Source organism: Acinetobacter sp. CY81 (assembly GCF_059515925.1).
Map to the genome: position 1 here is coordinate 1 of NZ_JCAKNC010000010.1, position 115,343 is coordinate 115,343.

At 39.2% G+C, this 115,343-nt stretch carries 120 protein-coding genes, 4 tRNA genes and 1 pseudogene; 83 read left to right on the top strand and 42 right to left on the bottom strand.

The genetic code is table 11. From position 1 onward, the window contains the following. From AC5YDM_RS11325 to AC5YDM_RS11335, 3 genes are all read left to right on the top strand, one after another. On the top strand, positions 1-1,578 hold a 1,578-nt coding region (locus AC5YDM_RS11325), incomplete at its 5' end, for a DUF2345 domain-containing protein (protein WP_496152219.1). A 7-nt stretch (positions 1,579-1,585) separates the two neighbouring features. Then, complete coding sequence (locus AC5YDM_RS11330; RefSeq protein ID WP_496152220.1) at positions 1,586-3,751, top strand: M35 family metalloendopeptidase; 2,166 nt, start codon at positions 1,586-1,588, stop codon at positions 3,749-3,751. A 34-nt stretch (positions 3,752-3,785) separates the two neighbouring features. Continuing rightward, positions 3,786-4,385, top strand: coding sequence for a hypothetical protein (locus AC5YDM_RS11335; RefSeq protein ID WP_496152221.1), 600 nt, complete (start codon positions 3,786-3,788; stop codon positions 4,383-4,385). A gap of 288 nt (positions 4,386-4,673) precedes the next feature. Here AC5YDM_RS11335 and AC5YDM_RS11340 read toward each other — a convergent pair whose 3' ends face one another. After that, the gene (locus AC5YDM_RS11340) at positions 4,674-6,386 is read right to left on the bottom strand and encodes an electron transfer flavoprotein-ubiquinone oxidoreductase (protein WP_496152222.1); all 1,713 of its coding nucleotides are present in this window, start codon (positions 6,384-6,386) and stop codon (positions 4,674-4,676) included. A 202-nt stretch (positions 6,387-6,588) separates the two neighbouring features. On the opposite strand from AC5YDM_RS11340, the gene AC5YDM_RS11345 reads away from it, so the two are divergent. The 5 genes from AC5YDM_RS11345 to AC5YDM_RS11365 all read left to right on the top strand — a co-directional run bounded on the left by AC5YDM_RS11345 (position 6,589) and on the right by AC5YDM_RS11365 (position 11,032). Further along, positions 6,589-7,200 (top strand): DUF1285 domain-containing protein, encoded by a 612-nt coding sequence (locus AC5YDM_RS11345; protein ID WP_496152223.1) that lies wholly within the window; start codon positions 6,589-6,591, stop codon positions 7,198-7,200. Between the two features lie 51 nt (positions 7,201-7,251). Beyond that, complete coding sequence (gene murI, locus AC5YDM_RS11350) at positions 7,252-8,130, top strand: glutamate racemase (RefSeq protein WP_496152224.1); 879 nt, start codon at positions 7,252-7,254, stop codon at positions 8,128-8,130. A 110-nt stretch (positions 8,131-8,240) separates the two neighbouring features. Further along, positions 8,241-9,257 carry a DUF4062 domain-containing protein gene (locus AC5YDM_RS11355; protein ID WP_496152225.1) on the top strand — a complete coding sequence of 339 codons (1,017 nt, stop codon included), beginning with the start codon at positions 8,241-8,243 and terminating at the stop codon, positions 9,255-9,257. 78 nt (positions 9,258-9,335) lie between these two features. Then, positions 9,336-10,346 carry a ferrochelatase gene (gene hemH, locus AC5YDM_RS11360; protein WP_496152226.1) on the top strand — a complete coding sequence of 337 codons (1,011 nt, stop codon included), beginning with the start codon at positions 9,336-9,338 and terminating at the stop codon, positions 10,344-10,346. A gap of 41 nt (positions 10,347-10,387) precedes the next feature. Then, on the top strand, positions 10,388-11,032 hold the full coding sequence (locus AC5YDM_RS11365; RefSeq protein WP_496152227.1) for an MBL fold metallo-hydrolase: 645 nt from the start codon (positions 10,388-10,390) through the stop codon (positions 11,030-11,032). Positions 11,033-11,394: 362 nt separating this feature from the next. Here the strand turns inward: AC5YDM_RS11365 and AC5YDM_RS11370 are convergent, their stop codons facing one another. Further along, positions 11,395-11,574 (bottom strand): DNA gyrase inhibitor YacG, encoded by a 180-nt coding sequence (locus tag AC5YDM_RS11370; protein WP_496152228.1) that lies wholly within the window; start codon positions 11,572-11,574, stop codon positions 11,395-11,397. A gap of 89 nt (positions 11,575-11,663) precedes the next feature. Here AC5YDM_RS11370 and AC5YDM_RS11375 point away from each other — a divergent pair, with 89 nt between their 5' ends. The 3 genes from AC5YDM_RS11375 (at position 11,664) to AC5YDM_RS11385 (ending at position 14,019) form a co-directional block, all read left to right on the top strand. Beyond that, positions 11,664-12,332, top strand: coding sequence for a class I SAM-dependent methyltransferase (locus AC5YDM_RS11375; protein ID WP_496152312.1), 669 nt, complete (start codon positions 11,664-11,666; stop codon positions 12,330-12,332). Continuing rightward, positions 12,325-13,545 carry an FAD-dependent monooxygenase gene (locus AC5YDM_RS11380; protein WP_496152229.1) on the top strand — a complete coding sequence of 407 codons (1,221 nt, stop codon included), beginning with the start codon at positions 12,325-12,327 and terminating at the stop codon, positions 13,543-13,545. The genes AC5YDM_RS11375 and AC5YDM_RS11380 overlap by 8 nt, the downstream gene beginning before the upstream one ends. 66 nt (positions 13,546-13,611) lie before the next feature. After that, on the top strand, positions 13,612-14,019 hold the full coding sequence (locus AC5YDM_RS11385) for a GFA family protein (RefSeq protein ID WP_496152230.1): 408 nt from the start codon (positions 13,612-13,614) through the stop codon (positions 14,017-14,019). Between the two features lie 86 nt (positions 14,020-14,105). Here the strand turns inward: AC5YDM_RS11385 and AC5YDM_RS11390 are convergent, their stop codons facing one another. Continuing rightward, the gene (locus AC5YDM_RS11390) at positions 14,106-14,438 is read right to left on the bottom strand and encodes a HopJ type III effector protein (protein ID WP_496152231.1); all 333 of its coding nucleotides are present in this window, start codon (positions 14,436-14,438) and stop codon (positions 14,106-14,108) included. A gap of 155 nt (positions 14,439-14,593) precedes the next feature. Between AC5YDM_RS11390 and crcB the strand changes: the two genes are divergently transcribed. Further along, positions 14,594-14,974: a fluoride efflux transporter CrcB gene (gene crcB, locus AC5YDM_RS11395; protein WP_496152232.1), complete on the top strand. Its 381-nt coding sequence runs from the start codon at positions 14,594-14,596 to the stop codon at positions 14,972-14,974. Between the two features lie 113 nt (positions 14,975-15,087). Here crcB and AC5YDM_RS11400 read toward each other — a convergent pair whose 3' ends face one another. After that, on the bottom strand, positions 15,088-15,336 hold the full coding sequence (locus AC5YDM_RS11400; protein ID WP_496152233.1) for a type B 50S ribosomal protein L31: 249 nt from the start codon (positions 15,334-15,336) through the stop codon (positions 15,088-15,090). Positions 15,337-15,457: 121 nt separating this feature from the next. Then, the gene (locus AC5YDM_RS11405; protein WP_496152234.1) at positions 15,458-16,759 is read right to left on the bottom strand and encodes an ABC1 kinase family protein; all 1,302 of its coding nucleotides are present in this window, start codon (positions 16,757-16,759) and stop codon (positions 15,458-15,460) included. Positions 16,760-17,000: 241 nt separating this feature from the next. On the opposite strand from AC5YDM_RS11405, the gene AC5YDM_RS11410 reads away from it, so the two are divergent. Continuing rightward, positions 17,001-18,257, top strand: a complete 1,257-nt coding sequence (locus tag AC5YDM_RS11410; RefSeq protein WP_496152235.1) for an SfnB family sulfur acquisition oxidoreductase — start codon at positions 17,001-17,003, stop codon at positions 18,255-18,257. A 99-nt stretch (positions 18,258-18,356) separates the two neighbouring features. Next, positions 18,357-19,631: an acyl-CoA dehydrogenase family protein gene (locus AC5YDM_RS11415; RefSeq protein ID WP_496152236.1), complete on the top strand. Its 1,275-nt coding sequence runs from the start codon at positions 18,357-18,359 to the stop codon at positions 19,629-19,631. An 88-nt stretch (positions 19,632-19,719) separates the two neighbouring features. Here the strand turns inward: AC5YDM_RS11415 and AC5YDM_RS11420 are convergent, their stop codons facing one another. Both AC5YDM_RS11420 and AC5YDM_RS11425 read right to left on the bottom strand, forming a co-directional pair. After that, a complete protein-coding gene (locus AC5YDM_RS11420; RefSeq protein WP_496152237.1) occupies positions 19,720-21,087 on the bottom strand; it encodes an MATE family efflux transporter in 1,368 nt (455 codons plus the stop codon). A gap of 39 nt (positions 21,088-21,126) precedes the next feature. Beyond that, positions 21,127-21,588: a DMT family transporter gene (locus AC5YDM_RS11425; protein ID WP_496152238.1), complete on the bottom strand. Its 462-nt coding sequence runs from the start codon at positions 21,586-21,588 to the stop codon at positions 21,127-21,129. A 127-nt stretch (positions 21,589-21,715) separates the two neighbouring features. On the opposite strand from AC5YDM_RS11425, the gene hemW reads away from it, so the two are divergent. Beyond that, on the top strand, positions 21,716-22,870 hold the full coding sequence (gene hemW, locus AC5YDM_RS11430) for a radical SAM family heme chaperone HemW (protein ID WP_496152239.1): 1,155 nt from the start codon (positions 21,716-21,718) through the stop codon (positions 22,868-22,870). A 168-nt stretch (positions 22,871-23,038) separates the two neighbouring features. After that, entirely contained in the window at positions 23,039-23,461 is a 423-nt protein-coding gene (locus AC5YDM_RS11435) for a hypothetical protein (protein WP_496152240.1), read from the top strand. A 136-nt stretch (positions 23,462-23,597) separates the two neighbouring features. Here AC5YDM_RS11435 and yddG read toward each other — a convergent pair whose 3' ends face one another. The 3 genes from yddG to AC5YDM_RS11450 all read right to left on the bottom strand — a co-directional run bounded on the left by yddG (position 23,598) and on the right by AC5YDM_RS11450 (position 27,252). Beyond that, a complete protein-coding gene (yddG, locus tag AC5YDM_RS11440; protein ID WP_496152241.1) occupies positions 23,598-24,515 on the bottom strand; it encodes an aromatic amino acid DMT transporter YddG in 918 nt (305 codons plus the stop codon). Positions 24,516-24,605: 90 nt separating this feature from the next. Then, positions 24,606-25,172 carry an SRPBCC family protein gene (locus tag AC5YDM_RS11445; RefSeq protein ID WP_496152242.1) on the bottom strand — a complete coding sequence of 189 codons (567 nt, stop codon included), beginning with the start codon at positions 25,170-25,172 and terminating at the stop codon, positions 24,606-24,608. 256 nt (positions 25,173-25,428) lie between these two features. Then, positions 25,429-27,252, bottom strand: coding sequence for an acyl-CoA dehydrogenase C-terminal domain-containing protein (locus AC5YDM_RS11450; protein ID WP_496152243.1), 1,824 nt, complete (start codon positions 27,250-27,252; stop codon positions 25,429-25,431). Positions 27,253-27,482: 230 nt separating this feature from the next. Here AC5YDM_RS11450 and AC5YDM_RS11455 point away from each other — a divergent pair, with 230 nt between their 5' ends. Next, positions 27,483-30,029: a hypothetical protein gene (locus tag AC5YDM_RS11455; RefSeq protein WP_496152244.1), complete on the top strand. Its 2,547-nt coding sequence runs from the start codon at positions 27,483-27,485 to the stop codon at positions 30,027-30,029. A gap of 80 nt (positions 30,030-30,109) precedes the next feature. On the opposite strand, the gene aroE is transcribed toward AC5YDM_RS11455, so the two are convergent. Next, positions 30,110-30,898, bottom strand: coding sequence for a shikimate dehydrogenase (gene aroE / locus AC5YDM_RS11460; RefSeq protein WP_496152245.1), 789 nt, complete (start codon positions 30,896-30,898; stop codon positions 30,110-30,112). Between the two features lie 681 nt (positions 30,899-31,579). Then, positions 31,580-32,524, bottom strand: a complete 945-nt coding sequence (gene hemF / locus AC5YDM_RS11465) for an oxygen-dependent coproporphyrinogen oxidase (RefSeq protein ID WP_496152246.1) — start codon at positions 32,522-32,524, stop codon at positions 31,580-31,582. Positions 32,525-32,770: 246 nt separating this feature from the next. Here hemF and hemN point away from each other — a divergent pair, with 246 nt between their 5' ends. Further along, on the top strand, positions 32,771-34,144 hold the full coding sequence (gene hemN / locus AC5YDM_RS11470) for an oxygen-independent coproporphyrinogen III oxidase (RefSeq protein ID WP_496152247.1): 1,374 nt from the start codon (positions 32,771-32,773) through the stop codon (positions 34,142-34,144). Between the two features lie 56 nt (positions 34,145-34,200). On the opposite strand, the gene ribA is transcribed toward hemN, so the two are convergent. Further along, entirely contained in the window at positions 34,201-34,803 is a 603-nt protein-coding gene (ribA, locus tag AC5YDM_RS11475) for a GTP cyclohydrolase II (protein WP_496152248.1), read from the bottom strand. A gap of 328 nt (positions 34,804-35,131) precedes the next feature. Between ribA and dxs the strand changes: the two genes are divergently transcribed. From dxs to AC5YDM_RS11515, 8 genes are all read left to right on the top strand, one after another. Further along, entirely contained in the window at positions 35,132-37,036 is a 1,905-nt protein-coding gene (gene dxs / locus AC5YDM_RS11480; RefSeq protein WP_496152249.1) for a 1-deoxy-D-xylulose-5-phosphate synthase, read from the top strand. Positions 37,037-37,155: 119 nt separating this feature from the next. Then, positions 37,156-37,986 carry an inositol monophosphatase family protein gene (locus AC5YDM_RS11485; protein WP_496152250.1) on the top strand — a complete coding sequence of 277 codons (831 nt, stop codon included), beginning with the start codon at positions 37,156-37,158 and terminating at the stop codon, positions 37,984-37,986. Positions 37,987-38,453: 467 nt separating this feature from the next. Continuing rightward, positions 38,454-40,343, top strand: coding sequence for a DEAD/DEAH box helicase (locus AC5YDM_RS11490; RefSeq protein ID WP_496152251.1), 1,890 nt, complete (start codon positions 38,454-38,456; stop codon positions 40,341-40,343). Positions 40,344-40,783: 440 nt separating this feature from the next. Continuing rightward, complete coding sequence (locus tag AC5YDM_RS11495) at positions 40,784-41,602, top strand: ABC transporter ATP-binding protein (RefSeq protein ID WP_496152252.1); 819 nt, start codon at positions 40,784-40,786, stop codon at positions 41,600-41,602. Beyond that, positions 41,599-42,378, top strand: coding sequence for a lipid asymmetry maintenance ABC transporter permease subunit MlaE (mlaE, locus tag AC5YDM_RS11500; RefSeq protein ID WP_496152253.1), 780 nt, complete (start codon positions 41,599-41,601; stop codon positions 42,376-42,378). The genes AC5YDM_RS11495 and mlaE overlap by 4 nt, the downstream gene beginning before the upstream one ends. Then, a complete protein-coding gene (gene mlaD, locus AC5YDM_RS11505) occupies positions 42,378-43,046 on the top strand; it encodes an outer membrane lipid asymmetry maintenance protein MlaD (RefSeq protein WP_496152254.1) in 669 nt (222 codons plus the stop codon). Before mlaE ends, mlaD begins: the two co-directional genes overlap by 1 nt. Positions 43,047-43,063: 17 nt before the next feature. Continuing rightward, entirely contained in the window at positions 43,064-43,699 is a 636-nt protein-coding gene (locus tag AC5YDM_RS11510) for an MlaC/ttg2D family ABC transporter substrate-binding protein (protein ID WP_496152255.1), read from the top strand. A gap of 15 nt (positions 43,700-43,714) precedes the next feature. Further along, on the top strand, positions 43,715-44,002 hold the full coding sequence (locus AC5YDM_RS11515; protein WP_496152256.1) for an STAS domain-containing protein: 288 nt from the start codon (positions 43,715-43,717) through the stop codon (positions 44,000-44,002). A gap of 133 nt (positions 44,003-44,135) precedes the next feature. Here the strand turns inward: AC5YDM_RS11515 and AC5YDM_RS11520 are convergent, their stop codons facing one another. Then, complete coding sequence (locus tag AC5YDM_RS11520) at positions 44,136-45,149, bottom strand: CorA family divalent cation transporter (protein WP_496124743.1); 1,014 nt, start codon at positions 45,147-45,149, stop codon at positions 44,136-44,138. Between the two features lie 156 nt (positions 45,150-45,305). On the opposite strand from AC5YDM_RS11520, the gene AC5YDM_RS11525 reads away from it, so the two are divergent. Continuing rightward, positions 45,306-45,902, top strand: coding sequence for an LOG family protein (locus tag AC5YDM_RS11525; RefSeq protein WP_496152257.1), 597 nt, complete (start codon positions 45,306-45,308; stop codon positions 45,900-45,902). Beyond that, positions 45,902-46,306, top strand: a complete 405-nt coding sequence (locus tag AC5YDM_RS11530; RefSeq protein ID WP_496152258.1) for an NUDIX hydrolase — start codon at positions 45,902-45,904, stop codon at positions 46,304-46,306. The genes AC5YDM_RS11525 and AC5YDM_RS11530 overlap by 1 nt, the downstream gene beginning before the upstream one ends. A 76-nt stretch (positions 46,307-46,382) precedes the next feature. Here AC5YDM_RS11530 and AC5YDM_RS11535 read toward each other — a convergent pair whose 3' ends face one another. Both AC5YDM_RS11535 and recG read right to left on the bottom strand, forming a co-directional pair. Next, positions 46,383-47,027, bottom strand: a complete 645-nt coding sequence (locus AC5YDM_RS11535) for a ComF family protein (protein WP_496152259.1) — start codon at positions 47,025-47,027, stop codon at positions 46,383-46,385. 206 nt (positions 47,028-47,233) lie between these two features. Beyond that, positions 47,234-49,279: an ATP-dependent DNA helicase RecG gene (gene recG / locus AC5YDM_RS11540; protein ID WP_496152260.1), complete on the bottom strand. Its 2,046-nt coding sequence runs from the start codon at positions 49,277-49,279 to the stop codon at positions 47,234-47,236. Between the two features lie 45 nt (positions 49,280-49,324). On the opposite strand from recG, the gene AC5YDM_RS11545 reads away from it, so the two are divergent. Continuing rightward, the gene (locus AC5YDM_RS11545; protein WP_496152261.1) at positions 49,325-50,101 is read left to right on the top strand and encodes an NAD(P)H-binding protein; all 777 of its coding nucleotides are present in this window, start codon (positions 49,325-49,327) and stop codon (positions 50,099-50,101) included. A 66-nt stretch (positions 50,102-50,167) separates the two neighbouring features. Next, on the top strand, positions 50,168-50,527 hold the full coding sequence (locus AC5YDM_RS11550; protein WP_496152262.1) for a hypothetical protein: 360 nt from the start codon (positions 50,168-50,170) through the stop codon (positions 50,525-50,527). Positions 50,528-50,662: 135 nt separating this feature from the next. Here the strand turns inward: AC5YDM_RS11550 and plsB are convergent, their stop codons facing one another. Next, positions 50,663-53,236: a glycerol-3-phosphate 1-O-acyltransferase PlsB gene (gene plsB / locus AC5YDM_RS11555; RefSeq protein ID WP_496152263.1), complete on the bottom strand. Its 2,574-nt coding sequence runs from the start codon at positions 53,234-53,236 to the stop codon at positions 50,663-50,665. A 305-nt stretch (positions 53,237-53,541) separates the two neighbouring features. Here plsB and AC5YDM_RS11560 point away from each other — a divergent pair, with 305 nt between their 5' ends. Both AC5YDM_RS11560 and AC5YDM_RS11565 read left to right on the top strand, forming a co-directional pair. Beyond that, positions 53,542-54,417 (top strand): acyl-CoA thioesterase, encoded by an 876-nt coding sequence (locus AC5YDM_RS11560; protein ID WP_496152264.1) that lies wholly within the window; start codon positions 53,542-53,544, stop codon positions 54,415-54,417. 255 nt (positions 54,418-54,672) lie between these two features. Then, on the top strand, positions 54,673-55,929 hold the full coding sequence (locus AC5YDM_RS11565) for a dicarboxylate/amino acid:cation symporter (protein ID WP_496152265.1): 1,257 nt from the start codon (positions 54,673-54,675) through the stop codon (positions 55,927-55,929). A 161-nt stretch (positions 55,930-56,090) separates the two neighbouring features. Here AC5YDM_RS11565 and AC5YDM_RS11570 read toward each other — a convergent pair whose 3' ends face one another. The 6 genes from AC5YDM_RS11570 to AC5YDM_RS11595 all read right to left on the bottom strand — a co-directional run bounded on the left by AC5YDM_RS11570 (position 56,091) and on the right by AC5YDM_RS11595 (position 62,515). Next, positions 56,091-57,035 carry a metal-dependent hydrolase gene (locus AC5YDM_RS11570; RefSeq protein ID WP_496152266.1) on the bottom strand — a complete coding sequence of 315 codons (945 nt, stop codon included), beginning with the start codon at positions 57,033-57,035 and terminating at the stop codon, positions 56,091-56,093. A gap of 131 nt (positions 57,036-57,166) precedes the next feature. After that, on the bottom strand, positions 57,167-58,027 hold the full coding sequence (gene yihA / locus AC5YDM_RS11575; protein WP_496152267.1) for a ribosome biogenesis GTP-binding protein YihA/YsxC: 861 nt from the start codon (positions 58,025-58,027) through the stop codon (positions 57,167-57,169). A 198-nt stretch (positions 58,028-58,225) separates the two neighbouring features. Next, positions 58,226-58,672, bottom strand: a complete 447-nt coding sequence (locus AC5YDM_RS11580) for an RrF2 family transcriptional regulator (protein WP_496152268.1) — start codon at positions 58,670-58,672, stop codon at positions 58,226-58,228. Between the two features lie 96 nt (positions 58,673-58,768). Beyond that, positions 58,769-59,530 (bottom strand): globin domain-containing protein, encoded by a 762-nt coding sequence (locus AC5YDM_RS11585; RefSeq protein ID WP_496152313.1) that lies wholly within the window; start codon positions 59,528-59,530, stop codon positions 58,769-58,771. A gap of 177 nt (positions 59,531-59,707) precedes the next feature. Beyond that, positions 59,708-61,291, bottom strand: coding sequence for a helicase HerA-like domain-containing protein (locus tag AC5YDM_RS11590; protein ID WP_496152269.1), 1,584 nt, complete (start codon positions 61,289-61,291; stop codon positions 59,708-59,710). A gap of 21 nt (positions 61,292-61,312) precedes the next feature. Further along, entirely contained in the window at positions 61,313-62,515 is a 1,203-nt protein-coding gene (locus tag AC5YDM_RS11595) for a PLP-dependent transferase (protein ID WP_496152270.1), read from the bottom strand. Positions 62,516-62,672: 157 nt separating this feature from the next. Between AC5YDM_RS11595 and AC5YDM_RS11600 the strand changes: the two genes are divergently transcribed. From AC5YDM_RS11600 to AC5YDM_RS11745, 30 genes and pseudogenes are all read left to right on the top strand, one after another. Then, on the top strand, positions 62,673-63,398 hold the full coding sequence (locus AC5YDM_RS11600) for a type 1 glutamine amidotransferase (RefSeq protein ID WP_496152271.1): 726 nt from the start codon (positions 62,673-62,675) through the stop codon (positions 63,396-63,398). 277 nt (positions 63,399-63,675) lie between these two features. Further along, positions 63,676-63,987, top strand: coding sequence for a 30S ribosomal protein S10 (gene rpsJ, locus AC5YDM_RS11605; protein WP_004725677.1), 312 nt, complete (start codon positions 63,676-63,678; stop codon positions 63,985-63,987). A 59-nt stretch (positions 63,988-64,046) separates the two neighbouring features. Further along, entirely contained in the window at positions 64,047-64,685 is a 639-nt protein-coding gene (gene rplC, locus AC5YDM_RS11610) for a 50S ribosomal protein L3 (RefSeq protein WP_496152272.1), read from the top strand. Between the two features lie 11 nt (positions 64,686-64,696). After that, positions 64,697-65,299 (top strand): 50S ribosomal protein L4, encoded by a 603-nt coding sequence (rplD, locus tag AC5YDM_RS11615; RefSeq protein ID WP_496152273.1) that lies wholly within the window; start codon positions 64,697-64,699, stop codon positions 65,297-65,299. Further along, positions 65,296-65,616, top strand: a complete 321-nt coding sequence (rplW, locus tag AC5YDM_RS11620) for a 50S ribosomal protein L23 (RefSeq protein ID WP_496124759.1) — start codon at positions 65,296-65,298, stop codon at positions 65,614-65,616. Before rplD ends, rplW begins: the two co-directional genes overlap by 4 nt. An 11-nt stretch (positions 65,617-65,627) precedes the next feature. Further along, positions 65,628-66,452, top strand: a complete 825-nt coding sequence (gene rplB / locus AC5YDM_RS11625; RefSeq protein ID WP_067661646.1) for a 50S ribosomal protein L2 — start codon at positions 65,628-65,630, stop codon at positions 66,450-66,452. 19 nt (positions 66,453-66,471) lie between these two features. Continuing rightward, positions 66,472-66,747: a 30S ribosomal protein S19 gene (gene rpsS / locus AC5YDM_RS11630; RefSeq protein WP_004281508.1), complete on the top strand. Its 276-nt coding sequence runs from the start codon at positions 66,472-66,474 to the stop codon at positions 66,745-66,747. A gap of 9 nt (positions 66,748-66,756) precedes the next feature. Further along, positions 66,757-67,086, top strand: coding sequence for a 50S ribosomal protein L22 (gene rplV / locus AC5YDM_RS11635; protein WP_067762914.1), 330 nt, complete (start codon positions 66,757-66,759; stop codon positions 67,084-67,086). Between the two features lies 1 nt (position 67,087). Further along, a pseudogene (gene rpsC, locus AC5YDM_RS11640) lies at positions 67,088-67,904 on the top strand (30S ribosomal protein S3). Then, positions 67,844-68,257, top strand: coding sequence for a 50S ribosomal protein L16 (gene rplP, locus AC5YDM_RS11645; protein ID WP_496124760.1), 414 nt, complete (start codon positions 67,844-67,846; stop codon positions 68,255-68,257). Before rpsC ends, rplP begins: the two are co-directional and overlap by 61 nt. Next, the gene (rpmC, locus tag AC5YDM_RS11650) at positions 68,257-68,454 is read left to right on the top strand and encodes a 50S ribosomal protein L29 (RefSeq protein WP_496152274.1); all 198 of its coding nucleotides are present in this window, start codon (positions 68,257-68,259) and stop codon (positions 68,452-68,454) included. Before rplP ends, rpmC begins: the two co-directional genes overlap by 1 nt. Further along, positions 68,451-68,708, top strand: a complete 258-nt coding sequence (rpsQ, locus tag AC5YDM_RS11655) for a 30S ribosomal protein S17 (protein WP_122899910.1) — start codon at positions 68,451-68,453, stop codon at positions 68,706-68,708. The genes rpmC and rpsQ overlap by 4 nt, the downstream gene beginning before the upstream one ends. Before the next feature lie 91 nt (positions 68,709-68,799). Further along, positions 68,800-69,168, top strand: coding sequence for a 50S ribosomal protein L14 (gene rplN, locus AC5YDM_RS11660; RefSeq protein ID WP_004725701.1), 369 nt, complete (start codon positions 68,800-68,802; stop codon positions 69,166-69,168). An 11-nt stretch (positions 69,169-69,179) separates the two neighbouring features. Continuing rightward, positions 69,180-69,497 carry a 50S ribosomal protein L24 gene (gene rplX, locus AC5YDM_RS11665; protein ID WP_496124762.1) on the top strand — a complete coding sequence of 106 codons (318 nt, stop codon included), beginning with the start codon at positions 69,180-69,182 and terminating at the stop codon, positions 69,495-69,497. A 16-nt stretch (positions 69,498-69,513) separates the two neighbouring features. After that, positions 69,514-70,050, top strand: coding sequence for a 50S ribosomal protein L5 (rplE, locus tag AC5YDM_RS11670; RefSeq protein WP_005094146.1), 537 nt, complete (start codon positions 69,514-69,516; stop codon positions 70,048-70,050). A gap of 9 nt (positions 70,051-70,059) precedes the next feature. Continuing rightward, positions 70,060-70,365 carry a 30S ribosomal protein S14 gene (gene rpsN, locus AC5YDM_RS11675; protein ID WP_067762906.1) on the top strand — a complete coding sequence of 102 codons (306 nt, stop codon included), beginning with the start codon at positions 70,060-70,062 and terminating at the stop codon, positions 70,363-70,365. Positions 70,366-70,378: 13 nt separating this feature from the next. After that, positions 70,379-70,774 carry a 30S ribosomal protein S8 gene (gene rpsH / locus AC5YDM_RS11680; protein ID WP_496124764.1) on the top strand — a complete coding sequence of 132 codons (396 nt, stop codon included), beginning with the start codon at positions 70,379-70,381 and terminating at the stop codon, positions 70,772-70,774. 13 nt (positions 70,775-70,787) lie between these two features. Then, positions 70,788-71,321: a 50S ribosomal protein L6 gene (rplF, locus tag AC5YDM_RS11685; protein ID WP_496152275.1), complete on the top strand. Its 534-nt coding sequence runs from the start codon at positions 70,788-70,790 to the stop codon at positions 71,319-71,321. A 14-nt stretch (positions 71,322-71,335) separates the two neighbouring features. Beyond that, positions 71,336-71,686, top strand: coding sequence for a 50S ribosomal protein L18 (gene rplR / locus AC5YDM_RS11690; RefSeq protein WP_166322122.1), 351 nt, complete (start codon positions 71,336-71,338; stop codon positions 71,684-71,686). 2 nt (positions 71,687-71,688) lie between these two features. Continuing rightward, on the top strand, positions 71,689-72,186 hold the full coding sequence (gene rpsE / locus AC5YDM_RS11695) for a 30S ribosomal protein S5 (protein ID WP_496152276.1): 498 nt from the start codon (positions 71,689-71,691) through the stop codon (positions 72,184-72,186). A 6-nt stretch (positions 72,187-72,192) separates the two neighbouring features. Beyond that, on the top strand, positions 72,193-72,369 hold the full coding sequence (gene rpmD, locus AC5YDM_RS11700) for a 50S ribosomal protein L30 (RefSeq protein WP_005012961.1): 177 nt from the start codon (positions 72,193-72,195) through the stop codon (positions 72,367-72,369). Between the two features lie 3 nt (positions 72,370-72,372). Next, positions 72,373-72,813, top strand: a complete 441-nt coding sequence (gene rplO / locus AC5YDM_RS11705; protein ID WP_496152277.1) for a 50S ribosomal protein L15 — start codon at positions 72,373-72,375, stop codon at positions 72,811-72,813. 45 nt (positions 72,814-72,858) lie between these two features. Beyond that, complete coding sequence (secY, locus tag AC5YDM_RS11710; RefSeq protein ID WP_496152314.1) at positions 72,859-74,178, top strand: preprotein translocase subunit SecY; 1,320 nt, start codon at positions 72,859-72,861, stop codon at positions 74,176-74,178. 21 nt (positions 74,179-74,199) lie between these two features. Beyond that, positions 74,200-74,316: a 50S ribosomal protein L36 gene (gene rpmJ / locus AC5YDM_RS11715; protein WP_000867907.1), complete on the top strand. Its 117-nt coding sequence runs from the start codon at positions 74,200-74,202 to the stop codon at positions 74,314-74,316. Positions 74,317-74,421: 105 nt separating this feature from the next. Then, complete coding sequence (gene rpsM, locus AC5YDM_RS11720) at positions 74,422-74,778, top strand: 30S ribosomal protein S13 (protein WP_004650467.1); 357 nt, start codon at positions 74,422-74,424, stop codon at positions 74,776-74,778. 19 nt (positions 74,779-74,797) lie between these two features. Beyond that, entirely contained in the window at positions 74,798-75,184 is a 387-nt protein-coding gene (gene rpsK, locus AC5YDM_RS11725; protein ID WP_004281491.1) for a 30S ribosomal protein S11, read from the top strand. Between the two features lie 12 nt (positions 75,185-75,196). Then, positions 75,197-75,823, top strand: a complete 627-nt coding sequence (gene rpsD, locus AC5YDM_RS11730; protein WP_496124769.1) for a 30S ribosomal protein S4 — start codon at positions 75,197-75,199, stop codon at positions 75,821-75,823. A 17-nt stretch (positions 75,824-75,840) separates the two neighbouring features. Next, positions 75,841-76,848: a DNA-directed RNA polymerase subunit alpha gene (locus AC5YDM_RS11735; RefSeq protein WP_496124770.1), complete on the top strand. Its 1,008-nt coding sequence runs from the start codon at positions 75,841-75,843 to the stop codon at positions 76,846-76,848. An 18-nt stretch (positions 76,849-76,866) separates the two neighbouring features. After that, positions 76,867-77,232 carry a 50S ribosomal protein L17 gene (gene rplQ / locus AC5YDM_RS11740; protein ID WP_067726622.1) on the top strand — a complete coding sequence of 122 codons (366 nt, stop codon included), beginning with the start codon at positions 76,867-76,869 and terminating at the stop codon, positions 77,230-77,232. 191 nt (positions 77,233-77,423) lie between these two features. Beyond that, a complete protein-coding gene (locus AC5YDM_RS11745) occupies positions 77,424-78,914 on the top strand; it encodes a flavin-containing monooxygenase (RefSeq protein ID WP_496152278.1) in 1,491 nt (496 codons plus the stop codon). 62 nt (positions 78,915-78,976) lie between these two features. On the opposite strand, the gene AC5YDM_RS11750 is transcribed toward AC5YDM_RS11745, so the two are convergent. Continuing rightward, positions 78,977-80,149, bottom strand: coding sequence for an acyl-CoA dehydrogenase family protein (locus tag AC5YDM_RS11750; protein ID WP_496152279.1), 1,173 nt, complete (start codon positions 80,147-80,149; stop codon positions 78,977-78,979). A 195-nt stretch (positions 80,150-80,344) separates the two neighbouring features. Between AC5YDM_RS11750 and AC5YDM_RS11755 the strand changes: the two genes are divergently transcribed. The 6 genes from AC5YDM_RS11755 to AC5YDM_RS11780 all read left to right on the top strand — a co-directional run bounded on the left by AC5YDM_RS11755 (position 80,345) and on the right by AC5YDM_RS11780 (position 85,982). Further along, positions 80,345-80,605, top strand: a complete 261-nt coding sequence (locus AC5YDM_RS11755) for an FAD assembly factor SdhE (RefSeq protein WP_496152280.1) — start codon at positions 80,345-80,347, stop codon at positions 80,603-80,605. Continuing rightward, the gene (locus AC5YDM_RS11760; protein ID WP_496152281.1) at positions 80,589-80,981 is read left to right on the top strand and encodes a protein YgfX; all 393 of its coding nucleotides are present in this window, start codon (positions 80,589-80,591) and stop codon (positions 80,979-80,981) included. The genes AC5YDM_RS11755 and AC5YDM_RS11760 overlap by 17 nt, the downstream gene beginning before the upstream one ends. A 192-nt stretch (positions 80,982-81,173) precedes the next feature. After that, positions 81,174-81,311, top strand: coding sequence for a hypothetical protein (locus AC5YDM_RS11765; RefSeq protein WP_496152282.1), 138 nt, complete (start codon positions 81,174-81,176; stop codon positions 81,309-81,311). A gap of 238 nt (positions 81,312-81,549) precedes the next feature. Further along, positions 81,550-82,668: a hypothetical protein gene (locus AC5YDM_RS11770; protein WP_496152283.1), complete on the top strand. Its 1,119-nt coding sequence runs from the start codon at positions 81,550-81,552 to the stop codon at positions 82,666-82,668. 177 nt (positions 82,669-82,845) lie between these two features. Then, the gene (gene rrtA / locus AC5YDM_RS11775; protein WP_496152284.1) at positions 82,846-83,436 is read left to right on the top strand and encodes a rhombosortase; all 591 of its coding nucleotides are present in this window, start codon (positions 82,846-82,848) and stop codon (positions 83,434-83,436) included. Positions 83,437-84,596: 1,160 nt separating this feature from the next. Continuing rightward, positions 84,597-85,982 carry a TRAP transporter large permease subunit gene (locus AC5YDM_RS11780; RefSeq protein ID WP_496152315.1) on the top strand — a complete coding sequence of 462 codons (1,386 nt, stop codon included), beginning with the start codon at positions 84,597-84,599 and terminating at the stop codon, positions 85,980-85,982. Between the two features lie 274 nt (positions 85,983-86,256). Here the strand turns inward: AC5YDM_RS11780 and AC5YDM_RS11785 are convergent, their stop codons facing one another. From AC5YDM_RS11785 to rnr, 5 genes are all read right to left on the bottom strand, one after another. Further along, a complete protein-coding gene (locus AC5YDM_RS11785; protein WP_496152285.1) occupies positions 86,257-86,691 on the bottom strand; it encodes a hypothetical protein in 435 nt (144 codons plus the stop codon). 14 nt (positions 86,692-86,705) lie between these two features. Further along, on the bottom strand, positions 86,706-86,915 hold the full coding sequence (locus tag AC5YDM_RS11790) for a YheV family putative zinc ribbon protein (RefSeq protein WP_496124812.1): 210 nt from the start codon (positions 86,913-86,915) through the stop codon (positions 86,706-86,708). 38 nt (positions 86,916-86,953) lie between these two features. Further along, a complete protein-coding gene (locus AC5YDM_RS11795; protein WP_496152286.1) occupies positions 86,954-88,993 on the bottom strand; it encodes a M3 family metallopeptidase in 2,040 nt (679 codons plus the stop codon). A gap of 103 nt (positions 88,994-89,096) precedes the next feature. Continuing rightward, on the bottom strand, positions 89,097-89,525 hold the full coding sequence (locus AC5YDM_RS11800) for an NUDIX hydrolase (RefSeq protein ID WP_496152316.1): 429 nt from the start codon (positions 89,523-89,525) through the stop codon (positions 89,097-89,099). 94 nt (positions 89,526-89,619) lie between these two features. Continuing rightward, a complete protein-coding gene (gene rnr / locus AC5YDM_RS11805) occupies positions 89,620-92,067 on the bottom strand; it encodes a ribonuclease R (protein WP_496152287.1) in 2,448 nt (815 codons plus the stop codon). Between the two features lie 269 nt (positions 92,068-92,336). On the opposite strand from rnr, the gene AC5YDM_RS11810 reads away from it, so the two are divergent. From AC5YDM_RS11810 to AC5YDM_RS11820, 3 genes are all read left to right on the top strand, one after another. Then, a tRNA-Ser gene (locus AC5YDM_RS11810) sits at positions 92,337-92,428 on the top strand. Between the two features lie 16 nt (positions 92,429-92,444). Next, a tRNA-Arg gene (locus AC5YDM_RS11815) sits at positions 92,445-92,521 on the top strand. A 44-nt stretch (positions 92,522-92,565) separates the two neighbouring features. Continuing rightward, a tRNA-Arg gene (locus AC5YDM_RS11820) sits at positions 92,566-92,642 on the top strand. A 98-nt stretch (positions 92,643-92,740) separates the two neighbouring features. Here AC5YDM_RS11820 and AC5YDM_RS11825 read toward each other — a convergent pair. Further along, positions 92,741-93,442, bottom strand: a complete 702-nt coding sequence (locus AC5YDM_RS11825; protein ID WP_496152288.1) for a hypothetical protein — start codon at positions 93,440-93,442, stop codon at positions 92,741-92,743. A gap of 264 nt (positions 93,443-93,706) precedes the next feature. Here AC5YDM_RS11825 and AC5YDM_RS11830 point away from each other — a divergent pair. Then, positions 93,707-93,783, top strand: a tRNA-Arg gene (locus tag AC5YDM_RS11830). A gap of 88 nt (positions 93,784-93,871) precedes the next feature. Here the strand turns inward: AC5YDM_RS11830 and AC5YDM_RS11835 are convergent. Next, positions 93,872-95,170 carry an SRPBCC family protein gene (locus tag AC5YDM_RS11835; RefSeq protein ID WP_496152289.1) on the bottom strand — a complete coding sequence of 433 codons (1,299 nt, stop codon included), beginning with the start codon at positions 95,168-95,170 and terminating at the stop codon, positions 93,872-93,874. A 177-nt stretch (positions 95,171-95,347) separates the two neighbouring features. Here AC5YDM_RS11835 and AC5YDM_RS11840 point away from each other — a divergent pair, with 177 nt between their 5' ends. Then, positions 95,348-95,848 carry a YcxB family protein gene (locus AC5YDM_RS11840; protein WP_496152317.1) on the top strand — a complete coding sequence of 167 codons (501 nt, stop codon included), beginning with the start codon at positions 95,348-95,350 and terminating at the stop codon, positions 95,846-95,848. A gap of 283 nt (positions 95,849-96,131) precedes the next feature. Continuing rightward, on the top strand, positions 96,132-96,770 hold the full coding sequence (locus AC5YDM_RS11845) for a fumarylacetoacetate hydrolase family protein (protein WP_496152290.1): 639 nt from the start codon (positions 96,132-96,134) through the stop codon (positions 96,768-96,770). A 220-nt stretch (positions 96,771-96,990) separates the two neighbouring features. Here AC5YDM_RS11845 and AC5YDM_RS11850 read toward each other — a convergent pair whose 3' ends face one another. Next, positions 96,991-97,839 (bottom strand): AraC family transcriptional regulator, encoded by an 849-nt coding sequence (locus AC5YDM_RS11850; RefSeq protein WP_496152318.1) that lies wholly within the window; start codon positions 97,837-97,839, stop codon positions 96,991-96,993. 109 nt (positions 97,840-97,948) lie between these two features. Between AC5YDM_RS11850 and AC5YDM_RS11855 the strand changes: the two genes are divergently transcribed. Then, complete coding sequence (locus AC5YDM_RS11855) at positions 97,949-98,866, top strand: DMT family transporter (RefSeq protein WP_496152291.1); 918 nt, start codon at positions 97,949-97,951, stop codon at positions 98,864-98,866. 117 nt (positions 98,867-98,983) lie between these two features. Here AC5YDM_RS11855 and AC5YDM_RS11860 read toward each other — a convergent pair whose 3' ends face one another. Then, complete coding sequence (locus AC5YDM_RS11860; protein WP_496152292.1) at positions 98,984-100,228, bottom strand: YihY family inner membrane protein; 1,245 nt, start codon at positions 100,226-100,228, stop codon at positions 98,984-98,986. Between the two features lie 114 nt (positions 100,229-100,342). On the opposite strand from AC5YDM_RS11860, the gene wrbA reads away from it, so the two are divergent. Continuing rightward, positions 100,343-100,939: an NAD(P)H:quinone oxidoreductase gene (gene wrbA, locus AC5YDM_RS11865; RefSeq protein ID WP_496152293.1), complete on the top strand. Its 597-nt coding sequence runs from the start codon at positions 100,343-100,345 to the stop codon at positions 100,937-100,939. A gap of 83 nt (positions 100,940-101,022) precedes the next feature. Here the strand turns inward: wrbA and AC5YDM_RS11870 are convergent, their stop codons facing one another. The 4 genes from AC5YDM_RS11870 to AC5YDM_RS11885 form a co-directional block, all read right to left on the bottom strand. Further along, positions 101,023-101,406 (bottom strand): hypothetical protein, encoded by a 384-nt coding sequence (locus AC5YDM_RS11870; protein WP_496152319.1) that lies wholly within the window; start codon positions 101,404-101,406, stop codon positions 101,023-101,025. 258 nt (positions 101,407-101,664) lie between these two features. After that, a complete protein-coding gene (locus AC5YDM_RS11875; protein ID WP_496152294.1) occupies positions 101,665-102,240 on the bottom strand; it encodes a xanthine phosphoribosyltransferase in 576 nt (191 codons plus the stop codon). 93 nt (positions 102,241-102,333) lie between these two features. Further along, positions 102,334-103,047 (bottom strand): DUF3108 domain-containing protein, encoded by a 714-nt coding sequence (locus tag AC5YDM_RS11880; RefSeq protein ID WP_496152295.1) that lies wholly within the window; start codon positions 103,045-103,047, stop codon positions 102,334-102,336. Positions 103,048-103,307: 260 nt separating this feature from the next. Next, positions 103,308-103,985 (bottom strand): hypothetical protein, encoded by a 678-nt coding sequence (locus tag AC5YDM_RS11885; RefSeq protein ID WP_496152296.1) that lies wholly within the window; start codon positions 103,983-103,985, stop codon positions 103,308-103,310. A gap of 233 nt (positions 103,986-104,218) precedes the next feature. On the opposite strand from AC5YDM_RS11885, the gene AC5YDM_RS11890 reads away from it, so the two are divergent. Beyond that, positions 104,219-105,100 carry an energy transducer TonB gene (locus tag AC5YDM_RS11890; RefSeq protein WP_496152297.1) on the top strand — a complete coding sequence of 294 codons (882 nt, stop codon included), beginning with the start codon at positions 104,219-104,221 and terminating at the stop codon, positions 105,098-105,100. A 20-nt stretch (positions 105,101-105,120) separates the two neighbouring features. Next, a complete protein-coding gene (locus tag AC5YDM_RS11895; RefSeq protein ID WP_496152298.1) occupies positions 105,121-105,552 on the top strand; it encodes a hypothetical protein in 432 nt (143 codons plus the stop codon). On the opposite strand, the gene AC5YDM_RS11900 is transcribed toward AC5YDM_RS11895, so the two are convergent. The 5 genes from AC5YDM_RS11900 to miaB form a co-directional block, all read right to left on the bottom strand. Next, positions 105,517-105,849, bottom strand: a complete 333-nt coding sequence (locus tag AC5YDM_RS11900) for an antibiotic biosynthesis monooxygenase family protein (RefSeq protein ID WP_496152299.1) — start codon at positions 105,847-105,849, stop codon at positions 105,517-105,519. The genes AC5YDM_RS11895 and AC5YDM_RS11900 overlap by 36 nt on opposite strands. Continuing rightward, positions 105,849-106,955: a mechanosensitive ion channel family protein gene (locus AC5YDM_RS11905; protein ID WP_496152300.1), complete on the bottom strand. Its 1,107-nt coding sequence runs from the start codon at positions 106,953-106,955 to the stop codon at positions 105,849-105,851. The genes AC5YDM_RS11900 and AC5YDM_RS11905 overlap by 1 nt, the downstream gene beginning before the upstream one ends. 250 nt (positions 106,956-107,205) lie before the next feature. Continuing rightward, positions 107,206-107,691 (bottom strand): rRNA maturation RNase YbeY, encoded by a 486-nt coding sequence (gene ybeY, locus AC5YDM_RS11910; RefSeq protein WP_496152301.1) that lies wholly within the window; start codon positions 107,689-107,691, stop codon positions 107,206-107,208. 9 nt (positions 107,692-107,700) lie between these two features. Continuing rightward, positions 107,701-108,813: a PhoH family protein gene (locus AC5YDM_RS11915; RefSeq protein WP_496152302.1), complete on the bottom strand. Its 1,113-nt coding sequence runs from the start codon at positions 108,811-108,813 to the stop codon at positions 107,701-107,703. Positions 108,814-108,852: 39 nt separating this feature from the next. Then, complete coding sequence (gene miaB, locus AC5YDM_RS11920; RefSeq protein WP_496152303.1) at positions 108,853-110,310, bottom strand: tRNA (N6-isopentenyl adenosine(37)-C2)-methylthiotransferase MiaB; 1,458 nt, start codon at positions 110,308-110,310, stop codon at positions 108,853-108,855. 361 nt (positions 110,311-110,671) lie between these two features. Here miaB and AC5YDM_RS11925 point away from each other — a divergent pair, with 361 nt between their 5' ends. The 5 genes from AC5YDM_RS11925 to AC5YDM_RS11945 all read left to right on the top strand — a co-directional run bounded on the left by AC5YDM_RS11925 (position 110,672) and on the right by AC5YDM_RS11945 (position 115,333). Then, positions 110,672-112,585, top strand: a complete 1,914-nt coding sequence (locus AC5YDM_RS11925) for a lytic transglycosylase domain-containing protein (protein WP_496152320.1) — start codon at positions 110,672-110,674, stop codon at positions 112,583-112,585. Positions 112,586-112,668: 83 nt separating this feature from the next. Beyond that, on the top strand, positions 112,669-113,334 hold the full coding sequence (locus tag AC5YDM_RS11930; RefSeq protein ID WP_496152304.1) for a ribonuclease T2 family protein: 666 nt from the start codon (positions 112,669-112,671) through the stop codon (positions 113,332-113,334). 167 nt (positions 113,335-113,501) lie between these two features. Further along, the gene (locus AC5YDM_RS11935; protein ID WP_496152305.1) at positions 113,502-114,488 is read left to right on the top strand and encodes a malate dehydrogenase; all 987 of its coding nucleotides are present in this window, start codon (positions 113,502-113,504) and stop codon (positions 114,486-114,488) included. 181 nt (positions 114,489-114,669) lie between these two features. Beyond that, positions 114,670-114,918 carry a DUF2789 family protein gene (locus AC5YDM_RS11940; RefSeq protein ID WP_496152306.1) on the top strand — a complete coding sequence of 83 codons (249 nt, stop codon included), beginning with the start codon at positions 114,670-114,672 and terminating at the stop codon, positions 114,916-114,918. 163 nt (positions 114,919-115,081) lie between these two features. Next, positions 115,082-115,333, top strand: a complete 252-nt coding sequence (locus tag AC5YDM_RS11945; protein ID WP_496152321.1) for a DUF2789 family protein — start codon at positions 115,082-115,084, stop codon at positions 115,331-115,333. Positions 115,334-115,343 lie beyond the last annotated feature (10 nt).

Here is a 115,343-nt window from a genome sequence, read left to right on the forward strand (position 1 = left end):
GATGTACTGACCCCATGGGCAGGTGAAGGCTACGGTGCACGCTTCCTACCCCGCATCGATGAAATTGTGGTGATCGACTTCTTCGACGGCAACATCGACCGCCCATTCGTGGTGGGACGCATCCACGAAGCACAACGCAGTCCAACCAAATTCGATATCAAAGGACAGTTGCCAGACACCAAAAAGCTGGCTGGAATAAGATCAAAAGAAGTGCAAGGCGAAGGCTATGGACAGCTTAGATTCGATGACACCACAGGGCAAATCAGTACCCAACTGCAAAACAGCCACGGGGCAAGCCAACTTAACCTGGGTAACCTGAGTCATCCAAAAGAGACAGAACAGAGTGATGGACGAGGTGAAGGCTTTGAGCTGAGAACGGATCAGTGGGGAGCAGTTAGAGCAGGACAAGGACTCCTTCTGTCAACTTACAAGCAAGACCAAGCCACAGGCACGCACCTTGATGCGAAGGAAGCTAAACAACAACTCGAAAGCAGTCTGAACAACGCTAAAGCTTTAAGTGAAGTGGCAAAGAATCAGCAGACCGATCCGCTTGAGGTAATCGATAGCCTGGATTCTCTTCTTAAGGGTTTGGAAGTCACTAAGGTTGCTGCTATTGGTAATTTGGTGAATGGATTTAAAGACAGCTTAGCGAGTAATCCTTTAAATGCACTTCAGAATATAGGTGGGTTTTTTGATCAAGTTGGATCGATTAAAGGTGATGTTAAAGGTGTAATTCAACAGTTTAATGATTCTTTTAAAGATGTAAAACAAAGCATAAAAGAATTTGAAGGGCTGGTAAAAGGTGTTGGTCAAAATGTAGAAAATTACAAAGATCAGTTTTTAAGTCTTCAAAAAGGATTTTCTGATAATCCTTTTAATGCGTTAAAAGATGCTAAAAATCTTTTCGGAAATATTCAGCAAAATGTAAATAGCATTGAGAATGTCAGTGGCTTGCTACAAAACAGTTTTAAAAGTCCATTGGATAGTTTCAAAGGTTTGCAAAGCTTTGCGGATAACTTAGGGGCGAAAGCAAAAACTGATGCGAAAAGTGAATCTGAATTTAAGATTTTTCAAAATGCAATGATGGTATTGGCTGCACCAAATAGTATCGCATTGACAACAAATGAAGATATTCATTTCTCTGCTGATAAGCAAATTTATGAGAATGCGGGCGATAGTATTCAATACAGTACTCAAAAAAGTTTAATTACGCATGCTCAATCTAAGATTAGCTTATTTGCAGCACAGGAAGGTGCAAGGATTTATGCAGGTAAGGGGAAGGTTGAAATTCAGGCTCAAGGGGATGGAGCAGATTTAATTGCACGTAAAGGTGTGCAGGTTATTTCTACTGAAGACAAGATTGAAATTAAAGCGAGTAAAAAAATTGTTTTAATTGCAGGTGGTTCTCAGATTGAGATTAGTAGTGGCGGTGTCTTGTCGACTACAAGTGGGAAGTTTGAGGTGAAGGCGGGGCAGCATTTGTTTACTTCGAGACAAGATGTTTCACATAAATTTAAAGCACTACCTGAACTAAATCTTGAAAAAGTAATCTCAGGTAAATTTTGGTTTTCTGGATAATAATTAAATGTATAGAATCGTTCCACCAATAGCTAATATAAGCAATTCAAAAAAGTTAACTATTCAAGATATGTTTAATAGTGGGGGCCAAGATAACTTTTTGATTGGTAAAAATAAAATGTTACATGGTGGTGTACATTTGAAAGGTTCAAATAGTCAGAATTATGTACAGGCGATCGCTGATGGTAAAATTATTGCTTATAAAATAGATTCTACTTACAAAAAATACAATCCTGATCCTAACAATTCATCTTTGCAATTAGAGTTTTCTAGTAGTTTTATTCTCATTGAGCATAATTTTGAATATTCCACTGATCTAGAAATTACAAATGTATTTCGAGGGTATAAATTTTATAGCTTATATATGCATTTAGCGCCAAAAACAGATTATTTTGATGGCAATGGAGTAAAAAATAGCAAAAAAATTCCTTATCTTTTTTCAATGAAACAAAATTCAGCTGTTTTAAAGACGCATAATGGAATGTTAACGATTGGAGAAAAAATAGATTTTGGGAAAAAAGCTGTATATCAAGGTGATTTTTTAGATGCAAAAATTGCATCTAAAGGACTAGATCTTTGGATTAATAAGAAAAATATTAGGTTTTATAAAAAATCATCAAGTGATATGACATTAGCTGATAATTTGGATTATGTATTTCTTAAAAGTGAGTCAAATCCAAATAATTTCTTAAGCACAATACAATTTGATAAAGTTATAGATTTATCTAGCAATCCAATTCCAATTAAATCGGGTGATTTAATTGGATACTTAGGAAAAAATATTGAAGATAATAACAAGACTCAGGATGGAGTAATTCATTTTGAAATTTTTTGTGATAGTAAAAATATTAGCTTTTTAGAAAATAAAAGTAGATTACAAAATTTTACAAATTCTGATTTAACCACAATGATAAACACTGATAGTTTTCTGGGAGGGTTATTTTACAGGGAGAAAAGAGGGAAAAGTATACTAAATAATTATGATGAAGTTACATATATTGGTAAAAATAATACAAATTACGAAGAGTTTGATGTTTCTACATTAAGCAGTAATACAATAAACTTAAATAATTATCCAAAAGTTTGTACTGATATGGACTGGTTATATGGAAATAACTCTTGGAGTAAAATTAGTTTTTTAGAATTTTGTGATGCAGATTACACAGCAGATATAGAAAATAAAATAAAAAAATTAAGTCCAAGTAAACAAAAACAATGGCTGTATGTAGAAACTCACTCCGAATGGGCAAAAAAAAATATTGAAAAAAGATATGCAATTTTGAAAACTGGTAAAAAAATAAATTCAAAAATAAAAATCCCTCAGCTGAATAGTAATGAATTTAAAAATTTTATTGATTATGCCTCAGAATTTTGTTTCTGGGAAGAAGTGAAAACATTACCCGCTTTTGATAGTATAGTGAATTTTAATCCAATCTTTTTTTTGGAAAGATTAGATCGATGTTTTAGTCCTTTTTCTTTTATTAGTTCAGATGAGATGTTTGAATATCTTAGATATATAGTTAATAATTCTCAGATTTTAGTTGAAGAAAGATTAAATCAACTGGAGGTTTGGAAAAAAAATAGATTTTCAAGATCAAACCCTATATCTAATGAATTTACGAAATGGTTTGGCTATCAATTAAATGTAATTGTTAATCCTAAACCCTATCATACTAGCTCACCAGTAAATAATATTCAGACCTTAGATTTAGCAGTTACACATATTATTGGTATTTTGAAAAAAATTAATGAATTTTTTAAAAGTATAGATTTTAAGAGTTTTGTTAGTGGCATTAGTGTTAGTGATAATTATGAAAATACGTATGCGTATGTATTTCCGCAAGCTAAATTGAATAGACCGATTTTTTTAACGTATTCCTTAGTAAAGCAAGATATTACATTAAACAACGGGAAAGGTTCCTTTAAATTAACAATTAACAATTTCACTGAAGAAGCTGTGAATACACTATGTCATGAGTTAAGTCATTTCTATGACCTTGGTGGTTTGGATGATATATATACAATTGTTAATGGTACTCAATATGGGCCATATGGAGATATGTCTTGTAAAGATTTAGCTTTAAATCATCCGAGTGCTAGTTTAATGAATGCTGATAATTTGAGTTTTTTTATTCAAGGAAATAATTTTAAAAATGAAATTGATCTTATTTAATATTATTCTTTTAATAATATTTACGGAGGGTTCTATGGCTAAAGATTATGAGATTAACTATGGAGGGAAGAATTCAAATATCCCTGAAAACTTAAAAAGTATCAGTGAATTTGAAAAAAATAAAATAAGGAATAATTTTTTAAAATTAAAAGTTGTAACTGTTGATAGTATTAATGAAATTTCATATTTACCTTTAAGTGTTAAAATTTCAGGTAAATTTATAAATAATGATATTTATATTGATGTTGTTGTAGAGAATTATACGAATCAAAAATGGTTTATTCCATCACCATCTATGTATCACGGAAATAGATTTTTAACGCTTATGGATGATGTTGGGATGTATCACTATCCTGATATAAAGTATAAGAACCGAGTTGTGACAAATGACGAGACAATGTTGGTTATTCAAGAAAAAGATAAAATTAAAATAAAATATAAATTAAATTTAAATGATAGACTATGTAATAATGTTTCGAAATTATATGTTGAACATAGATTTTTACCTGTTTTTTTAATAAATGATGATAAGTATGTGTTTGAAAGGAAAAGTCATGGAGCTGTTATTAGGTCTGATAATTATTTAAAAATTGATTGTAAAAATAAATTAATAGATAGTTTTGTTAGTAAATAGTATTTATTAACATTTTTCTAAGTGAATAGCTTAATGCTCTTTTTGATTTGAAGATACCTGTACATGGTATTTATTATGTAGGTCTTCCTGTATAAACTCAATTAACCTCTTGTTCGTTTCAGGGAGTATAGGAAGCAAAAACGGAGAGTAAGAGAATCACTGATAGTGGTCGTGATTAGTTGTATAACTAGTATTTTTAAATTTCAATTAAAGCATTTTATAAAAAAATAAACCCGCACTAAGCGGGTTTATTTTTATCTTGAAAAGATTACATATTGGGATACCTAATTACATGTTAGGGTAATTAGGACCACCAGCACCTTCCGGTACTACCCAGGTGATATTCTGAGAAGGATCTTTAATGTCACAAGTCTTACAGTGCACACAGTTGGCTGCATTGATTTGGAAACGCTTCGAACCATCATCATTTTCCATGATTTCATAAACACCTGCAGGGCAATAACGCTGAGCAGGCTCATCCCATTTTGGTAAATTTACATTCACAGGAATAGATGGATCTGTCAGTTTCAAATGCGCAGGCTGATTCTCTTCATGCACCGTATTCGATACAAATACTGAAGACAAACGGTCAAAGGTTAACTTGCCATCTGGTTTTGGATAATTCGGTTTAAATGTCTCAACGTCTTGCGTTTTCAACGCACCGAAGTCAGTCACTAAATCATGTAAGGTGAATGGTACTTTAAAGACATTTTGATCGATGAAGTTAAATGCACCACCCATCCATTGACCAAATTTGTGCATCGCAGGGCCAAAGTTACGCGAGTTGTATAACTCTTCCTTCAGCCAGCTGTTGTTGAACTTGTCTGTATAAGCGGTCAGTTCTTTTACAAAGAAGTCTTCGCCTTCAGTAACACGAGCAACAGCGATATCACCACCTTTCTCTGCACCAGCAGCAATGGCTTCAAATACCGCTTCACCTGCTAACATCCCTGACTTCATTGCAGTATGAGAGCCTTTGATTTTGGCGAAGTTTAAGAAACCTGCATCATCACCAATCAAACAACCACCTGGGAAGGTCAGTTTAGGTAAAGAATTAAAACCACCTTTCACTACAGCACGTGCACCATAAGAAATACGCTTACCACCCTCAAGGAATTGCTTGATCAGAGGATGTGTTTTCCAACGTTGCATTTCCATAAATGGATACATGTGTGGATTTTGGTAAGAAAGGTCAACGATCATACCTAGAGTCACTTGATTATTTTCTGCATGATATAACCACCAACCGCCTGAAGAACCTGTTTCACTCAAAGGCCAACCTGCACCGTGCATCACAGTACCGGCTTTATGTTTAGCAGGATCAATTTCCCAAAGTTCTTTAATACCAATACCGTAATGCTGTGGATCAGCATCTTGGTCAAGGTTGAACTGAGAAATGAGGCGTTTACCTAGGTGACCACGACAGCCTTCAGCAAAGATCGTATATTTCGCATGTAACTCATAACCAGGGGTAAAGTTGTGCGTCGGTTCGCCATCTTTCCCAATACCCATGTCACCTGTTTGAATGCCTTTCACCGTACCATCTTCGTGGTAAAGGATTTCAGCAGCAGCAAAACCAGGGAAAATTGAAACTTCTAATTCTTCAGCTTTTGTCCCTAACCAACGAACTACGTTACCTAAAGAGATGACATAGTTGCCCTCATTGTGCATGGTTTTAGGCACCATCCAATGCGGCGCTTCTTGAGATTTGGTATCAGAAAGAAGGAAGAACGTTTTATCTTCAGTCACAGGCACATTTAAAGGTGCACCTTGTTCTTTCCAATCAGGAAAAAGTTCATTGATTGCACGCGGTTCAAGTACAGCACCCGACAGGATATGCGCACCCACTTCAGAGCCTTTTTCGACGACACAAACGGACAAATCGTTTAGGTTATTTTCAATTGCAAGTTGACGAATTTTAATTGCAGCAGATAAACCTGCAGGGCCTGCACCTACAATTACGACGTCAAACTCCATCGATTCACGTTCGATGTGTTCCATAAAGGACTCCTCATACTGTTAGGGGTGGCAACCGTATTATTTGTTCATTAAGAGAACAAAATCGGTGCTGCCATGAGTGTTCTCAATTCCTAGATACGAATTAATGATCGAATCTTTAATATATTTTGCGCTAGTATAGTTTTAATCCTTGATCAAGCCAATTGGCTGAGTCGTTATATTTTTCGTCAGCAGGGCATAAACCATGGTAAAACAAAATGATTCTAAAAAAGAAGCAACAAATACTCTTGTACCTGATGATAAAAATTTAAGCAATATTTCACAATATCTAAAAAATGCACAATCCAGTCACAAAAGGTCAATCCCCCCTTTGGATCAATGGCATCCAAAACATTGTGGTGCAATGGATCTCAAGGTGAAAGCCAATGGAGAATGGTGGCACGAAGGTCAATTGATCAAAAGACAAAGCATGATTGATCTATTTTCAACGGTACTTTGGAAAGAAGGTGGGAAATTCTATTTAAAGACACCTGTTGAACAGATTGAAATCGAAGTCGAAGATGAGCCTTTATTTGTAAGTCGTGTTGAGCAGATTCAGCTTGATGGTTTGAACTATATACAACTTAGTACTACTACGCAGGATGTCGTGATCGTTGATCAAGAGCATCCGATTTTCATGCGTGAATTTGATGGTGAATTACGTCCATATGTTCATATTCGATTTGGGATTAATGCGCTGATTCAACGCGCGAGTTTCTTTCATTTAATTGAAATGGGGGAGTTAATGGAAAATCAGCAGGGTGAATCAATTTTATTGCTCAAAAGTGGTAATTTTAATTTGCAATTGGGAACGTGAGGTTTAAGCTTTGACTCATCCATTTTATCTATTTGAAAAGTAGTCGCTAGAATGTCTGCAATATTACCTCATATGCCGATGAATGAACCAATGCCACATGCAAAGCAAAATGCACCGATTGGTATTTTTGATTCGGGTATAGGAGGGTTGTCGGTGGCACTTGAGATCGCACGTTATTTGCCACAGGAACGTATTTTATATTATGCCGATACTGCTAACGTTCCATATGGTCCACGGGATGATCAGAATATTCGTGAATTAACGGCACATGCTGTTGAGTGGTTGTATCGCCAAGGCTGTAAAGTGGCAGTGGTGGCATGTAATACGGCCTCTGCATTTAGTCTAGATCACTTGCGGGAACATTATGGGGAGAAATTCCCAATTGTTGGTTTAGTGCCAGCCTTAAAGCCTGCGGTTTTACAAACTCAATCCAAGTCTGTGGCAGTATTGGCGACACCAGCGACTTTTCGTGGTAAGTTGATTAAAGACGTCATCAAAAACTTTGCTGAACCTTTAGGGGTAAATGTTTCTACAGTGACGTGTTTAGATTTGGTGCCATTAGTGGAATCGGGACAGCAAAATTCACAGGAAAGCCATCAACTCCTTCAGCAACTTCTAGATCCAATTGTTGATCATGGCGTGGATTTTTTGGTGTTGGGCTGTACGCATTATCCCTTTTTAAAAGATGCGATTCAGCATGTGTATGGCGATAAATTAAGCTTAGTTGATTCCGGATTTGCTGTTGCTCGACAGACTTCTCGAATTTTAATTAAAAATGATTTGGTTTCGAATCAATTTGAAATGGATCAACCTCGTTTAGCATGTTTTGTCAGTGGACAAAATGCAAAAGAATTAAAACCAATAATCAAATGCTTAATTGATTCAGAAATCTCGTGGACGGTTGAAAATATAGTTGAAAAATTCAACTAATTCGTTCAGCATACAAGGTGGAAAATAGAATAAAGAACAATTGGGTAGTGTAACCTTTGAGAAATGATGAAAGGTTAGATATAAAGTTATACAAAGGAACGGGTTAAGCTATGCTCGACAAGCGTTACCAAGTTTTTATTATAACCTCTGGTAAAGAGATGCAGCCCGAAAGAATGGTTGTGTCTCAGACACTGATCGGTATGGGGTATTTCTCTTGGGGATTAGAACAGAGAACTCCATTGAGTACCGCTTTTGCACGACGTCAAATAGACGATTGTGATTACGTTCTTTTGCTTCTTGGTAGCCAATACGGTGAACAATCTGTTTCAGGTGTGAGTTATATGCACCTTGAATATATTTATGCGGTGACCAAACAAAAACCCATTATTGTGTTAATGCATGATAATCCTACTGCTCGAGATCCAGAACTCCAAGAAACACGTCAAGACCTTAAAGATCGATTTAATGATTTTAGGCACCAAATTCAAAAAGAAATTGAACAAGTTATTCCTTATAAAACTCCTCGTGAATTAGAGTTGGCAATTCGCTCACAAATGCCGCAAATGTTAGAACGTTATCCGGTATTGGGGTGGGTGCGTCCTCAAAGCATTCAATCTTTACAAGATGAGATTGATCGTTTGAAGTCGGAATTGGCTCAAGCGAAAATGGGGAAGATTAATGGAGAGGTTGATCCATTTTTATCTTTACCTCGCGTCAATATGAAAGATAGCTTCAGTTTCGATTATCGAATGCATGCCTACCAAGATGGCAATTTTAAAGATTTGAATGTTATTCGTGAAATGTCATGGGGCGAACTATTTAAAGTTCTTTCCTCTGATTTTGTTGAAGCGACACCTGAAGAAAATTTTTCTAAGGTGATGAATCAATATTTAAATGAAAGTGGTTTGGCGGATGCGCAAAAGCAGATGCCAAGAACCCATGCGATTTCTCGTGCTCAAATTAATGTTCGCTCTTTACATATTATTAAACAGCAAATGCGTCAAAATGAATGGATCGTTCCTGTTGGACGTGATGACCGTCAAAGATTGCTGTGGAAAGTCACCGATAAATCAGCAATGATTTTAAAAAATAATGCCTTAATGGAAAGACATTCTCGAATCATATAAATTTGATTTTATTCCTGTCGTTTGCTCAATTGTCTGATAAAGTATTTTCAGAATTATTGAATACTGATGTGGAAGAGAATGACTCAGCCAAAGCCTAAGGTTACTGTGATTGTCGCTAATTTGGGGACTCCCGATGCCCCTACAGTTCCAGCGGTTCGTCAATTTTTAAAAGAATTTTTATCTGATCAGCGTGTTATTGAAATTCCATCGTTGTTATGGAAAGTCATTTTACATGCTTTTGTTTTGCCCTTTCGCCCTAAACGAGTTTCAGAAGCCTACGCTTCAGTTTGGACATCTGATTCTCCGATGCGTGAGATTCTATTCAAGCAAGTTGAATTGATTCAAGCAAAGTTAATTGAAAATAATCAGGATTTTGAACTTAATATCGTACCAGCTATGACTTATGGCAATCCGAGTATTCATGGTGCTTTAGATAAAATCAGTTTGAATCCTCAGGATCATCTGATTCTATTTCCTTTGTTTCCACAGTATTCTGCTACATCTTCAGCACCATTGTATGATGCAGTTTCAAAATGGGTACTTACCCAAAGGAATTTACCAGGTCTTAGTATTATTCGAGATTATTACCAGCATCCTGCATTTATCGAAGCTGTTGCACAAAGTGTATTGGACTACCAAAAAGTACATGGTCAAGCTGAAAAGTTGCTAATGTCATTTCATGGCATTCCACAGACTTATGCAGATAAGGGTGATCCTTATGCCGATCGCTGTCGTATCACTGCTCAGAAAGTGGCAGACAAATTAGGATTGACTGATCAGCAGTGGGCAATTAGTTTTCAATCACGTTTTGGCAAACAGGAATGGGTTAAACCATATACTGATCAGATTTTAAAGGACTGGGCAGAACAAGGTGTTAAATCCGTTCAAGTGCTTAGTCCCGCATTTTCTGCTGACTGTTTGGAAACACTTGAAGAGTTGGCTGTAGAAAATCGAGAATTATTTTTAGGTCATGGTGGTGAAACCTATGCCTATATTCCTGCTTTGAATGCAAATCTTGATCATATTGAAATGCTCAGCTCCTTTATTCATGCACAGCTAGATGCGCTTAAAATTACTTTAGCGCACTAAATTAATTTTTTTAATTCGAATTTTTAATATTAGGTAAAACTATGCTTCAAGTGAAAATTGTTCCTGTAACAGCCTTTGCTCAAAACTGTTCAATTGTCTGGGATTCGGAAAGCAAAGAGGCTGTGCTGATTGATGCGGGCGGAGAGCCTGAAAAGCTTCAAAAAGAAGTAGAAGAACTTGGATTAATCGTGATAGCGCTTTGGTTAACTCATGGGCATTTGGACCATGCTGGAGCAGTCGGTGCATTGACTAAATTATGGAATGTTCCGGTGATTGGCCCGCATAAAGAAGATGCTTTTTGGTTGGATATGATTCAAGAGGTTTCTGCGCGCTATGGTTTTCCAATCCCTGAACCTGTTGTGGGGAATCAATGGCTTGAAGGTGGAGAAGTGCTTGAACTTGGTAATGAAAAGTTTGAAGTACGTTTTGCACCAGGACATACACCAGGCCATGTGATTTTTTATAATGAAAATAATGGCGTATTGTGGACAGGTGATGTGTTATTTAAAGAATCAATTGGACGGACTGATTTCCCAAGAGGTAACCATCAGCAGTTGATTGATTCGATTCATCGTGAATGTTTTAGTTTACCTGATGAGACCCAATTTATTTCGGGACATGGTCCAATCAGTACGATTGGACATGAAAAAAAATACAATCCATTTGTTGCTGGTAAAGCTGGTTAACAGTTTATAAAAAAGATAAAGGACTGATATTTTCTAAAGGGGAAGATCAGTCCCAATTTCTAAGTGCTCTAAGCGGAGTAAAATTCCAGCAACAATAAAAAGACCAGCGACTATCAGTAAACTAAAATCTAAATAGAAAACTGCAGAGATCGCAAAAATTGCCCCTAAAATGAATAACACGAAGGTTAAACATAAAAGAAAAATATCGAAAAACATGACACACCTTTTCTGTTGTTATTTTGTGACATGAGTCACATTAACATAATTAAAAGGTAAAGTCATACTATATTTATGCTGAATATATATGAGTTATTGCTGAATTTTCATATCCTTAGAAGGAATTCGATTTATCTTTGGGAAAGTCATTCGAGATAAGAATCTTGATCTGCCTGAGGTGAATCTTCTGTTGGAAGTGTATATTCATCATTTGCCCATGCACCTAAATCGATCAATTTACAACGATCTGAACAAAATGGACGAAATTCATTGTCAGTCCAAAAGCTAGGCTGACCACAACGAGGGCAAGGAAAGGTCTGAGTCATGATGGGCTCCAGTAGAAGTGTTAGGGAACTGAACAATTAGTCAAATTCACTCAGAATTGCTAGACTTATGCCGATTTCCTTAGTTTGATCTGATTATGCCGATTCGTCAATTTCAAGCACAGCGTATGCATGCCCCACGTGATTTTAAAGTGATTCCAAATCATCCAATTTGTATTGAAATTGGAGCAGGGAAAGGTAAACATGCATTGTTGTTTAGTGCTCAAAATCCTCAGCACAATCTGATTGCAATCGAACGGACGCGTGAGAAGTTCTTGGCGATGCAAAAACAACATGAAATTGAAGGTCAGACAAACCTGAATCCAATTCATGCGGATGCTTTGCCTTGGGTGGTACATGCATTACATCCGAAACAAGTTCAACAGTTTTTTATTTTGTATCCAAATCCAGAACCACACAATCCAGCACAGCGTTGGTTGAATATGCCTTTTTTTGAGTTCTTAATTTCAAGATTAGATCAACACGGCACAGTCACATTAGCCAGTAATATTCCAGAGTATATTGCTGAAGCTGAACAACAATTGATTAACGTTTGGAAGTTGCCTTTCGTGAAAGAAGTGATTCCTGCAACTTCAGCGCGAACTCATTTTGAAGTGAAGTACTTAGAGCGTGGCGAATTATGCCAACAATTAATTATTTCCAAACCTGAAGGTTATATAACTCGGTTTGATGATTTTCAGCCTTTGCAAGGTCAAAATTCACAAATAGATAAAAATTCTGTTGAAACAAAACATGACTAAACCCCGTATTGCAATTGTCGGCGCAGGTCCTGCGGGGTTGATGGCTGCTGAGCTACTCAGTCAGTATGAATACGATATTCATGTATTTGAACAAAAGCCATCCGCTGCTCGCAAGTTTTTGATGGCTGGTAAGACAGGTTTGAATATTTCTCATGCTGAAGCTGTCGATCAGTTTATTCAACGTTATGATCATGCGGATTGGTTAGCACCCTGGGTGAAAAAATGGGATGCGGAATGGATTCAGCAATGGATGACGGATTTAGGTATTGAGTCTTATGTAGGTACTTCAGGACGTATTTTCCCGATTGAGATGAAGGCAGCACCATTATTACGTGCATGGCTGAAACGACTTTTAGAGCAACAGGTTAAATTCCATTACCGTCATCAAATTCTAAAGCTTGAAGAGAATTATTTAGAGATTTTTGACCATAAAAATGATCAAAAAAAATCTGAAAAGTTTGATGTGATTGTATTGGCGTGTGGTGCTGTTTCATGGTCACAGTTAGGCAGTGATGGCGCATGGCAACAGTGGCTCAAAGAGGGTGAAATTGAGCTTTTTCAAGCCAGCAATGCGGGTGTGGAACGTTCATGGTCTTCATTTATGCAACCAGTATTCGGCCAGCCTTTAAAACGTGTTGAAGCTTGGGTTGAGGGCGGAACGAAATCAGCTGGTGATATCATCATTAGTCATTATGGATTAGAAAGTGGTCTAATCTATAAGCAGGGTCGAGCTTTAAGAGAGCAACTTAAAACCTTGCAGTCTGAGCACAATTATATGCAAATCATCTTAGACTTATTACCGGATCTGAGTATTGAACAACTTGCAGATAAGCTGAAACCCAGCAAAAAACAAAGCTCAAGTAATGTTTGGCGTAAAGCAGGTTTAGATCAAACCAAAGCCATTTTAGTCCGAGAGTTGGTTCCAAAAAGTCTCTGGAATGATCCTTTCAGTTTAGCGACTCAGATTAAACATTTAATAGTTCCGCTTGATGGTTTTAGACCGATTGAGGAAGCAATTAGCTGTGCAGGTGGTATTAAACAATCGGTGTTAACTCCACAACTTCAACTCAAATCGAATCCACATATATTTTGCTGTGGGGAAATGTTGGATTGGGATGCACCTACAGGTGGTTATTTGCTTACAGCTTGTTTTGCTACAGGGCGTGCTGCTGCAGAGGGTGTACATGAATTTTTAACGCAAAATAATTCCTAAATTGTATTAAAAATGAACTTATTGTTGTGTTAGTCTTATTCGAATTGGTCTTGCTAGAACAATAAAATGACACAGCAAAAATACTCAGGACGTTGTTTATGTGGTGCAATTCGCTATGAAATTCATGGCGAAATTGGAGAAATTCTTCACTGTCATTGTCAGCGGTGTCGTAAATCAAATGGAACAGCTTTTGCCACCAATGCACCTGTGCGAATTAAAGATTTTAAATTCACTCAAGGTGAGCATTTATTAAAAACGTTTCAATCCTCTGAAACAACACAACGATGTTTTTGTCAGGAATGTGGTTCCCCAATTATTGGCATTAAAGCCTCAGCTCCTGAGTTTTATCGTTTAAGGTTAGGGACTTTGGATTCGATCATTTCGCAAAAACCAACCCGACATATTTTTGTTGCAGATAAAGCAAGTTGGGAAACGATTTGTGATGGTTTACCGCAGCATGATCAATGGCCTTAAAAGCGTTCGATTAAACGCTTTTAAGCGTGGCTCTTTAATCATTTTTTTTGTGTAAGACTTTGAAAATTAGTTAATTCACTAATCCATTATTTTGCTGTTAAGGCAGTTCCATCAAATTGAATGCCATCCCAACCATTGAGCATAAATTGACGAATATTTTGATGATCTGAAGCTTCTGGCGTATTGAGCACAGACGTATAGTGTTCAGCAAATAATGAAAGAGTTTGTTCTTTGTTTAAACCATTCAACTGTGCAAAAGAAAATACTTTAGCGCTACCTTGGTTCTCAGTTGCAGCATTGGTTTGTTGACCATTTTTAAAGGCTGTAGGTGTATGTGTATATCCAGCTTCAATAAATGCCAAAACGTCTGAAAATTTTACTTCGCCTTGAGCAAGTTGTGCTAATAATGTCTGAGCCATGGGTGTTTCCTTTGTGGCTACATTTGGTCTTTAAGCAAATGTGATGATTAAAAATTCGAAGATATTTTAACGAATTATCCTATTGATCTGTAGATGATTTGAACAATTTAGTAATGTTTTTTTATTAATGCATTAACAATATTTGAAGGCTAACTATGAACTGGTTACTTGTAGCATGTGGTGGAGCAATTGGTGCAAGTTTACGTTATGGCGTGGGTTTATTCATTACACCTTTGCATGCAGGATTCCCATGGGCAACTTGGATAATCAATATTGTTGGTTGCTTATTCGCAGGGATATTTTTTGCGATGAGTATGAAATATCCAATTTTACAAAATGAAGCACGTTTATTTTTAATGGTTGGAATATTGAGCGGATTTACGACTTTTTCTAGTTTTGGTTTAGAAACTTTTCAATTATTACGCCACGATCAAATTATGCTTGCAGGTCTATATGCGATCTCAAGTTTGATCATCGGGATTTTGGTACTTGGCGTAGGATATTACATGACGCATTGGATGATTTCTGCAAAATAAAAAAGAAGCCTAAGGATCTGGAGCGCACTTAGACTTCAATGAGGAGCTTAAAATTAGAAATCTATCAAACGAATGAACGTGAATAAAGCGTAGCTTTAAATATCGTTGTGAGCTTAACGTTTAAAGCGCCCAAACCGTTTATTAAAGCTCGCAATACGACCGTCATTGCTAGTCTGACGCATTTCACCTGTATAGAAAGGGTGCGAAGCGCTTGAAATATCAAGCGTCATGTAAGGGTAAGTTTTACCCTGATACTCTTTAGTCTGTTGAGGCTGAAGAGTACTTCCAATCACAAAGTACACATCTGCATTCGTGTCGTGAAAAAGGACATCTTGATATTGGGGATGAATATCAGTACGCATGAGAGAACCCTCCAGTTGAATCACATTATTGAAATATAGTTATGTTATAATATAACATTAAATATTAATCAAGCATGATTTCTGTAACTAGAGTATGCGAAATGTTAATTCTCAGTGTTGCTTACTTATTGAGGGTAGGTACAAACTCTTCGAACAAATCATTCAGATTATCATTTACCTTTAAATGAATCAGATTCCAATATTGACCTGAAATCGTTCGGTTCACCATTAAAGTGTCTGGAGATGGTTTGAAAGTATCCCAATATTTAAGGGATTTTTTCACCAGTTTTACACCATCATGATGTGCAGAATTTTCAGCAAAATCATATTGTGTTGTTAAGGGGCGAAGCAGTACTTCTAACCATTCATGATAAAGCTCTTCTGGAAAAACACCTTTTTCAGATAATGCATCTAAAGTTGTTAAATGTTCTTCAATGGTTGCAATGTCATTTTTTCGCCCAGCGCGTACTAACGTTTTAAATCGTTCTACGATGTCAATCGAGAGGGTTTTCACACCACCAAAATCATAAATGATCACGCTACCATCTTCGCGAAAAGCAAAATTGCCTGGGTGAGGGTCACAGTGGAAGCGTTTTAAATAAAACATCTGTTGCCCTAAAGCTCGGACTAAACGACGCCCCATTTCATTACGTGTTTGCAGATCCCATGTACTTGCAGTTTCAATATTTTCACCTTTCTCCAAACTCAGCGTTAAGATTCTGCTGCTTGAATAGTCTGTAAATACATTTGGGATAATGATTTTGGGGTCAAGTTTTTCATGAAAGGTTTTAAACACTTGTAAGTTTTGAGCTTCAATCTCGTAATTGAGTTCTTCATGCAAGCTGTCTTGAATCTCTTGGAAAATACGATCTTGTAACTTACGATCTACTTTCAATACACCCATTAAACGTAATGCTAAACGGACTTGTTTAAGGTCGCTTTCACAGGCTTCATCTACTCCAGGATATTGGACTTTAACTACTACTTCTTTGCCATTCGGTAAGGTCGCTTTATGGACTTGTCCAATAGATGCTGCTGCAAATGGTTGTTCATCAAAATGTTTGAAAATTTGTTCGAGCGGTTTGCCCAGTTCTTTTTCGACTTGTAGTTTGATTTGAGCAAAAGGCATCGCAGGTGCTTGGCGCTGTAATTTTGCAATTGCCTTGGCAACTTCAGGTGGAAAAATATCTTTATATTGGGATGCAATTTGTCCCACTTTCATCACTGCACCTTTCATTTCCCCTAAAGTGTCAGCGATTTGAATACCAATATCTTGAAAAAGCTTACTCCGTGCTTCATTTTTTTGATCTTCATCGGCATTAAAATTGCGAATTTTATTGGATACGGTTTTGCTTGCGATACTTGCAGTCATACCAGCAAGTTTCATAAAGCGACGACCGGGTGTGCTCGCATTTTTTGCCATCAGTAAAAATCCTCATAGAAGGGTTGGATTTGCATATTTGATCATAGGTGACAAATCGCATTATGCCTATTTGAAATTGTTAATGAGTTGTAAATAAATGAAAAATAACTGCAAAAATTAAATCATTTTTTATGAAAAACTAATTAGATCAAGCCTGATAAACAATGCAATTAATTGTATAAATCAGCGCATCATTTGGTGCTAAGTTGATTATAACTTATACAGTATTTGAGCATCATTCATGGGTAATTTAAATCACGGCCACGCACACTTTTCACATGGGCATAGCATTCCAGCTTCTGTTTTTGAACAAGAGAAACATGCACATATTATTCAATCCGATGCTGAAGCTATTCAGATAGCACATCAATTGGCAGCAGAGTTTGCGAAAGAGGCATCCCTTCGAGATCAAGAGCGTCGCTTGCCATTAGATGAAATTCAGCAGTATTCACAAAGCGGACTTTGGGCGATTAATGTACCGAAAACCTATGGTGGCGCACAGGTCAAATACCGCACCTTAGCAGAAGTGGTAAAAACCATTTCTAGTGTCGATTCATCGCTGGGACAAATTGCACAAAATCACTGGGTCTTTGTAGAGCATATTCGTTTAGATGCCAGTCCTGCGCAAAAAGGTTTTTTCTTCGATTTGTTGTTAAAAGGGATTCGTTTTGGCAATGCCTTCTCTGAAAAAGGCAGTAAAACTGTCGCTGATTTAAAAACAACGATTCATAAAACGGAGCACGGTTATGAACTCAATGGACAAAAATTCTTTGCAACAGGTGCTTTACTCGCACATTGGATACCTGCAGTTGCAGTGGATGATGCTGGCTTAGCCTATGCAGCATTAATCCCGAGAGATACCACTGGCTTAACCATTACCAATGACTGGTCTGGTTTTGGACAGCGTACGACAGCCAGTGGTTCGGTTGAATTGAATCAAGTCGTGGTTCGCGAAGAATATGTCGTACCCATTTATAAAGCCTTTGAAAGACCAACACCTGCAGGGGCAATTTCACAATTCATTCAAGCAGCTGTCGATGCAGGCATTGCACGTGGTGCAATTCAAGAAACGATAGATTATGTGAAAAGTCATGCCCGTCCTTGGATTGATTCGGGGCTTGAGAAAGCCAGTGATGATCCTTATACCATTGCCAATATCGGTGAGTTAAAAATTAAATTACGCGCAGCAGAAGCAGTACTGGACTTGGCGGGTGATGCAATAGATGAGGCGATTGCTCTGACCAATGAAGAAACAGTGGCGCAAGCAACGTTACTGGTGGCAGAAGCGAAAGTATTGACCACGGAAATTGCAATTTTAGCATCCAATAAATTATTCGAACTTTCTGGTGCACGGTCAACTTTACAACAACTCAATTTAGATCGACATTGGCGAAATGCACGCACACATACGCTGCATGACCCTGTTCGTTGGAAATACAACATTGTTGGAAATTATTACTTAAATGGTGTTTTGCCACCGCGCCATCCTTGGAGCTGATTTGGGATTATTCGAAGTGATTCGAATAACGAGCAGATAAAACAACAAAATTGAGAAAGTAAATTAAGAAAGAACTTGCTAAATAGTGTGGAAATAACAATGCCAAATACTCAAATTGATTATTCAGAATTATCAACTTCAGCAAACTACGAATTAGTCGCTGAGAAATATCGTCCAATTTTTAAAAAGATCGCTGAAGGTACATTACAGCGTGAAACAGAGATTATTTTACCGTTTGAACCGATTCAATGGTTAAAGCAGGTCGGCTTTGGTGCTGTACGTGTACCCGTGAAATATGGTGGTGATGGTCTATCTTTACCTCAGTTGTTTCAATTGCTCACTGAATTAGCCAAGGCAGATTCGAATGTGATTCAGGCTTTGCGTGGACATTTCGCTTTTGTCGAGGATCGCCTAATTGCTCACAGAGATCAGAATCAACAGGTGTGGTTCAATCGCTTTGTGCAAGGTGATTTGGTAGGGAATGCATGGACAGAAGTGGGCTCAGTCAAAATAGGGGATGTGCTGACTCGGGTAACACGTAATGCTCAAGGTCAGCTTGAAGTGAATGGCTCTAAATACTATTCAACGGGGAGTATTTTCGCTGATTGGATTGATTTATATGCTTATGATGACGTGAATCAGCGACCTGTAATTGCCGCTGTCAATCGTCATGATCAAGGTGTCAGTGTACTCGATGATTGGGATGGTTTCGGACAAAAAACTACGGGGAGTGGAACACTTACCTTAAATAATGTACCTGTAAAGGAGCCTCATCTCATTGCATTTGAAGATCGCTTTAAATATCAGACCGCATATTATCAACAATTTCATTTAGCGACTCTGACAGGAATTGCTCAGTCAGCGGTTGATTCGTTTAGTCATGAAGTTCGTGAACGTAAGCGTATTTTTAGTCATGGGAATGCTGATTTGGCTCGTCATGATGCACAGGTACTGCAAGTGATTGGGCAAGCCTCTGCAAATGCATATGCCAGTGAAGCCATCACCCAAAAGGTTGCAGAAAGTTTGCAACAGGCTTATTTAAGTCATTTTACGTCCACAGAGGTTTTAGAGCATCAGGCGAATGTTGCTGCTGAACTGGGATCTGCACAAGGACAAGTGGTGGTGTCTAAATTGGTATTAGATTTGACCAGTAATCTGTTTAATGCCTTGAGTGCTTCGGCAAGCAGCCGTGCAAAACAGCTTGATCGATTCTGGCGTAATGCACGAACTGTTTCTTCTCACAATCCTCTTATTTATAAAGAAAAAGCAATTGGTGATTGGGAGGTGAACGGAGCTGATTTGCCATTTGTATGGCAGATTGGAGCAAGTCCTGTTGCAGATACTCAAACCCAGAATCATGCAAAATCTGCTTAGTGTATTGAGAAGTAGAGTAAGCAAAGGCCGATTCGTTTGAATCGGCTTTTGCTTAAGCTATTTTATAAAACTATTACAGATTAAACGATCAAAAGAGCTTTGTCTGAGACTCTAATCGCTTATTGTTCATATATAAACGTGTCAGTAATAACACACATGCGATACTTAATCCGACAATCAGACCAATCCACACACCCGCAGGGCCCATGTCAGTAAAACGAGATAAATAAAGACCGACAGGGAAAGCGATGACCCAATAAGCAATCATGGTAATCCACATCGGACCTTTAGTGTCTTGCATACCACGAAGGCATCCAGCAGCACTGATTTGCCATGCATCCATGAGTTGGTAAGCGATAGCGAACAGCACCAAATACACTGCGATTTGGGTCACTACAACATCTGAAGTGTAAAGCGCTACAATCTGATTTTTGAAGAACCACAGTAAAAGCATGGTCATGAATGCCAAAACCGTACCAGTTGCCAATCCAATCGATTGGACTTTACGCATAGCAATCCAGTTTTGTTCACCATAATAGGTGCCAATACGAATGGTCAATGCAATTGCCAAAGACATGGGAATCATGAAGAGTTGTGAAGTGATCGAGATGGCAATTTGATGCGCAGCCACGATAGTTTCCCCAAGTGGACTGAGTACAATCGCAGCAGTACTAAAAATACTGACTTCAAAGAAAATCGCTAAACCAATCGGAAAACCTAGCATTAAAATGCGTTTCAACCAATATGGATTAATCTTTTCCCAGTGGGTGAGCGGTTGCGTACTTTGGTAAGCTTTATTTTTGAAAATATAAATCGCTAAGGTAATAAACATCATCCATTGCAAAATTGCAGTTGCAAAACCACAGCCAGCACTGCCCAAAGCAGGAATAGGCCCTAAACCATACATAAACAGATAGTTCATTGGAATCAGTACAAGCAAAGCCATTAAACTGATGACCGTGACAGGTCGAGGATGTCCAATCGCTTCAGAATAGCCACGCAATGCTGCATACATGGTCACCGCAGGCATACCAAAACCGATTGCGTGTAAGAATAAACCCGCTTTCGGTTGTAATGATTCAGGAACACCTAAAATTGGTAAAGTTGCTGGTAATAATTGAAGAATTAAGCCTGCGATAATACCCAATACCAAAGCAACCCATAGGGATTGTCTAGCGATGGTTGCAATTTTTTCAGGCGTTCGAGCACCATAGGCTTCAGCAACTAAAGGTGTGGTGGCAATCATAATGCCACTAAAAAGCAGCATCACTGGAATCCAAAGGCCGACACCAACAGCAATAGCAGCAAGGTCTGTTGCAGACAAATGCCCCGCCATAATGGTATCAATGAGCCCCAGACCTGCTTGAGAAAATTGAGTGATTAAAATCGGAATCATCAAATGAAATAGTTTTTTTAGTTCATAGCTCAATGATGTCGCAGATGAAACATTAGACACAAAAAGTACTCATATGTTTTATGTGCTTAGATGTAAGGTTTAGCGTTGTAAAGTGAGAAGCACACCAATAAAAATCACCACGCCACCCAGTAAGCGTTGCCAGTTAATCGGTGTCTGATCAGCCCCTAAAAAACCAAAATGATCGACGATCATTGAAGTTAGAATCTGTCCAAAAATAATTAAAGCGGACAATGAGAGAAAGCCTAGATGGGGAGCAGTATATAAACTCATACTGATCGCATAAACACCAAGTAATCCTCCTAACCACAAATACCAAGGAATTTGTGAGAGAAGTTCAATGCTTGGTTTTTCCACTTGTTGAAAAAACACCATGACTGCGAGCAGTATTGTACCAATGAAAAATGATAAAAGGGCAGCTTGTAAGGGTGAATATAAAAATTCGCGTAGTTGAGTATTAATTGCCGTTTGTATGCTCATGGCGATGCCAATACCAAAGGCTAGAGGCAAAAATAAGAGTAAATGGTTCGATATTTTTAACATCCGTATTTCCCACTTATTGCTTATAAATCAGTGCTTATTTATTAGTCTATAGCAAATTTGAAACAATATCGGCAGTGTTGTGATGTAGACATGTTAAAATACGATTTTGAAATTTTGAGCTTGTTCCTTGGCTGATTTAAATCCTGCATCTATTCCTTTATCTCTGTATATTCATATGCCTTGGTGTGTACGCAAGTGCCCGTACTGCGACTTTAACTCGCATGCTGTCCCCAATGGTGCTTTATCTATGGAGCTTGAGCAGGAATATTTACAAGCATTGGCGGAGGACTTTAAGACTCAAGTATATTTTGCTCAAGGTCGTCAAATTCACAGTGTATTTATTGGTGGGGGAACACCGTCACTCATTTCTGCACAAGGGTATCAATGGTTATTTGAACAACTTAAAGCCATAGTCCCTTTTGAAGATGGTTGTGAAATTACCCTAGAAGCAAACCCTGGCACGGTTGAACATGATCCATTTGCTGATTACTTAGCTGTAGGCATCAATAGACTTTCTATTGGTGTTCAGAGTTTTGATACCGATCATTTAAAGAAATTGGGTCGAATTCATTCGAATAATGATGCTATTTCTGCAATTAAGAATGCACATGAAGCTGGGTTCGAGCGTATCAATGTAGATTTGATGCATGGTTTGCCAGAGCAATCAATCGAACAGGCGCTCTTGGATTTAAGGCTCGCGGTTGAAAGTGGCGCTACACATATTTCTTGGTATCAATTGACCATTGAGCCAAACACAGTTTTCTTTAGAACTCAGCCAATTCTCCCTGTAGATGAGGTACTTGAAGACATTCAAGAACAGGGCGAAGCTTATTTAAAAACCAATGGTTATATTAATTATGAAGTATCTGCTTGGCGTAAAGAAAAACCATCAACGCATAATTTGAATTACTGGCAGTTTGGTGACTATCTTGCGATTGGCGCGGGCGCTCATGGTAAAGTGACTATGAGCGATGGTGTTTATCGCTTCCAAAAAACGCGGTTACCAAAAGATTATCTCGCTAAAGTTCCTGCTGAAAATTTACAGTTCAAGAAGATTGAAGCTGGCGACATGCCTTTTGAATTTATGATGAATGCGCTACGCCTAAATGAAGGTGTAGATGCCAGCTTTTATGCAGAACGCACAGGGTTAAATTTGTCTGAGTTAGATGAAACTTTAATCTCTCTTCGTCAAAGAAAGTTGATGATTGATGATCAAAACCGCCTTGCTTGTACTGAGCAAGGTCATGTATTTCTAAATTCAGTATTGGAAGAGTTTTTGTAAATATTGAATTGCATGTGCATCGTTCAGCGTATGTAATGAATTGATAGCAAATTCTGTTGCTAAGTTAAAATTTATACTTCGTATGTAAGCGATCCTGATTTTATCGACATCTGTTGAGAGAATGATCAAATACATTTTTTTAATTCTTTGATGATTCAAGGTGATGACATGAAATATTTTTTAACGACAGCATTATTAGGTTTTGCACTGGTTGGTTGCGCAGACAAGAAAGAAGCGACTACCCCGACTTCTGCTGAACAAGCGACGAGTCCCGCTACGTCAACAAATCCAGCAGCGAATGAAACAGCAACTACGATTGATCAGACGGCTCAGGCTGAGCAAGAAATTCACTTCACAGGTCCAAATGATCTTACCATTGCATTAAAAACGACAGATAATTTTGAAACAGCACAGCTTAGCGATAACTCAGATAAAACACATGAACTAAAACGTGTGATTTCGGGTAGTGGGATTAAGCTTGCGAATGATCAGGGTGTTTCTATTCATTTTAAAGGCACCGATACAGGTATGCAAGGAACTGTAGAGCTGGTAAAGGATAAGCCGATTGAAATTAAAGAATTTAAAAAGTAAATCGTATGACAAATCTTTAATTTTAAAATAGTCGCTTCAACAACATTCATTTAAAGATGAACTTTATTTTTCAATGTTGTTCGGCATGAAAGACCTCAAGTTGTGAAATTTGAGGTCTTTTATTTGAGCCTTTATTTTAATGTGAGTCTGTTTGGGATTTAGTGGCAAACCAACACAGAATCGCACCTGTAGTCACCATCCATACACCTTGCCAGAATGTAAACGACAGTGAAGTGTTTAATAGGATTGCAGCGATCACGGCTGATAGCACGGGTGTGAAATACGATGCACCTGCAAGTAAGGTTATATTGCCTGAAATGATTCCAATATTCCAAGCGGCATAGCCTAAGCCTAATGCTCCTGCAGCCATGAAGAGCGTCATGCTAGATTGGTAGGTGAAATGTAGCGTTGCTTCCCCCATGAATAAATACTTAATCCAGAGTACGAGGGCTGCGAGTGCAAAGAATAACGTGACTACATTCTTACCTTGTGACATTTTGACGGTAATGGAGCAGTACGCTGCCCAAATAATTGCAGCAAGGAATGCGAGTCCATAACTGATCGGATTTAGCACTACATTTTGGTACATTTGCATGGGATTAAACCCAGCTTCACCACCTAAAACCCAGCAAATACCGAGTAAAGCTAAAATACAGCCTGGAAATATTAAAAAATTACTTTTGACGTTATTAAAGATGATTGCAAAAATTAGGGTGAAAGTCGGCCAGAGATAGTTCACCATACCAACTTCAATCGCTTGGCGATTATTTTGTGCGTAACCAATGGATAGGGCAAAACATAATTCATAGCTAACGAAGAGTAGGCTACCCCACCATAGATATGGCTTAGGTACAGTAGAGAGTTTAGGGAGTCCCACGGTCATCCATAAGATGACTGAGGCAACACTATAAATGAGCGCTGCTCCACCCACGGCTCCAAAACTTTCACTAACACTACGGATGAGACCGACATTTGTACTCCAGAAGAGAATCGCAGTGAGACCAACTAAGGTCGCCATTTTCCGATTGAGCGTTGGCAATGCACTTAAAATCATAGAGCGACTCATCCATTGAGTGAAGTATTTTTAACCGTATTTTTCCTTAATATATGTGGGATAAATCAAAATAGATAGGGATCAAATTTGCTATTTTTGAAGTGTTTGAGTCTCAATATAGTGCTTTAAATGATTCGCCATTTCCCATTGAGAACCTAGAAAACGATAAAGTGCTTCAACTTCGCCTTTGGTTGAACCTTGTATAAATTTTTCATCTAAAGTGACCTCAATGGTTCGTTCAAATTCTGTTGTTTTAGTATCAATACGCTCAAATTCGTAAGTAATTTTTGAGTGAATTGGAACTTGTGCGAATTGCTCAACTCCAGCAATCACAAACTTTTTATTTTTTTCAAACTCAATTACATGCCATTCATTGGTCCAATTTTCAATTCCCGGAATTGGACTGGCGATAGATTCTTTAAATATGGTGTTTTTTCCAACTTTAAGATTTTTCGGTTCAATGGCCTGAGTCACACCTTGATTGATTTTAGGCCATTGATTCACATCAGTTAAAGTATTGAAGACTTCAGCGATAGGACGTTGAATCGTCACTTCAGCGGATCCACTTGCGCTGTAATTTAAGTTTTGAGTCGAATATGGCGTTTTTGTTTTTACATTCTGATGATTTATTTGGGCGTAGCTGGTTGTACTTAACATTAAAGTACTCAGTGTAAATGTGCTTAGCAGAGATGTGAGAAGTATCTTATTCATAGGATTAACTCTGTTGATATAAAACTGAGGTTTTAAAAAAGAAAATATTTTTGAATGAATAATAAAAATATGGCTCCTCAACTGATGTTTAGCTGTTGTTTTTTGTACGATTACGAAGCTTATAGAAGTCTATGATGATTCAAAAATAAAAAAAGACCGCCGAAGCGATCTTTTTATTTAGTCATAATGTATGAATGATGACTTAGTAATCAAAGCTAAAGTGTTCAGGAGCAAGTGAAGTCAACGTTTTCGATGGGTTTACCATAGATTCAGCATGCCCTTGGGTACGTGGCAATAAACGCTCGAAATAGAAATCTGCGAGTTTGATTTTAGCCTTGTAGAATTCTGGAGTCTCTGAACCTTCACCTGATGCTAATTTTGCAGAAGCAACAGCCGCTTGTTGAGCCCAGTAGTACGCCATCATCACATAGCCAGAGAACATCAAATAATCTACAGAAGCAGAAGATACGATGTCACGGTCTTTACGTGCTGCAAGCATGATACGAACAGTTAAAGCATTCCATTGTGCGCAGGCTTTGGTTAAATCCCATGCGAAACGACGCATATATTTATTACGTGCATGTTGACCACAGAATTTTAAGATTTCAGCCGTATAGTCACGAACAACTTTACCTTTAGAAGATAAAAGCACTTTACGACCAATTAAATCAAGCGCTTGAACACCCGTTGTGCCTTCGTATAGCGTTGAAATACGGGCATCACGTACGATCTGCTCCATACCATGTTCTTTGATATAGCCGTGACCACCAAAGATTTGCATACCGTGATTTGCTGCCTCTAAGCCAAGTTCCGTTAAGAAACCTTTAAGAATTGGCGTATAGAAACCTAGTTTGTCATCATAATCATCAAATTTGGCTTGATCACCCTGAGCCAATGCATCTGTCATCTTATCTGCAAGCTGAGCAGCATGATAAATCATTGAACGACCGCCTTCAGCAATCGCTTTTTGTGTCATCAACATACGACGTACATCAGCATGATGAATGATCGAATCCGCGACTTTCTCAGGCTCTTTTTTACCTGAAAGCGCACGCATAGACATACGTTCTTTCGCATAGGGTAAAGAACCTTGGAATGCCAATTCAGCATGTGCAAGACCTTGAACCGCTGTACCAATACGCGCGGTGTTCATAAAGGTAAACATTGCATGTAAGCCTTTATTTTTTTCACCGATCAAATAGCCAACTGCTTCATCAAAGTTAAGTAACGCTGTTGCAGAAGCACGAATACCCATTTTATGTTCAATTGAACCACACGTTACAGGGTTACGTTCACCCACACCGCCCTCTGCAGTAGGGATGAATTTTGGCACGATAAATAGTGAAATGCCTTTTGTTCCTGGAGGTGCATCTGGAAGACGAGCCAAAACGATGTGAATAATGTTTTCAGTCAGATCATGTTCACCAGCAGAGATGAAGATTTTGGTACCAGTAATCTTATAGGTACCTTCATCAGTTGGTTCTGCTTTGGTTTTCACTTGACCTAAGTCGGTACCGCACTGAGGCTCAGTCAAACACATCGTACCAGACCAAGTCCCTGCAGTAAGATGGGGCATATAGGTATTTTTTTGTTCTTCTGTGCCAAACTGCATGATGGTATTCATACAGCCCATGCTTAAACCTGGATACATGGTGAACGACCAGTTTGCAGTTCCCATCATTTCAGATTTGACCAAGTTCAAAGACATCGGTAAGCCTTGACCACCAAATTCTTCTGGGTAAGACAAACCTTGCCATCCACCTTGAACAAATTGATCATAAGCTTCTTTAAAGCCTTTAGGTGTGGTGACTTCTCCGTCTTTAAAATGACAACCTTCTTCATCACCTGATTGATTCAGTGGCGATAAAATGTTTTCACAAAAATCTGCCGCACCTTCGATAATCATATCAATTGTGTCTGAATCTGCAGATTCGCCATTGCTTAGAGTTTTGTAATGCGCAGGGTAGTCAAAGACTTCATTCATTAAGAAACGAATATCACGGACAGGCGCTTTATATGCTGGCATTTAATCATTCCTAAATCTGTAAATATTAAAAATATTCAATCGTTAAACAGAGTATGAGCTGAATTGCCAAAAAAACATTGATAGTGACTAATTTAAAAAATGTCAGAAAAGCGAATTGGTAGAATAAATCATCATCTGGATTGCATCTATTTGTTAGACTGCTTGTGTGAATTTTTTGTTACTATCACATCACAATAAACTATAAATAACTCAGGTTTCTAACGAATATTATGCAATTAAAATATTTATCAATTTGCTTGCTCGGACTAAGTATTACTGGTTGTAGTCAACATGTCATTAAATCCAATACTGATCATAATTTAGGGCTCGCAGAACAGGCGACTCAGGGACTCAATGCTTTATTTGAAAATTCCAGTTATGACATGAAAGGACAATTTTCCATTCAAACGGATTTACAGTTTGAGCAGGAAGAAACACATAAGGAAAAAGAAGATAAACCAACAGTACCTGTACTTGATCCTCAGCTTAAAAAGCAAATTGATCAATTAATCAGAACTCAAAATATTCCATTTAGCCAAAAAGAAAAGAAAGTGCTCTATCAGGCTTTGGCTGAAAAGAATGACTCGTCAGATGATGATTATCGTTATGAGGGGCGTTCGCCTAAAACTCAAATCGCACAGTCTCTCGTAAATGTTTTGAATGATTTGCAGTTTAGCTATAGTGGTTCGGTTCATTTCAGGCAAAAATTGGCTGCTTTAACGTTGCAGTTAAATTATCAAAAGCCAACTTTGCAAATACAAGCTCAGCTCCCGATGGTTGTTGATTTTAATGAATATAAGTTTTATACCAATTATTTTGCGATCATGCCGTTTATGGTGAATCGTGATAGCCAAGGGCGTTTGGCATATATTGATTTTTCAAAACATAAAGAAGCTTTTGAGCAAGTTGATCTTAAAAATTTTGCTGAATATCTAAAGCAAATGAATGCATTGACCTACACACTGGCAGATGCAAATCAAGTCCATACCTTGGGATTGACTCAGGATGAGAAAGCCCAAGGTGCATTGAAAAAAATTCGTTTTAGTGGCGATTTAGATACCGTTCATACTCAGCTTGAACTCTATGATTATGTCAACGAGATTTACTACACCGAGCAAGTAAAAGGTGAGCAGTACAGCGAGGATAGCCAAAGCGTTGAAGACGAGAGAGCTTCAGAAGCTGTAGAGGCAGCAACAGAGGCAGCAGATGCCGCTGCTATGGCGGCTCAGGCAGCGTACGAGTCATCTACTGATGCAGATGAAGAAGGTAAAGCATATGCATCATCTGAGCGTGTTTATCAGCTGATTAATGAAAAAATGCATAGTTTGATGTATCACGAACATGACCATGGTGCTGAAGATGAAGAAAGTTCTGAAAATGAGTCGGATCAAACGGCTTATGACGCTACAGCAGAGACAGCGACTGAAGCTGCTGCAAATGCTATAGATGCCGCAGCTGATGCAACAGCAGTTTCTTTAGAAGACTTAGAGGAAACGGATCGTTTAGAGCATAATGAAGAATCTAGAACGCTCTCAGAAGAAATCTGTGAAGCCTTAGTGAGAACAAAAAATGTTCCGATTGGTAAGGTGACACTGTGTATGGACTATCAAGATGTTCGAGTGATTCCAAGTCGTGATGACATTCAGGAAAGTGGCGATGCAATCGCTGATGCTGAGGAAGCGAGTTCTGAGGATGCTTCTGTAACAGCGCTTGAACAACTTAAACCATTATTTAAGCCATACCAATCACAACAGCTTATTGATGCTCAGCAGTTTAAACAATTATGGCAAAAGCATGAGTCTGAGATTAAAAAAGTTTTAGCAGAGCATCAAACTGCAACAACCAGTGTGGTGATAGATCTCACTTTAGATCCAAAAGGTCGTGTGCAGAATATTGATTATGATATGGCATTTAATGAGTCTGATTTTGGCAAGCTTAACTTCAAAAGCACCAATCAAATTTTAAATTATGGAAATGCGACAGCAATTGATCGACAGGCTTTGAAAAAGGCTCAATCCATTGAGGAAGTCAGTAAAGGCTCTTTACTCGAAAATGCGATCAAGGGGGTATTGGCACCGATTACTGGCGAGTCCCATTCAGCAGCAGCGCAAGATGCAATTGATGCAGCAGCTGCAGCCACACTTGAAGCAAGTGAGACAGAAGCTGAGATCGAGTTACCTGATTATTTGAGTACTGTTGCTTTGCAAAGTTATAAGCGACATCAATCGGAGCTTAAAGCATACCAAGCAGCTTTCGTTGTAGCCTTTGCTGGATACCGTGCGGAATACCTCAAATATTATTCTGCAAAAGCCTTAGATGAAATTTCAGAGATCTATGCATATCAATTTGTAGAGGATTTAGAACAACCTAACGGACAGGCTTTAAAACGTTTAAACCAACTTCGTGAAAAACATGCGCTGCAAAGTGGACATGATTTTGATGGTTTGGGTTCAACGGTGAATGAATACGTACAGGATGGTATTGCAGATTATAAAAAGCAGTTAGAGTGGAATGAGCTAAAAAAGAAATACAGAACTGAACAAGCCATCTTTGCACAGCTCTATTTGCAAAAATATATCGATATTTATGATGTAACTGAGTCTGATAAAGCAAGTTTGACTCAAGCTTCTCAAGTCTATGCAAAAGCTTATATGGATGATCGTAAAGGTCAACTTTCTGAAGCATCTGTATCAGCTTTAAAAGCTGAATATGAAGATTTATTTAGTCAGTCAGTTTATCTAGAAGCTTATAAGTACATAGACAATTATACGAAATAGCAAATGAATCATCTGAATTAAAAAGAAGCTCAAGTGAGCTTCTTTTTTTGCTTTTTAACGATGTCTTTTAAAATATGCTTTTAAATAAAATCTTTTAAATCGGGTTTAACACCATTCCAAATTGAGAATGATTCAATCGCTTGACCGACTAACATACCATAACCTTCTGAGTAGGGTACATCTCGCGCCTTGGCTTGATCGATGAAGCTCGAAGGTTTGCCATACGCCATTTCATAAGCATGTTTAAATTGTAGTTCTGGTGGCAAGATCAATGCTTCACCTGACAGGCTGGCAGAAGTAGCATTGATAATAAAATCAAAATCACCTGACAGATCATTTAAAGAAATAACGGATAGTTCACACTCAGGAACAGCACTTTGAAGGTCTGTGATCAATTGTTCTGCACGTGCTAGTGTACGATTTGCGATGACGATTTTTTTTACACCCGCTTGAACCAATGGGTAGATTACGCCACGTGTCGCACCGCCTGCGCCAAGAATCAAAATAGAACTGTCTTGTAATGGCCAATTTAAAGTCGTGATAGCATCGACTAAGCCTTGTCCATCCGTGTTATCACCATGAAGTTTGCCATCTTGCATCCATAAGGTGTTTACCGCTTTGGCTATTTTGGCACGTTCAGTCAATACAGCACATTGTGCGAAGGCTTGTTCTTTAAAAGGCACAGTTACATTCATTCCAATACCGTGATTAGAAAAGAAATCTTGAATGTTTTCAATGAAGCCATCAATGGGAGCAAGGCGCTTTGAATATTGTAAATCGATACCGACTTTCTTTGCGAAAGCTTGGTGAAGCTCAGGAGAGCGAGACTGTTCAATCGGATTACCAATAACTGCAAACTGTTTGCTCATTACGCAAAGTCCATGTGCTGAAAATGGTGATCAATATACGTTAAATTAGAAATGTACTAAAGCCTGAACAATAAAACTCAGTATTCACAACAATGAGTTTTTAAAATTATTTTTTCAAAAGTATTAAAAAAAGGATTGGATAAAAGGAATGGATATTAGTGTGTGGGATTACAGATATCGTTAAGGGTACGGATACATAAGTAAGAGATGTTAATCAATAATCCAACCGCTGTAAAAACGATGAGGCTGATTCCAAAACTATCATTGAAGAAACTTTCAGAAAAGATGGTTGTACTGACTGCACTGATGAATGCAATGAGAAGTAACCAAAAGATAAGCACGGTAGAACGGATTTTTTTGCTTTGCATGTGAGTTCCCTCAATGATGGAACTGAAAAATCGGGCATTTAAGCCAAATCGTTCTAACCATGGATGAATAAATATTGTATGCAGTGTACGCTATTTCAGCTCATGATATTCGATCAAGCATGTCAAAAATGTGACAACATATATTTATTTGCAAGTGAATCGAAAGTTAGCATGAGGTTATGTAAGTATTCTTTCTCTTATGAAAATAGCATACGAGTTTTGTAATACGATTTATCTCTTAATACAGCATAAAAATAACCCCTATGCTGAAACACAAGGGCTATTAATGATGTGGTTTTTAAAGGCTTGTAGGTTATTTTTTCAGTTCAGATAACCAATCTTTAGGTTTTAAATAATAATCTGTTAAGCGTTTTTCTGGAGAGCCTTCATCCCATTCAGGACGATAAGACCAGCCTGTTAGTGGTGGTAGACTCACTAGAATCGATTCAATACGACCACCTGTCTGTAGGCCAAACAAAGTGCCGCGGTCATAGACCAAGTTGTACTCGACATAACGTCCACGACGATACAGTTGGAACTCACGCTGTGCCTCAGTATAGGTTTTATCTTGATTACGTTTAAAGATCGGTAAAATGGCTTCTAAGTAACCATTACCCACAGCTTGCATGTATTTAAAACAGGTTTCAAAGTCCCATTGATTTAAATCATCAAAAAATAAACCACCTACACCTCGTTGTTCATCACGATGCTTTAAGTAGAAGTAATCATCACACCATTTTTTATGTTCAGCATAGATATTTTCACCAAATGGTGCACAAAGATCATGTGCGGTTTGGTGCCACGACAGCAGATCTTCATCATTTGGATAAAATGGGGTTAAGTCAAAACCACCACCAAACCACCAAATCGGTTCTTGACCTTCTTTTTCAGCAACAAATAGACGGACATTGGCATGGGAAGTTGGAACGTTAGGATTTTTAGGATGGATCACCAAAGATACGCCCATTGCTTGAGCTTTTGCTCCTGCAATTTGAGGATGGCGTTCGGTTGCAGAGGTTGGCAGTTTTGAAATATTGATGTGTGAGAACATCACACCGCCTTTTTCAATCACTGTACCATTTTGTAGAACTCGTGAACGACCACCGCCGCCTTCTGGACGTTCCCAATCATCAATTTCGAATGTCGCTGTACCACCGCCTGCAATTTCTTGTTGTTCTAAGCTTGCACAAATGCGTGCTTGTAAATCTACGAGAAAATCACGTACACGCTGAATATCTGCAGAAGTAGGATTCGACATGGCAAGCCTCTTGGGCAAAAGAAAAACTGGATACATCAAAACATAAATTAACTTAAAAATTAAGGTGATTTTCTCGATCTTTATTATCGGTGGGTGATGGAGTTCTGGCATACCTCGAATATTAAACGCTGAAAATGGAATTTATTCCGACTATCTTACTAGGTTGAATTGATTGGAGAAGCTCAGCACAATAAGTCAAATAAAATTCATATTATTGTTGTATTAAACGGTTATGGGGCTATCGAAATGTCGAATCCAGTGAATTCTTTCATTCAGAAATATAATGTTCCTGGACCACGTTACACCAGTTATCCAACAGTGCCGTATTGGGATGAACAGCATTTTTCATTGGATTTGTGGAAGCAAACACTGAAACGATCGTTTGATGAATCCAATGCAACAGAAGGGATCAGTCTTTATATCCATTTACCATTCTGTGAAAGCTTATGTACTTTTTGTGGTTGCCATAAAAAAGTCACGAAGCGCCATGAAGTTGAACAGCCCTATATTCAGGCGGTATTAAAAGAATGGGCATTGTATTGTCAGCTTCTGGTCGATCAGCCAGTGATTAAGGAAATTCATCTGGGTGGTGGAACACCGACATTTTTCTCAGCAGAACATTTGAAACAACTGATCGAAGGCATATTATCTAAAGCAAAAATTGCTCATGAATACGAGTTTAGCTTTGAAGGGCATCCAAACAATACAACCAAAGCTCATCTACAAACGTTGTATGATTTAGGTTTTCGCCGCGTCAGTTATGGTGTTCAGGACTATAACGAAAAAGTACAGAAAGCGATTCATCGAATTCAACCGTTTGAGCATGTAAAACAAGTGACTGAATGGGCGAAAGAAATAGGATATACATCGATTTCACATGATTTAGTGTTTGGTCTGCCATTTCAAAATTTAGAAGATGTACTCAATACGATTGATCAAACGAGTTCTCTGATGCCGGATCGTTTAGCCTTTTATAGTTATGCGCATGTGCCTTGGATTAAGGGCAATGGACAACGTGGATTTAAAGACCACGATGTCCCTAAAGATGAAATGAAACGTCAATGTTATGAAGAAGGCAAAAAGAAACTGCTTGAACAGGGCTACCATGAAATCGGCATGGATCATTTTGCTTTAGAACCAGATCCCATGTATCAGTCATTCCAAGCTGGTAGATTGCATCGTAACTTTATGGGCTATACCGCATCCAAAACCCAAGTCATGATTGGGCTGGGTGTGTCATCGATTAGCGATAGCTGGTATAGCTTTGCACAAAATGAAAAGAATATTGATGATTATTATGTCAGTTTAGAGCAGGAACAAATTCCAGTTTATCATGGGCATATTTTGTCGGATGAAGATTTGGTCATTCGGAAGCATATTTTAAATTTAATGTGTAGCTTTGAAACATCTTGGTCAGATCCAAAAATGGACTTTCCCGAGTTAAATGATGTACTCAATCAATTAAATGAAATGCAACATGATCAACTTCTTGTTATAGGCGATGAGTCTATTCGTGTGACAGAAGCAGGAAAGCCATTTGTACGGAATATTTGTATGGCATTTGATTTGAAATTAAAAAGAAAAATGCCAGAAAGTCGTATTTTTTCGATGACGATTTAACGTTAAGTCAGCACCCTTCTTAAAAGGAGGGCGCTGTTAATGGCTTACGAATTGAATTAAAAATCTTCTTTGTCGTACATGTGTGACATACGTTCATGTTTGGTTTTTAAATAATCTTCATTAAATTTATTTAGGCCAACTGTTAATGGAACGCGATCAACCACATCAATACCTAAATCGGTCAATGCTTTAATTTTTAAAGGATTGTTGGTCAATAACTTGACCTGTTTGATTTGTAAATGATCGAGCATGATGCTGCACATATCATAGCGGCGTGCATCCGCAGGTAAATTCAGCAATAAATTTGCATCTACAGTGTCATGGCCTTGATCTTGAAGTGCGTAGGCACGAATTTTATTGGTTAATCCAATACCACGACCTTCTTGACGTAAATACAGAATCACGCCTTGACCAGCATCATTAATCAGTTTTTGAGTTGCTTGTAACTGAGGGCCACAGTCACATTTCAAAGAAGCAAAAGCATCCCCCGTTAAACACTCGGAGTGAATGCGTACTAAAACAGGCGCAGTTGGTGCTATTTCTAAACCTTTTGAGAGTGCTACATGTTCTTCGCCTGTTTGAGGATCTTGGAAAACTGTGATTTTGAAATCACCAAAAGCAGTGGGTAATTGTGATGTGGCAACAAACTCGATAGGCACAGCGACTTCCATTACATGTTCATAATTTAACTAAAGTATAGCTTAATGCTACGACCTTGGTGGTAGTAGAGTATGTAAATTTGATGAGAACATTTTCTTTTTTTGTATAATGCACATAATAGTAGTTGATAAGTACTAAGGTTATTCAGGATAATCTACCTTACCTAACGACGCCCGATTAAGCAGCTGCTTAATAATGCACCAATATAAATGTGGTTGATTGACGGTGATTTTTTTTGATTCTTGGCATGTTTTCATGCGATTGAGAATCGAGTTAACCCATTTTACCTAGCTTAGGATTTGCCAGGCTTAGAAGGCATTGCTACATATGTTGTATACCGAGATTCCTACTCAACGCCCAGTGACGCCCTTGTTGGATGCTATCGATCATCCATTACAACTGCGTAAGCTAGCGAAAAACCAATTGGTTCAAGTCGCGGATGAGTTACGTCAATTTATTTTGTATGCAGCTGGTCAAAGTGGTGGACATTTTGGCGCAAATTTAGGTGTCATTGAGCTGACTGTCGCATTACATTATTGCTTCAATACGCCAAACGATCGCCTGATTTGGGATGTGGGTCATCAAGCATATCCACACAAAGCATTAACAGGTCGTCGTGAACAACTTACAACCATTCGTTCTAAAAATGGTTTAGCCGCATTTCCAGCACGTGAAGAGTCTGAGTTCGATACTTTTGGTGTGGGGCATTCATCAACTGCAATCTCAGCAGGTTTGGGGATGTCTTTGGCGCGTCGTCATTTGAAAAACCCTTGTGATGTGGTTGCGATTATTGGTGATGGTGCAATGACAGCAGGCATGGCTTTTGAAGCGATGAATGATGCTGTGGCGCATACTGCCGATCTGATCGTTGTGCTGAACGACAACGATATGTCTATTTCGTGTAGTACTGGTGGATTTGCTAAGCATTTAGCTGCGATTTGGGAAAAAGGGCAGTCTGTACAGATCGATGATGAAGGCGTGCCTTATATTGAGCAACACCCTGAATGGTCTTATAATTCTCGTTTACATCAATCTGCAACAGATGCAGCAGATAACTTATTTAGTGCAATCGGTTTTGATTATTTTGGTCCTTTCGATGGTCACGATGTTGATGGTTTGGTCAAAGTATTTAATGCTTTGAAAAAACGTAAAGGTCCTCGTTTGGTTCATATCTATACTAAGAAAGGCAAAGGTTTTGCACCTGCTGAATCTGACCAAATCAAATATCATGCAATTTCTAAAATAAATACAACAGCATCTACAAATTCTGCCCCTAAATATTCAGATGTGTTTGGACAATGGTTGTGTGATGAAGCACAGTCCGATGAGCGATTACTTGCGATTACTCCAGCCATGTGCGAAGGCTCTGGTATGGTTCAGTTTGCAAAGCAATTTCCTGAACGCTTCTTTGATGTAGCGATTGCTGAACAGCATGCAGTGACGCTTGCAGCGGGTATGGCATGTGAAGGTCTTAAACCTGTTGTTGCGATTTATTCTACATTCTTACAACGTGGTTATGATCAATTTGTACATGATGTTGCATTACAAAATCTAGATGTGACTTTTGGCATTGATCGAGCAGGGCTTGTCGGTGAAGATGGTCCAACGCATGCAGGTGCGTATGATTATGCCTTTATGCGTACTGTACCGAATATTGTGATCATGGCACCTAAAGACGAAGATGAATGTCGCCAAATGTTGCACACCGCGTATCAGTATAATGGACCAGCAGCTGTACGTTATCCGCGAGGTAATGGATTAGGTGTTGAAATTCAATCTGAATTAAGTGCAATAGAAATTGGTAAAGCTGAAGTTGTTTTGGAATTAAATACTGAACATGATGATGGCATCACGATTCTTGCATTTGGTAGTCGCGTAAGTGTTGCTGTAGAAAGTGCGCAAAGTTTAGCAAAAGAGCTGGATGTGGCGATTCGTGTGATTAATATGCGTTTCGTTAAGCCTTTAGATGAGCAAATGATTCAGCGCTTTGCTGAAAAAACCCAATTGTTTGTTACTGTTGAAGAGCATGCAGTCATGGCTGGAGCGGGTAGTGCAGTCAATGAGTATTTAGCTAAAGCGCAAATTGTCAAACCCATGTTGAACTTAGGTTTACCTGATCTATTTCAGGCACAAGCTACACATAGCGAAATGTTAAAAGAATGTGGCCTTGATGCACAAGGTATTGAAAAATCAGTCAAACAGGCATGGTTGAATACTTTGCAAATGGTTTAATTTTTCCAAATTAAAATTTTAGAAACATTTTTCCCCTAAAAGCGTCGACATTTGTTAAAATGCCGGCGCTTTTATGCATTATTCTTTATCAGTATCTTCAAATTTGTAGTGGGTGTTCAATGGAACCTATGGTGGTTATGGCTGCGCGTGCGGCTCAAACAGTTGGTCAAGAGCTTTTAAAAGCGCATCAGAATCGTCATAAACTTGATCTGCAAGTTGAAGAAAAAGGCATCGATGGTCCAGTAACGCGTGTAGACCGTTATTTAGAAGAATTGACTATCGAAACTCTCCGTAAAAGCTATAAAAATCATAGCTTCCTTGGTGAAGAGTTTGGTCTACAAGAAGGTAAAGGTCATGACGCTGATTGGTGTTGGGTGATCGATCCTTTAGACGGGACTTTAAACTTTATCAATGGTTTTCCGCATTTCTGTATTTCTATCGCTGTTCAACATAAAGGTGTAACTCAACACGGTGTTATTTATGACCCTGTTAAAGATGAGTTGTTCTCAGCAAGCCGTGGTCGTGGTGCGATGATGAACCAACGCCGTATTCGTGTGAATATTAAAGATAGCTTAGAAAATACATTCCTATCAGTAGGTCATGCTTACCGTGCTAAACGTAACGGTGAAATTGTTTCTTACGCAAAAAATCATTTTGAGTCTTTGTTGGCTGTGACTGAACAAGGTGCTCAATACCGTCGTTCAGGTTCTGCTGCATTAGACTTAGCTTATGTTGCTGCCGGTCGTTTTGATGGTTATTTCGAACTTGGTTTGAAACCATGGGACATCGCTGCAGGCGAGTTGATCGTGAAAGAAGCGGGCGGTACTGTAGTTGATGCTCGTGGTGGTACAGATTCTATGGAAAATGGTCAAGTATTGGCATGTTCTATGAAAATGTTAAAGCCACTTATGCAAGCGGTTGTTCCAGCTTGGGGTGAAGCTGCTAAATAAGCAGATCAAATTTATGAAGATATTTTCATAATGTGTGTTGTGCAGCATTTTATGAAATAAATAAAAGCCCTCTTATGTGAGGGCTTTTATTTATTTCAATAATGGATTTTTCATTCAATTTGATTTGATCTGTAATATAAAATGTAAAAAGCAATTAAACTTAATGACATTATAAAAAAATCTGTTATACTCCGCCCACGCACTAAATTTCGTTCATTACCTGAACATTTCTCTTCTATATTGTGTATGCGCGTCCGGTCCATCGAGAGGACAATATTTCGCGCCCCACCCAATCGCTTAAGCGATTCCTTCAGGTTCAGGCTGTAATCATGTGTGCGTTATACGCATCGTCGTTCTCGGATCGCCGCTGATTCTATATTTTCAGCGATTATTGCTGTGCCGCTATTTGCCGATGTCCATCAGACTTTATATTTAATGGAGCACCCAATTTTCGGGTGAAACACTCTATGAGCAAAACTTTTGCTGATTTTCAATTACACGAATCACTTCAACAAGCACTCCAAACTTTAGGCTTTACTGCGCCTACTCCTGTTCAGGAACAATCAATTCCTGCTGCTTTAGAAGGTAAAGATCTTCTTGTATCGAGCCAAACAGGTTCTGGTAAAACTGCTGCATTCTTACTTCCTACATTACATGCATTGGCAGGTAATGAAGATACGCTTCTTTCTTTCAAAGATCGTATGCGTGCTGTGACTGCACCTTCAATTTTAGTTTTATGCCCAACACGTGAATTGGCTCAACAAGTAAGCCAAGACGCGATCGGTTTCGTACGTCACATGAAAGGTGTGCGTATTGCTGCGATCATGGGTGGTATGCCTTTTGGTAAACAAATCCAACAGTTAAAAGGTGCACAAGTTGTTGTAGCGACTCCAGGTCGTTTACTTGACTTAGTAAACCGTCGTCAAATTAAACTTGATCAAGTTAAAGCGTTAATCGTAGATGAAGCAGACCGTATGCTTGATCTAGGTTTTTCTGAAGACTTAGAAGCGATCAGTGATTTGGCGGGTAACCGTGATCAAACATTAATGTTCTCTGCTACTTTTGCTGGTCGTATTATCAGCCTTGCAGAACGCATGATGAATGATCCACAACGTATTTCTATCGAAACTGGTCACTCTACAAATACTGACATTACTCAGACTTTGCATTGGACTGATGGTTTTGAGCACAAGAAAAAATTATTAACGCATTGGTTAAACGGCGAAGACGTTGATCAAGCAGTTGTATTTGCTTCAACTCAAGAAGATACAGATATGTTAGCTGAAGAGCTAGCAGAAGCTGGTCTTTCAGTTGTAGCACTTCATGGTGCTATGCCACAAACTGTGCGTAACCGTCGTTTACGTAGCATCCGTGAAGGTCGTGCAAAAATTCTAGTTGCAACTGACGTTGCTGCTCGTGGTCTTGACGTACCAACAATTTCTCACGTAATTAACTTCGGTCTTCCAATGAAGAACGAAGACTATGTACACCGTATTGGTCGTACAGGTCGTGCGGGTCGTACTGGTAAAGCAATCACTTTAGCAACTTACCGTGAACGCGGTAAAATTCGTGCTTTAGAAGATTTCCTAGAAGCGCGTTTAAATGTTTCTGAAATCGAAGGTCTTGAGCCATCTCCACCTCCTGCACGCGGTAGTCGTGATGGCGGTGGTCGTGGTCGTGATGGCGGTGGTCGTGGTCGTGGCGGTTTCGGCGGTGGTCGTGGTCGTGATGGCGGTGGTCGTCGTTTTGAAGGCGAAAGCAACTTTAAACGTCGTGAAGGCGGTGATGATCGTCCACGTCGTAGCTTCGATGACAAACCACGTGGCGAACGTCCAGCATTTGGTGGCGAAGAGCGTCCACGTCGTGATTTCAGTGATCGTCCACCACGTCGTGAAGGCGGTTTTGGTGATCGTCCACAACGTTCTTTCGATGATCGTCCAAAGCGTGATTTCGGTGACCGTCCAGCTCCACGTCGTGAAGGTGGTTTCGGTGATCGTCCTCGCTCTAACGATGACAACCGTGGCAACCGTGTAGATTACAAACCACGTGAAGGCGGTTTTGGTGATCGTCCTAAGCGTGATTTTGGCGATCGTCCAGCTCCACGTCGTGAAGGCGGTTTTGGTGATCGTCCTAAGCGTGATTTTGGTGACCGTCCAGCTCCACGTCGTGAAGGTGGTTTCGGTGATCGTCCTAAGCGTGATTTTGGCGACCGTCCAGCTCCACGTCGTGAAGGCGGTTTCGGTGATCGTCCACAACGTTCATTTGGTGGCGAAGATCGTCCACGTCGCGAATTTAATCCTGACCGCCCTCGTCGTGAAGGTGGTGAAGAGCGTCCACGTCGTAAATTTAACGACTAAGATCTCGAAATAAATAAAAAAAACCAGTCTTAGGGCTGGTTTTTTTTATTGCTTAAAAAAAACAACATGCTAAAATAATGTTAACCAAGTCATATTTTAAAAATAAAAAGTAAATTATGAACAATCAAACACAGGCTATATCTAATACTTCAAATCTAGGTTCAATTATGATGTATATGTTCTCAGCACTTGCTATTGCCAATATTGCTTATTTTTTATATAGCGTTGCTATCTGAAATATAAGACATGAATTTGTAATTTTAGCTTTGCTATTAAAGATATTTTTGATCACCTAAAAATTTTATAACTAGATATAAGTATAATAAAATCAGAATAATGCTAATATTGTGCCTAAATTTTGTTAACCTTTCATAACATCTAAATTCAGCTAATTAAGAGTATAGTATGCGGGCTGATAAATTGCAGGAACACGCACAGCTATGAATAATCAAACGCTACACGATGCTCAGGCACTTATTGAAGTTAAGAATTTGAGTTTTAATCGTGGTGAACGTGTCATCTACGATAATGTCAATTTAAAAATACGTCGCGGACAAATTACAGCGATTATGGGGCCATCAGGCACAGGTAAAACGACATTGCTTAGATTGATCGGTGGACAGCTTAGTCCCGATCAAGGGCAAGTTTTGCTCGACGGCAAAAATATTGCAGATATGAGTCGTCCAGAGTTGTTTGCATCACGTGCACGTATGGGCATGCTTTTTCAAAGTGGTGCACTCTTTACCGATATGTCGGTTTATGAAAATGTCGCTTTTCCAATTCGTGCACATACTAAACTGTCCGAACATTTAATTCAGGAATTAGTGGCACTCAAATTAGAGTCTGTCGGTTTACGCGGTGCTGAACAAATGATGCCTTCAGAGCTATCTGGTGGTATGAATCGTCGTGTTGCACTCGCACGCGCCATTGCACTTGATCCTGATTTAATCATGTACGACGAACCATTTGCAGGGCAAGACCCTATTGTGATGGGTGTGTTGACGCGCTTGATTCGTTCACTGCGTGAAGCTTTGGACTTAACCACAATTATCGTGTCGCATGATGTGACAGAAACTTTATCTATCGCAGATTACATTTACGTAGTAGCAGAAGGCAAAGTGCAAGGTGAGGGTTCGCCTGAGCAATTGCGTCAGCATGCATCACCCTTTGTAAAACAGTTTTTAACAGGTTCTGTTGAGGGGCCTGTCGATTATCAATTTAGTCATCAATCCTATTTGCATAAAGAGGTGCGTTCATGAATGCTATCGCCTTATTAGGTAGACGCGTGATTGAGCGTGTGCAGGGAATCGGTGTTGCCACAATCATGTTGTTGCGGATTTTATTTTCAATGCCAACCTGGATTGGTGTGAAATTATTTATCTATCAGATGTATCGTGTTGGCGTCATGTCATTGTTGATCATCGTTGTATCAGGTTTATTTATCGGCGCTGTATTAGGTCTACAGATGTATAGCATCTTGGTGACTTTTGGTAGCGAAGCGATGCTGGGTGCTGCTGTATCACTGACATTGCTTCGTGAACTTGCACCTGTCGTTGCAGCACTTTTATTTGCAGGGCGTGCAGGTTCAGCATTAACCGCAGAAATTGGTTTGATGAAAGCGACAGAACAACTGTCAAGTATGGAAATGATCGGTGTAGATCCGCTTAAACGAATTATATCTCCACGCTTATGGGCAGGTATTTTTAGTTTACCTATGTTAGCTGTCATATTTGCGGCAGTAGGCATCATGGGTGGCAAAATGGTCGGTGTTGATTTTCTAGGTGCGGATGAGGGTTCTTATTGGAGTGGAATGGAAAATGCTGTTCAGTTCTATAAGGATGTCTTCAATGGCACGATTATTAAAAGTTTTGTATTTGCGTTGATTTGTACATGGATTGCCGTTTACCAAGGTTACTCTTGTGAACCAACGTCAGAAGGTATTGCAACATCAACAACTCGCACAGTGGTGTATTCATCTCTTTGCGTATTAGGTTTTGATTTCGTGTTGACTGCGGTCATGTTCGGAGGTATTTAATGAAATCACGTACTAGTGAGCTAGCAGTCGGTGTTTTTGTCATTTTATTTGGTGTTGCGCTATTTTTCTTGGCAATGAAAGTCAGTGGCTTAATGGGGACTAAACTTCAAGACAGCTACAATATGACAGCGACCTTTGATAACGTAAATGGGATTAAACCACGTGCAAAAGTCGCTTTGAGCGGAGTTAAAGTGGGTGAAGTGGAAGATATTAAACTTGATCCAATGACACGGTTGGCAACGGTACATATCAAGTTAGATGGAACTTTAACTTCATTCAATACAGAACAATTGAAAGAAGTACAAAAGAACGCCCTTGAGGAGCTACGCTACAGTTCAGATTATGAAGCCGCTGATCCTGCACAACAAAAAGTAATGGAAAAGCAACTTATTGATAACATGAAATCCATCACTAATATTGATGAAGATGCTTACATAATGGTAGCAACCAATGGCTTATTGGGTGAGAAATATTTAAAAATCGTTCCAGGTGGTGGCATCAACTACTTGAAGCGTGATGGTCAAATTAGCAATACGCAAAGTACGATGGAAATCGAAGACCTCGTTTCTAAATTCGTTACAGGTGGTGCAGGTGAGTCTAAGAAAGGCGCAGATGCCGATTCAGTACCATCTGAAACAACAGATGAACAAGCTTCATTTGTTGAATAATTTTTGAGGAAAATGTAATGAATACTTTATTAAAACAAACTTTAACTGCAAGTGTAATGACTGCAATGTTTGCTGGTACTGCGATGGCAGCACCGGCTGAAGCACCTCCTGCATTTGTAAAAAAAGTGGCTGATGGTCTTATTTCACGTTTAAAAGCAGATCATGCAAAATTACAAAATAATCCAGCAGCAGTGAAAGCAATTGTTCGTCAAAACCTTGACCCGTATATTGATTCGCAAGGTTTTACGCGCCTAGTGATGGGTACTTATGCGAACAACCAATATAGTAATGCTGCACAACGTGCTCAGTTTGAAAAGAACTTCCGTGAAACATTGATCGAAAACTACGGTAGTGCTTTTGCGAAGTTTAGTAATCAAACCTACACAATCCGTCCTTATAAAGCGACTTCAAGTGCAAACCCTGTCGTAACGATTGATTTCAATAATAAGGGTGAAAAAATTCCAGTGTCTTTCCAGTTGGCTGACCGTAATAACCAATGGAAAATTCGTAACATCAACGTATCTGGTATTGATCTAGGTTTACAGTTCCGTAATCAGTTTGCGGCGACTGTTAAACGTAACGGTGGTGATATTAATAAAGCAATTGCAAACTTTAAGCCTGATGCTGAAGCTGCAATTGATAAGAAAAAATAATCGAGAGAAATTCTTGTGATTACGTTGAAAGATCAAGAAGTTCAAGTCTCAGGTAAGATTAGCTATGACAATGCTGAAGCTTACTATCAGGCAGGATTAGATCAAATTCGTCAACTCAATCAATTTCCTTTGGTTGTTAATTTGGCTGAACTTGAGCATGGTAGTACTTTGGCTTTAGCAGTGATGGTGAGATGGTTGCGCCAAACACCTGATGCGCATAGCTTACACTTTAAGTCAGTACCTCAAAAAATGATGAAGATTATCCAGTCTTGTCATTTGGAAAATGACTTAAAGTTAATTTAATGCTTTTAAAATTTTGAAAGAAAGCAAAAACAAAAAAAGCACCGAAAGGTGCTTTTTTATTTGCGATAACAGGTTTTCAATCCATCGGTAATCTTTGCTGGGTGCTAGTTTAAAGCAGTGCTTCAAAGCTCGCTCAAATCCATTTTTTCCAACGGAAATACAGTAGTGGACCCACAAAAAATGCCACGAGAATCAAGCTTACAATGATAAAACTGGTGGTCCCTTTTGCATAAGGCAGTACGTCTGTGTTCATACCATAGATACTGGCAATGAGCATTGGAGGTGCAAGCATACTCGGTAAAATCGAGAATCGACGAATCGTATCGTTCTGCTCAGTATTAATGAATCCTGAGGTTGTATCGAGTAAGAAGCGAACCTTTTGGAAGAGGAATGCATCATGTTCAACCAGTGATCGAACATCCTCACTGAGCTCTCGAATATCAGCATCATAAATATGACTGCCCAATGCTCTTGGACGTGCTAAGAAGGTGAGTACACGGCGTAAGTCGATTAAGCAGAGTTGAGCTTTACCTAGAACGTCTTCTTTCTGAGCGAGACGGGTAATCATGTCGTCCAAATCTAAGATTTGTTCACGATGACGCACGTTTAGGACTTCAGTCGAGTAGAGTTCTAGGTCTTTGTGAATATCTTCCAAGATATCCGCAAGTTCATCGAGTTTGGCTTCGAGTAAACCTAAGAGAATCCACGTCGGGTCTTTATAGTCGATGTCATAATCATTACGTCTTGCTCGTGCACGAAAGGCACGGAACGCAACCAGCTTTTCACCACGTAAAGTAAATAAGTGATCTTTATGTAGAATAAAAGCAACGGTTTGAACCGTGGCTAAAATATTGCTGTTTTCGTCAGAATCATCTTCGACTTGGTAGTTTTTATTTTTCGTTAAAAAATATGTACTGATATGTAAAATACCATCATCATCACGGTAGAATCGTGCTGAAGAGGAAATGTCTTCTAAAGATTTTAAGGTGGGTAAATTTTGTTGATAGGCTTCTAGAACCCATTCTTGCTCTTCTTGTGAAGGCGCAATTAAGTCAATCCAAACCAATTCTGGATGAAGATCAAACCCACCATTAATTGTTGCGTCTTCTAAGCTACCGCGCTCTGTGGGGTAAAAGGCTTCAAGCATTTTATCTTTTCTCCTTTGCGCAGTATGGTTTATTTGATGAATGTATTTTAGACAAGCTTTGCTCGAATGAACACAGCTTACCTCACTAATTATTTTAAAAAAAAGTGCTTCGTTTAGTTTTAAAGCATCTGTATATGACAACAAGGTTAAATTTGTATGAAATCAATCGCTATCTTTTGTGGTTCAAGTTTAGGAACTGATGAAATTTTCGCTCAAACAGCAGAACAGACAGGTCGACTGATTGCAGAACGTGGTCAAACCTTGGTTTATGGTGGCGGGCGATCTGGTTTGATGGGTATTGTTGCAGATAGTGCTTTAAAAGCAGGTGGTAAAGTCATTGGTGTCATTCCGCAAGGTTTGGTTGATCGTGAGTTGGCACATCCAGATTTGACAGAACTTCATGTCGTCACCAGTATGCATGAACGTAAAACACTAATGGCAGACTTATCCGATGGTTTTATTGCACTACCGGGTGGAGCGGGAACAATTGAAGAAATTTTTGAGCAATGGACATGGGCGCAGCTCGGGATTCATTTAAAACCATGTGCATTTTTAAATGTTGAAGGCTTTTACGATAGTCTATTGCAATTTATTCAACTGACCACGGATAAGGAATTTACACGTAGCCGTTTTACTAATGCTTTAATTCAGTCAGATTCGATTGAAGATATCTTAAAACAGTTCGAAAGTTTTACACCACCAGAGCCGAAATGGGGTGTAAAAGATCATAATGATTTGGTGAAAGTAGATTAATGAACGTCATAACCGTCGCTGCTGCGATTATTTTAAATGAGCAACAACAACTCCTCTTGGTACGCAAGAAAAACACTCAATTTTTTATGCAAGTGGGTGGTAAGTTAGAGCCAGATGAGTTGCCTGAGCAAACCATGCTCCGTGAAATTAAGGAAGAAATTGGTGTAGATGCAACGATTGAACAATTTGTTGGTCGTTTTGAAACACGAGCCGCTAATGAAGCAGATCACTTGTTGGTGAGTTATGTTTACCATGTGAGTATTGATCAAGTACCACGCATTGATGCTGAAATTGCTGAAATGAAATGGGTGAGTTTAGAGGTTAGTCAAGCATTTTTAGCACCTTTAACCTCTGAAATAGTGATGCCTTGGGTTCGACAAAATTTAGTGTCTACGACTGCATGATAGTAGCCAAATACCAATATGAATTGATCGTTTGATTGATAAAAAGAAGCGAGCCATAAGGCTCGTTTTTTATGGCTCAAATTTGTGTAGCTGCGATACATGCAATTTCAATCTGTTGGCAACCTAGTTTTTCTAATGCATTTGAAAGAGCACGGATGGAGCTTCCTGTGGTCACGACATCATCAATAATTAAAACCTTTCGGTATTTACGTCTTTCTGCTTTGATGACTTGAAACTGCTCAGTGATGTTTTCCATTCTTTCAACCCGGCTTAATCCTTTTTGAGAATGCTGAGCGAGACGAATGACGGGTTGCCAAACAGGGATGTTCAGCTTTTTTGAAAGTAGATTGGCAATGATCAACATCTGATTGTAGCCACGTTCAGCCAAGCGCTCCGTTGAGATAGGCATGGGTACAATCGCCTGAACTTTAGGTAGGCGTAATTGCATTAAGCTATGTGTAAGTAATGTTTGAAAATGGAGTTGCTGTTCATATTTATATTTTTGAATCAGACGGTCGATTGGGAATTGATAATTTAAAGCGACATGAATCTGCATTTCATTACGGAAAAGTTGAGTTTGATGGTCTTGCTTAAACCAAGGGAGTTGCTCCCAACAATCATGACATAGTGAGTGTGATTGTTGATGACCTAAGCCACATAAGCTACAAGGTGTAAGCCATCTTATGTGACTCATCAATTGTGGGATAAGTTTTAACGTCATATTTTTATACTGTTATCAATTTATTTTTATTGGTAAGCAGAATGACCGCTCTATCATTTAATCTACTTTCTTAGCATATTCTAAAATCATGATTTATTGTAAGCATCTAACGTGTATTTAGACGGATGAAATGATGATGATTTCTTACATCATCATTGAGTTGCTTAAAGTCTCATGAAGCACTTTAAGCTTGTTCTAGAGAGTGATTACACAAATGCATATCTCGGTGCTTCAGGTAGCCATCGTTTCAGTAAAGCTTCTGCATTTAGTGGATGGTCTTTCAGGATCTCACCAGCAACATAATGTGCTTGCGTGAGTAAGTGGTCATCACGTTCCAGTTTGGCAACTTTAAAACCCATATCACCTGTTTGTTTAGTGCCGAGTAACTCACCCGGGCCTCGAATTTCTAAATCCTTTTCTGCAATTAAAAAACCATCATTGGTTTCACGCATAATGCGTAAACGCTCTTGACCATTTTGCGAGAGTGGACTTTTATACAGCAGGGCACAAAAGCTTGCAGTAGCTCCACGACCAACACGACCACGTAGCTGATGCAATTGTGATAATCCTAAGCGCTCCGCATTTTCAATGACCATGATCGATGCATTGGGTACATCGACACCAACTTCAATCACGGTAGTCGCAATAAGCAGTTGCAGTTCATTGTCTTTAAACTGTTGCATGACAGACTGTTTTTCATCAGCTTTCATTTTGCCATGCACTAAGCCAATATTTAGATGTGGAAAACGTTCTTTAATTTCTGCAAAAGTCGCTTCAGCTGCTTGTGCATCTAAAGTTTCTGATTGTTCAACTAAGGTACAGACCCAGTAAGCTTGCTTGCCCTCTGCACAGTTCTGTGCAATACGTTGTAGAACTTCCTCACGTCGATCCAAGGGGATGGTCACGGTTTGAATAGGGGTACGACCTGGAGGAAGTTCATCAATCACAGAAGTGTCCAAATCACCGTAGGCAGACATGGCGAGTGTCCGTGGAATAGGCGTTGCAGTCATGACCAATTGATGTGGTGTTGTGTTATTGACCCCTTTATTGCGTAGTGCTAAACGTTGATCAACACCAAAACGATGTTGTTCATCAATAATCACTAAACCAAGTTTGGCAAATTCAACATTGTCTTGAAAGAGAGCATGAGTCCCGACGACGAGTTGAGCTGAACCATCTTTAATATTTTGCTCTGCTAAAGCACGTGCTTTCCCTTTTTGTTTTCCTGACAACCAAGAGACATTGAGTCCCAAAGGTTCAAACCATTTTTTGAAATTTAAATAATGCTGTTCGGCTAAGATTTCAGTCGGTGCCATCATGGCGACTTGCCAACCTTCTTCCAAAGCATGACATGCTGCAACTCCTGCGACTAAGGTTTTGCCTGCTCCGACATCACCTTGAACCAATCTCAGCATCGGTTTGTTTTGCTTTAAATCTTTAACAATTTCATTCGATACACGCTTTTGTGCATTGGTCATTTCAAAAGGTAAAGTCGAGAGTAATTGTTTTGCAAAGGTTTTACTTGGTGCAAAAGCGGGTGCAGCAATTTTTTGTATAAAAGCACGACGTGTCAGCATCGTAATTTGATGAGCGACCAATTCTTCGAAAATCAGACGTTGTTGGGCAGGGTGATGACCTTGTGCCAACTGCAACATATTGGCATCAGTCGGTGGATGATGAATATAATCCAAGGCTTGTTTGAGGGCATAACCATTGGTGAATTTCTCAGGTAGAAGCTCGGATAGATTGTCACTGTGGTGGGTCAGCGCCTGTTTTACATATTCACGTAGTTTAGGTTGTGTTAGGCCTTCAGTCGCAGGGTAAATGGCGGTGAGTTCGGTTTGAGGGAGTGCCGTGTGCCCTGAGATGAGTTGAATCTCGGGATGATACATTTCCAAACCACGAGCGCCTACACGAACCTCACCAAATATCCGTAGTTGATTGCCTGCCTTGGCACGATCCATTAAAGCTTTATAGATATGGTAAAAACGCAGGGTAACTTTGCCATAATCATCTTGCAGAAGAATCGCCATGGACTTGCGTTTACCGGGAGGCATGTCGATCGACTTGACGATACCTTCGAGCAAATAGCTACGCCCGACTTGTAATTGGTTCATTGGAATGATCGTGCTACGATCTTCATAGTCACGCGGTAAATGAAACAATAAATCGTCAGTGGTGAAAATGTTTAGTTTTTCAAGCAGAGCAGCGGCGGCATTGCCAACCCCTTGCAATTGATGGACTGCGGCCATGTCCCCTCAACTTAGTTCAATTCATGTAGATGAATAGGTCGTATGATGCATATTTTATTTATTGGTTATGGTAAAACATCACAACGTGTTGCTAAACAATTATTCCAACAAGATCACCAAATTACCACAGTTAGTCGGTCTCCGAAAGATGATGTCTTTGCTGAACATCTTCAACTGGATATTCATCAGCTTGATTTATCAAAGATTGAACCTGTCGATATGGTTTATGTACTTTTAGCACCTTCTCGTAGTTCGGAGCTAAGCAGTGCTGAGAATTATCAAAAGACCTATGTGGATTCAGTTCAGCCTATTGTGAGAGCTTTAAAAGCACATCCTGTTCAACGGATTATTGTGGTTTCTTCAACACGTGTTTATGGTGAAGATCAAGGTCAAATCATTAATGATGATTCACCGATTATTCCGAAAGATGAGCAAGGGCATTTGTTGCTGAAAATGGAACAATTGTGGCAACAGGCTTACCCTGAACAAGTCATTATTGTCAGACCTACAGGAATTTATGACGGTTTAAGTCAGCGGATGATCAAATTGGCTGAAACGACAAAGTCATATTCGAATATTCACTGGTCGAATCGAATTCATATCGATGACTTAGCTCGATTCTTAGTACATTTGATTCACGTGGAACATCCTGAAAAATCTTATATTTGTACGAATAATCAGCCTGAACCTTTGCATGAAAGAATATTGAAAATTCAAAAAGAATTAGGTTTACCTGAGTTGGTTTTAGAAAGTCAGATGGAAACAGGGAAAAGGGTTTTTGCGAAGAGGATGGTAGAGAATGAGTTTCAAGTGAGTATCTAGAATTAAGGTAAAAATTAAAAATGAACTCACAATTATTTTAAAGAAACTATAATAAATGAGAAATATATGAAAAAATGGGAAAAAATTAAAGGTGTAGATGGATATCGAATTCCCTGTTTAGTGGGTTTTTCTTATGATGGAGCTGAATTAATTATTCAAGTTAAATTAGGCAATCAAATAAAGACTATTAAATGTGAGGGGGTATTAAGCTTTAAAATGATAGAAGAAGGCAGTGCTTTTCATACACTTGAAGAACAAAATATAGATGGTAATACTTGGATATTTAAAACAGATTCATCTACTTTAATTGATTGGTTTAATTACGAAAGTGAATCAATACATTCTAATCAATTAGCTTCATATATTATTGTGACACAAGATCAATTCTTTGAGTTTATAACGCATACAGAGCTTCAGATTAGCTAATTTTATCCAGCTATAATTATGTTAGATGTTATGTAAAACATTTTAATAATACTTATAAAGCATTTATGGGTTTTAAAATTCTTTAAAAAAGCGACTTGAAAACAAGTCGCTTTTTTAAACAAGAATAGAATAAAACTATTTCTTCTTACGCTTTAAACGTTTCTTCGCTTGTTGCTCTGCAACGGCATCCAATGCATCTTTCAGTTCTTCATCGGTAAATGAAGTAATGTGTTGAAGCATTTGCAAAGTCACATCATCTAAAACAAGGTTTGCGTATTGAGCCACATTTCTGAACTGCTCATCAAATACAATCGAACCTTCTTCATTCTTGCTGATATAACCTTGTTCAGTTAAGACCTTAATGAAGCTTTGGAACAACGCTTTATCAAAGAATTCAGGAGAGTTGAATTCATATAAAACTGATAAACGCTGACCCAGAAGATGACTCAAATCTTCAACTTGTTTAGTTGAAATATTGCCTGAACCACGCTGAGTAATCAGCGCTAAAGTCATGTAGTAACGCTCAAGACTTTGACGAACTGGTGCTGCAAGTACCACTAACTGATTATGATCTTCAGAGTTCGGTGCAGGGCAGAACAGACTATTTTGATCATCAATCGAGATTAAATTCGACTGTGCGAGTGCATCAATATATTGTTCGATCTGCTCAGCTAGCTCTGATTGTTCCCATTTAAGGAAAAGTTCAGCTTTTAAGAATGGATAAAGCGTTGAAATCACACTGATCATATCGTCTTTGCTAATACGACCATTGTGTTCAACCAGTGCAGCAATCAGCGATGGAAGAACAAAAGCATGCAGAATATTATTACGGAAGTAAGTCAGCAAAACGGCTTGATTGTCTTCAATCGCAATGATGTCACCCAAGACATGCTTCACACGCTTAATCAGTTTAAGTTTTAAACCATAAGCAATGATTTCTTTACCTGATAATGGCGTCACTTGCATACGATGATCGTATGGTAATGCTGTTAATAGGTTGCGATAAGTATCGAGCTGTTTAATACAGATTTCTTCATCAAGTGTATGCTTTGAAGTCGCCAAAAGAATTAAAGATAATAATGAAACAGGGTTAATGACCGCAGCTCTGTTAATGTTTTCCAAAATCGCTTGTGCAGAACTATTTACCGCATCGGACACTTCCTGCGGAATAGGGTCATCATTCTTTTCGATTTTGACATTTTCAGCGCCGTGTTTTTTCAACATATCATCTAAGAAAACAGGTTCGCCAAAGTTGACATAAACTCGTCCGAAAATACGTTCGATTTTACGTAAGGTTTGGATAATGCCAAAAATAGACTCAGATTCTTTCGGCTTACCATTCATCTCACCGACGTAGGTTGCACCTTCCATCAAACGCTCATAACCAAAATACGTTGGTACGAAAGCAATTGGCTTTTCACGACCACGTAAATGACTATGAACAGTCATCGCAATCATACCTGTCTTCGGCGGAAGTAAGCGTCCAGTACGCGAGCGACCACCTTCGATGAAATATTCAAGCGGTGTGTTACGTTCTAAAATACTATGTAGATACTCTTTGAATACTGTCGTGTATAAACCATTACCACGGAAGCTACGGCGAATAAAGAATGCGCCACCACCACGCAGTAACTGACCGACAAACGGCATATTGAGGTTATCACCGGCTGCGATGTACGGCACCATCATGCCACGTTTATAGATTACGTAAGACAGAAGGAGATAGTCGATGTGACTACGATGACACGGTGTATAAATAATTTCGTAATCTTTAGCTAACTCACGAACCGTATTGAAGTTATGCACTTCAACGCCGTCGTAAAGTTGTGTCCATAAGCGTGTTAAGGCTTGCTCTGCAAAACGTACAGTTGAGTGAGAGTAGTCGGACGCGATTTCATTGACATAACTAATCGCACGGCGCTCTGCTTCAATCAAGCTAATCTTCGAACGAATACTTTCTTTACGAATTGCTTCTTTGACATCTTCAGACTTAATCAAAGACTGCATCACATTACGACGATCTGATAAATCTGGTCCTAAAACGATTTCACGTTGACGATCAAGGAAATCATTTAATTGATTCACAATGTAGGTCGCAGGGGATAGGTTTGGATGCGTACTTTTCGCATAACTCACCAATTCACGTAAAGACTTCGCTTCATGGAACTCTAAATACGATTGACGACCATGTAGACCAATATTCATCAGCTGTTTTAAAGTGCTTGGTGTCGCCCAAGTATCTGTAAATAGCAACTTAAATAAAGAATCTTCTTTATCTGGTGAACGACCCCAAAGCACAGTCACTGGAATCAACTCGATTTCAATCTCAGGATTTTTTTCAGTTAATTCAATGAGACGCAGTAATCGAGGAGGAAATGCATGTTGAGGTGGATTAAGCAGGTTGGTTTCGTTTTGATGTTGTAAGAAAACCACCGCAGCTTTTTCTTTATGTTCACCAATCACCAACGGTTCAAGCGCAGGTGTCAGTTTTAAGCGACGTGTTTCGCCATCGACAACGAGTGCATTACTTTTAGAGTAGTTCTGCAAGATATAACACACCACTTTTTGAGGTGTGTTTGTCGATGCTTCAGTTTGATCTGAAACTTGAGATTCTGTTGGAACTTCTCCAAGAACATGCGGTGTTACTACAAGGTCAAGCAGCTTACTAGAAAGCCTGCGATACATTTGACCAAAGCCACTCTTGGACATAAAAACTCCTAACCGATGACGAATTACGCATGACAGCGAATAATGTGCGTTATTTTCTTAAATATAAGCCAAAAACAATATGTCATTTTCTAACAAATTGCATGGAAATTGGTAGATTTTATCGTTAAAAATCGTATTTTTAGTGATTATAACAAATAAGCAATGTGACAATACAGTCAGCTAAACTTTAGTAAAAAGATTGGGATTTATGGCAATATAAGCTTTGTCGTAATCGCGGTTATGCGTTGTTAGGTTTCTGGACTACGGAATAGCAATGCATAGAAAGGTCAGAATGAAGGTTAGATATGAATAATTTAACGCAAGAACTTGTTGATTTGCTTACTTTAGAAAAATTGGAAGAACATATTTTTCGTGGGAAAAGCCTGAATTTAGTTGGAAAACGTGTCTTTGGTGGACAAGTTCTCGGACAAGCACTTCGAGCGGCATCATATACAACAGATCGTCCTGCACATTCATTGCATGCCTATTTCTTATTTGGTGGTGATGTCAATGCACCCATTATTTATGAAGTAGATAAACTGCGTGATGGTAAAAGTTTTGTGAGTCGTCAGGTACGTGCGATTCAACATGGGCGAACTATTTTCTCAGCAATGATTTCTTTTGCTCATCCTGAAGAAGGTTTGGATTACCAAATTGCTGAACCTGAATATCCAAAAGCTGAGGATTTAATTTCTGAGCAAGAGCTGAAAGAAAACATCATTAATTTTGTGCCTGAAAATATCCGTGCGGCATTCATGCGTCCTCGCCACGTTGAAATTCGTCCCGTTTCAATCAGCAACCCATTTCAGCCTCAGCCTGAATCACCTTCATACGCGCACTATATTAAAACACATGAAAAATTGGCTGCTGAAATAGCCAATGATATTTCACTGAATCAAGCCATCGTTGCATTCTATTCAGACTATACCTTGATGATGTCAGCACTTCGTCCACATGGTATGAATTACCTGACGCCAAGTTTGCAATGTGCCAGTATTGACCATGCCATCTATTTCCATAAACCTTTAAAAGCAGATGAGTGGATGCTTTACGATATGGATGCAACGGTCAGTGCCAGTTCTCGTGGGTTGAATTTTGGTAAAATGTGGCAAAACGGACAATTGGTTTGTAGCACGACTCAAGAAGGCTTAATGCGTTTAAGAGAAATTGAAAACCAATAAGTTTTCGTATTTATACTTAAGCTGTTTTATGCATTCAAGAGCATCAAATCAATATCGCTAAGTTTCACAACGATATTGAATGAAAGCCCTGTTTAGCTCAGGGCTTTTTGATGTGCGAAATGAGCGTGCTAAAAACCGCTTTATTATTTATAAAGTATTCAAAATAAATACTGAGCTTCTCACAAAAAATCTCTCGATTGACTGAAGTTGGCATGGCATAGTGCAGTCAAGTTTTTAAAAATAAAGCATGATGCTATGAGCTTGAATACGCAAATTTTGATTGCCGCAATATTCGGTGTCGCATTTGGTTTTTTATTGAATGTCTTTCCAGACACCTCATTTTTCACAGGCAGTATTTACGGGTTAGGGTTAATCAGCAGTATCTTCATTGGATTGCTGAAACTTCTTTTGATTCCTCTGATTTTCAGTTCAATCGTCGTTGGGGTTTCAAACCTGCAGTCGGGTGGACAGCTCGGAAGAACTTGGAAAATCACCCTTGCTTGTTGTGTGACCACCACCACGCTTGCTTTAATTCTAGGATTGGCCTGTGCGCATTTATTTGATGTGGGTAAGGGCGTAGATGTTGCTTTCTTTAAAGATGCGATGGATCAGCACACTTCTCCTGATACGCTCACACCGTCTTCATTTTTTACCAACTTTATCCAAAATACTTTAATCAATCCTTTTAAAGCATTCGCTGAAGGTAATGTCTTGGCGGTGGTTTTGTTTGCCTTGATGATCGGTGTGGCGTTGGTCAAAGGTGGTGACAAATTTAATAGTGTACGTCAACTGAGTCAGCAATTTTTTGACATTATGATGTTGATGATTGGCTGGGTGATGAAAATCGCACCCTTGGGTATTTTTGCTTTGTTGGCGAAGTTGATTGCCACGGAAGATATCTCAGTACTCAGTCGTTTGGCTGAATTCGCTGCTGTGGTTACTGGAACGACGATTTTCCATGGGGTAGTGGTATTGCCACTATTACTTTGGGTTTTCGGTAAAATGGATCCGATCACCTTTTTTAAAGGTGCTAGAGCCGCTTTAATCACTGCATTTGCGACCAGTTCAAGCTCTGCCACCATGCCTTTATCACTGAAATGCGCACAAGAAAATTTAGGGGTGAGACCTCAAACCGCAGGATTTGTGATTCCACTAGGTACACAATTAAACATGGATGGCACTGCTCTATACGAAGCTGCGGCAGCGCTGTTTATTGCCAATTTGATGGGGTTGGATCTGACGATTGGTCAACAATTAATTGTATGTGCAACGGCTATGATTGCATCTTTGGGTGCACCTGGAATCCCAAGTGCGGGCATGGTGACGATGATTATGGTACTTCAATCTGTGGGTTTACCTGCTGAAGCTATTGCGATTTTACTCCCGATTGATCGCTTATTGGATACCGTGCGAACTGTGGTGAATGTTCAGGGGGATATGATGATTAGTGTGGTTGTGGATCGCCATACTCGTGACCATGATGAACAAGTTGATACAATTTCACCGAGTTAAATATCGTTATCTAATATTGTGTTGATCATCACTTTTAATGGGTTTGTTTATTATTGGATGAAGTGATGATTGATTTTCGATAGGTATAATTGAAATTAAAAGCCTGCAATATGAATTATTGCAGGCTTTTTTGTACTATTGAATAAATAATGAGGGTTTGATTAAGCGACCTTTAACGCAGCGCGTTTTGCTGCTGGTGATTGATCAAGATAAGCAATCGCATCTTCAGTCTTCGCTTCATGTACTGGATCATACCACGGCATCAAGTAGCCCAATTGTTGTGAAACCAACCATAATGGATGTGGAAGGATACGGTTATCTTTTTGAGCGATACGCGCCCATTCACGCCAGATCCAAGGTTTGTACACAGCAGGTTTTATCGACGCATAGCGTGGATCTTGGCTCATAATATGTGCTGCGCCATCAACCCATAAACCAAGCACTGCGGCAATGACAATCACGCTTTGATAATAACGAGAAATGTAGCCACCACCGAGATGTCGGTACAAATCAAAGGCAACGGTACGATGTTCAATTTCTTCAGCGCCATGCCATTTAACCAAATCTAGCATATTGGCATCTGCACCAAGTTCACCCCACTTTTTATTGTAGAGTGCATATTTACCAAGTACACAGGTCATGTGTTCAACCGTTGCCACAACACCTAAGCGGAATAAATCCCACTGATGTTCGAGTACTTCTGGAACTTTGATCCCAAGTGGTTGATCTGCGAGTAATTTACCAAATAAAAAATCCATAATATCTAAATTACGTTGAATATCGATATTACGTACAGTTAAGTATTCTTTGTTTGCAGAATTATGGGCTTGAGCATGCATGGCTTCTTGACGAATAAATGCTTTGACGTCTTCTGCTAATTTTTCATCGGTAATTTTCGGTAAAACTTTGTTATATAGGCGGCAGAACCAAAACTCACCCGCCGGCAAAATATTGTTAATTTCATTAATAAAATAACTGGTAAAAGGTTGATCTGGAATCCAATCCACTGGGGTCTCAGCCCATTCAAATTTAACTTTACGCGGTTTGATGTGATATTGAATAGACGATCCGATCTTACTATTTTTCAATTTAGCTAATAGTTTCATCACATTTCCTGAATTATTGTTGTGTTACATATTCTTCAGTATAAAAAAATGTCCCCAATTGTACTTAGCAATTGGGGACATTCATCTATCAATATGTGATCTTTTGTGTCTAACAAAAGTATCTCGACTGATTATTTATCTAACTTTTCAATATCTTGTTCAGTTTCAGTTTCAGTTTCAGTTTCAGTTTCAGTTTCAGTTTCTAATTCTGAATCGGCATCTACATCATTTTCCGAAGCTTCAGGAATCGCAGACATGTCGAAACCTTGCGGATATTCAAGTGTGTAGTTCAAACGACCACCCATTACACTTGCTAACTCTTCAAGACCAATACGGTTTAGTGAAGAGAACAACTGAATAGAGAAGTTCAATTTCATTTTTTTCAATTGAGCTTGTACTTCTTGCAGTGTTTTAGACGCAGGACCACGATTCAATTTATCTGCTTTAGTGAGCAGCACGTGAACGAATAATTTACGTGAATGTGCCCATTCCAACATCATCACATCGAAGTGTTGTAGTGGATGACGAATGTCCATCAATAACACTAAACCTTGCAGGCTTTGACGGTGAATCAGGTAATTCTCAAGTTCTTTTTGCCACACGATTTTCATGGCTTCAGGTACAGCAGCATAACCATAACCCGGTAAATCGACTAAACGCTGATCGGGATTACCTAAGCTAAAGAAGTTGATCATTTGTGTACGGCCAGGGCGTTTTGACGCACGTGCCAATTGTTTTTGATTGGTCAAAGCATTGATCGCACTTGATTTACCTGCGTTAGAACGACCTGCAAATGCGATTTCATAACCTGTGTCTTCAACACAAATGTTAAGTTTTGGCGCACTCATTAAAAATTCGGCTTTACGTAACCAGTTGAGAGCTGAAACAGCATATTCTGTGATCGCAGGATCAACCGCCTTTTCATAGCTAATCTTTTGTTTAGGCGCGTTTGATGTCTTTGAATTCTTAGACTTTCCACTACTGCGATGCATAACTCAACTTCAATAAAATGACCAACAATTGCGTATTATAAAGCAAGTCGGGAATCCAAGCGAACTTTGTCGGCGAGAGTTTTAAATTCTATCTAATAAGCATCATTTAAATATTCAAGGTGCCAACAATGCTTCAATTTGATTTATATCGTTAAAATTTTGCAGATTAGAATTGACTCAAATTTTAAATGATCATTTTCACAATGTTAGAAAATCAATCGCGTTATATGAAGAGGGTATGTTTGAGGAAGGGCGTGAAGCAACGGCTTCAGCTAGAGTGTATTGATTAAGACTTTGATAAAATTGTTCAACGGCATGGTTTAAAATACCTTTTAAACCACAGTGGCTGCGAAGTACACAAGGCGGAGTATTGCACTCTACGATTTGTTGATCACCTTCCAAAATTCTTAACACTTCACCCAGTTGAAAATCTAAAGTGGTAGGGTTGATTCTGATACCACCACCTTTACCGCGTGTGGTAATAATCCATTCCTTTTTTGACATGAAATGAACAATTTTGACCAAGTGATTTTGAGAAACGAGTAAATTCTCCGCGAGTTCAGCAATCGTGTAAGGTAAATCTCGTGGTCTTGAGATGTACATTAAGACACGTAATGCATAATCAGAAAATTTATTGAGTTGCATAACTGGATCAAATTTGAAGGATTCAAGGAATCTTAGCCTGAAAGTCCTTAAAAGAAAACTTGGCAGGCTAAGTTTTAGCTTGGATACGAGTTTAAATTAACGGCTGAGTGGCGCTGTAACTTCAACCACATCGCCAATGTTGTAATGATTCAGCAGAATATTGGCCACTGAAAAATCAGTTGGGTTTTCTTCAGCAATCACATCAAAGGTATATTGAGTAGATTGTGCTGTGACAAAAGTAAACTGTTGAGGTTGTTTTAAATTTTGTCCTGGTACTTCAATACGTACAGAAATGTAGTCACGAGGTTGAGCCAGAAGAATCGCTTGTTGATCTTGAGGATGCAGGGTAATGCGTTTTGACTTGTCATTACCTTCGATATGGGTAATGTTAAATTTACGCCATCCAGCCCAACCGCCAGTTTGTGCCGCAAGATTTTCGTATTTCTGTTTCTCTACACCAATCAAGATATCAGCCAGTTGTAAGTAAGCAGCTTTCCATGCAGCGATGAGTTCTGCTTCCATTGGAACATCAAGAACTTCACTGATTGAATGTAATAGGTTTTCACCGACAATTGCATATTGCTCAGGACGAATATCTAAGCTGACATGTTTGGTGGTGATGTGTTCAATCGCTTTTGCTAAAACACTTGGATTCTCAATATGTTCAGCATAAGCCAAAACAGCAGCTGCTAGAGCACGTGGCTGACGACCTGTACTTTGGTGATCTAGGTTAAATACGTTGTTGAGTTCAGGATTGTTTTTCAACATACGTTGATAAAAATAGCTGGTTAATGCCACGCCATTTTCGCGCAGAACAGGAACAGTACTTTTAACAAGTTCGATGTGCTCAGGAGTCATACTCATGATTTTACTTCTATTCAGAGTTATAAGATGTATTTAAAATACATCTTTAAATTTATTACTACAATAGCTAAAATTAGAAAACCATAAAAAAATTATGGGATATTAAAATATCCCATAATTTTTAGCTAAATAATCTGTAAAGTGAATGAAGGGGAGATAGGGTTTAGAAGCTTATTTCTTACCAAATAAAGAACCGAGTAAACCACGAACGATCTTTTGACCTGTTGATCCACCGAGACTTCGTGCAGCACTTTTAGCAAATGTACCCAAAATGTCCTGTGTCATTTTCTCTCGTTGCTTGGCTGAGCGTTCAGCTTCTTTTTGTTGTTCTTTGATAAGAAGATCCTGCTGGCGAGCCTGTTGCTTTGCAAGGGCTTCAGCTTCCTTGGCTTGTTGTTTAGCCAATGCTTCTTGTTCTTTGGCTGCAACTTTATCTTGTTCTGCTTGAGCGGCTTGTTGTTGGCGTTCTGCAACCTTATTTTGCAGCATTTCAAAGGCACTTTCACGATCAACTTCTTTTTCGTAGATACCTGCGACAACACTTTGATTCATCAGCCCTTTACGTTCATCTGTTGTAATCGGGCTAAATGAAGAATAAGGAGGCATCACCCAAGCTCTCTCAACAATCTGGGGAATACCTTGCTCATCTAGACAGCTAATTAAAGCTTCACCTACACCTAATTCTGTGATGGCTTGATCCACTTCAAATTCAGGATTTGCACGAAAGGTATCGGCAGCTGTTTTTACAGCTTTTTGATCTTTCGGTGTAAATGCGCGAAGTGCATGTTGAACACGGTTACCCAATTGACCTAGTACGCTTTCAGGTAGGTCGAGAGGATTCTGTGTGACAAAATAAATGCCGACACCTTTGGAGCGAATCAAACGAACGACTTGTTCAATTTTTTCTTGTAAGGCATCGCTGGCATTATCAAATAATAAATGTGCTTCATCAAAGAAAAATACCAATTTTGGCTTATCCATATCGCCGACTTCGGGAAGTTGTTCAAACAACTCTGAAAGCATCCATAATAAAAAGGTTGCATATAGCTTAGGTGTATTCATCAACTTATCGGCAGCCAATAAATTGATATTACCTCGCCCTTGGTCATCAGTTTGGATGAAATCCATAATATTGAGTGCGGGTTCGCCAAAGAACTTATCACCCCCTTGATCTGCAAGTGCAAGCAAGTTTCGTTGAATTGCACCTAAACTTGCAGGGGAGAGATTGCCATACTCAGCTTTAAAGTCGGCAGCATGTTCACTCACATAGGTGATCATTGCTTTGAGGTCTTTAAAATCAATCAGTAATAAGCCTTGATCATCCGCAATACGAAAAACTGCTGAAAGTACACCTTCTTGCGTGTCATTTAAATTCAGCATACGCGACAGAAGAAGTGGGCCAATTTCTGAAACGGTGGTGCGAATTGGATGCCCTTGCTCACCAAATAAATCCCAAAAAACCACTGACGATGCTGCGAATGGAATCGAGTCAATATTTAAACTTTTAATGCGTTCTTCAAATTTAGGATTGGTTTCACCTGCCTTAGCAAGACTTGAAACATCTCCTTTTGCATCGGCTAAAAATACGGGCACACCAATGCGAGAAAAACTTTCAGCTAAAACTTTTAGGGTGACGGTTTTACCTGTTCCTGTTGCACCCGCAATCAAACCATGACGGTTAGCAAACTGTGAGTGTAAGATAACATCTTGTTGAGTATTGGTGGTTTTTTTGGCGATGATAATTGGTGTGCCCATAGTTATACCTTTATATTTCAATTATTCATTTTTTTGCGTATGCAATTGTTTTAGTGAGTTTTCTATATCTTGTATTAAATCTTCAGGATGTTCTAGTCCTATACAAAAGCGAACCAGCAAACCTTGTTGTAAATGTGTATTTTCTAATTTACGCATGTCTTTTAAGTTATACAACATGACTAAGCTTACAGGTCCACCCCAGCTGAATCCAAGCTTAAATAATTGTAGTTGATCGCAGAAATAACGTATATCAGCAAGTGTGTATTTGGTATCGAAAATGACGCTTACTAACCCTGCACTTTGCTCGGTTATGCAAATATCTTTCCAGTATTGATGTCCCGCCGAGTCTGGATCGGCAGGGTGTAATACTTGTACAAAATCATCTTGTTGCTTCAGCCAATTCATAAGTTGCAGTGCAGATGCAGATTGGGTTTCATAGCGAATTTTCATAGACGCTAGACTACGTTGGATTTGAGCAACATCATCACCTGAGACTGAAACACCTTGTAATGCATGCATCTTAAAGAGTTGGTGATGAAGCTTTTTATCACGTGTCACAATTGAACCCATGAGGATGTCGCCACCACCGCTTGGATACTTGGTTAATGCATGAACCGTTATATCTACACTTAAATGTTGCTCTCCAAAATCAAAAGCATTAAAGGCTAGACCTGCGCCCCAAGTATTGTCTAAAGCGGTTAAAATATTTTTAGATTTGGCTTTTGAAACAAGCGCTTTAAGATCTGGAAATTCTAAAGTGACAGATCCAGCAGCTTCGAGCCAAATTAGCTTTGCTTTATCGCTAGGCTGAAAACTATTTGTATCAAGCGGGTTATACACTTTGACGTTAATACCATAGCGAGATTCAAGATTAAGCAAGTGTTCCATATTTGGACCATAGATATTATCTGATACCCAAACCTCATCACCATGTGCAAGAAAACACGAATTAACTAAATTAATCGCGGATAGCCCACTTGGTGCAAGTAAGCAAAATTCACCGCCTTCAATTTGTGCAATGTTGTCTGCTAACGTGAACGTAGTTGGTGTGCCATGTGTGCCATAGCTGTAGTCATAATCATCTGTCCAATGACGATTAAAGAGTGCATCTGTATTTTTAAAAATAATTGTAGATGCACGGAAAAGAGGAGGTTGTACGCTAGATATAAATTGTGGAGCTTTACGAGGTGCATGAATCAGATGGGTTTGTGGATTTTTCTTCACAGCTAAACTCAAAAATAAAAACAGACTAAGAGTTAGCAAAACATAATATTAGGTTTAAACAAAGCAATGATTTGTTTAAAAGTAATAAAACTAGAACAGGTTGGCTTCATTTTTGCAAAGTTAATGGATGTATATAATAAAGATTAGGAAAACCTAAATGAAAAATTTAAAAGTTCATTATTTTCAGCATATTGCAGGTGAAGGGTTCGGTAGTTGTTATGATTATTTAAAAGCGAAAGGAGCACAGTTGAGTGCAACCGAATTCTTTGCACTCCCCGTAGATCGATCATTGGATATTGAAGCATTACCTTTAATAGAGGATGTAGATCTTTTGATTATTATGGGTGGTACGATGAGCGTGAATGATGAGGCAAATTTCCCTTGGTTGACGGTAGAAAAAAGGTGGTTAAGGCGATATTTGGCACAAGGTAAACCTGTAATTGGGCTATGTTTGGGTGGACAGCTGATAGCCAACGCTCTAGGTGCAAATGTAAGTCGAAATCCAGAACAAGAATTAGGATGGGTTGAGGTAAGTCGTAGTCATACAATAAATGGTGACTATTTTTCTGTACCTGAGCAATTAGCCGTGATGCAGTGGCATAGCGAAACCTTTGAAATTCCCAAAGGTGGTATTCGTTTACTTGAAAATGAAGTCTGTGCTAATCAAATGTATCAAATAGGGCGTAATGTACTCGGCTTTCAATTTCATCCAGAAATTACACCTCAAGTTCTACACGCTTTTATAGAAAATGAAGAACATGAAGCCACTTTTAATGGACCATTTGTACAACCCTTAGAGCTTTTAAAAAAGAGCAAAACTCAACAATTCCAACCCGGGAATCAATTTTTAAATGATGCAATTGATTATGTATTAAGAGCTTAAACAACTTGACTTAATAGACTATAAAATAGCTGTTTTACACAGAGAGTATTTTAAATAAATCGCTAAATAAGTTTGCTTAACAGTTAAACAATCGTTATAATGAGCGACCCTTAAATATTAAGGGCTAAACAACGCTGAATGTTGTTTAGATCGTTACAGTCGTGGCATCGATCATGACCTTAGTGATTTTCACTGCCTTTGACACTCGCCTTGTTTTTAATAGGGGGAGATGCGTCATGGGTGATTCTTTATATATTTTGGCTTGGAGTTTACTGGTATGTCTAACCAGAGAATCCGTATCCGTTTGAAGTCTTTTGATCATCGTTTAATTGATCAATCTTCTCAAGAGATCGTAGAAACAGCAAAACGTACTGGCGCACAAGTTTGTGGTCCAATCCCGATGCCAACTCGCATCGAACGTTTTAACGTTCTAACATCACCGCACGTTAATAAAGACGCGCGTGATCAGTATGAAATCCGTACTTACAAGCGTTTGATCGATATCGTTCAACCTACAGATAAAACTGTAGACGCGTTGATGAAGTTGGATCTTGCAGCTGGTGTTGATGTTCAGATCGCATTGGGTTAAGGCTTTCGGTTAATTAACGCTTTAAGTTAATTAAGCCGCTTTTTTAGAGGTTTATGCACATGGCTATTGGTTTAGTCGGTCGCAAGTGCGGTATGACACGTGTCTTTACAGATGCTGGTGTTTCTGTACCTGTTACAGTGATTGAGGTTGATCCTAACCGCATCACTCAAATCAAAACGCTTGAAACTGATGGTTATCAAGCGATTCAAATCACTACTGGTGAACGTCGCGAATCTCGCGTAACTAACCCTCAGAAAGGTCACTTCGCTAAAGCGGGTGTTGCTGCTGGTCGTTTAGTTCAAGAATTCCGCGTTTCAGAAGCTGAGCTTGAAGGTCGTGAAGTTGGTGGTTCTCTTACCGTTGAATTGTTCACAGTGGGTCAAATTGTTGACGTAACTGGTCAGTCTAAAGGTAAAGGTTTCCAAGGTGGTGTTAAGCGTTGGAACTTCCGTACGCAAGATGCTACTCACGGTAACTCATTGTCTCACCGTGTTCTAGGTTCTACTGGTCAAAACCAGACTCCTGGTCGCGTGTTCAAAGGCAAAAAAATGGCCGGCCATATGGGCGCTGAACGTGTTACTACACAGGGTCTTGAAATTGTTGCTATCGACGTTGAACGTTCAGTTCTTGTTGTTAAAGGCGCAGTTCCTGGTGCTACTGGTGGTGACGTAACTGTTCGTCCTACGATCAAGGCCTGAGGGGAAATATTATGAATTTAAATACTGTTTCCGGCTCTGCTGTTGAATTGTCTGAAGTTGCTTTCGGACGTGAGTTTAACGAAGCTCTTGTACACCAAGTTGTTACAGCTTACTTAGCTGGTGGTCGTCAAGGTTCTAAAGCTCAAAAATCACGTGGTGAAGTATCTGGCGGTGGTAAAAAACCATTCCGTCAAAAAGGTACTGGCCGTGCACGTGCTGGTTCTATTCGTAGCCCAATTTGGGTTGGCGGTGGTAAAACTTTTGCTGCTCGTCCACAAGACTGGTCTCAAAAAGTAAACCGTAAAATGTATCGCGGTGCTATGCAATGCATCATGGCTGAGCTTGTTCGTCAAGATCGCCTAATCTTAGTTGATGAGTTTGCTGTTGCTGCTCCGAAAACTAAAGAATTGCTTGCAAAACTTAACGACTTGAATGCGACTCGCGCTTTGATCGTTACAGATGCTGTTGATGAGAACTTGTATCTTGCTGCGCGCAACATTCCACACGTTGATGTGGTTGATGCTGCTGCAATTGATCCTGTTAGCTTGATTGCGTTTGATAAAGTTGTTATGTCTGTAGCTGCTGCTAAGAAAATTGAGGTAGAACTCGGATGAACAACGAACGTATCTATCAAGTCCTTCAAGGACCTGTATTTTCAGAAAAAGCTCAAGTTTTAGGTGAGACTGCTGGTGTTCAAGTTTTTAAAGTTGCGATTAACGCAAACAAACTTGAAATCAAAAAAGCAGTTGAACAATTGTTTGGTGTAGAAGTTGTTAAAGTTAACACGACTATCACTAAAGGTAAGACTAAACGCTTTGGTAAAACATTAGGACGTCGTTCTGATGTTAAAAAAGCATACGTCACCCTGAAAGCTGGCCAAGATGTTGAAATGGCTGACTTGGGCGATACCGCTGAAAGCACAGCGGAATAAGGACGAGAATTATGCCTATTCAAAAATGTAAGCCAACGTCTCCAGGACGTCGCTTTGTAGAGAAAGTCGTTCACGACCATCTTCACAAAGGCGCTCCTTATGCTCCGTTGGTTGAAGCTAAAAAACGTACTGGTGGTCGTAATAACAACGGTCACATCACGACTCGTCACGTTGGTGGCGGTCATAAACAGAACTACCGTATTGTTGACTTCAAACGTAACAAAGATGGTATTCCTGCAACTGTAGAGCGTATCGAATACGATCCTAACCGTACTGCACACATTGCACTTGTATTGTATGCTGATGGTGAACGTCGTTATATCATCGCTCCTAAAGGCCTTCGCGCTGGTGATAAAGTACAATCTGGTAACGATGCTCCAATTCGTCCAGGTAACTGCTTACCACTTCGTAACATGCCTATCGGTTCTACTCTTCACAACATCGAACTTAAAATTGGTAAAGGCGCGCAATTAGCTCGTTCTGCTGGTACTTCAGTTCAGTTGTTGGGTCGTGACGGTTCTTACGCTATCGTTCGTCTACGTTCAGGCGAGATGCGTAAAATTCACGTTGAATGCCGTGCAGTTCTTGGTGAAGTTTCTAACCAAGAAAGCAACCTTCGTTCACTAGGTAAAGCTGGTGCAGCTCGCTGGCGTGGTGTTCGTCCTACCGTTCGTGGTATGGCGATGAACCCAGTTGACCATCCACATGGTGGTGGTGAAGGGCGTAACAAAGGTATTCAACCTGTAAGCCCATGGGGTCAAAAAGCTAAAGGGTACAAAACACGTACCAATAAGCGTACGACTAAGATGATCATTCGCGACCGTCGCGTTAAGTAACAAGTAAAGGAATCTGACAATGCCTCGTTCTCTGAAAAAAGGCCCATTCGTCGATGCGCACTTGTTCGCTAAGGTTGAAGCGGCTATCGCGGCTAATAACCGTAAGCCGATCAAAACTTGGTCGCGTCGTTCGATGATCCTCCCGGATTTTGTTGGTTTAACAATTTCTGTCCATAATGGCCGTAACCATGTTCCAGTGATTGTATCTGAACATATGGTTGGTCATAAACTCGGTGAATTCGCGCCAACTCGTACCTATCGTGGTCACGGTGTTGACAAGAAGTCTAAACGTTAAGGTGCTATGATGGAAGTTACTGCTAAATTACGCGGTGCCGCTATCTCGGCACAAAAAACTCGTTTAGTTGCAGATTTAATCCGTGGCAAATCAGTTGCTCACGCGCTTAACATCTTGAACTTCAGCAACAAAAAAGCTGCAGTTTTAGTTAAAAAAGCTTTGGAATCTGCGATTGCTAACGCTGAACACAATAACAGTTTAGATGTAGACGACCTTAAAGTTTCTACGATCTACGTTGATGAAGGCACTAGCCTTAAACGTATTTTGCCACGTGCTAAAGGCCGTGCAGATCGTATTACTAAGCGTACTTGTCACATCACCGTTAAGGTAGGGGTTTGATATGGGTCAGAAGGTTCATCCAATCGGTATCCGCCTAGGTGTTGTGAAACGTCATAACGCTAATTGGTACGCGAGTCCGAAACAATATGCTGAATACTTGCTTAAAGATCTTCAAGTTCGTGAGTTTTTGAACAAAAAACTTAAGAATGCGATGGTGAGCAATATTCTTATCGAACGTCCTACTGGCGCTGCTAAAGTAACTATTAGCACTGCTCGTCCTGGTATCGTTATCGGTAAAAAAGGCGAAGACATTGAGAAATTACAACGCGAATTAACATCTATTATGGGTGTTCCTGCGCAAGTAAGTATCAACGAAATCGATCGCCCAGACTTAGACGCTCGTCTAGTTGGTGAAGCTATCGCTTCTCAATTAGAAAAACGTGTAATGTTCCGTCGCGCTATGAAGCGTGCGGTTCAGAACTCTATGCGTTCTGGTGCGAAAGGTATTAAAGTTGAAGTTTCTGGTCGTCTTGGTGGTGCAGAGATTGCTCGTACTGAGTGGTATCGTGAAGGTCGTGTACCTTTGCATACACTTCGTGCTGACATCGACTACACTTCAGTACGTGCTGAAACTACTTACGGTACGATCGGCGTTAAAGTTTGGATTTTCCGTGGTGAGATTTTAGGTGGCATGAAACAAGTCATGAACCCTGCTCCTGCTGAAGATCGTCCAGCTAAACGCGGTCGCGGTCGTGGTGAAGGTCAAGAGCGTCGTGGTCGTCGCAATGATCGTTCTGCTGAAAAAGGAGAATAAACCATGTTGCAACCTAAACGTACAAAATTCCGTAAAGTGCAGAAAGGCCGTAACACTGGTCTAGCTCACCGCGGTAGCACTGTATCTTTTGGTACAATCGCTCTTAAATCAATTGAACGTGGTCAAATGACTGCGCGTCAAATTGAAGCAGCGCGTCGTACAATTAGCCGTCGTATTAAACGTGGTGGTAAAATCTTTATCCGTGTTTTCCCAGACAAACCAATTACCTCTAAGCCTCTTGAAGTGCGTATGGGTAAAGGTAAAGGTTCGGTGGAATACTGGGTTTGTCAAATCAAACCAGGTAAAGTCTTGTACGAAATTGATGGTGTTAACGAAGAATTGGCTACAGAAGCTTTCAAGCTTGCTGCTGCTAAACTACCGTTTAAAACCACTATCGTGACTCGGACGGTAATGTAATGAATATTAAAGATCTACGTGAAAAGTCGGTAGAAGAATTGACAACTTTGCTTGATGAGCAACAGTTGAACCAATTCCGTCTTCGCATGGCGAAATCAACTGGTCAATTGGGTAAATCGCATGAAGTTGCGCTTACTCGTAAGACAATTGCTCGCATCAAGACCCTCCTTACCGAAAAACAGGAGAACGCACAATGAGTGAGCAAACAGTTCGCACGTTAACAGGTAAAGTAGTAAGCGACAAGATGGACAAGTCTATCGTTGTTCTTATCGAACGCCGCGTTCAACATCCGTTGTATGGCAAATCAATTCGCCGTTCAACAAAATTACACGCTCATGATGAGAACAACACTGCTAAAGCTGGCGACGTTGTAACCATTAAAGAATGCCGCCCAATGTCTAAAACTAAGTCATGGACTTTAGTTGAAGTAATTGAAGCTGCAGCTGAGTAATTAACGTTCTTGTTGCATCATCGGTCAATTTCGAGTACTCTTTGAGCCTTTCGAAAATGTGACCGGTGATGCTCGGTTTTGGAGTAGGGCAATGATTCAGACCGAAAGTATGCTCGACGTAGCAGACAACAGTGGTGCTCGCCGCGTACAATGTATTAAAGTACTAGGTGGTTCACATCGTCGTTATGCTTCTGTTGGCGACATTATTAAAGTTACTGTAAAAGAAGCGATTCCGCGTGGCCGTGTTAAAAAAGGCGACGTGATGAATGCGGTTGTTGTACGTACGAAATTCGGCATTCGTCGTCCAGACGGTTCTGTGATCCGTTTTGATGACAACGCTGCTGTTATTTTAAATAACAACAAAGCTCCGATTGCTACTCGTATTTTCGGACCAGTGACTCGTGAACTTCGTACTGAACAGTTCATGAAAATCATTTCATTGGCTCCTGAAGTTCTATAATAGAGGCAATCATGGCTAAGATTAAAAAAGGCGATCAAGTAATTGTGATCGCAGGTAAAGAAAAAGGCAAACAGGGTTCTGTTTTGTCTGTTTCGAATGACCGTGTTCTTGTTGAAGGCTTGAACTTGGTTAAGAAGCATCAAAAGCCGAACCGTGCAACAGGTGCTGAAGGCGCTGTAGTTACACAAGAAGCTTCGCTTCATATCTCAAACGTGGCAATTTTTAATGCTACAACCCAAAAGGCTGACCGTGTTGGTTACCAAGTAGTAGAAGGCGTGAAAACTCGCGTATTCAAATCTAATGGTGAATCAGTGGCGGTAGCGAAGTAATAGGTTGATTTAGGCTATGGCCAGACTTAAAACACGTTATAACGACGAACTTAAAGCTCAATTGTTAGAAACTTTGGGCGTTAAGAATGTGATGGAAATTCCACGCATCACAAAAATTACCATCAACATGGGTGTTGGTGCTGCTGCTGCTGACAAGAAATTGTTAGATGGCGCTCTTTCAGATATGCAAGCAATTGCTGGTCAAAAGCCAGTTCTTACATTAGCTCGCAAATCTATCGCTGGTTTCAAAATCCGTGATGGTTGGCCGATTGGTTGTAAAGTTACTTTACGCGGCGAACGTATGTACGAATTCTTAGACCGTTTGATCTCTATCGCGATCCCTCGTATTCGTGACTTCCGCGGTTTTTCTGCGAAATCATTTGATGGTCGTGGTAACTATTCAATGGGTTTAAAGGAACAAATCATGTTCCCTGAAATCGACTTTGATAAGATTGATCGTATTCGTGGTATGGATATTACTATTACTACGACTGCTCGCACCGATGACGAAGGCCGTGCGCTTATGCGTGCATTCGGCTTCCCGTTCAAATAAGAGGTCGATATGGCTAAGAAAGGTATGATTAATCGCGAATTGAAACGCGAAGCTACTGTTGCTAAATACGCTGCAAAACGCGCTGAATTAAAAGCGATTATTGCAAACGTAAATGCTAGCGACGAAGAGCGTTTCGAAGCGATGATGAAATTTCAAGCATTACCACGTAATGCGTCTCCAGTGCGTCTTCGTAACCGTTGTGGTTTAACTGGTCGTCCTCATGGTTACTTCCGTAAGTTCGGCTTAAGCCGTAACAAACTACGTGAAACAGTAATGCAAGGTGATGTACCGGGCGTTGTTAAGGCAAGCTGGTAAGGAGCGACTATAAATGAGTATGCAAGATACCGTTGCCGACATGCTAACACGTGTTCGTAACGCACAAATGGCGAAGAAACAAACTGTTTCTATGCCAAACTCTAAGTTGAAGGTTGCTATTGCAAACGTTCTTCAACAAGAAGGTTATATCGCTGATGTAGCGGTTGCTGAAAACGAAGGCAAACCTACTTTAACGATTACTTTAAAATATTTCGAAGGCAAACCAGTTATCGAAACTGTGAAACGCGTAAGCCGTCCAGGTCTACGTCAGTATCGCGGTAAAGATGCACTTCCAAGCGTTAAGCAAGGTTTAGGTATTGCAATTGTTTCTACAAGCAAAGGCATCATGACTGATCGCGCTGCACGTGCTGCAGGTATCGGTGGTGAAGTTGTTGCTTTTGTTTCTTAATAGGTGATTCCTCATGTCTCGTGTGGCTAAAGCCCCAGTAACTGTACCTAACGGTGTAACAGTTACTCAGAACGGCCGGCAGGTCGAAGTGAAAGGCAGCAAAGGTACATTGTCTTTCAACCTGCATGCGCTGGTCGAGCTTAATCAGGAAGAAGGTACACTTCAGATTGCTCCTAAAGCTGAGTCGAAAGACGCTTGGATGCAAGCTGGTACTGCTCGCGCTGTGCTTAATAACCTTGTTAAAGGTGTAAGCGAAGGTTTCGAACGTAAGTTACAATTAATTGGTGTTGGTTATAAAGCTGCTGTTAAAGGTGATACTGTTCATCTTAACTTAGGTTTTTCACACCCAGTTGATTACAAACTTCCTGAAGGTGTAACTGCTGAAACTCCAACTGCTACTGAAATCATTTTGAAATCAGCAAGCAAACATATGTTGGGTCAAGTAGCTGCAGATATCCGTGGATACCGTCCGCCAGAGCCGTACAAAGGTAAAGGTGTTCGTTATTCGGATGAAGTTGTTCTTCGTAAAGAAGCTAAGAAGAAATAAGGCGCGAGGTTCTTATGAACGAAAAGAAACAAACCCGTTTGCGTCGTGCGAAAAGCACACGCTTGCACATCCGTGCATTGGGTGCGACTCGTTTGTGTGTAAACCGCACTCCGCGTCACATCTATGCTCAAGTTATCTCAGCAGATGGTGGCAAAGTTTTAGCGCAAGCTTCAACTTTAGATGCTACTTTACGCGCTGGTACAACTGGTAACGTTGATGCTGCAACTAAAGTAGGTGCTTTAATCGCTGAACGTGCTAAAGCAGCTGGCGTAACTAAAGTTGCATTTGACCGTTCTGGTTTCAAATATCATGGTCGTATCAAAGCCTTGGCTGATGCTGCTCGTGAAAACGGCTTGGAGTTCTAATCATGGCTAAAGTTGAACAAAACGAAGGTCTTGTTGAAAAGCTGGTTGCCGTTGATCGTGTAGCCAAAGTTGTTAAGGGTGGTCGTATCTTCTCTTTCACAGCATTAACTGTTGTGGGTGATGGTAATGGTCGCGTAGGTTTTGGTCGTGGTAAAGCACGTGAAGTTCCAGCTGCTATTTCTAAAGCACTTGAAGCTGCTCGTCGCAACATGATCACTGTTGACCTTGCAGGTACTACTCTGCAACACCCTGTGAATGCTCGTCATGGTGCAAGCCGTGTTTACATGCAACCTGCCTCTGAAGGTACTGGCGTAATCGCTGGTGGCGCAATGCGTGCCGTTCTAGAAGCAGCTGGTGTACACAACGTACTTGCTAAATGTTATGGTTCTACTAACGCTGCTAACGTAGTAAACGCAACTTTCAATGGTTTGCGTGATATGACTTCTCCTGAGAAGGTTGCTGCGAAACGTGGTCTTTCAGTAGAACAAATTCAAGGGTAATCAATCATGAAAACGATTAAAGTTACCCAGACTAAATCTTCATCGCATCGCTTGAAAAATCACAAGCTTAGCCTTAAAGGTTTAGGTCTGCGTCGTATTGGTCATACTGTTGAAGTGCAAGATACGCCTTCTAACCGTGGTATGATCAACCAAGTCTACTATATGGTTAGTGTAGAGGAATAAGCCATGACTCTGCGTTTAAATACAATTGCGCCTGCAGAAGGTGCTAAGCGTGATAACCTTCGTCTAGGCCGTGGTATTGGTTCTGGCGTTGGTAAGACCGGTGGCCGTGGTGTCAAAGGTCAGAATTCACGTAAGAGCGGTGGTACACGTCCTGGTTTCGAAGGCGGTCAAACTGCACTATATCGTCGTTTGCCTAAATTCGGTTTCACTAGCCAGTTGGCTTTGAAAACTGCTGAAGTGCGTTTGTCTGAACTTTCAAAAGTTGAAGGCGATATCGTTACTTTAGAAACTTTGAAAGCAGCGAACGTTGTACGTAAAGATATGATTCGTGCGCGTATTGTTCTTTCTGGTGAAATCACTCGTGCATTCACTGTTCAAGGTGTTGCATTGACTAAAGGCGCTAAAGCTGCTGTTGAAGCTGCTGGCGGTAAAGTCGAGGAGTAATCGCGAGTGTCTATGTCTCCTAGTTCTACAGGTCATGTTCACATGATGAAGGGGCAACCATTTCACGTGAAATATCGTGAAATTATTCAACGTTTACTATTTTTGGTAGGTGCGTTGGTTGTCTTTCGACTAGGAGCGCATATTCCGCTGCCAGGTATTGATAATGTCGCTTTAGAACGTTTTTTCCAAGCCAATGAGGGTACATTCCTCGGTTTGTTTAATATGTTCTCTGGCGGGGCATTGGAACGAATGTCCATTCTTGCGTTAGGGATCATGCCGTACATCTCTGCATCTATTATTGTGCAGCTTATGTCTTCGGTAGTCCCTTCGTTAGAAGCATTAAAGAAAGAGGGCGAGCAGGGCAAGCGTAAGATTAACCAATATACTCGCTACGGCACCTTATTTCTTGCTTTAGTGCAAGGTATTGGGATGTGTGCAGGGCTCATTAGTCAAGGGATTACCTTTACTTCTGGTCTTGCATTTTACATTCCGGCGCTAACTTCTTTAGTTGCGGGTACCATGTTCCTAATGTGGTTAGGAGAGCAAATTACCGAACGTGGTGTTGGTAATGGTATCTCTATGATCATTTTTGCAGGGATTGTTGCAGGTTTACCAAGTATGGTTGTTCAGTCATTTACCCTTGTGGAAAATGGTCAGTCTAGCCTGATTGGTATTGCAGTTTTTGGTTTGTTATCTTTAGCTGTTTTGGCAGCTATTGTGTTTATTGAAAAAGCACAGCGTCGTATACCTGTTAACTATGCTCAAAAGCAGCAAGGTCGTCGAGTATTTACTGCACAACAGACACATTTGCCATTGAAAATTAACATGGCAGGGGTTATTCCAGCAATTTTCGCTAGTTCGTTATTGTTGTTCCCTGCAAGTTTAGGTCAATGGTTAGGTAGTTCTGATCCTAGTGCGGGAATTGTAAAGCGTACACTACAAGATTTGGCATTAGTTTTGTCGCCTGGACAACCGTTGTATTTGGTGCTTTTCGGTGCGCTAATTATTTTCTTCTGTTACTTCTATACGGCGCTTGTATTTAGCCCGAAAGAAGTTTCTGAAAATTTAAAGCGTAGTGGAGCTTATGTACCTGGTATTCGCCCAGGTGAGCAAACTGCTCGTTATTTAGATCATATTCTTAGTCGTTTGACTTTTATTGGCGCAATCTACATTACAGTTGTATGTTTAATGCCGATGGTACTGCAAAGTTCATTTGGTATTCCTTTCCACCTCGGTGGTACATCATTGTTAATTGTAGTCGTTGTTGTGATGGACTTTATGGCTCAGCTACAAGCTCATCTCACTTCACGTCAATATGATAATCAAACTCTAATGAGTAAAACGACTGCTCATCCTAAGGGATAAGCGCACTTAGAAGGTTTCATTATGAAAGTTCAAGCTTCTGTAAAGAAAATTTGTGGTAGCTGTAAAGTTATCCGTCGTAATGGGGTTATTCGCGTAATTTGCAGCGCAGAACCTCGTCATAAGCAGCGTCAAGGTTAATCTGATCAAGACCTGTTGATTTCAGTAGGCTAATTAGGTTATTATCCGCCCCTCAAGATTTTGTCGGGCGGTTGATTATCTCTGCTGCCTTTTTGGAGAAAATGAATGGCTCGTATTGCCGGTGTAAACATTCCGGATAACAAGCATGCTGTTATCTCTCTTACGTATATCTTTGGTATTGGCCGTCACACTGCTAAGAACATCTTAGCTGCTGTTGGTATCGCTACTACTACTAAGATTCGTGAATTAGATGATGCTCAGCTTGATGCGATTCGTGCAGAAATTACTAAGGTTCCAACCGAAGGTGATTTACGTCGCGAAATTTCCATGAACATTAAACGTTTAATGGATTTAGGCTGCTACCGCGGTCTTCGTCATCGTCGCAGCTTGCCTGTCCGCGGACAACGCACCAAAACTAACGCACGTACCCGTAAAGGTCCGCGCAAACCGATTAAGAAATAAGATTTCTGGAAGCTAAAAGATGGCTAAAGATACACGCGCACGCAAGAAGGTCACTCGTACCGTCTCTGAAGGTGTTGCACACATTCACGCTTCTTTTAATAACACCATTGTGACTATTACCGATCGTCAAGGTAATGCACTGGCTTGGGCTACCTCAGGTGGACAAGGCTTCCGTGGATCACGTAAATCAACTCCGTTCGCTGCTCAGGTAGCTGCTGAAGTTGCTGGTAAAGCAGCTTTAGACTACGGTTTGAAAAACTTGGATGTCCTTGTAAAAGGTCCAGGTCCAGGTCGTGAATCTGCGGTTCGTGCTTTAGGTGCAGTGGGTTATAAAATTAATAGCATTACCGATGTGACTCCAATCCCGCACAACGGTTGCCGTCCACCTAAAAAACGTCGCGTCTAAGGAGAATCATTCATGGCTCGTTATATTGGTCCAAAATGCAAACTCTCTCGCCGCGAAGGGACAGACCTGCAACTTAAATCAGGCGTTAAACCGTTTGATGTTAAAACTAAAAAACATGCTAAAGCTCCTGGCCAACATGGCGGGGCTCGTGGCAGCAAACAATCTGAGTATTCACTACAATTACGTGAAAAACAAAAAGTACGTCGTATGTACGGTGTTTTAGAGCGTCAATTTAGTAACTACTATAAAGAAGCTGCTCGTGTTAAAGGCGCAACAGGTGAAAACTTGTTGAAATTGCTTGAAAGCCGTCTTGATAACGTAGTTTATCGTATGGGCTTTGGTTCTACACGTGCAGAAGCTCGTCAGCTTGTATCTCACCGTTCAATCACTTTAAATGGTCGTCGCGTTAACATCGCTTCAATCCAAGTTAAAGCTGGTGACGTGATTGCAGTACACGAGAGCTCTAAACAACAATTACGTATTAAAAACGCAATTGAATTAGCTGCTCAACGTGGTACTCCTTCTTGGATGGAAATTGATTCATCTAAGTTAGAAGGTACATTCAAATCTGCACCTGATCGTTCTGATTTACCTGCTGAAATCAACGAAAGCTTGATTGTTGAATTGTATTCTAAATAATCCTTGAGGTAGCAATAATGACGCGTACTGCAAACGAGTTTCTTACTCCGCAAGCGATCAAGGTCGAAGCGGCAAGCGGGACCTCGGCAAAAGTGATTCTAGAACCATTAGAGCGTGGCTTTGGTCATACTCTAGGTAATGCTTTACGTCGCATTCTTTTATCTTCTTTACCTGGCGCTGCTGTGGTTGAAGTTGAAATTGAAGGCGTCGAGCACGAGTACAGTACTTTAGAAGGCTTGCAGCAGGACATCGTCGAGCTCTTGCTGAACCTTAAAGGATTGTCTATTAAGCTGTTCGATCAAAATGAAGCATATTTAACATTAGAGAAACAAGGGGCAGGTGACGTAACTGCAGCTGACCTTCGTTTACCTCATAATGTTGAAGTGATCAACCCGGAACACTTGATCGGCACATTAAGTGCTTCAGGCTCATTGAAAATGCGCTTGAAAGTTGTTCAAGGTCGTGGTTATGAAACTTCTGATTCACGCTTCCCTGAAGGCGAAACTCGCCCAGTGGGTCGTTTACAATTAGATGCTTCTTATAGCCCAATCAAACGTGTTTCTTACACAGTGGAAAACGCTCGTGTTGAACAACGTACAGACCTTGACAAGTTGGTCATTGATCTTGAAACAAATGGTACTGTAGATCCAGAAGAAGCAATCCGCAAAGCGGCAACAATCTTGCAACAACAAATTGCAATTTTTGTTGATCTTCAGAAAGATCAAGCACCAGTTGCTCAAGAACCTCGTGAAGAAGTTGATCCAATCTTGCTTCGTCCAGTAGATGATCTAGAGCTTACTGTTCGTTCTGCTAACTGTTTGAAAGCAGAAAATATTTACTACATCGGTGATCTTGTTCAACGTACTGAAGTTGAGTTGCTTAAAACTCCTAACTTAGGTAAAAAATCGTTGACTGAGATTAAAGATGTTCTGGCTTCGAAAGCTTTGCAGTTAGGCATGCGTTTAGAGAACTGGCCACCAGCTAGTCTACGTATGGATGACCGCTTTGCTTATCGTAGCCGTTAATTAAGTAGGACTATCACCATGCGTCATCGTAATAGTGGTGTGAAATTAGGCCGTACAAGCAGTCATCGTAAAGCGATGTTCCAAAACATGGCTAATTCTTTGTTCGAACATGAGTTAATTAAAACTACTGTTCCTAAAGCAAAAGAATTACGTCGTGTTGCTGAGCCTTTAATCACTTTAGCTAAAGTCGATTCTGTAGCAAACCGTCGTTTAGCGTTTGCTCGTACTCGTTCAGCTGCAACTGTAGGTAAATTATTTACAGTTCTTGGCCCTCGTTACAAAGAACGTAACGGCGGCTATCTACGTGTTCTTAAAGCGGGCTTCCGTGCAGGTGATGCTGCACCGATGGCTTACGTTGAGCTAGTAGATCGCGAAGTTAAATAATTTCGCAAGAACGACAGTTGTTGTTCAAAAAAGACCAGCTTTTAGCTGGTCTTTTTTATGCCTATTGTTAGACAATATTTTTTATTGACCCGAATTGACATGAAAAAAACAAGAAATATCTAAAACTGACATTGTGTATTGTCAGAATTATGCTTTAATAAAATTGTTCAGATAAAAGGTTATAAAAAGAAATGGAAAAGCAAGTTGATATTTTAATCGTTGGCGCTGGTATCTCTGGAATAGGTATTGCAGCACATCTTACAAAGAATAATCCAAACCGTAAATTCGATATTATTGAACGTCGCGCGAGCTTTGGTGGAACGTGGGATTTATTTAAGTACCCAGGGATTCGCTCTGATTCGGATATGTCGACATTTGGTTTTAATTTTAAACCATGGCGTAAAGCAAATGTTTTAGCTGATGGCGAATCAATAAAAGGCTATATCGGTGAAGTTGTTGATGAATACAAATTAAAAGATAAAATTCATTTTAACCATCGCGTGCTTGCGGCGAATTATGATTCTTCGACTAAAAAATGGCATGTTCAAATTGAAGATTCAAATAAAAAAACACAAACGTGGATCGCTAATTTTGTATTAGGTTGTACGGGTTATTATAACTATGACCAAGGTTTTCAACCTGATTTTCCAAATCAAGAAGCATTCAAAGGTCAGCTCATTCATCCACAATTCTGGCCTGAAAATTTAGATTACGCTGGTAAAAAAGTCGTTATCATTGGTAGTGGTGCGACTGCTATTACTTTAGTCCCTGCAATGGCTAAGGGTGGAGCAGGTCATGTGACGATGTTGCAACGTTCACCTACTTATATTGCTTCAATTCCATCGATTGATTTTGTCTACGATAAAACACGTAAATTTATGTCGGAAGACTTAGCTTATAAATTCACGCGTGCACGTAATATCGGCATGCAACGTGGTATTTTTGCTTTGTCTAAGAAACAACCACAGCTTGTTCGTAAATTGCTTTTGAAATCAATTGAAATGCAATTAAAAGGCAAAGTGGATATGAAACACTTCACGCCAAGTTATAACCCTTGGGATCAACGCCTATGTGTTGTCCCTGATGGTGATCTATTCAAAATTTTGCGAACAGGTAAAGCAAGCGTTGAAACGGATCAAATTGAAAAATTCACCGAAACGGGTATTCAGTTAAAATCAGGTAAGCATTTAGATGCGGATATCATTGTCTCTGCAACTGGTTTGGAAATTCAAATCATGGGTGGTATTAAAGCCACTGTTGATCATAAACCATTGAACACCAGTGAACATATGCTTTACAACGGTGTAATGGTAAGTGATGTACCGAATATGGCAATGGTCATTGGTTATGTGAATGCTTCTTGGACGTTGAAAGTAGATGTTGTTGCTGACTATATCTGTCGTTTATTCAATTTCATGGATCAAAAAGGCTATGACGAAGTGATTGCACCGACTGATCATTCGGCGATGCTAGAAGAAACGGTCATGGGTGAGATGAGTTCTGGCTATATTGCGCGTGCTGCAGATCAACTTCCTAAACAGGGAACTAAAGCACCTTGGATGGCGACGCATAACTATTTAGCTGATCGTAAAGAATTGAAAAATGCCCGTTTCGATGATGGTATTTTAAAATTCCATAAGCGTAGTACTGAAGATAATCGTAAACCTAAACTTGTATCTTAATGTGCTAGTTGTTTATTGAGTGATAAAAAGGAGCGGATTCGCTCCTTTTTTATATTCAGAATTTATAAAGTACGTGAAATAAGCTCTTTCATAATTTCATTAGTACCCGCATAGATACGATTTGCGCGGTTGTCGATATATGCACGTGCAATTGGGTATTCCAGCATAAAACCGTAACCACCATGAAGCTGTAGGCATTCATCAACGACTTTCGAGAACATATCAGAAATTTTATATTTTGCAGCTGCTGCCGCATCAATGCCTAAATCGCCAGTCAGTTGTAGTTCCATACAACGATCGAGATAAGCACGGCAGAAATCAATTTCAGTACGTAACTCAGCTAGCTTAAAACGTGTGTTTTGGAAGCTATTGATGGTTTTACCAAATGCTTTACGATCTTTAGTGTATTGAACAGTATGTGCAAAAGCAGCTTCAGCGCCAGCTTGGCAAATAATCGCAACCAACATGCGTTCCCATGCTAATTCCTTCATCAACATGATGAAGCCCATGCCTTCCATGCCAATTAAGTTCTCTTTGGGAATGCGTACATTGTCAAAGAAAAGTTCACAGGTATCTTGTCCTTTCATACCAATTTTGTTGAGGGGCTTACCTTTGGTAAAGCCTGCACGATCTGCTTCAACGATAAATAAAGAAAGATTAGCTGATCCTTTTTCATTATTGCCTGTTTTACAGACCACAATCGACATATCGCAAAGATAGCCATTGGTAATAAAGATCTTAGAACCATTAATGACATATTCATCACCATCGAGTACTGCAGAAGTACGTACTGCTTGCAAATCTGATCCTGTACCAGGTTCTGTCATTGCAATCGCGGTGACAACTTCACCCGATGCCATTTTGGGTAGCCAATATTTTTTTTGTTCTTCATTGGCAAAGTTATTTAAATAGTTCGCAACGATATCTGAATGTAATGAAAATCCTGTTGAAGAGTCCATTGCATAGGCTTGCTCTTCAATCAAAATCATACTATACAGACGGTCTACGCCATAACCACCATATTCTTCAGGCATAGTCGTACAAAGTAAGCCCATTTCACCTGCTTTATTCCATAGATCTCGATCAACATGTTGCTGTTCTTCGTATTTTGCAATATTGGGAACGACTTCTTTTTCATAAAATTTTCGAACAGTATCTCGGAATGCTTCATGTTCGGCATTAAAAAGTTTACGCGGTAACATGTTATTGATAGGACGAATTGCACCTGATTGCATTGTTTTAATTTCCATGGGTGTTATTTGATTTTGAAGTTAAGCTATGGGCTAAATTCGATCAATGAGTTGAATGCTCAATTCATGGCTGTAGATGATGTGTTTGGTCAATTGACCAGAATCACAAACAAAATCGTGCTAGATCTATTAGAATGTTAATCTATGAAGTTGATTCAATCATTCAGTTAGGGGAATAAAATGTCAGATGAAATGACACTCGAAGAACGTAAAGTCATTTATCGTGCCCGTCGTGGTTTAAAGGAAATTGATGTTTATTTTGATCCCTATGTAAAACAATACTATTTACAAGCAGATGCACATGAAAAGGCAATGTTTGCAGAACTAGTAGAACAAGAAGATCCAGATTTATTAGATTGGTTTATGGAAGTGTCTGCTCCGCCACGTCCAGAACTATTAGATTTCATTCATAAGTTAAAAAAATATGTTCATGGTGAATGAGCGATTTGAATTGAAGCACAGTCGTTTAGCGATTGTGTTTCAACTTTGCTTTATGGGTGTGATCAGCCTAATTCTTTATTTCGCAATCAATCTGGCTTTTTGGATGCTGTGTATCGTTTTAATGGTTGTTGCATGTATTACTTTTAATCGAAGACCTAAAATAAAAAAAATGGAGCAGTTGGATCAAGCAGAATGGTCCCTCGAATTTGACCAACAAAACACCATTCACAGACTCAAACTTACTCATTTTATTGATCATCATTTTTATATCGTGGTGTATTTTTCAGATCAAAAAATAAAAAATATTGTCATTTGGCGTGATCAATTAGATTTAATGCACTGGAAAAAGTTAAAAATTAGAGCAAAAATGAATTAATTGTTTAACAATAAAATTTGAACATAAAATAAAATATTACTTATATACAATAGTTTATATTAATTTTGTTTACATCCCTAAACTGCTTGTTTGACCAAATGTTAATAAAAGTCAATTGTTAGACAATATCCGCTCATAAAATTGAATTGTCTTGTACATTAATTACACCAACAGCAAATTGAGGAATTTCAAATGTATGAAATTCAAATGTGGCTGTTCCTAGTGGTTGCTGCGGTTATGGCAATTATTATTGGAAGACTAGGAACTGTGCTGAAGGATCGAATTGAGCAAACGCAAAAACGTCGTCATCAAACAAATAAACTCAGTTGAGTTTTCCGTTTAACAAGTAGCAAGTGCCGAACCGTCGCTATGCTACTTTTTTTTATCCAATTTTTTTACAAATTTTGCCCTAAAGCCTAATAAAATGAGAATCGGGTCAATTTTTTAAATTCCGATCAATGACAAACTGTAAATATTAAAATAAGAGTGATGTCTCTTTAATTCAGAATTTGCATCTGATATTTTAATCGGCAAGGATGACATAAAATTATTATTAGAGGACAGGTGAATGTCTAGAGTCTTTCAATTTAACAAAATAATACTCACAACTGCTTTAGCTGCTTCAGTACTTTCAGGTTGCTCATACGTTGTTAAATCAGGTGCTAATGTTGCCATTGGCTTTAGTGAAAAGCATATTGTTCCTCCTATTCTTGCAATGAGCGATGCCGATATGGCATGTAATCAAGGGACAGCTTTGACGCCTGCAATTATGGCTACGAAAGATATGGGTGCAGATCCAACACGGATGGCTGTATTACTTTATACGGCGTCTGGCATGTGTGCTGAAAACAATGCGTTGAAGGCTGAATTGCGCTACTTACGTGCCTCCAAAGCAGGGCAAGTCTCTGAAGCACAAGATGCACGTGTTGAACAAAAACGTTGGGCTGCTGTTGCATCGGAAAGACAATATGCGGGGTATCAGCTTTTTGCAGAGCGTTGGCAAGCCAAATACAAATATACATTGGGTGATTCATGCCCAACCATGAAAAAGGATTTAGATCAGACGGTTTATCTATTGGGAATGTTAAGTGGCTTACAAGCCATGACCAATGATATTAATTCGGGTGGTCAAGTTAATGTACCTAAGGATATTGCTGCAATTGTTGAGCGTGGAATGGCTTGCTTAGACAATACTAAGTTTTGGGGGGCACCGAATGCAACGCGAGCCGTGATTTGGACCTTATTGCCAGGGGCGGATGAAGGCAAGCCTGATCCTTACGTTACATTGAAACAATCGATGCAAATCGGAGAACAGAAGGGTGTTCGTTTAGCACATGCACTCTATGCTGTTGCAGCACAAGCCAGTGGTGATGATGCGAAAATTCGTGATGCATTCCGTTCGTATGCAGCATCACGTGCAGAAGATAAGCCTGTTAACCCAGAGTTTAGATTGATTGACAGTATGGCTGGTCAAATGATTCAGGGCATTGCTGATCGTTACTGGACTGAGAATACAGGTGTACGTGCGGCAGATGATGGGATGACTCAATTCTGGGATGAGCAAGGGACATCGTCAAATGATGACTTGTTTGATGGTGCGGGTTTGGAAGCGCCGGCTGAAGAGTCAAGTGAATTAGAAGCACCTGCTGTAGAAGAATCTCAAGAACAAACTCCTGCAAAAGAGTAATGAGTAAAATCAAAAACTTGAGCCAAAGCATTTTTTAATATGTCTGATTCTGAGCTTTAATTTATTGATTTTAAAAATAAACATTTCAATAATGAATGTGCTGTTGACAATTTATGTACTGAAATAGAAAGATAGAAGAGCAATATTTGCTCTTTTTTCTTTATGGAGTAGCATGATATGAAAGACCAAGCATTGGTCAGAAAGATTCTCTTCATTGCTTTTTGCATGAGTTTTTCTGCATGTCTACAAGTATTCCAAGAACATTTTATTTATTGGCGACCAATTTTTTTTGAAGAAATTTGGCGTTGGTGGACAGCGCATTGGGTGCATGTGGGCTGGATTCACTATGCTTTGAATATGGTGGCCTTTGCCTGTTTACCTTTTATCTTTCCACATCTTAAAAATCGCTATGCCATCTTACTTTTGGTGTTGTTACCACCTCTGATTAGTCTCAGTTTCTATTTCTGTATTCCACAGGTTGAAGCCTATGCGGGGCTATCGGGTGTACTTCATGGCTTGTATGGGGCTGCTGCTATTTATTTCTTACAGTTTAATTCAGAACGAAAATTTGCTTTCTTGGTAATCTCTTTGGCGCTCGCAAAAGTGTTATGGGAAAACTTCATGGGGTCATTACAAACCAGTCAATTGATCGGCAGCCCAGTATTAATAGAAGCACATTGGATTGGATTGGTTTGGGGAATTGTTTTAGCACTTTGCTATATGTTGTATGAAAAACTTATGGCGCAGAAAAATCAAACAACCGATTAAGTCAATGATCTTGTCTGGATTGAGTTGTTATTACTTTTTCAAAATCTAAATTTATTTTTAGATCAAATGTACGCATTTACTATATTTAAATTGTTTTAATGATAGTAAAAGGACTTTAAATAAATAATACTTAAGGATATTTAGGTGCTGAAATTGACATAAATTCTTTAAAATTGTGAAATTCAGTCATTATTTAAAAATAAAAAATAGTTCAAATTTGAAAACAGTGATACAGAGTGGCAATTAGGTAATGGATTTTACCTGACCCAATTATAAAAGATGAGCTGTACAGTTGATGTATGGCGGAAAATAAAAATGGAATAACAATGCAACAGCCTACAAATAAGAGATCTGGACTAGGTCTGCTTAGTTATATTTGGACTGAGTGGATTTCCGCATTCACAATTTTACTTCTACTACTGCTCACACTCATTATTGGGACAGGTGAAATGATCCATGGGCAAATGTTGCGCTTGGGTGAAAATTTATATGGTGACCCGAAAACAGGGATGCAATATTCTTTTTTACGCGCTGAGCCTGAAAAGCCAACATGCGATCGCAATCCGAATATTGATCAACTTGTACAAACGCAGATGCAGAGCAACGCCAATGATGAGTTTGCCGATATTTTCGGTACAACTTCAGAAGCTGATGTACGTGCATCGGTATTGGCAGGTCAGCAGTTATGTGAAGAGAAATATGCTTTCTACGACAAGTCGATGAAGCATTTAGATGAACATCCATCGATTCGACCATACCGTACAATGGAAACCACTTTCTTTGGTATTTTCCAATTCGGTACGGATAATAAAGCCTTATTACTGATTATTATGGTGGTGTTGGCTGCAATCACAGCAACGCTAAAAATTCATCATATTGGTTTACGTGGTCCAAGCTCTCGTCTTGATTATCGAGTCTATGCGGTTGCTATGATTCTAGGTAATGGGTTCTTAACCAGTTCATCAATTAGTCAGTATTTATCTGTTTTAAACTCAGGTGTTCCACCTACCACAGAGATGAATATCATCTACTGGTTGTGGATGATTTTATTTGGCATTCTGACCTTGATCAGTGTTTATCATCTGTTCCGTATTCCTGATACTGCGAAATCTGGTGGTTCAATTGGTTTGGCGTTGTTGGCTGTACCGCTATATGCCTATATGGCGATCATTACGGGTATTAATTTTACCTTCGTGATGGATTATCCGATGGGTCAAGGAATCTACTTAGGTCAATTGGTTGAATTCTCATCTATTTTCTTAAATCTTGCCTTATTTATTTGGGCAGGGATGTTGTTGAAACAAACCCTTATTGTTGATAAGTTCCTGAATATTCTACGTCCATGGAATTTAGCACCTGAGACATTAACGTGGTTGATTTTATTGGCAGCAGCACTCCCGACAGCCTATACAGGCGCTTCGGGTATTTTCGTGATTGCGGCGGGTGCGATTATCTATAAAGAAGTGTGGAACGCAGGTGGACGCCGTCAATTTGCATTAGCAACAGCTGCAATGTCTGGTTCATTGGGTGTGGTATTACGTCCATGTCTGTTGATTGTTGTGGTTGCATCGTTGAATAAGGAAGTAACGACCGATCTACTTTATCAGTATGGGATGTATGTATTCCTGCTGACATCTACTTTATTTCTTGTAGTTTCACTCTTTTTCGCAGAGCAGAAATTTCGTATTGCATCTCCAAGTGAGGCACTTCCTCGCTCATTGAAGGGATTACTGGCAGTTGTTCCTTATGTAATTGTGTTCTTGATCGTTTGGTTATTTTACAAATATGCATTGAATACAGATTTAAATGAATTCACTGCACCTGTGATGATGCCGATCATTCTATTGATTATGGTGTTATACGAAAAACTTCGCCACGAACCAGCACCATTGGCGGCGGTTGGACATTGGGATACCAATCTAAGCCATAGCTCAGTTGAACAAGAAGCATCCAAATCGCATGTATCTGCATCAACGATTGCTGCGCAAGACAGCCCTGAAAATCCAGAGCGTAAAGTGAGCTTTTGGAAGTCTATTCATATCTCTTCAAGTGAAACTGTAGGGCATATTGGTGCGCTGGTTATTCTTATGGCACTGTCTGTCAGTGTCGGCGGATACCTTGAGCGTATTGAGATCATGGAAATGTTCCCAACCAACATTGAGAATATTTACATCGTAATCACGTTGATTGTATTGGTGATGATCTTCGTCGGTATGATCATGGATCCATTTGGTGCGGTGATTTTGATTTCAGCCACGGTTGCACCTGTCGCCTATAAATACGGTATTGACCCTGTTCACTTCTGGATGATCGCATTGATTGGCTTTGAGCTTGGCTACGTATCACCGCCTGTTGCACTGAATCATCTTCTCGCTAGGCAGTCGATCGGCGATGAAGAAGTTGCAGCAGCAGATGCTGAAGTACGTCATAAATCTTTCTATTACAGATATGAACGTTGGATCTTACCGCTGATTGTGATGGCACCAGCCATGCTGATCATTGCATACCTACCATATGTATTTAAATTATTTGGTTGGTATCATTAAGTAAGATTGATATCAAAACGAAATCAATAAATGACAAAAAGCACCTTCGGGTGCTTTTTTGATTTGCTCATATTTTAAAGTTAGGACTTAGCTTTAACTCTATTTTACGTGTGGTAACGATTTCATAGAATTCAAATAATAAAGATACAATTTAAAGATGATCTCAAATGAATGATTTAAACCCAAAATCAAAGTATCTCGATTCACATATGTTTAGGATTTTTATGGATTCAAGTAGAGCCAATACGAATTAGAATGCTTAAACACTAAAATTTTAGTTGTTTGCAATCAACTGTTGTTCAAGAATTTGAATTTGCTCTTCTTTAAGTTTAATCAGTTGTTCAGCATTTTTTTCTTGCTCGGCAAGCATCGTTTGCTGAGTTAAAAGCTGATCTTGTATATCTTCAAGCTTAGAAATTTCTTCTTTTGCTAAAGATGGATTAGTAGGAACTTCATCTTTTAAAATAGATTCGTTGACTAAAGCCTGGGTATCTTCAACGGTAGGTTGAGAAGCTGCTTCTTCAACTTGAACAGGTGCTACTACTTGTTCAGCAGGTTTTTTTTGTATAGCAGGTGGTGTTTGTTCCACTGCTGTAGGTTCATTTTTGGACTGTAAATACATAAAAGCAGCTGCAACGATAATCATTGCAGACAATGCGCCTGATATTTTCCAAATTAAATTGGATTGATTTGATTGATCTACCGACATTCAGATTCCCCAATCTATTTTGTCTGACGTGGCTTAAATTGAATGACCCCGATCTCATCTGCGACTTCTGGTTCTAATGGTTCTTCTACGTGTGTCGGACGATTTTCGGAATAAGTACATTCTACACATTCAATCCACTCTGCATCATCAGAGGTGAGCATCACGATACGATCCATTGCCTCACATTTAGGACATTTTGCACCTGCAATGAAGCGACGTTTGATAGCCATGAAACTCACCTTTGATTTACTAAGGCAATAGTTTAAGCGCTTTTAGTGGGGTTCGTCCAACCTTGATGACGTAACAATGCGTCAATTTTTGGTTCACGCCCACGGAATCTGACGAATGCGTCAAGTGCTGTGTCTTTTCCGCCAACTGCTAGAATAGCTTGACGAAATTCTTTTCCTGTTTCGATGTTGAAAATGCCCTCACTTTCAAAGCGATCGAATGCATCGCTTGCCAAAACTTCAGCCCACTTGTATGAATAATATCCAGCTGCATAGCCACCTGCAAAAATATGACTAAAGCTATTTTGGAAGCGGTTATATGGCACTGTAGGTAATACAGAGAACTTTTGGCGAATATCATTTAATGTTGATTGAACTTGTTCCGCATTAAGAGCAGGGGCAGCTTTATGAATACTCAAATCGAAAAGTGCGAATTCAATTTGACGTAAGGTTTGCATACCTGATTGGAAGAAGCGAGCATTAAGCAATGATTGCAGTAGATCTTGGGGTAACGATTCTTTGGTTTCAATGTGTTCGCTAATTAAAGCTAGGCTTTCATTGTCCCATGTCCAGAATTCCATAAATTGACTTGGTAATTCAACTGCATCCCAAGCAACGCCGTGAGTTCCTGCCACTGAAATATTATCTACTTCAGTCAACATATGATGTAAGCCATGACCAAACTCATGGAATAGGGTGACTACTTCATCATGGGTAAGTAGCGCAGGTTGATCACCTACAGGTGGCGTAAAATTCCCCACCATATAACAAATCGGTTTTTGTAAGCCGTCATTGGTTTGCATGCGTGAGCGGAAGCCACTCATCCATGCACCACCACGTTTACCACTTCGTGCATATAGGTCGAAGTAGAAACCGCCAATTACGGTTCCTTGATCTTCAAGCTCATAATAATGTGCATCTTTATGCCAAAGAGGAGCTTCTCGTTCAATCACTTGAATACCGTATAGGCGATTCACAATGCTAAATAAACCCTGAATCACTTTTGGTGTTGGGAAATAAGGTTTCAGGGCTTCTTGAGATAAATTGAACTGTTGTACTTTTAGTTTTTCAGAATAATAGGTGCTATCCCAAGGTTGAATCTCAGTGACACCATTTTCAGCAGCAATGGTTTTTAAATCTTCGGTTTCCTTGAGAGCCGGTTGTCGCGCATGCTCTGCAAGCTCTACTAAGAATTGATCAACTGCTTGTACACTTGGTGCCATTTTACTGGCTAGAGAGTATTCAGCATAATTATCAAAGCCAAGCAGTTTCGCCATTTCTTGACGAAGGCTCAGGATTTCTTCCATCACAGGTGTATTGTCAAATTCAGTTTGCTTAGATTGATCTGAAGCACGTGTCGTATAGGCTTTGTATAGCTCTTGACGTAATTCACGATCATCTGCATAGGTCATGATGGCAAGGTACGAAGGTATATCTAGAGTCGCAACGGCTTGTTCTAGCTCGCGCTGTTGACCATATTGCTTCAGTAACTCGATGCTTGATTCAGGTAGACCTTTGAGCTGTTGTTCTGTCAAAGGTTTGAAGTAGGCTTGGGTTGCATCCAATACATGGTTTGAAAAGTCTGAAGACAATTGAGATAGACGTGCTGAAATTTGTGCATAGCGTTCTTTCGCTTCACCTTCTAATGCAACACCTGAAAGTTTGAAGTCACGCAAAGCCAGTTTGATCGCACTTTGTTGAGCAGCTGGGAAGCTCTCAAAGAGAGATGAATCATGCACATGCTGATAGGTTTGATACAAAGCAGTATGTTGACCCAGTTGAGTATAGTACTCGCTCAGGCTAGGCAGTAAAGACTGGTACACTTCACGCGTTTCAGTATTGTTCATCACGGCATTGAGATGTGACAGCACGCCCCATGATTCACTCATTTGATTTTCAAGTGTATCAATCTGTTCTAATACTTTGAGCTGTTCTTGAATGCTCTCAGGTACTGCCTGTAATTCTTTGATGAATTTTTGCCCATTCTCAATGGATTGCTGAATATTTATTTTGAGTTGATCTAAAGTGATTTGATCAAACTGGGGAACAGGCAAAGTTGCCTTTTCTAAAGTCATTTATAGATGCCAAATTATTAAGTAGGTTATTTATAGATGTAGGGCTTCTAGAGTGGGAAATCAAGTTTTAATGGTAAATTAATCTGACATTTGATCTTATTGTTTATGAGCTTGACTCTATCATTTTCTGCTCGATAAATTGTAAAAGTTCTTGAAAGATAGGGTGCCATTCATAGTTTGGACTCTCATTGAGTGGATGCCAAAAAAATGAGAAAACTAGCCCACCATCATCAGCACAAAAATGTTGCCAATATTCTGGTAACGATTGTGTAGCTTTGCACAAAAACACATGCCAATTTGGTCCTTTCTGCATAGGGCAATGTATTCCAAAATATTTATCAATAAATGCATCATTAATGCCCGATTCTTCTTTTAACTCTCTAAGAGCGGCGAATTCTAAAGTTTCATGTTCTTCGACAGTACCTTTTACAATCTGTATACCTGCTAAAGGGTGGCGGAAAACTAATATTTCATTTTGAGAATCGAATTTTCTTAAAATAATAGGTACAACTTTACGAATGTTTTTAGTCATATTTGGGTAACTTAATTGTAAAAAATGAATATCTATTTGTTTTATAAATTTATCGTCATAAAAAAGAGCGCCGTAGCGCTCTTTCTGTTGAAACTTAGGACTCGATTTTCGCCTTAGCATTGGCTTTTTTCTTTTTCGCCTTTGCTTTTTTCTTGGCTTTATCTTTGGCTTTTTGCTCCGCAGATTTAGGGCTCGATTTCTTCGCTGGCTTTCTAACATCTTCAGAAGCTTTCACTCTAGGCTTCTTCTTACGTACAGGTTTATCGCCACCTTCGATTACTAAAGCAGGATCAGCAGGTTCTTTGAACATACGATCGAATACTTCTTCTTTAGTGGTCGGTTTTGCAACGCGTGGAGCACGACTGCGAATCGCACGACCTGCATGACTCAATTGTTGAACCAATTCAAAGTCAATTTTACGTTCTTCTAGGTTCACCCCAGCCACTTTAATACCAACTTCATCGCCTAAGCTAAAGGTTTGTCCACGGTTTTGACCAACTAAACTCTGGCTCGCTTGATCAAATACAAAGAAGTCATCGCCCAATTGGCTGACATGGACCATACCATCGACATACAAGTCTTTGAGTGTCACAAATAAACCAAATTCAGCTGTGGCACTGATATTTCCAACAAACTCTTCACCAATATGCTGTTGCATATAATGGCATTTCAACCAAGTCGTCACAGAGCGAGACGCTTCATCGGCACGACGTTCAGTTGCAGAGAAATGTGAACCTGCTTCTTCCAAAGCGCCACCTGAAAGAGGCGAAGGCTTTTTATTCAAATGTGCTTTCAGGGCACGATGAAGTAACAAGTCAGGATAACGACGAATCGGTGAAGTGAAATGAGTATATGCCTCATACGCTAAACCAAAGTGACCTGCATTATTTGGACCGTAATACGCTTGCATCATTGAACGTAACAACACAGCGTGAATACTTGGCGCATCAATACGATCTTTAGTCGCTTCGATCACGGCTTGGTAATCTTTCTGAGTCGGTTGCTCAGGGAAACTCAAGCCAAGTAATTTCACATAATCACGTACTTTTTGAATACGTGAAAACTCAGGTGGCTCATGCACACGGTACAGCATAGGAATTTCATTTTTCAATGCATATTCAGCTGCTGCGACGTTGGCTAACAACATACATTCTTCAATAAGCTTGTGTGCATCATTACGTGAACGTGGGAGAATTTCTTTAATTCCACCCAATTCATCGAAGGTCATATAGGTTTCAACCGTTTCGAATTCCATCGCATGGCGTTCGGCACGTAAGCCTTTGAGCACTTGATACAATTGGAACAGCGTATTCAATGATTTGCGTACATCACGGTCTTCTGTGATTGCTGCACTGTCACCATCAAAGTATTTTGCAACTTGATCGTAAGTTAAACGTGCTTTTGAATGCATCACAGATGGATAGAATTCAAATTTAGTCACTTTACCTGCACGGCTTAAATTCAAATCACAGACCATACATAGACGATCTACATTAGGATTGAGTGAACACAAACCATTCGAAAGTGCTTCAGGCAACATTGGAAGAACAAAATGAGGGAAGTACACAGAGGTACCACGTTCCTGTGCTTCATCATCCAAAGGCTTATTGGTACGGACATAATGGCTTACATCGGCAATCGCAACGACTACACGATAACCACCACCTGGACGTTTTTCTGCATAAACAGCATCGTCAAAGTCACGTGCGTCTTCGCCGTCAATGGTCACTAATGCTAAATCACGTAGATCAATACGACCTTTAATATCTTGAGCATTCGGTTCTTTGAAGCTTTCAGCATCATTCACAACCGCTTCTGGGAATTCAAATGGAAGACCAAATTCTAAAATCGTTTGTGGAATGATGATTTCCGTATCAGCTTTGTCTGCCATTGATTGCACAATATGTGCATTGGCAAATTCGTCACGGGTAGGGAATGTATCAATTTCGACACGAACCGAATCACCCACTTTTACTTTGGCATGTTCAACCAATTCTTTTTCTAAAGTAATCGGCTGATGTGCGTTAGGCGCTGCAGGTTGAATAAAGTATTCACCTTCAAACTCAGCCAATTTACCAATAATTTGTTTGACGCGACGTTGAGTCACTTCAGTAATGTAACCCCAAGCTTTACCTTTACGATCGACCGAGGTTTGTTGCACCTTAATGCGGTCACCGTGAAATACTTGGCGTAGTTCACGCTCTGGCAGCACCATTTCTTCTTTTTTGCCGCCATCAAGGCTCGCTGAGCCAAAGCCTTTAGCATTGATATAGACCGTAGCATCAAAAACCGGTTGATCTGCCATGAGCTGGAATTTGAATCCATCTTTCATGAGCTGACCGTCGCGTACCATTGCACTTAAGCGATGACTTAAAGCATCAATACTTTTTTGATCGGCAATTTGGAAATGTTCCACAAGTTCAGAGTGTGAAAGGGGATGTTGACTATTTTCAATCGTCTCTAAGATTAAGATACGGCTTGGAATAGGATTGTCGTAACGTTGAGCTTCCGCTTTAGCTTCAGGATCGACCCAATTTTTCATATGTCTTTGGCTTCATGTCAGAAGATAGGTTTAGCATAAGTCATGCTAACGCAGACTGCACGTAAATGATTGCATTAATCACGTGTATTTCTGCACTTTGTGAGTTCATGCTAATGGGTTTATGTTCTATTTTGAATCAATAAAGTTTAAGAAATCGTAAAAAAAGCTGAAAATCGTATAAAAAATATATGATTGATCAAAAATCTAAGATTTTTTTGATTTCTGACTTGAAGAGTGGGGGCGAAGTTTGTATTATGGCGACTCGTTACGGTGAGGTGGCCGAGTGGCTGAAGGTACTCCCCTGCTAAGGGAGCGTGGGCTTTAACTCCCACCGAGGGTTCGAATCCCTCTCTCACCGCCAACGAAAAACTTGAAATGCGCTCATAGCTCAGCTGGATAGAGCACTTGGCTACGAACTAAGGGGTCGGGAGTTCGAATCTCTCTGAGCGCACCAATCAAGTTAAATCGTTGTAACGAAGTCGAAAGACACTCAAGTACGCGCTCATAGCTCAGCTGGATAGAGCACTTGGCTACGAACTAAGGGGTCGGGAGTTCGAATCTCTCTGAGCGCACCAACTTGAACATCGAAAGATGTAAAATTGACAAAGAACCGCACATGTTGCGGTTTTTTTTGTTTGAAATTTCATGAATATTTTATTCATTTAAAACTTAATTAACTGAGCGTGATATTTAGGGCTTGGTAAAGCATATAAAGGCTATAGAGTGTAAGAATACATAAAGTACTATAGATAAAGGGTTTAGGCAGATTTTGATGATTTTTAATCCATCTTAAAATATAAAAGTTATTTGCAATAATCACAGCGAATGAGATCCATAAATAGTAATAAATATTTTTCAAGTCGGTAGTGTATTGAGGCGGGGTGGTTAAATAATCGATAGACTGTTGTTTTCCATTTGTATCAATATAATTTATCCCTTTGAGTATCACTTCATCAGACGCAACAGGGTGAGTTTGTTGATAATAATCAATACGCATATTACTTAAAGCTGCTGAATGTATGGATTCAGGTTGTGATTTTGATTTTTTTAATAACTCACAGAATTCTTCTAATTTGGTATCGCATTTTTGATAAATCCAAGATTGAGGTTGAGTTGATGGTAGAGCCAGTGTGTATCCGTCCTGTCCTTGGTAATGATCAAATTTGGCATCTAAAATTTCATGTATAGAAATGGTTTGCCATTTTTGATGTTTGTATAGGTCTATTTCATTGTGAAATTCGTAAAATAAATAAAAACTTGAAATTGCCACGATCATAATAGTTTCAATGCGTCTAAAGACCTGTCTAGAAAAATTATCTTTATCCTTTTCTTTAGGGTTTAAGCTAGATGTAGAATGACTCTCTTTTGCTTTCATGTCAGTAGGTGTTGCACTTTCTGAATCTTCTTTTGGGAAATTAGCATCATGTATTATTTGATCTAGATTATTTTTTTCATGTGAGTTTATATTTATTTGAGCTGGATGATATTTTTAACTGATCATGTAATCAAAAGCTAAATTGGATAATTTTTAATAGATTAAAACTATAAATGATTAATTACTAGACGCTTGAGTGTTTTTTTCAAAATTAGTACTTAACAAAAAATAATATTCATATATAATGCACTCCATCAAGACGTCGCGCTCATAGCTCAGCTGGATAGAGCACTTGGCTACGAACTAAGGGGTCGGGAGTTCGAATCTCTCTGAGCGCACCAACTTGATCATCGATAGATGTAAAATGACAAGAAACCGCACATGTTGCGGTTTTTTTGTGTCTGATATTTAAGATATTTTAATTATAAATCACGACTTCGTATTTTTAACTTTAAGCAAAAAAACATGGTTCGCACCTACCGCAGGAAGCAAGTCATGATAAGGAAGGCTACGAACGGCACGCAGGAGAAATGGTGCTTGATTATCAATTTTAACTGCGGATGTCAGCTGAAATAACGTGCCTTGCGAAAGACTATGCAATCCCATTTGGCCTTTTACATATTTTAAATCACCGCCATTAGCATGAAATTGATTGGATGATGCATCGGGATATTTGAAATTCAACTTAAAATCAAAAGGAATAGTGATCACCCCCAATCCGACACTGACTTTTATATCTGTATTTTGTGAAGTACTGGATTCATCTGTAATGTTTATTTTTTTAATCTGTCTTGGAAAAATCGCTTGGTAAGCATTGGGTTTTAGCCACTTTTGTAATTGCTGTTTATTTAATGGGTAGTATTGATAACTGGTGACAAAGCGTAGATTTTCACGACCATGCTGATAGGGCACAGAGCTTAAGCCATGAATAAAGCTGACAGGTTGCTGAGAATTACGACTTACTTGAACAAGCTTGTCTAATTGGGTTTTATTCAATTGAGTTTGAGCAACTTCACCTGGATTGAGTGTTGTGGTTTTGAGATTGATCACTTTTTTACGTAATGATTCTAAAATAAAAGCATTGGTTCCACCGGGTATGCCTAATTTGGCTTCAGGCACAGCCTTTAATATCTGACTAAATAAAAAACCTTTAGGCTGATTGAGGTCACTCCATTGGGTCAAGGTCACTAAAGTTTTATTGTTACCTAAACTAAACCATTCAAATTTACCAATGCCATAAGGTACAGGTGCATCAATCACGATGCTAGATAGACTGTTATTACCCAGTTGATGCTGAAAAATAACATCTTCATTGAAGTTCAAAACAGGAATGGGTGTAGGGATAGAAACTTTATATTTCATTTGGCTGATATTGCCTGCTTTCTCCAGTAATTTTGCAGATTTTAAAGTTGGAAATAGTCCAACATACTGATCATATTGACTCAATATTTTAGCAACAGCTGCGCTGCTCATCGGAAGTACAACAGCAGAAGAGGTGAATGTCGCTGTTGGATTAGGGTTCTTAGAATCAGTTGGTACAAATGTTTTAATGGCAGGATGTGCATAGATGATAATTTTATCCTGAGCCAAACTTGCCAATTGTTGAGCATTGTTCTGAAAGGGTTGTAAGCTACTTGGAATATTATCTTTCCACGTAATAATTTTAGCTTGAGCTTGTACAGTAAAACCAAGAATGAGCAAAGCACAGCCAGTAATGCCTCTATACATAATGTTGCCTATTTTATTTTTTCGTATTTTTATATTTTCTAGATTTTAAACATTGTCTTCAGCGATACAATAGTGTGCTTGTATCCACACAGTGAATAAATGCCACAGTGAGATGCTAAAAATAGCTTAAATTGGTGTAATATCTTGGCAACTTGTATCCAATCTATTGAAGCATGTATGTCTGACAACAAGCCTACTTTATCTGTCCGTTATTTTTTGAATATTGATGAATCTCAAGATGGCTTTGGTTTAGCGACCTTTGGCAAAAAGCAATTTACCCGCTTTTTAACACCATTGGTGAGTTTAGCTATTCTGATCTGGGGATTTTACTTAGGTTTAGATGGCGTGGGTCGTTATTATGTGGCACTGGGTGCTTTCTTTATTATTTTACAAGTGATTATGCGCTATTGGTTTCTACCGATGATGTTTAAACGCCAATTTGAAAAATATCAATTTGGTAAGCATGAGCAGGGTATTGATCTCTTTCAAAATTCTGCCGAATTATTCTCAAGCGGACGTCCTAAGCAGGCATTTAGCTATACCGATGTGAATAAATTTGCTGCGGGTAAATTGACGTATATGATTGAATTGAAAAATAGTACAGTCGTGATTATTCCAAAGCGTGCTTTTGAAAATGAGACAGATCGTACTTTATTCGAAAACACGTTTAAAAAATAAGAGTTCTATATTTAGACCTTATATTCTTAATTTGAGTTTTTAAAATGAGCCATTGGATTAAATATCTGATGGCTTTTTTATGAGGATATTTAAGTGGCTATTTAATGGGTTCTTTAAGGAATTATTTAAGGGTTACTTTGGATTTATATAGATTTTGACTCCTTAATTTTTCATCGCTTTTTTTCAAATTTTGAATATTTTTACTGCAAATTGGATACTTACAAAATTATAAAAAAAGCATAAGCTATAAACGAGAATAATCATTGAATAAAAAGGGTAGGACATGCATTCACAACCATCAAAAATTATCTGTGTCGGTCGTAATTATGTTGATCATGCCAAAGAGTTGGGTAATGCAATTCCTGATCGTGCAGTTTTATTTATCAAGCCACCGAGTAGCTTGATTTCTTTAGAAGATGGTATTTCGTGGAATCCTGCATGGGGCAATTGTCATCACGAATGTGAACTCAGCTTACGTATAGATCGTCAGCTTAAAGCTGAAAATGACCCGCAAAAAGCATTACAAGCCATTGGTGCGGTGACATTAGGATTAGACCTAACTTTACGTGAACTTCAGGATGATTTGAAAAAGAAAGGTCAGCCTTGGGAACGCTCTAAAGCATTTGATGGTTCATGTGTGTTGGGTGATTGGGTGGATGTATCTGAAGTGAAAGATTGGTCATCGGTTCAATATACGCTAGAAGTAAATGATCAACTTCGTCAAACAGGTAATTCTTCTTTGATGATTTTTGATATTGCGAGTTTATTGGTAGATATCAGTCAATTTTTTACCTTAGAGGTGGGTGATGTGATTATGACTGGTACGCCTGCTGGTGTTGCAGCACTGCATACTGGTGATGATTTAAAGATGACTTTAAAAGGTGAAAGCCAAGATTTCGTCTGGAAAACTTTTGTGAAGTGATTTTGACTCAGTCTATTTAACTTAAATTTCCAATGAAGGGTTGATACAAGTTAATCAATCACCAAATGATTTGGTGCTTAGTTGAGATTTAACAATAATAGGTAAGCCCAGATTAAGCAAACTCAGATTAGGTATACTGAGATAAGGCAATCTAAATATTTTTAAACCTGAGTTTGGACGTTCAAACTCGGGTTTTTTATTATGAGAAAAATGAAGAAAATTATTGGTATTGTTTCCTGAATTGATCTGGGGTCGTATTCATCCAGCGTTTGAACATGCTAATAAAAGCAGAAGTGCTGGCATAGCCAAGGTCGAAAGCTATATTTTCAACGGATTTTAGCTCACTCAACATACTCATCGCTTTCATTACTTTTAAACGTTGTCGCCACTCATGAATTGACATACCTAGTTCAGATTGACTGTGCCGTGCCAAAGTGCGTTCAGTCATATTGATCCGTTCAGCAAGTCGCTTTAATGAACTATTGTCAGCAGGATGATCATGTAAATAATCCAATAAGATTTTAAGTGCGGGATGAGCTGTACTTGGTAAATAACTACCGATATGCGTTGCTTGTGCCAATTGATCAAGAATCACCTGTAAAACTCTTAAATGCGCATCAGGATCTATTTTTGAATGCGCTAATTGGCTTTCTGATTCTGATTTTAAGTGTTCAAGCTTTAAATGTTCAGACTTTAAATGCTCAAACAATGCAGAAACCAAAGGTGATATAAGTAGAATACCTGCTTGATCACTGACTTTGGTACATAGCTGTTCATGTACATAGAGAGTTCCATGTTTTACGTCAGTACGATTCATACCACTATGTTCTAAATATGGCGGTAACCAAATACCATAATGAGGTGGTGTAATCAGTTGTTGCTCACCGATATTGATTTGCATCATGCCATCATACGCATAGACGAATTCACCCCATGCATGACCATGACTCGGATACATCGACAATGCGGGGTCATGACGATATTGAAACCATAATGGGGCTACGATGTCATTATTGGTTTTGAGTTCTAATAATGATGCAATGTGCTGTTGTTTGAATGCTTTTTTGATCATAAGAATCAGTTTGCCTGAAAGACGAGATGATTTGTCTGAAATCCGCTATATGTTTTGAAGTTGCCAGTTTTATAGTAGCTCAATCTATGAAACTTGAGAATGCATCTTGGATCAACGTAAAGCGCTAGACTCAAAAGCATCGTTGTTAATGCTTGGACTATGTCTGATATTAGGCTTACAGCAAGTCATTTTAAAAATAGCAGCTGAAGATATTTCAGCCATGATGCAAATTGCATTGCGTTCAGGTCTAGCTGCAATTTTAGTTTATCCAATGATTAAGTTGCCTCAAGGTGTTGGATTGCTATCAAAAAGTTATTTAAAGCCCGGTGCTTTAGTGGCTTTCTTATTTGCTGTTGAATTTATAATGGTTGCGGAAGCACTGCGTTATACATCTGCTTCACATACGGTGATGTTGCTCTATACCGCACCTATTTTTACGGCGTTAGGTTTGCACTTTAAATTTCCAGCAGAGCGACTGTCTAAGATCCAATGGTTAGGTATTTTGGTTGCTTTTATCGGCATTATGGTGACCTTTATTGGGCGACAGGAATCAGCGGGTCAAGATCTTTCACTGGTACTTTATGGTGACTTTTTAGCGCTGTTGTCTGGTGTGTTTTGGGCGCTAACCACGATTGTATTACGGATGAGCCAGTTATCTGAAGCGCACCCTACACATATATTGTTTTACCAATTGGTTGGATGCTTTTTGATTATGTTCCCATTGGCTTTTGTCATGGGACAAGCTGATATTCAATGGACTTGGGTGGCTGGAGCAAGTTTGATTTTTCATACTTTAATTGTGTCTTTCTTTAGTTTGTTACTGTGGTTTTGGTTACTCAAAAATTATTTGGCTTCACGTTTAGGTGTCTTTTCATTTTTGACGCCGATTTTTGGTATGGTATTTGGTGTTTGGTTTTTAAATGAAAAAATTGAACTTAACTTTTTCATTGGTGCTGTGATGGTGATGCTTGGCATTATCATTGTCAGTATTCGAGGTTGGATGGATTCAGCGAAAAGCAGTTAAATATGAATGCAGAATAGATAATCAAATATTTTAAAACAGAGAAAAATAACGCTTACAAATGGAAAAAGACCTCAATGGAGGTCTTTTTCTTTAGAAGTTGCAGTGGGTTTGACTCTTTTATTTTTCGTCCAAAATGGTCGAAAGAGGAATCGAAAGTTTTGCTGCAAGATATTCATCAGATTCGATTAGTGCAGGTCCAATCCGTTGCATCCATACATCATCTTCATGGACATGCTCTACATCTTCACGACGAGGTAGGGTATAGGGAAGAGATTTATAGAATGACCAGAAATCTAAATGATCCAAATTACGGACCAAAACATAATCATCTTTGTCGGTACGTTTAATGACATTCTGTTTTTCGAGTAATTTTACATAGGTAGGCCAGCGTCCAATTTCACCACGACCTAAGATATTCAGCGCTTCTTCATCAGTTACCGATTGACCCATTTTTTGCTTTTTATAAAACAATTCAAGCATATCTAAGAGCATTAAAATCGGATGGCGAGTTTGAATTTTACCTGTATGGAATGCAGTTAAAGCATAACTAATCTCAACGCCAAGTAAGACGATATTCCAAGATAAATAAATCCAAAGGAGGAAAATCGGCACTGCGGCAAAAGCACCATACACCAATTGATAACTGGTGAAATTTGCCATGACAAAACCAAATAAATTTTTGAGTAACTCAAAGGTGATCGCACTAAATACGGCTGCAATCATTGCGGCACGAACAGGAACAGAACGATTGGGAATTGTCCAATACAGGGTGAAGAACCCGACCATGGTCAAACCAATCGAAATAAGCCAAAGCAATGCGGCTCCATCGACTTCATAACCTGCAAAATTATTGCTTAAGACATTCATGGATGCCAAGGTGGATGAAATCACAAAGGCACTACCCAACAAAATCGGTCCCAAAGAAATAATAGTCCAATACCGCATAAAACCGACGATGCCATTACGGGTTTCTTTAACCCGCCAAATACGGTTAAACGCCGTTTCAATGCTGGTCAGCATCATGACGGTTGTAATGAATAGAAACAGCACCCCAATAATAGTCAAATTACTGGAATTTTCGGTAAAAGAGTTGAGTGCTTTATCAAAGGCGATACTGGTTTTGGGTAAAAAGTTGCTATAAATCAGTTGCTGAAGCTGTTGTCTGGCAGGCTCTAATGCCTTGATAGAAGAAATGATCACCAGAAAAACCGTTAACATCGGTACAACGGCAAATAGAGTGGTATAGGTTAAAGAACCTGCCTGTTCACGGCAGTTATTACCTTCAAAACGTCGTAAAACGAATAAGGTGAACTGAAACCAAGTTTTATTGTAGAAAGGAAGTTTTTTCAATAAATCCATCATAAAACATCATTCTCTATTATTTTTCGTTAACTTTATTAAGCTTTCATCGTATAGCTTAACCAAAAAAACGGAAAAATACCGTATAGTTTTCTTTTTGATCTGAAAGACCTGTCTATGCAAACTTATGTACTTGTTCTCTATTACAGTAAACATGGTTCAACCAAAGAAATGGCACATTTGATTGCAGATGGAATTGAGGCATCAGGCATTTCAGTAAAAATTAGAACAGTTCCCAATATTTCAACTGTCGTGAATGTGGCAGAGCCAAGTATTCCTGAAGAAGGGGATATTTACTGCACTCTTGAAGATTTACAACATTGTTCAGGTTTAGCTTTAGGGTCACCAACACGTTTCGGAAACATGGCAAGTGAGATGAAATATTTCTTAGATCAGACCACTAGTCTTTGGTTGAATGGAGCTTTACATGGCAAGCCTGCATGTGTATTTAGTGCGTCAGGTTCTATGCATGGTGGTCAAGAAAGTACACTGTTGACGATGCTACCACCGCTATTTCATCATGGAATGATGATTATGGGATTAACCAATGCCAACCCTGCATTATCCAATACGAAAACGGGTGGCACACCTTATGGTGCAACGCATGTCAGTGGCCCGCGACATGATCAAGGGATGAGTCAGGATGAAAAATCACTCTGTGTGGAACAGGGTAAACGATTAGGTGATGTTGTTAAAAAGCTACAAGCAATTTAATTTTTTAAATAATAAAATCGACGTAGATAAATAACGAAATAAAAATGGGCAAAAATGCCCATTTTTATTTGTATATTACAAATTTAATTTTCTGTTGAATCTTTTGGTTTTGATTTATCTTCAAAGCGATGTTTGCATTTTTGACATTGAAAGTCTAAAAATACATTTTTATCCACGATTTCACCGGCTTTTTTACCAAAACGATGACCGAGGAAGCCACCTGTAATACCGACACTGATAGCACCCACAAAAGTTCCGACTGTACCACCGACAATGACACCCAATGGACCTGCAACAGTTCCAATGGCTGCGCCAATAGATGCCCCTGAAGCTGCACCACCGACAGTTCCTGCGGTTGTTCCCGCAGCAGATAACAGTACGCCACCCGTTTTTTGTAAGAATTGTTCGTGATCACGTTTTATCACATCGGTTGAACCACATTTTGGACAGCTTGGGTTGTGTTCCATCATCATTATCTCAATTATGTTCAAATTTTATATTTGATATCGGCATTTTACGCTAATGCTAAATTAAATTATGTAGCTTTGTCATGTCAATCTCAGAGATATTCGACTCTTGATGAGCTATTGCTTTCATACAAAAAGGAATCGGTCAGAACATCATTTTAAGCTTGAAGATTTGATTTCTAATCAGCCTAATTTATGAGTAAGTACCTTAAAACAAAAAGAGCGCACAAGGCGCTCAATTTAGATCTCATTCGCAGATTAATCGCGAACAAATTCAACCTTACCATTTGCAAGTGATTGAACACGTGCCAATGATTCAACGCGATAGCCTTTTTCAAGTAATAAATCACGACCAGGCTGGAATGATTTTTCAATCACAATACCAATACCCACAACAGATGCATCAGCTTGATGGATTAAGTCTGCAAGACCTAAAGCAGCTTGACCATTTGCCAAAAAGTCATCGATCACTAAAACTTTGTCAGTAGATGCAATGTGCTTTTTAGAAATCGCAATGGTACTTTCAATTTGCTTGGTAAATGAAAATACTTTAGAGCGATAAAGATCATCTTTAAGTGTTAAAGATTGATATTTACGTGCAAAAATAACAGGGACACCGAGTTCTAGACCCGCCATAACAGCTGGTGCAATACCTGAAGCTTCGATTGTAATGATCTTGGTAATACCTGCATCTTTAAATAGACGTGCAAATTCTTGACCAATTTTTTGCATCATTGCAGGGTCAATTTGATGGTTCAGGAAAGAATCGACTTTCAAAACTTGATCAGATAGAACGATACCTTCACTCAAGATTTTCTGTTCTAATGCGTGCACGGGAGAATCCTCTAGGACAAGATGCTTAAGAAAAAGCAAAGGCGTATTTTAAAAAGCATCTTGAAAAAAGCAAGTAAAATCGATCAAAAAAGATTAATTACTTGGTCCTTTATACCCAGTGAGTAAAAGTCCATAAGATGTTTTCTTATCTTGATGGGTGACTTTCACAGGTAGGTAATCAAGTTTAGGCGCTAACCAAAAGATGGTGTCACGATCTGGTTTGTCATGTTTCATAACCACTTTAACAGTATCAAAAGTACCATAACTGGTTTTCACTTTTTCAGTACCTGCTCTAACAAACTTACGTGGTTCAATTTCTTTGGCATCAGCAAGATAGTAGTTTGACTTTAAGCCACTGCCTTTTAAATCTTCACGAAGTTGTAGTTCTGCATTTAACTCATCCAAAACACCAGCTTTCCACGCGAATGAACGGTTTTCTTTGTCTTTGGTTGTATTAATGGTTTTGGCAGATGGATTAAACTTGATGCTCATAGTGTTGTTGTGCACCAAAATTTTACTGGTTCGAGTGAAATTACCCGATGTAATCTGACCATTGTTCAGACTAAAACGACTGGTTTCAGTCGCAGAAGCAATAGCACCTGCTTTAGCTGCAAATACATAGGTCCAGTTATTACCAGACTTACTTAATGTTCGAGTCGCAGAACCTAAGTTTTTACCATTGTAGGCAAACTGATAGCTTGCTTGGAAAGGACTCATCGCAAGCGCTTGACTTGAATAGCCTGCGAATAAAATTGCTGTACTCACACCTGTGATTACACTTAATTTTTTGAATGCGATTAAAGCCATAAAATTTTTCCTTTGCATATCATGCGACGAGAACTATATAAGTTGAGTATGCGACTCAAAAAAGTAGAAAAAATCAAGATTAAGGTTAAATATGTGAATTTATGTAAAAACCCACATTCTAATTTGACTCAGGAATTAAGTTGAATCAATGGTTTAATATTGAATTCAATGAATATTTGTCGCATTGATTAACGTTATTTCTAACTTCAAAGTTGAGATTACCATTTAAACCGATCAAAACTTAATTCATGCTCATTGATTTATTTCTGAACTATGGGTGTTACCTGATCATCAAGTTCTTTTTCACTTATAGGTGTTTCATACCGTGCACTATTCATTTTGCTAAACAGCGCCATTAAATTCACATTGCCAATCACGACTAATTCAGTTTCACGCAGTTCAGCATGGTTCACATGAACTTTATTTAGCGCATCCATAATCGATCTATTTTTACCTAACCAGCGGTTCAGATCCAAGTGTAAAAGATCATCTTTAACTTTGACGACTTCAAATTTCTCTAAAATAATCCCTAAAGGATCTTTGCGTAATATTTTTTGATAGAAAAATAATGCGGCTTTAAAGCCGACTTTCATCATGAAATTTGGAAATTTGGCTTCAATAATTTCAGTTTCACTGATCTGTTCAAACACAATGAGTTGCATGTCTTTGTTGAGTTCCATTTGAACCAGTTTCAAATCCACAGACAAAATAGTGTGTAAGCCTTTGACATTAATCGTCGCATAAAGACGCAACCAGTCTTCATGTAAGTCTGCATGCAAGTCTTCTAAAATTTGCACATTATCGGTTACGAATTTTTTAAAAGTCGCATTCAAAAAAACCTGAGAAATGGGGAATTCTCGTTCTTCCTCGATAAAACCTTCCGCTTTGTGATAGACCTTACGGAATTGTTTGGCAATATTTGAAAATAACGTTGGCATATTTAGCAATCCATAACATCTTGATTTTGTTCGGCCGTAATTTTGTCAGTTAAATTAAAAAATACGAGCATAAACATTGCAGTTTAGCAAAATTCAATGCACCATTTTCACAGTTTAAAAATTATGATTCTGATTGTATTAGGTGCGTCACACTATACTTAATAAATGTAAGAATAAACTGAATTTTGTGTAATTGAAAATTTTTGCTTGGGGTGTTTTGTCGGTTTAATGTCATGTTTAAAAATATAATTGCATATCCGAAACAACGAAACTTATGGTGGCGAGATCAGCTGTTTATTGGGGCTATGATTTCTGCGACTGTATTACATCTGATTTTTTTATCAGTTCAATTTGCAATACCTTCAGAAAGTGATGTTGCAAGTAAAGAAATTGCCTTGGCGATTCGACCAAGCGAGACGAAAATCGAACAGGCTGATTTTCTTGCTCAAGCAGATCAGCAGGGAAGTGGTACATTCCGTGAAGCACATCGAATGGCTTCAGATATGCCTGCTCAAGCTGAAGATCTCAGTGCTGGTGAGCAACAGATGCAAGCGCTTGAACAAATACAGCAAAAGCGCGAGTTAAAGTTCGAAGAAAAAGTACTGATGACTGTACTCAGTTGGCAGAAGCAAGCTGAACTGAGTGAACGTAAAAAAGCGATGGAAGAGCTGAATAGCCAATTCCAAGCCAAAGCGGCAATGGTTGCAAGTTTAGAAGCACAGTATTTAAAGAAACAGCAGAACTTTAGTCGCCAACAGAAAATAAAAACGGTGGATGGCGTTCAAGCTAAACAAGATGCTTCAGCAGCATACTTAGATAAATTTAGAGAAAAAGTCGAAGTCTATGGAAATCGTTACTATCCAGATTTGGCGAAACAGCAGCGTTTGTCAGGTGAAGTACGTTTAATGGTGATCCTCAACTCATCGGGTGGGATTCGTGCCATTCGTTTACTTGAAAGTTCGGGTTATGATATTTTGGATGAAGCTGCAAAAAGTTCGGTTCGCCGAGGTGCACCATTTGGTGCTTTTGATAAAAAGATGAAAGATATCTCAGAACTACGTATTGTTCGGACTTGGCGCTTTGATCCTGCTGAATCTGAGTTTGATGTGAATTAAACGACTAGACTTAAAATAATATGAATATATTGGAAAATAGACATTTAAAATTATGGAATCCTAATGCAGTTGGATGTTGGGCATTATTGTTTACTCCTATATTTGGGAGTTATTTGTTATATAAAAATGCTAAACAATTAAATGATTTGGAATCTCAATCAAAGGCAAGAAATTGGATAATTGCTGGTTTTGCAATTTGGATAATTTCAATTTTTTGTATGATCCAATTTCCAAACAATACAGGTTTAACGAATGGATTTTCATTTTGGTATCTAATTTTGTGGTACTTTTTTTTGGTACGTAAGCAAGTTGAAAAATTAGAAAATCAATGTGGTGGGCATTATCTGCGGTTTAGTCAAAAAGAGTGGTTTATTTCTATTTTGATTGGTGTTTTTTTTAGAGCTATATTGATTGGATTATCCAGCGGGATTGTATTGTTGTTTACTCTGTGATGAATATGATCGTGTAATCTCACAAACCTCTATACTGAAATACTTATACCATTTTTCTTTTCCAATATTTTGAGCAATATGATGATCAGCATCTAAGTGCCATGCATGTATATCTTCAAGAGAATTCCAATAAGACAAAGCAATTTCAAAATCATTTTCGCTTATTGATTCAAATTTTTGGCAGTTGAATTGGTTTAAAGCTTTTTCTCGCAGACTCTGAGCCATTTGAAAATAATTCGAATCCAATTTGTTAATTTTTGCTTTAAAAACCACAACAAATTTTGCGGAAAGAATCATTATTGAGCTTCATCCTTAGCTTGATCTGTTAGTAAGCGTATATGTGGGAAAGGCACATCGATCTCAGCATCTCGCAGTGCTTCTTTGACATGCTCTAATAGCTTTTCCTGAATACGTGGTAATCGTTCCATCTGATAAGGTTCAAGCCAATATCTAACAATCAATACAATGCCAGATTCGGCAAACTGGCTGACATCCACACTGGGTGCAGGTGTTTTAAGATACTCATCCTCCAGATCTAAACGTGCCAAAATGGCTTGGCGCGCTTTCTCAACATCTTCTTGCAATGAAATACGGCAATAACTTTCAAATCGCATTCGTTCATGAGCAGTCAAATTGGTGACTTCAGCATTGGCTACTGTGGAGTTAGGGATAATGATGAGCAGGTTGTCGCGATTTCGAATATGTGTAGTTCGTAATAAAATTTGTGTGATCTTGCCTTCAAACTTATTGATGCGAACCCAATCTCCGATGTGGAAAGGGCGCTCGATTAAAATCGTAATTCCTGCAATGAAATTGGACAAGGTGGATTGTGCAGCAAAACTGACTGCAATTCCGACGATCCCAAGACCTGCCATAATGGAAATAATATTAAATCCAAACTGAGCCATGATCGCGGCAATGCCAAAGATCACCAAGAGTACGGAAATGATATTTCGAAGCAATTGCTTGAGCGAATCATCGATATAAAAACGATCCAAGAAGCGCATCGTTAGTTTGGTAAACAACATCCAAATCACATAGAAAATCAGTGAAACTATGGCTGCTCTAGACACAGCTTGAAGATATTTTTCTGCTAATCCAAATTGAGAAAGGACTGTAATACTGGATGCCAATAGCCAAAAGAAATGAATCGAATTATTAACTACATTGATAATAATTGGATTTACGTTCAAACGTTTGGCGATAGATTGAATCAGTCTGCGTAGCCCGCGACTGAGTAACCAAAACAGCGTGATTAAGACAATAATGATGACCAACTTACTGAGCAGTTTGGCTGCTAAAACATCCCAATTCAGATCATGATTTTCAGGTGCGCCGATGCTGAGGAATATACTGCGTCTTAGGGCTTCTAAAAACTCGGTCAATAGGCGATCAAACATCATGTCTTTATTATTGGCTTTATATGCTGTGAATTTGAAGTATATGTAAATCTATTAGAACTGGATAGTTGAGTTTTTAACGTGTTTAGTTTTTAAGCGAAGAAATCTGTGAGTATTTGGAAAGATTCTGAATGTATAAAGCAAAATCAACTAAGAGTAATTAAATTTTGAAATATAGATAATGAAAAATTTTATTGAGTGTCTTTTAAAATGGGCCAGGAAATCCAATTAGATTTCCTGACGCGTTATATCTTCAGTCTTCTTGAACCGTGTAGGGGTTTTCAAAACCTAACTTGGCTAAAATTTCGATTTCTAATGCCTCCATTTCCTCAGCGTCTTCATCTGAAGTTTCATGGTCATAACCCATTAAGTGCAGCGTGCCATGAACGAGCATATGGGTGAAATGAGTCAAAGGCGCTTTATTTTGTTCTATCGCTTCATGTAGTACGACAGGAATACAAATAACCAGATCACCAATTGGAAATGAATCTAGGAATTCAGCCATTTCATCTGGAATATCACTTGGAAAAGACAGCACATTGGTTGGTTTGTCTTTTTTACGATATTCCAAATTGAGTTTGTGGCTTTCATCATTGTCTACACAAGCAATACCTACTTCACAGTCACTTTGAGTATCAATGTGGCGCAGAGTGGTTTCGATAATTTTTTTAACATAAGCACGTTTGAGCACCAATTCAGGTGCTTCAAACGATTGTTGTAATGAGAGGCTAAGTTTCAAGACTTGTCCTTAAACATTTTCCTGAGGATGGGGAGGAGTCTCTTGCTGATGCTGGGCATCAGCAGCAGAGTCATTTTCGGAGATTAAACTGGCTTGTAATGCTTTACGTTCAGCGCGAGCGGTAGTTGTTAAACGATTTTGTTCACTGTCCCAACCTTCATAGGCTTCGACAATTTTTTGTACCAATTGGTGACGAACTACATCACGAGAATGAAAACGTGTGATGTGAATTTCTTTAACGTTTTCAAGTACACGTAAACAATGGGCTAAACCAGATTGTTGACCACGTGCTAAATCGACTTGAGTTACATCACCTGTGATGACTGCACGTGAACCAAAACCTAAACGGGTCAAAAACATCTTCATTTGTTCAGGTGTGGTATTTTGCGCTTCATCCAGAATCACGAAAGAATGATTCAATGTACGACCACGCATATAGGCGAGGGGAGCAACTTCAATAATTTGACGTTCAATCAGTTTTGCGACTTTTTCGAAGCCTAGCATTTCATACAAGGCATCGTATAAAGGACGTAAATAAGGGTCAATTTTTTGGCTTAAATCACCCGGTAAGAAACCGAGTTTTTCACCCGCTTCAACAGCAGGGCGAACCAAAAGGATGCGTTGAATTTCATTACGTTCCAGCATATCTACAGCAGCAGCGACTGCAAGGTAAGTTTTACCTGTTCCTGCAGGGCCGATACCGAAAGAAATATCACTTTGTAAAATACGCTGTACATAGCGTTTTTGATTGGCACCGCGCGGGTTAATCCGACCTTTACGGGTCTGAAGCCAAACTTCATCTAGCCCACTGTGCTCATTGTCAGAAAAATCTTCCTGAAACTCGCGATCAGTTTGGCTGCCTTGGATCATCAGATGAATGACATCTGCACTGATTTGAGATGAAGTTTCTGCTTCTTCATGCAGGCGCTGTAATAAAATCTCAGCTCTCTCAACTTCATCAATGCCACCGTCGATATAGAAACTATCTCCACGTTGGGCAATTTTGACATCTAAACGTTGTTCGATTTGTTTCAAATGACCGTTATAAGCACCGAGCATGCTTTTTAAACGCTCCATCGAAACTCCGGGAAAAGCCACTGTACGTCGAATCGCTGCAGTCAAGAGATATCCTTTTGTGTCAGTTAAACCGATACCCTTACATTACGCCACGTCAGGTTCAAGATTCAAGAGTTCACCATAAACTAAATTCAAGGTTTTAATCTCTGTAATCTCAATCTCTGCAAAGCGTCCAACCCAAGAAGCATCACCAATAAATGTGACATAACGTGTATTGTCTGCTGTGCCGACCAATAGGTTTGGATCTTTGTCTGAAATTTTCTCGATCAAGACGCGTTGAATCGTACCGAGCATTGCATCTGTTTTATCAATACTAGAACGTTTGATCCATTTTTGAACTTTAGCTAAACGTTCTTTCTTCACGTCTTCAGGTGTTGTATCTTCGAGTTCAGAAGCAGGCGTTCCTGGACGTTTAGAGTAGATAAAACTATAAGAATGATCGAAATCTAAATCTTGAATGAATTGATACGTTTCTTCAAAGTTCTCATCTGTTTCACCAGGGAAACCGATAATAAAGTCCGAAGATAAATGCATATCTGGACGTGCTTTACGCAGTTTGGCAATTTTGTCGATATATACATCAATCGTATGATTACGCTTCATGCCTTTAAGGACATCATTCGAGCCACTTTGTACTGGCAAATGCAAGTGTGAAACCATTTGCGGTAAATCACGGTAGCATTGAATCAAATCATCGTTGAATTCAAGCGGATGTGAAGTGGTATAGCGTAAACGACCGATGCCTGGAATTTCTGCAACCATGCGAAGTAGATCCGCAAAGGTACAAATTTCACCTTCAAAAGTTTCACCACGGTAGCCATTCACGTTTTGACCGAGTAATGAAATTTCACGAACACCTTTTTCAGCCAAACCTGCAATTTCAGCTAAAACATCATCTAAAGGACGAGAAACTTCCTCACCGCGTGTATATGGCACAACGCAGAATGAGCAGTATTTTGAACAACCTTCCATGATTGAAACAAAAGCTTTAAATCCTTCCACACGCGGTTCAGGTAAAAAGTCGAATTTTTCAATATCAGGGAAAGAAATATCAACCAACTTGATCTTTTCTTTTTTCGGTTTTTCAATTTGATCGCTGTGTTGATCTAACATCTGTGGCAAACGGTGCAAGGTTTGTGGACCAAAAACCATATCTACATAAGGCGCACGTTTTTGAATGTTGTCACCTTCTTGAGATGCAACACAACCACCTACACCAATGACGAGGTCTGGATTTTTATCTTTCAGTTTGCGCCAGCGACCCAATTCAGAGAATACTTTTTCTTGTGCTTTTTCACGAATCGAACAGGTATTCATGAGCAAGATATCAGCTTCTTTTGGATCTGTTGTTAATACATAACCATGAGAATCGCCTAACAAATCTGCCATACGGTGACTGTCATACTCATTCATCTGACACCCTTGCGTTTCGATGTAAAGTTTTTTAACTGAACCATCGATGGCTGGGGTGTGCTGTGGCTGGGTAACAGTGTTTTCTGAGGCAGCTTGGGCACTATTGGGGATGAAGGTTTGAACCGTCATGAAGGCGTATTTCCTGTATTAGGGATAGTTAATTCTACAATATGTCGAATCTATGATTTTAGGATTCAACAAAAGCGCAGTATTTTACAGTATTTATCAGGTGCTGCATGTAAAAATAAATGTTTCTATAAAGAAGCTGCTTATTGTGTGAAAAATGGTTTAAATTAATAGAGTTGAATCAGCAGTTTACATAACACAACAGTACGATGCTTTAAGAGTTATTAAACTACCCGGAAAGATCGTAATGCGTTTGAAATAAGTGAAAATGCAAGCCCAAACCTTATCGTCAAAAAAGATCCGAGTTGAGAGTGAAAGCGTGTTAAAAAAAACATTAAAGTATAAGCATTTAAATTCTTATTTGATGGGCTTATTGGCTTTATCAAGCGTATCTTCGATACACGCTGCCGAAGAGCAGTTTAATGATGCATTACGTTTGGCAAATTCAGGGAATGTTTCAGCACTCGAACAATATCGGAGCTCAATGCAAAATGATGCTTTAGGATATTACCCTGAATATTGGCAGCTCAATGCGAACTTAGCATTTCAACCCCCAAATAATATTGCGAATTTTGCCCAGCGTTATCCTCAATCGGCTATGGCAGAGAAACTGTCTGCGGATTATGTGGAAGAAAAAGTAAAACAAGCTGATTTTGCAAATGCTCAGTCAATTCTTCAATATGTATCCAATGCAGACCAAGCTGAAAACTGTGCGATTGCTCAGGTGAGAGCGAAAACAGGCGATTCATTGGTTTTTGCAGAATATAAAGATGTTTGGTTAAAAACGGATTCTCAACCTGAGTCTTGCCAAGGTTTAGGGCGTTTGATGTTGTCTAGCCCTTTATTGACCAATGTTGATCGTCAACAGCGTTTGTATGCATTACTTCGAGCGGGTCAATCTGGTCAGGCAATCGCGACGGCACAAACACTCGGAGTATCATTATCGCTTGCACAGCTGAATCAAATTCAAGCAGATCCTCTTAACTATTTGTGGGCAGCACCTAAAAATAATGCAGCGGATCATGCTTACTTAGTCTTCGCGATAGGGCGAGCTGCTAATACAGATTTAACTTCGGCGATTCAGACTTTGCCGAAAGCCTTACAAGGTGTTCCAGTAGATGTACAAAAGTATCTAAACCGTGCGGTAGGTTATATTGGTGGAACAACGGTGATGAAAAATAATTTCAACCGTGAAGTGTTGAATTTATTTGACGCGAGTTATGGTGTGCAATTCACTCCAGAAGAAGCTGAAATTTATGCACGACAGGCTGTACGTTTTGGTAGTTGGGAGAGTGTGATTCGCGCTATCGACAGTATGAGTGTGAGTCAGCAGCAAGAAGATCGTTGGCAATACTGGCTTGCTCGGGCATCTGAAAAGCGAAACGATAGCCAATCAAAACAAACAGCAAAACAAATCTATCAGCGCTTAGCAGCATCGGGTGATGAATACCATAATTTGCTGGCAAAGGATCATTTGGGGATTCGTTATAACGAAGCGCAAGATCGCTCCCAACCTTCTGCAAATGATATACAGCGTTTAAATCAAGACATTCATTTTCGCCGTGCTTTTGCATTAAAAAATATCAATGCCAGTGATACTTATACCAATCGTGAATGGAACTGGGCTGTTCGACAGGCATATTTAAAAAAAGATGATGGTTTGATTTTGGCTGCTGCAAAACGAGCAACTGAGATGGGTTGGCATGATCGAGCGATTTATGCAGCAGAACGAACAACCAATAAGCATAACTACGCATATCGTTATCCAACACCCCATCAAAGTGCTGTGGTGAGTCATAGTCGAAATGCAGGCATTGATCCGTCATGGGCTTATGGTTTGATGCGTCAAGAAAGTCGATTCGTGACCAATGCACGTTCCCATGTTGGAGCGGGCGGACTAATGCAAATCATGCCAGATACTGCACGTTTGGTCGCTCGAAAAATGGGTGAAACGTATAACCCCGCGGCACTTTCAGATATGAATACCAATATTCGTTATGGAACGTATTATTTGTCTATGATTCAGAGTCAACTGAGTGATAGTCCTGTTTTGGCTACAGCAGGTTATAACGCGGGTCCGAACCGAGCACGTCGTTGGCAACCAGAGTTTCAAACAATCGCAGCGGATCAGTATACAGAGTCAATTCCACTACATGAGACACGTGACTATGTCAAAAAAGTGATGGCAAATGCAGCACACTACGGTGTTCTACTGGGGCAAGGACCTCAAGCTATCGAAAGTCGTATGCCCATTATTCCAATTCGTAGTTCACAATAATAGTTGATGAGAACGAATAGTATGAACTCATCAATAAAAGTGAAACAGATTCTAATCAGTATTGCGTAGGCATTTAACACTGTATGAAAAAACGAAGCTTCCTGAACAATCGAAATTTGATTCAATCACTGATTTTAGTTGGTGTAGGAAGCTTTATGACTTCGTTTCAGGCAGTTGCTTCTCCAAAAGGTCTGCAAGGCTATGTCATGCATATTCAAATGACACCTGCAATTTGCTCCATAGATAAAAGTAAGATTAAGCAACGTAAATGTTTGGAAGGTTATTCACTGACGATTACAGGATTACTACCTGAAACGCCACAACGTGATTGCACTACATCATCTTCTGCAAAACTGTCCCCAATTCAAACCAAGGTTGTCGCGCGAGTGATGCCTGATGAAAATGCTCGAATGAATCTATGGCGTAATATTGGCGGGTGTGTGCCGATGAATGCCAGCCAATATTTCAGAAATATTATCAATAAAGCACAAGAACTCAAAATTCCCGCGGATTTAACAGGTGTAGAGAATAAAACCATCCAGCAATCAACGCTGAAAAATCAGTTCTATCGACTCAATCCGAGATTACAAAAAGAGAGTATTCAATTTAGTTGTATGGCCTCATCAAGAGGAAAGGCAGTTTTGACGAATATTCAGGTATGTTACAGGGTTAATGGTCAGTATAAGCAATGTGGGAATAGCCAAGCCTCAAATTGTCCAAATAGTTTTATGATTCAGGGTTCTTACTGATTCATTTTTGCGAACTCATTTATATTTCCTATCAGACTTTTGTTGAATTTTATAAGCTTTTCGATGCATACATGGAATGATTGGAGTACAATCTTTCGCGTTTATGATTATTAGATTAAATACTAACGATTTAATCACATTGAAGATCCTCAATTGGAGATAATTAGATGAAGCAAGCAGTTCGTGTTGCCGTAACTGGCGCAGCAGGTCAAATTGGTTACAGCCTATTATTCCGTATCGCAAGCGGCGAGATGCTAGGTAAAGATCAACCAGTTATTTTGCAATTGCTCGAAGTTCCTTTTGAGAAAGCTCAACAAGCGCTTAAAGGCGTGATGATGGAACTTCAAGACTGTGCATTCCCTCTTTTAGAAGGTATGGTTGGTACTGATGATCCTAAAGTTGCATTCAAAGATGCTGACTACGCATTATTAGTTGGTTCACGTCCACGTGGTCCAGGTATGGAACGTGCTGACCTTCTTAAAGTGAATGGCGAGATCTTCATCGGTCAAGGTCAAGCATTAAACGAAGTTGCTAGCCGTGACGTTAAAGTACTTGTTGTAGGTAACCCTGCAAACACTAACGCTTATATCGCTATGAAATCTGCTCCAGATCTTCCAGCGAAAAACTTCACAGCAATGTTACGTCTTGACCACAACCGTGCTGCATCTCAAATTGCTGCTAAAACGGGTAAAGCGGTTAAAGACATCAAACAACTTACAGTTTGGGGTAACCACTCTCCAACAATGTATGCTGACTACCGTTTCGCGACAATCAATGGCGAAAGCGTTAAAGACATGATCAACGATCAAGAATGGAATGCAAATACATTCCTTCCGACTGTTGGTAAGCGTGGCGCTGCAATCATCGAAGCTCGTGGTCTTTCCTCTGCTGCTTCTGCTGCTAATGCTGCAATCGACCATATGCGTGATTGGGCTCTTGGCACAAATGGCGAATGGGTAACTATGGGTATTCCTTCTGACGGTTCTTATGGAATTCCTGAAGGCGTAATGTTTGGTTTCCCTGTGACAACTGAAAATGGCGAATACAAGATTGTTCAAGGTCTTGAAATCGACGAATTCAGCCGTGAGCGTATCAACTTCACTCTTAATGAGTTAGAAGAAGAACGTGCTGCGATTGCAGACATGGTTAAATAATTTGATCGAATTGATTAAATTGAAAAAGCACCTCGTTTGAGGTGCTTTTTTTATATTTAAAAAAATATTTATTGATTCAATATTCTACAAAAAATAACATGTCGATCATCCAATGTCGCTAAAATTGTTCAGAAATAACGCTATCTTAAATAGTGAATAACTAAAACTTTAGGAGAAGAAAATGTTTGATCAACAGCCAACTTTAGAATTACTTTTTGATCAACTGGGGCTTCCCTCAGATTCAGCTTCAATCGATGAATTTGTTTTACAGCATCAACTGCCTGAAGGTGTGATGATGCATGAGGCGGATTTTTGGACGAATTCCCAACGCAGCTTTTTATCGAGCCATTGGCAGAAAGATGATGAATGGGCAATTGTCGTTGATACACTAAATGAATTGCTTAACCATAATATTAAAAAACACCCTTAAAAGGTTTTTATGGCCTGTGGATAGTGCCATGTAAAATTTAGTCACAATTAGAAACAACAAACCTAGTCTTAGCGCTAGGTTTTTTTATAAAAATCTTATAAGTTATTTGAATAAGGAATGACAAATAGTTTGATAAGGAGGCGAAATGGGTATGTCTAAAAATATGTCACCTAAACCTTCACTGGAGCTTTTATTTTCTCAGTTGGGTCTGGCAAATAGCCCTGCTGCCATAGAGTTGTATGTACGTACACATCAACTTAAAGCGACAGAAAATTTACATGATGCGTCTTTTTGGAATAAGTCTCAGCGAGATTTTTTGATTAGCCATTTGGTTCAAGATGATGATTGGGCATTATGGATTGATGAGCTCAATCAGCAATTGCATATGGATGCATATCGAATAAAAGTTGTTTAATTTATTTTAA

Coding starts and splice junctions, on each gene's coding strand:
- AC5YDM_RS11330 (WP_496152220.1), top strand. CDS start 1,586: ATGTATAGAATCGTTCCACCAATAGCTAATATAAGCAATTCAAAAAAG.
- AC5YDM_RS11335 (WP_496152221.1), top strand. CDS start 3,786: ATGGCTAAAGATTATGAGATTAACTATGGAGGGAAGAATTCAAATATC.
- AC5YDM_RS11340 (WP_496152222.1), bottom strand. CDS start 6,386: ATGGAACACATCGAACGTGAATCGATGGAGTTTGACGTCGTAATTGTA.
- AC5YDM_RS11345 (WP_496152223.1), top strand. CDS start 6,589: ATGGTAAAACAAAATGATTCTAAAAAAGAAGCAACAAATACTCTTGTA.
- murI (WP_496152224.1), top strand. CDS start 7,252: ATGTCTGCAATATTACCTCATATGCCGATGAATGAACCAATGCCACAT.
- AC5YDM_RS11355 (WP_496152225.1), top strand. CDS start 8,241: ATGCTCGACAAGCGTTACCAAGTTTTTATTATAACCTCTGGTAAAGAG.
- hemH (WP_496152226.1), top strand. CDS start 9,336: ATGACTCAGCCAAAGCCTAAGGTTACTGTGATTGTCGCTAATTTGGGG.
- AC5YDM_RS11365 (WP_496152227.1), top strand. CDS start 10,388: ATGCTTCAAGTGAAAATTGTTCCTGTAACAGCCTTTGCTCAAAACTGT.
- AC5YDM_RS11370 (WP_496152228.1), bottom strand. CDS start 11,574: ATGACTCAGACCTTTCCTTGCCCTCGTTGTGGTCAGCCTAGCTTTTGG.
- AC5YDM_RS11380 (WP_496152229.1), top strand. CDS start 12,325: ATGACTAAACCCCGTATTGCAATTGTCGGCGCAGGTCCTGCGGGGTTG.
- AC5YDM_RS11385 (WP_496152230.1), top strand. CDS start 13,612: ATGACACAGCAAAAATACTCAGGACGTTGTTTATGTGGTGCAATTCGC.
- AC5YDM_RS11390 (WP_496152231.1), bottom strand. CDS start 14,438: ATGGCTCAGACATTATTAGCACAACTTGCTCAAGGCGAAGTAAAATTT.
- crcB (WP_496152232.1), top strand. CDS start 14,594: ATGAACTGGTTACTTGTAGCATGTGGTGGAGCAATTGGTGCAAGTTTA.
- AC5YDM_RS11400 (WP_496152233.1), bottom strand. CDS start 15,336: ATGCGTACTGATATTCATCCCCAATATCAAGATGTCCTTTTTCACGAC.
- AC5YDM_RS11405 (WP_496152234.1), bottom strand. CDS start 16,759: ATGGCAAAAAATGCGAGCACACCCGGTCGTCGCTTTATGAAACTTGCT.
- AC5YDM_RS11410 (WP_496152235.1), top strand. CDS start 17,001: ATGGGTAATTTAAATCACGGCCACGCACACTTTTCACATGGGCATAGC.
- AC5YDM_RS11415 (WP_496152236.1), top strand. CDS start 18,357: ATGCCAAATACTCAAATTGATTATTCAGAATTATCAACTTCAGCAAAC.
- AC5YDM_RS11425 (WP_496152238.1), bottom strand. CDS start 21,588: ATGTTAAAAATATCGAACCATTTACTCTTATTTTTGCCTCTAGCCTTT.
- AC5YDM_RS11435 (WP_496152240.1), top strand. CDS start 23,039: ATGAAATATTTTTTAACGACAGCATTATTAGGTTTTGCACTGGTTGGT.
- yddG (WP_496152241.1), bottom strand. CDS start 24,515: ATGATTTTAAGTGCATTGCCAACGCTCAATCGGAAAATGGCGACCTTA.
- AC5YDM_RS11445 (WP_496152242.1), bottom strand. CDS start 25,172: ATGTTAAGTACAACCAGCTACGCCCAAATAAATCATCAGAATGTAAAA.
- AC5YDM_RS11450 (WP_496152243.1), bottom strand. CDS start 27,252: ATGCCAGCATATAAAGCGCCTGTCCGTGATATTCGTTTCTTAATGAAT.
- AC5YDM_RS11455 (WP_496152244.1), top strand. CDS start 27,483: ATGCAATTAAAATATTTATCAATTTGCTTGCTCGGACTAAGTATTACT.
- aroE (WP_496152245.1), bottom strand. CDS start 30,898: ATGAGCAAACAGTTTGCAGTTATTGGTAATCCGATTGAACAGTCTCGC.
- hemF (WP_496152246.1), bottom strand. CDS start 32,524: ATGTCGAATCCTACTTCTGCAGATATTCAGCGTGTACGTGATTTTCTC.
- hemN (WP_496152247.1), top strand. CDS start 32,771: ATGTCGAATCCAGTGAATTCTTTCATTCAGAAATATAATGTTCCTGGA.
- dxs (WP_496152249.1), top strand. CDS start 35,132: ATGTTGTATACCGAGATTCCTACTCAACGCCCAGTGACGCCCTTGTTG.
- AC5YDM_RS11485 (WP_496152250.1), top strand. CDS start 37,156: ATGGAACCTATGGTGGTTATGGCTGCGCGTGCGGCTCAAACAGTTGGT.
- AC5YDM_RS11490 (WP_496152251.1), top strand. CDS start 38,454: ATGAGCAAAACTTTTGCTGATTTTCAATTACACGAATCACTTCAACAA.
- AC5YDM_RS11495 (WP_496152252.1), top strand. CDS start 40,784: ATGAATAATCAAACGCTACACGATGCTCAGGCACTTATTGAAGTTAAG.
- mlaE (WP_496152253.1), top strand. CDS start 41,599: ATGAATGCTATCGCCTTATTAGGTAGACGCGTGATTGAGCGTGTGCAG.
- mlaD (WP_496152254.1), top strand. CDS start 42,378: ATGAAATCACGTACTAGTGAGCTAGCAGTCGGTGTTTTTGTCATTTTA.
- AC5YDM_RS11510 (WP_496152255.1), top strand. CDS start 43,064: ATGAATACTTTATTAAAACAAACTTTAACTGCAAGTGTAATGACTGCA.
- AC5YDM_RS11520 (WP_496124743.1), bottom strand. CDS start 45,149: ATGCTTGAAGCCTTTTACCCCACAGAGCGCGGTAGCTTAGAAGACGCA.
- AC5YDM_RS11525 (WP_496152257.1), top strand. CDS start 45,306: ATGAAATCAATCGCTATCTTTTGTGGTTCAAGTTTAGGAACTGATGAA.
- AC5YDM_RS11530 (WP_496152258.1), top strand. CDS start 45,902: ATGAACGTCATAACCGTCGCTGCTGCGATTATTTTAAATGAGCAACAA.
- AC5YDM_RS11535 (WP_496152259.1), bottom strand. CDS start 47,027: ATGACGTTAAAACTTATCCCACAATTGATGAGTCACATAAGATGGCTT.
- recG (WP_496152260.1), bottom strand. CDS start 49,279: ATGGCCGCAGTCCATCAATTGCAAGGGGTTGGCAATGCCGCCGCTGCT.
- AC5YDM_RS11545 (WP_496152261.1), top strand. CDS start 49,325: ATGCATATTTTATTTATTGGTTATGGTAAAACATCACAACGTGTTGCT.
- AC5YDM_RS11550 (WP_496152262.1), top strand. CDS start 50,168: ATGAAAAAATGGGAAAAAATTAAAGGTGTAGATGGATATCGAATTCCC.
- plsB (WP_496152263.1), bottom strand. CDS start 53,236: ATGTCCAAGAGTGGCTTTGGTCAAATGTATCGCAGGCTTTCTAGTAAG.
- AC5YDM_RS11560 (WP_496152264.1), top strand. CDS start 53,542: ATGAATAATTTAACGCAAGAACTTGTTGATTTGCTTACTTTAGAAAAA.
- AC5YDM_RS11565 (WP_496152265.1), top strand. CDS start 54,673: ATGAGCTTGAATACGCAAATTTTGATTGCCGCAATATTCGGTGTCGCA.
- AC5YDM_RS11570 (WP_496152266.1), bottom strand. CDS start 57,035: ATGAAACTATTAGCTAAATTGAAAAATAGTAAGATCGGATCGTCTATT.
- yihA (WP_496152267.1), bottom strand. CDS start 58,027: ATGCATCGCAGTAGTGGAAAGTCTAAGAATTCAAAGACATCAAACGCG.
- AC5YDM_RS11580 (WP_496152268.1), bottom strand. CDS start 58,672: ATGCAACTCAATAAATTTTCTGATTATGCATTACGTGTCTTAATGTAC.
- AC5YDM_RS11585 (WP_496152313.1), bottom strand. CDS start 59,530: ATGACTCCTGAGCACATCGAACTTGTTAAAAGTACTGTTCCTGTTCTG.
- AC5YDM_RS11590 (WP_496152269.1), bottom strand. CDS start 61,291: ATGGGCACACCAATTATCATCGCCAAAAAAACCACCAATACTCAACAA.
- AC5YDM_RS11600 (WP_496152271.1), top strand. CDS start 62,673: ATGAAAAATTTAAAAGTTCATTATTTTCAGCATATTGCAGGTGAAGGG.
- rpsJ (WP_004725677.1), top strand. CDS start 63,676: ATGTCTAACCAGAGAATCCGTATCCGTTTGAAGTCTTTTGATCATCGT.
- rplC (WP_496152272.1), top strand. CDS start 64,047: ATGGCTATTGGTTTAGTCGGTCGCAAGTGCGGTATGACACGTGTCTTT.
- rplD (WP_496152273.1), top strand. CDS start 64,697: ATGAATTTAAATACTGTTTCCGGCTCTGCTGTTGAATTGTCTGAAGTT.
- rplW (WP_496124759.1), top strand. CDS start 65,296: ATGAACAACGAACGTATCTATCAAGTCCTTCAAGGACCTGTATTTTCA.
- rplB (WP_067661646.1), top strand. CDS start 65,628: ATGCCTATTCAAAAATGTAAGCCAACGTCTCCAGGACGTCGCTTTGTA.
- rpsS (WP_004281508.1), top strand. CDS start 66,472: ATGCCTCGTTCTCTGAAAAAAGGCCCATTCGTCGATGCGCACTTGTTC.
- rplV (WP_067762914.1), top strand. CDS start 66,757: ATGGAAGTTACTGCTAAATTACGCGGTGCCGCTATCTCGGCACAAAAA.
- rplP (WP_496124760.1), top strand. CDS start 67,844: ATGTTGCAACCTAAACGTACAAAATTCCGTAAAGTGCAGAAAGGCCGT.
- rpmC (WP_496152274.1), top strand. CDS start 68,257: ATGAATATTAAAGATCTACGTGAAAAGTCGGTAGAAGAATTGACAACT.
- rpsQ (WP_122899910.1), top strand. CDS start 68,451: ATGAGTGAGCAAACAGTTCGCACGTTAACAGGTAAAGTAGTAAGCGAC.
- rplN (WP_004725701.1), top strand. CDS start 68,800: ATGATTCAGACCGAAAGTATGCTCGACGTAGCAGACAACAGTGGTGCT.
- rplX (WP_496124762.1), top strand. CDS start 69,180: ATGGCTAAGATTAAAAAAGGCGATCAAGTAATTGTGATCGCAGGTAAA.
- rplE (WP_005094146.1), top strand. CDS start 69,514: ATGGCCAGACTTAAAACACGTTATAACGACGAACTTAAAGCTCAATTG.
- rpsN (WP_067762906.1), top strand. CDS start 70,060: ATGGCTAAGAAAGGTATGATTAATCGCGAATTGAAACGCGAAGCTACT.
- rpsH (WP_496124764.1), top strand. CDS start 70,379: ATGAGTATGCAAGATACCGTTGCCGACATGCTAACACGTGTTCGTAAC.
- rplF (WP_496152275.1), top strand. CDS start 70,788: ATGTCTCGTGTGGCTAAAGCCCCAGTAACTGTACCTAACGGTGTAACA.
- rplR (WP_166322122.1), top strand. CDS start 71,336: ATGAACGAAAAGAAACAAACCCGTTTGCGTCGTGCGAAAAGCACACGC.
- rpsE (WP_496152276.1), top strand. CDS start 71,689: ATGGCTAAAGTTGAACAAAACGAAGGTCTTGTTGAAAAGCTGGTTGCC.
- rpmD (WP_005012961.1), top strand. CDS start 72,193: ATGAAAACGATTAAAGTTACCCAGACTAAATCTTCATCGCATCGCTTG.
- rplO (WP_496152277.1), top strand. CDS start 72,373: ATGACTCTGCGTTTAAATACAATTGCGCCTGCAGAAGGTGCTAAGCGT.
- secY (WP_496152314.1), top strand. CDS start 72,859: ATGAAGGGGCAACCATTTCACGTGAAATATCGTGAAATTATTCAACGT.
- rpmJ (WP_000867907.1), top strand. CDS start 74,200: ATGAAAGTTCAAGCTTCTGTAAAGAAAATTTGTGGTAGCTGTAAAGTT.
- rpsM (WP_004650467.1), top strand. CDS start 74,422: ATGGCTCGTATTGCCGGTGTAAACATTCCGGATAACAAGCATGCTGTT.
- rpsK (WP_004281491.1), top strand. CDS start 74,798: ATGGCTAAAGATACACGCGCACGCAAGAAGGTCACTCGTACCGTCTCT.
- rpsD (WP_496124769.1), top strand. CDS start 75,197: ATGGCTCGTTATATTGGTCCAAAATGCAAACTCTCTCGCCGCGAAGGG.
- AC5YDM_RS11735 (WP_496124770.1), top strand. CDS start 75,841: ATGACGCGTACTGCAAACGAGTTTCTTACTCCGCAAGCGATCAAGGTC.
- rplQ (WP_067726622.1), top strand. CDS start 76,867: ATGCGTCATCGTAATAGTGGTGTGAAATTAGGCCGTACAAGCAGTCAT.
- AC5YDM_RS11745 (WP_496152278.1), top strand. CDS start 77,424: ATGGAAAAGCAAGTTGATATTTTAATCGTTGGCGCTGGTATCTCTGGA.
- AC5YDM_RS11750 (WP_496152279.1), bottom strand. CDS start 80,149: ATGCAATCAGGTGCAATTCGTCCTATCAATAACATGTTACCGCGTAAA.
- AC5YDM_RS11755 (WP_496152280.1), top strand. CDS start 80,345: ATGTCAGATGAAATGACACTCGAAGAACGTAAAGTCATTTATCGTGCC.
- AC5YDM_RS11760 (WP_496152281.1), top strand. CDS start 80,589: ATGTTCATGGTGAATGAGCGATTTGAATTGAAGCACAGTCGTTTAGCG.
- AC5YDM_RS11765 (WP_496152282.1), top strand. CDS start 81,174: ATGTATGAAATTCAAATGTGGCTGTTCCTAGTGGTTGCTGCGGTTATG.
- AC5YDM_RS11770 (WP_496152283.1), top strand. CDS start 81,550: ATGTCTAGAGTCTTTCAATTTAACAAAATAATACTCACAACTGCTTTA.
- rrtA (WP_496152284.1), top strand. CDS start 82,846: ATGAAAGACCAAGCATTGGTCAGAAAGATTCTCTTCATTGCTTTTTGC.
- AC5YDM_RS11780 (WP_496152315.1), top strand. CDS start 84,597: ATGGCGATCATTACGGGTATTAATTTTACCTTCGTGATGGATTATCCG.
- AC5YDM_RS11785 (WP_496152285.1), bottom strand. CDS start 86,691: ATGTCGGTAGATCAATCAAATCAATCCAATTTAATTTGGAAAATATCA.
- AC5YDM_RS11795 (WP_496152286.1), bottom strand. CDS start 88,993: ATGACTTTAGAAAAGGCAACTTTGCCTGTTCCCCAGTTTGATCAAATC.
- AC5YDM_RS11800 (WP_496152316.1), bottom strand. CDS start 89,525: ATGACTAAAAACATTCGTAAAGTTGTACCTATTATTTTAAGAAAATTC.
- rnr (WP_496152287.1), bottom strand. CDS start 92,067: ATGAAAAATTGGGTCGATCCTGAAGCTAAAGCGGAAGCTCAACGTTAC.
- AC5YDM_RS11825 (WP_496152288.1), bottom strand. CDS start 93,442: ATGAAAGCAAAAGAGAGTCATTCTACATCTAGCTTAAACCCTAAAGAA.
- AC5YDM_RS11835 (WP_496152289.1), bottom strand. CDS start 95,170: ATGTATAGAGGCATTACTGGCTGTGCTTTGCTCATTCTTGGTTTTACT.
- AC5YDM_RS11840 (WP_496152317.1), top strand. CDS start 95,348: ATGTCTGACAACAAGCCTACTTTATCTGTCCGTTATTTTTTGAATATT.
- AC5YDM_RS11845 (WP_496152290.1), top strand. CDS start 96,132: ATGCATTCACAACCATCAAAAATTATCTGTGTCGGTCGTAATTATGTT.
- AC5YDM_RS11860 (WP_496152292.1), bottom strand. CDS start 100,228: ATGATGGATTTATTGAAAAAACTTCCTTTCTACAATAAAACTTGGTTT.
- wrbA (WP_496152293.1), top strand. CDS start 100,343: ATGCAAACTTATGTACTTGTTCTCTATTACAGTAAACATGGTTCAACC.
- AC5YDM_RS11870 (WP_496152319.1), bottom strand. CDS start 101,406: ATGGAACACAACCCAAGCTGTCCAAAATGTGGTTCAACCGATGTGATA.
- AC5YDM_RS11880 (WP_496152295.1), bottom strand. CDS start 103,047: ATGGCTTTAATCGCATTCAAAAAATTAAGTGTAATCACAGGTGTGAGT.
- AC5YDM_RS11885 (WP_496152296.1), bottom strand. CDS start 103,985: ATGCCAACGTTATTTTCAAATATTGCCAAACAATTCCGTAAGGTCTAT.
- AC5YDM_RS11890 (WP_496152297.1), top strand. CDS start 104,219: ATGTTTAAAAATATAATTGCATATCCGAAACAACGAAACTTATGGTGG.
- AC5YDM_RS11895 (WP_496152298.1), top strand. CDS start 105,121: ATGAATATATTGGAAAATAGACATTTAAAATTATGGAATCCTAATGCA.
- AC5YDM_RS11900 (WP_496152299.1), bottom strand. CDS start 105,849: ATGATTCTTTCCGCAAAATTTGTTGTGGTTTTTAAAGCAAAAATTAAC.
- AC5YDM_RS11905 (WP_496152300.1), bottom strand. CDS start 106,955: ATGATGTTTGATCGCCTATTGACCGAGTTTTTAGAAGCCCTAAGACGC.
- miaB (WP_496152303.1), bottom strand. CDS start 110,310: ATGACGGTTCAAACCTTCATCCCCAATAGTGCCCAAGCTGCCTCAGAA.
- AC5YDM_RS11925 (WP_496152320.1), top strand. CDS start 110,672: ATGGGCTTATTGGCTTTATCAAGCGTATCTTCGATACACGCTGCCGAA.
- AC5YDM_RS11930 (WP_496152304.1), top strand. CDS start 112,669: ATGAAAAAACGAAGCTTCCTGAACAATCGAAATTTGATTCAATCACTG.
- AC5YDM_RS11935 (WP_496152305.1), top strand. CDS start 113,502: ATGAAGCAAGCAGTTCGTGTTGCCGTAACTGGCGCAGCAGGTCAAATT.
- AC5YDM_RS11940 (WP_496152306.1), top strand. CDS start 114,670: ATGTTTGATCAACAGCCAACTTTAGAATTACTTTTTGATCAACTGGGG.
- AC5YDM_RS11945 (WP_496152321.1), top strand. CDS start 115,082: ATGTCACCTAAACCTTCACTGGAGCTTTTATTTTCTCAGTTGGGTCTG.